Origin of the sequence: Pseudomonas sp. S9, from assembly GCF_000222125.1 — a bacterium.
Taxonomy (GTDB): Bacteria; Pseudomonadota; Gammaproteobacteria; order Pseudomonadales; family Pseudomonadaceae; genus Aquipseudomonas; species Aquipseudomonas segetis.
In genome coordinates this window covers 1-115,343 of record NZ_AFFX01000012.1, presented here as the reverse complement: position 1 = coordinate 115,343, position 115,343 = coordinate 1, and the positions used below count along the sequence as shown (strand labels likewise).

94 protein-coding genes and 2 pseudogenes (1 of these 96 running past the window's edge) are annotated in these 115,343 nt (G+C 57.1%); 64 read left to right on the top strand and 32 right to left on the bottom strand.

Translation table 11 applies throughout. The features are described 5' to 3' along the window. On the bottom strand, window positions 1-836 hold the 5' portion of the coding sequence (gene acnA, locus PSES9_RS0120365; protein WP_010490109.1) for an aconitate hydratase AcnA. It extends 1,909 nt beyond the left edge of the window; the window shows 836 of its 2,745 coding nt (coding positions 1-836); it begins with the start codon at window positions 834-836; the stop codon falls past the left edge of the window. Window positions 837-1,190: 354 nt separating this feature from the next. Here acnA and PSES9_RS25765 point away from each other — a divergent pair, with 354 nt between their 5' ends. The 5 genes and pseudogenes from PSES9_RS25765 to PSES9_RS24380 all read left to right on the top strand — a co-directional run bounded on the left by PSES9_RS25765 (window position 1,191) and on the right by PSES9_RS24380 (window position 3,842). Beyond that, entirely contained in the window at window positions 1,191-1,454 is a 264-nt protein-coding gene (locus tag PSES9_RS25765; protein ID WP_010490108.1) for a hypothetical protein, read from the top strand. Next, a pseudogene (gene rlmM, locus PSES9_RS23985) lies at window positions 1,358-2,344 on the top strand (23S rRNA (cytidine(2498)-2'-O)-methyltransferase RlmM); the annotation flags it as partial. The gene PSES9_RS25765 and the pseudogene rlmM, both read left to right, overlap by 97 nt. A 64-nt stretch (window positions 2,345-2,408) precedes the next feature. Next, on the top strand, window positions 2,409-2,660 hold the full coding sequence (tusA, locus tag PSES9_RS0120355; protein WP_010490104.1) for a sulfurtransferase TusA: 252 nt from the start codon (window positions 2,409-2,411) through the stop codon (window positions 2,658-2,660). Window positions 2,661-3,006: 346 nt separating this feature from the next. Next, window positions 3,007-3,354 carry a RidA family protein gene (locus PSES9_RS0120350; RefSeq protein ID WP_029529683.1) on the top strand — a complete coding sequence of 116 codons (348 nt, stop codon included), beginning with the start codon at window positions 3,007-3,009 and terminating at the stop codon, window positions 3,352-3,354. A gap of 62 nt (window positions 3,355-3,416) precedes the next feature. Continuing rightward, complete coding sequence (locus PSES9_RS24380) at window positions 3,417-3,842, top strand: cupin domain-containing protein (protein ID WP_010490100.1); 426 nt, start codon at window positions 3,417-3,419, stop codon at window positions 3,840-3,842. Window positions 3,843-4,017: 175 nt separating this feature from the next. Here PSES9_RS24380 and PSES9_RS0120340 read toward each other — a convergent pair whose 3' ends face one another. Next, window positions 4,018-5,412 (bottom strand): MATE family efflux transporter, encoded by a 1,395-nt coding sequence (locus PSES9_RS0120340; protein WP_010490099.1) that lies wholly within the window; start codon window positions 5,410-5,412, stop codon window positions 4,018-4,020. Window positions 5,413-5,603: 191 nt separating this feature from the next. On the opposite strand from PSES9_RS0120340, the gene pdxB reads away from it, so the two are divergent. Further along, window positions 5,604-6,758 (top strand): 4-phosphoerythronate dehydrogenase PdxB, encoded by a 1,155-nt coding sequence (pdxB, locus tag PSES9_RS0120335; RefSeq protein ID WP_010490097.1) that lies wholly within the window; start codon window positions 5,604-5,606, stop codon window positions 6,756-6,758. 19 nt (window positions 6,759-6,777) lie between these two features. On the opposite strand, the gene PSES9_RS25120 is transcribed toward pdxB, so the two are convergent. Then, a complete protein-coding gene (locus tag PSES9_RS25120; protein ID WP_010490095.1) occupies window positions 6,778-6,954 on the bottom strand; it encodes a PA1571 family protein in 177 nt (58 codons plus the stop codon). Between the two features lie 176 nt (window positions 6,955-7,130). Here PSES9_RS25120 and PSES9_RS0120325 point away from each other — a divergent pair, with 176 nt between their 5' ends. From PSES9_RS0120325 to PSES9_RS0120305, 5 genes are read left to right on the top strand one after another with little or no spacing between them, the layout of a single operon-like run. Continuing rightward, window positions 7,131-8,243 (top strand): ATP-NAD kinase family protein, encoded by a 1,113-nt coding sequence (locus PSES9_RS0120325; protein ID WP_010490093.1) that lies wholly within the window; start codon window positions 7,131-7,133, stop codon window positions 8,241-8,243. A gap of 9 nt (window positions 8,244-8,252) precedes the next feature. Further along, complete coding sequence (locus PSES9_RS0120320) at window positions 8,253-8,825, top strand: DUF1287 domain-containing protein (protein WP_010490092.1); 573 nt, start codon at window positions 8,253-8,255, stop codon at window positions 8,823-8,825. Window positions 8,826-8,847: 22 nt separating this feature from the next. Next, window positions 8,848-9,270, top strand: coding sequence for a thiol-disulfide oxidoreductase DCC family protein (locus PSES9_RS0120315; RefSeq protein WP_010490090.1), 423 nt, complete (start codon window positions 8,848-8,850; stop codon window positions 9,268-9,270). Further along, window positions 9,263-9,637 carry a DoxX-like family protein gene (locus PSES9_RS0120310; protein WP_010490088.1) on the top strand — a complete coding sequence of 125 codons (375 nt, stop codon included), beginning with the start codon at window positions 9,263-9,265 and terminating at the stop codon, window positions 9,635-9,637. Before PSES9_RS0120315 ends, PSES9_RS0120310 begins: the two co-directional genes overlap by 8 nt. Window positions 9,638-9,679: 42 nt before the next feature. Continuing rightward, the gene (locus tag PSES9_RS0120305; protein WP_029529681.1) at window positions 9,680-11,464 is read left to right on the top strand and encodes an ABC transporter transmembrane domain-containing protein; all 1,785 of its coding nucleotides are present in this window, start codon (window positions 9,680-9,682) and stop codon (window positions 11,462-11,464) included. Here the strand turns inward: PSES9_RS0120305 and rhtA are convergent. From rhtA to PSES9_RS0120290, 3 genes are all read right to left on the bottom strand, one after another. Further along, complete coding sequence (gene rhtA / locus PSES9_RS0120300) at window positions 11,461-12,345, bottom strand: threonine/homoserine exporter RhtA (RefSeq protein ID WP_010490084.1); 885 nt, start codon at window positions 12,343-12,345, stop codon at window positions 11,461-11,463. The two genes, PSES9_RS0120305 and rhtA, sit on opposite strands and share 4 nt — an antisense overlap. A gap of 72 nt (window positions 12,346-12,417) precedes the next feature. Further along, window positions 12,418-12,699, bottom strand: a complete 282-nt coding sequence (gene ppnP / locus PSES9_RS0120295; RefSeq protein ID WP_010490082.1) for a pyrimidine/purine nucleoside phosphorylase — start codon at window positions 12,697-12,699, stop codon at window positions 12,418-12,420. 63 nt (window positions 12,700-12,762) lie between these two features. After that, window positions 12,763-13,311, bottom strand: a complete 549-nt coding sequence (locus PSES9_RS0120290; RefSeq protein ID WP_010490079.1) for an exonuclease domain-containing protein — start codon at window positions 13,309-13,311, stop codon at window positions 12,763-12,765. Between the two features lie 137 nt (window positions 13,312-13,448). Between PSES9_RS0120290 and PSES9_RS0120285 the strand changes: the two are divergent. The 3 genes and pseudogenes from PSES9_RS0120285 to PSES9_RS0120280 form a co-directional block, all read left to right on the top strand. Continuing rightward, window positions 13,449-14,336 (top strand): annotated as a pseudogene (locus PSES9_RS0120285) (NAD(P)-dependent oxidoreductase); the annotation flags it as partial. Window positions 14,337-14,536: 200 nt separating this feature from the next. Next, window positions 14,537-14,797 (top strand): YkgJ family cysteine cluster protein, encoded by a 261-nt coding sequence (locus tag PSES9_RS24735; protein ID WP_010490076.1) that lies wholly within the window; start codon window positions 14,537-14,539, stop codon window positions 14,795-14,797. A gap of 34 nt (window positions 14,798-14,831) precedes the next feature. Then, window positions 14,832-15,437, top strand: a complete 606-nt coding sequence (locus PSES9_RS0120280; protein WP_010490074.1) for an START domain-containing protein — start codon at window positions 14,832-14,834, stop codon at window positions 15,435-15,437. A gap of 81 nt (window positions 15,438-15,518) precedes the next feature. Here PSES9_RS0120280 and gltA read toward each other — a convergent pair whose 3' ends face one another. Continuing rightward, entirely contained in the window at window positions 15,519-16,793 is a 1,275-nt protein-coding gene (gene gltA, locus PSES9_RS0120275; protein WP_010490072.1) for a citrate synthase, read from the bottom strand. Window positions 16,794-17,144: 351 nt separating this feature from the next. Between gltA and sdhC the strand changes: the two genes are divergently transcribed. The 9 genes from sdhC (at window position 17,145) to sucD (ending at window position 28,514) form a co-directional block, all read left to right on the top strand. After that, window positions 17,145-17,531: a succinate dehydrogenase, cytochrome b556 subunit gene (gene sdhC, locus PSES9_RS0120270; protein ID WP_176443230.1), complete on the top strand. Its 387-nt coding sequence runs from the start codon at window positions 17,145-17,147 to the stop codon at window positions 17,529-17,531. Beyond that, window positions 17,525-17,893 carry a succinate dehydrogenase, hydrophobic membrane anchor protein gene (gene sdhD, locus PSES9_RS0120265; protein ID WP_010490068.1) on the top strand — a complete coding sequence of 123 codons (369 nt, stop codon included), beginning with the start codon at window positions 17,525-17,527 and terminating at the stop codon, window positions 17,891-17,893. Before sdhC ends, sdhD begins: the two co-directional genes overlap by 7 nt. Window positions 17,894-17,896: 3 nt before the next feature. Continuing rightward, window positions 17,897-19,669: a succinate dehydrogenase flavoprotein subunit gene (gene sdhA, locus PSES9_RS0120260; RefSeq protein ID WP_010490065.1), complete on the top strand. Its 1,773-nt coding sequence runs from the start codon at window positions 17,897-17,899 to the stop codon at window positions 19,667-19,669. 11 nt (window positions 19,670-19,680) lie between these two features. Beyond that, complete coding sequence (locus tag PSES9_RS0120255) at window positions 19,681-20,385, top strand: succinate dehydrogenase iron-sulfur subunit (protein WP_010490063.1); 705 nt, start codon at window positions 19,681-19,683, stop codon at window positions 20,383-20,385. Between the two features lie 253 nt (window positions 20,386-20,638). Further along, window positions 20,639-23,470 (top strand): 2-oxoglutarate dehydrogenase E1 component, encoded by a 2,832-nt coding sequence (locus PSES9_RS0120250; RefSeq protein WP_010490061.1) that lies wholly within the window; start codon window positions 20,639-20,641, stop codon window positions 23,468-23,470. Window positions 23,471-23,536: 66 nt separating this feature from the next. Next, window positions 23,537-24,757: a 2-oxoglutarate dehydrogenase complex dihydrolipoyllysine-residue succinyltransferase gene (gene odhB / locus PSES9_RS0120245; protein WP_010490059.1), complete on the top strand. Its 1,221-nt coding sequence runs from the start codon at window positions 23,537-23,539 to the stop codon at window positions 24,755-24,757. Between the two features lie 64 nt (window positions 24,758-24,821). Beyond that, window positions 24,822-26,258, top strand: a complete 1,437-nt coding sequence (gene lpdA / locus PSES9_RS0120240) for a dihydrolipoyl dehydrogenase (protein WP_010490056.1) — start codon at window positions 24,822-24,824, stop codon at window positions 26,256-26,258. 202 nt (window positions 26,259-26,460) lie between these two features. Further along, window positions 26,461-27,627, top strand: coding sequence for an ADP-forming succinate--CoA ligase subunit beta (gene sucC, locus PSES9_RS0120235; RefSeq protein WP_010490054.1), 1,167 nt, complete (start codon window positions 26,461-26,463; stop codon window positions 27,625-27,627). Next, window positions 27,627-28,514, top strand: coding sequence for a succinate--CoA ligase subunit alpha (gene sucD / locus PSES9_RS0120230; RefSeq protein ID WP_010490052.1), 888 nt, complete (start codon window positions 27,627-27,629; stop codon window positions 28,512-28,514). Before sucC ends, sucD begins: the two co-directional genes overlap by 1 nt. Window positions 28,515-28,740: 226 nt before the next feature. On the opposite strand, the gene PSES9_RS0120225 is transcribed toward sucD, so the two are convergent. Next, window positions 28,741-30,330: an ABC-F family ATPase gene (locus tag PSES9_RS0120225; protein WP_010490050.1), complete on the bottom strand. Its 1,590-nt coding sequence runs from the start codon at window positions 30,328-30,330 to the stop codon at window positions 28,741-28,743. Window positions 30,331-30,772: 442 nt separating this feature from the next. On the opposite strand from PSES9_RS0120225, the gene PSES9_RS0120220 reads away from it, so the two are divergent. Continuing rightward, window positions 30,773-31,171 carry a DUF1090 domain-containing protein gene (locus PSES9_RS0120220; RefSeq protein ID WP_010490048.1) on the top strand — a complete coding sequence of 133 codons (399 nt, stop codon included), beginning with the start codon at window positions 30,773-30,775 and terminating at the stop codon, window positions 31,169-31,171. Window positions 31,172-31,239: 68 nt separating this feature from the next. On the opposite strand, the gene PSES9_RS0120215 is transcribed toward PSES9_RS0120220, so the two are convergent. Further along, window positions 31,240-31,518, bottom strand: coding sequence for a peptidylprolyl isomerase (locus tag PSES9_RS0120215; RefSeq protein ID WP_010490046.1), 279 nt, complete (start codon window positions 31,516-31,518; stop codon window positions 31,240-31,242). 166 nt (window positions 31,519-31,684) lie between these two features. On the opposite strand from PSES9_RS0120215, the gene PSES9_RS0120210 reads away from it, so the two are divergent. Further along, window positions 31,685-32,908 carry a PilT/PilU family type 4a pilus ATPase gene (locus tag PSES9_RS0120210; protein ID WP_010490044.1) on the top strand — a complete coding sequence of 408 codons (1,224 nt, stop codon included), beginning with the start codon at window positions 31,685-31,687 and terminating at the stop codon, window positions 32,906-32,908. Window positions 32,909-32,974: 66 nt separating this feature from the next. Here the strand turns inward: PSES9_RS0120210 and PSES9_RS0120205 are convergent, their stop codons facing one another. From PSES9_RS0120205 to PSES9_RS0120195, 3 genes are all read right to left on the bottom strand, one after another. Then, window positions 32,975-33,607 (bottom strand): CoA transferase subunit B, encoded by a 633-nt coding sequence (locus tag PSES9_RS0120205; protein WP_010490041.1) that lies wholly within the window; start codon window positions 33,605-33,607, stop codon window positions 32,975-32,977. A gap of 2 nt (window positions 33,608-33,609) precedes the next feature. Beyond that, on the bottom strand, window positions 33,610-34,308 hold the full coding sequence (locus tag PSES9_RS0120200; protein ID WP_010490039.1) for a CoA transferase subunit A: 699 nt from the start codon (window positions 34,306-34,308) through the stop codon (window positions 33,610-33,612). Between the two features lie 130 nt (window positions 34,309-34,438). Continuing rightward, window positions 34,439-35,779 (bottom strand): short-chain fatty acid transporter, encoded by a 1,341-nt coding sequence (locus tag PSES9_RS0120195; RefSeq protein ID WP_010490038.1) that lies wholly within the window; start codon window positions 35,777-35,779, stop codon window positions 34,439-34,441. Window positions 35,780-36,046: 267 nt separating this feature from the next. On the opposite strand from PSES9_RS0120195, the gene PSES9_RS0120190 reads away from it, so the two are divergent. Further along, window positions 36,047-36,838 carry an IclR family transcriptional regulator gene (locus PSES9_RS0120190; protein ID WP_010490036.1) on the top strand — a complete coding sequence of 264 codons (792 nt, stop codon included), beginning with the start codon at window positions 36,047-36,049 and terminating at the stop codon, window positions 36,836-36,838. A gap of 9 nt (window positions 36,839-36,847) precedes the next feature. Here the strand turns inward: PSES9_RS0120190 and PSES9_RS0120185 are convergent, their stop codons facing one another. The 6 genes from PSES9_RS0120185 to PSES9_RS0120160 form a co-directional block, all read right to left on the bottom strand. Then, window positions 36,848-37,753: a hydroxymethylglutaryl-CoA lyase gene (locus tag PSES9_RS0120185; RefSeq protein WP_010490033.1), complete on the bottom strand. Its 906-nt coding sequence runs from the start codon at window positions 37,751-37,753 to the stop codon at window positions 36,848-36,850. Window positions 37,754-37,828: 75 nt separating this feature from the next. Further along, window positions 37,829-39,811, bottom strand: coding sequence for an acetyl/propionyl/methylcrotonyl-CoA carboxylase subunit alpha (locus PSES9_RS0120180; protein WP_010490032.1), 1,983 nt, complete (start codon window positions 39,809-39,811; stop codon window positions 37,829-37,831). Beyond that, window positions 39,808-40,608: a gamma-carboxygeranoyl-CoA hydratase gene (locus PSES9_RS0120175; protein ID WP_010490030.1), complete on the bottom strand. Its 801-nt coding sequence runs from the start codon at window positions 40,606-40,608 to the stop codon at window positions 39,808-39,810. The genes PSES9_RS0120180 and PSES9_RS0120175 overlap by 4 nt, the downstream gene beginning before the upstream one ends. Window positions 40,609-40,661: 53 nt before the next feature. Continuing rightward, window positions 40,662-42,269, bottom strand: a complete 1,608-nt coding sequence (locus PSES9_RS0120170; protein ID WP_010490027.1) for a carboxyl transferase domain-containing protein — start codon at window positions 42,267-42,269, stop codon at window positions 40,662-40,664. Between the two features lie 57 nt (window positions 42,270-42,326). Beyond that, on the bottom strand, window positions 42,327-43,490 hold the full coding sequence (locus PSES9_RS0120165) for an isovaleryl-CoA dehydrogenase (RefSeq protein ID WP_010490026.1): 1,164 nt from the start codon (window positions 43,488-43,490) through the stop codon (window positions 42,327-42,329). 50 nt (window positions 43,491-43,540) lie between these two features. Further along, a complete protein-coding gene (locus PSES9_RS0120160; protein WP_010490023.1) occupies window positions 43,541-43,915 on the bottom strand; it encodes a MerR family transcriptional regulator in 375 nt (124 codons plus the stop codon). A gap of 182 nt (window positions 43,916-44,097) precedes the next feature. Between PSES9_RS0120160 and PSES9_RS0120155 the strand changes: the two genes are divergently transcribed. The 10 genes from PSES9_RS0120155 to PSES9_RS0120110 all read left to right on the top strand — a co-directional run bounded on the left by PSES9_RS0120155 (window position 44,098) and on the right by PSES9_RS0120110 (window position 56,841). After that, on the top strand, window positions 44,098-45,153 hold the full coding sequence (locus tag PSES9_RS0120155) for an AraC family transcriptional regulator (RefSeq protein WP_010490021.1): 1,056 nt from the start codon (window positions 44,098-44,100) through the stop codon (window positions 45,151-45,153). 82 nt (window positions 45,154-45,235) lie between these two features. After that, a complete protein-coding gene (locus PSES9_RS0120150) occupies window positions 45,236-46,891 on the top strand; it encodes an acyl-CoA synthetase (RefSeq protein ID WP_010490020.1) in 1,656 nt (551 codons plus the stop codon). Between the two features lie 30 nt (window positions 46,892-46,921). Beyond that, window positions 46,922-47,689, top strand: a complete 768-nt coding sequence (locus PSES9_RS0120145; protein WP_010490018.1) for a 3-hydroxyacyl-CoA dehydrogenase — start codon at window positions 46,922-46,924, stop codon at window positions 47,687-47,689. 25 nt (window positions 47,690-47,714) lie between these two features. Then, window positions 47,715-48,920 carry an acetyl-CoA C-acyltransferase gene (locus tag PSES9_RS0120140; RefSeq protein ID WP_010490016.1) on the top strand — a complete coding sequence of 402 codons (1,206 nt, stop codon included), beginning with the start codon at window positions 47,715-47,717 and terminating at the stop codon, window positions 48,918-48,920. Further along, the gene (locus tag PSES9_RS0120135; RefSeq protein ID WP_010490014.1) at window positions 48,920-50,047 is read left to right on the top strand and encodes an acyl-CoA dehydrogenase family protein; all 1,128 of its coding nucleotides are present in this window, start codon (window positions 48,920-48,922) and stop codon (window positions 50,045-50,047) included. Before PSES9_RS0120140 ends, PSES9_RS0120135 begins: the two co-directional genes overlap by 1 nt. 57 nt (window positions 50,048-50,104) lie before the next feature. After that, window positions 50,105-51,775 carry an AMP-binding protein gene (locus PSES9_RS0120130; protein ID WP_010490011.1) on the top strand — a complete coding sequence of 557 codons (1,671 nt, stop codon included), beginning with the start codon at window positions 50,105-50,107 and terminating at the stop codon, window positions 51,773-51,775. Window positions 51,776-52,097: 322 nt separating this feature from the next. Further along, window positions 52,098-53,264 carry a gluconokinase, GntK/IdnK-type gene (locus tag PSES9_RS0120125; protein WP_010490010.1) on the top strand — a complete coding sequence of 389 codons (1,167 nt, stop codon included), beginning with the start codon at window positions 52,098-52,100 and terminating at the stop codon, window positions 53,262-53,264. Between the two features lie 52 nt (window positions 53,265-53,316). Next, complete coding sequence (locus PSES9_RS0120120; protein WP_010490008.1) at window positions 53,317-54,594, top strand: TRAP transporter large permease; 1,278 nt, start codon at window positions 53,317-53,319, stop codon at window positions 54,592-54,594. 101 nt (window positions 54,595-54,695) lie between these two features. Beyond that, window positions 54,696-55,709: a TRAP transporter substrate-binding protein gene (locus PSES9_RS0120115; RefSeq protein ID WP_010490006.1), complete on the top strand. Its 1,014-nt coding sequence runs from the start codon at window positions 54,696-54,698 to the stop codon at window positions 55,707-55,709. 112 nt (window positions 55,710-55,821) lie between these two features. Further along, window positions 55,822-56,841, top strand: coding sequence for a LacI family DNA-binding transcriptional regulator (locus PSES9_RS0120110; protein ID WP_010490004.1), 1,020 nt, complete (start codon window positions 55,822-55,824; stop codon window positions 56,839-56,841). An 80-nt stretch (window positions 56,842-56,921) separates the two neighbouring features. Here PSES9_RS0120110 and PSES9_RS0120105 read toward each other — a convergent pair whose 3' ends face one another. Beyond that, entirely contained in the window at window positions 56,922-57,851 is a 930-nt protein-coding gene (locus PSES9_RS0120105) for a LysR family transcriptional regulator (RefSeq protein ID WP_010490002.1), read from the bottom strand. A 143-nt stretch (window positions 57,852-57,994) separates the two neighbouring features. Between PSES9_RS0120105 and PSES9_RS0120100 the strand changes: the two genes are divergently transcribed. Further along, on the top strand, window positions 57,995-59,224 hold the full coding sequence (locus tag PSES9_RS0120100; RefSeq protein ID WP_010490000.1) for an acyl-CoA dehydrogenase: 1,230 nt from the start codon (window positions 57,995-57,997) through the stop codon (window positions 59,222-59,224). 42 nt (window positions 59,225-59,266) lie between these two features. Here the strand turns inward: PSES9_RS0120100 and PSES9_RS0120095 are convergent, their stop codons facing one another. The 3 genes from PSES9_RS0120095 to xthA all read right to left on the bottom strand — a co-directional run bounded on the left by PSES9_RS0120095 (window position 59,267) and on the right by xthA (window position 63,552). Then, window positions 59,267-61,039, bottom strand: coding sequence for a S8/S53 family peptidase (locus PSES9_RS0120095; RefSeq protein WP_010489997.1), 1,773 nt, complete (start codon window positions 61,037-61,039; stop codon window positions 59,267-59,269). A 168-nt stretch (window positions 61,040-61,207) separates the two neighbouring features. Beyond that, window positions 61,208-62,578: a substrate-binding domain-containing protein gene (locus tag PSES9_RS0120090; protein WP_010489995.1), complete on the bottom strand. Its 1,371-nt coding sequence runs from the start codon at window positions 62,576-62,578 to the stop codon at window positions 61,208-61,210. 161 nt (window positions 62,579-62,739) lie between these two features. Beyond that, window positions 62,740-63,552, bottom strand: coding sequence for an exodeoxyribonuclease III (gene xthA / locus PSES9_RS0120085; protein WP_010489993.1), 813 nt, complete (start codon window positions 63,550-63,552; stop codon window positions 62,740-62,742). Between the two features lie 254 nt (window positions 63,553-63,806). On the opposite strand from xthA, the gene PSES9_RS0120080 reads away from it, so the two are divergent. From PSES9_RS0120080 to tpx, 5 genes are all read left to right on the top strand, one after another. Next, window positions 63,807-64,448, top strand: coding sequence for a GNAT family N-acetyltransferase (locus PSES9_RS0120080; RefSeq protein WP_010489991.1), 642 nt, complete (start codon window positions 63,807-63,809; stop codon window positions 64,446-64,448). A 203-nt stretch (window positions 64,449-64,651) separates the two neighbouring features. Next, window positions 64,652-66,391 carry an autotransporter assembly complex protein TamA gene (locus PSES9_RS0120075; RefSeq protein ID WP_010489989.1) on the top strand — a complete coding sequence of 580 codons (1,740 nt, stop codon included), beginning with the start codon at window positions 64,652-64,654 and terminating at the stop codon, window positions 66,389-66,391. Further along, window positions 66,388-70,083 carry a translocation/assembly module TamB domain-containing protein gene (locus PSES9_RS0120070; protein WP_010489987.1) on the top strand — a complete coding sequence of 1,232 codons (3,696 nt, stop codon included), beginning with the start codon at window positions 66,388-66,390 and terminating at the stop codon, window positions 70,081-70,083. The genes PSES9_RS0120075 and PSES9_RS0120070 overlap by 4 nt, the downstream gene beginning before the upstream one ends. A gap of 244 nt (window positions 70,084-70,327) precedes the next feature. Further along, a complete protein-coding gene (locus tag PSES9_RS0120065; protein WP_010489985.1) occupies window positions 70,328-71,668 on the top strand; it encodes an alanine/glycine:cation symporter family protein in 1,341 nt (446 codons plus the stop codon). Between the two features lie 122 nt (window positions 71,669-71,790). Next, window positions 71,791-72,291, top strand: coding sequence for a thiol peroxidase (gene tpx, locus PSES9_RS0120060; protein WP_010489983.1), 501 nt, complete (start codon window positions 71,791-71,793; stop codon window positions 72,289-72,291). 98 nt (window positions 72,292-72,389) lie between these two features. Here the strand turns inward: tpx and PSES9_RS0120055 are convergent, their stop codons facing one another. Further along, window positions 72,390-73,385 carry an aldo/keto reductase gene (locus PSES9_RS0120055; RefSeq protein ID WP_010489982.1) on the bottom strand — a complete coding sequence of 332 codons (996 nt, stop codon included), beginning with the start codon at window positions 73,383-73,385 and terminating at the stop codon, window positions 72,390-72,392. 121 nt (window positions 73,386-73,506) lie between these two features. On the opposite strand from PSES9_RS0120055, the gene PSES9_RS0120050 reads away from it, so the two are divergent. From PSES9_RS0120050 to PSES9_RS0119995, 12 genes are all read left to right on the top strand, one after another. Next, window positions 73,507-74,424, top strand: a complete 918-nt coding sequence (locus tag PSES9_RS0120050) for a LysR family transcriptional regulator (RefSeq protein WP_010489980.1) — start codon at window positions 73,507-73,509, stop codon at window positions 74,422-74,424. 101 nt (window positions 74,425-74,525) lie between these two features. Beyond that, a complete protein-coding gene (locus PSES9_RS0120045) occupies window positions 74,526-75,218 on the top strand; it encodes a response regulator transcription factor (protein ID WP_029529677.1) in 693 nt (230 codons plus the stop codon). A gap of 2 nt (window positions 75,219-75,220) precedes the next feature. Continuing rightward, complete coding sequence (locus PSES9_RS0120040) at window positions 75,221-76,573, top strand: HAMP domain-containing sensor histidine kinase (RefSeq protein ID WP_010489976.1); 1,353 nt, start codon at window positions 75,221-75,223, stop codon at window positions 76,571-76,573. Between the two features lie 128 nt (window positions 76,574-76,701). Then, on the top strand, window positions 76,702-78,930 hold the full coding sequence (locus tag PSES9_RS0120035; protein ID WP_010489974.1) for a TonB-dependent siderophore receptor: 2,229 nt from the start codon (window positions 76,702-76,704) through the stop codon (window positions 78,928-78,930). 92 nt (window positions 78,931-79,022) lie between these two features. After that, window positions 79,023-79,919, top strand: coding sequence for an alpha/beta hydrolase (locus PSES9_RS0120030; RefSeq protein ID WP_010489972.1), 897 nt, complete (start codon window positions 79,023-79,025; stop codon window positions 79,917-79,919). Then, window positions 79,916-80,203 (top strand): hypothetical protein, encoded by a 288-nt coding sequence (locus PSES9_RS0120025; RefSeq protein ID WP_010489970.1) that lies wholly within the window; start codon window positions 79,916-79,918, stop codon window positions 80,201-80,203. Before PSES9_RS0120030 ends, PSES9_RS0120025 begins: the two co-directional genes overlap by 4 nt. Then, on the top strand, window positions 80,203-81,741 hold the full coding sequence (locus tag PSES9_RS0120020) for a PepSY-associated TM helix domain-containing protein (RefSeq protein ID WP_010489968.1): 1,539 nt from the start codon (window positions 80,203-80,205) through the stop codon (window positions 81,739-81,741). The genes PSES9_RS0120025 and PSES9_RS0120020 overlap by 1 nt, the downstream gene beginning before the upstream one ends. 1 nt (window position 81,742) lies before the next feature. Beyond that, the gene (locus PSES9_RS0120015; protein ID WP_010489967.1) at window positions 81,743-82,081 is read left to right on the top strand and encodes a DUF3325 domain-containing protein; all 339 of its coding nucleotides are present in this window, start codon (window positions 81,743-81,745) and stop codon (window positions 82,079-82,081) included. 188 nt (window positions 82,082-82,269) lie between these two features. After that, complete coding sequence (locus PSES9_RS0120010; RefSeq protein ID WP_010489965.1) at window positions 82,270-83,505, top strand: MdtA/MuxA family multidrug efflux RND transporter periplasmic adaptor subunit; 1,236 nt, start codon at window positions 82,270-82,272, stop codon at window positions 83,503-83,505. Then, a complete protein-coding gene (locus tag PSES9_RS0120005) occupies window positions 83,502-86,603 on the top strand; it encodes an MdtB/MuxB family multidrug efflux RND transporter permease subunit (RefSeq protein WP_010489963.1) in 3,102 nt (1,033 codons plus the stop codon). The genes PSES9_RS0120010 and PSES9_RS0120005 overlap by 4 nt, the downstream gene beginning before the upstream one ends. Further along, window positions 86,600-89,707 carry an efflux RND transporter permease subunit gene (locus PSES9_RS0120000; RefSeq protein ID WP_010489962.1) on the top strand — a complete coding sequence of 1,036 codons (3,108 nt, stop codon included), beginning with the start codon at window positions 86,600-86,602 and terminating at the stop codon, window positions 89,705-89,707. The genes PSES9_RS0120005 and PSES9_RS0120000 overlap by 4 nt, the downstream gene beginning before the upstream one ends. Further along, on the top strand, window positions 89,704-91,200 hold the full coding sequence (locus PSES9_RS0119995; RefSeq protein WP_010489961.1) for an efflux transporter outer membrane subunit: 1,497 nt from the start codon (window positions 89,704-89,706) through the stop codon (window positions 91,198-91,200). Before PSES9_RS0120000 ends, PSES9_RS0119995 begins: the two co-directional genes overlap by 4 nt. Before the next feature lie 55 nt (window positions 91,201-91,255). Here the strand turns inward: PSES9_RS0119995 and PSES9_RS0119990 are convergent, their stop codons facing one another. Continuing rightward, entirely contained in the window at window positions 91,256-92,263 is a 1,008-nt protein-coding gene (locus PSES9_RS0119990) for a TRAP transporter substrate-binding protein (protein ID WP_010489960.1), read from the bottom strand. A gap of 353 nt (window positions 92,264-92,616) precedes the next feature. Between PSES9_RS0119990 and PSES9_RS0119985 the strand changes: the two genes are divergently transcribed. Then, complete coding sequence (locus PSES9_RS0119985; protein ID WP_010489959.1) at window positions 92,617-93,351, top strand: SDR family oxidoreductase; 735 nt, start codon at window positions 92,617-92,619, stop codon at window positions 93,349-93,351. 17 nt (window positions 93,352-93,368) lie between these two features. On the opposite strand, the gene PSES9_RS0119980 is transcribed toward PSES9_RS0119985, so the two are convergent. From PSES9_RS0119980 to PSES9_RS0119955, 5 genes are all read right to left on the bottom strand, one after another. After that, entirely contained in the window at window positions 93,369-94,283 is a 915-nt protein-coding gene (locus PSES9_RS0119980; protein ID WP_238530410.1) for a YeeE/YedE thiosulfate transporter family protein, read from the bottom strand. A gap of 198 nt (window positions 94,284-94,481) precedes the next feature. Continuing rightward, on the bottom strand, window positions 94,482-95,876 hold the full coding sequence (locus PSES9_RS0119970; protein ID WP_010489957.1) for an efflux transporter outer membrane subunit: 1,395 nt from the start codon (window positions 95,874-95,876) through the stop codon (window positions 94,482-94,484). Then, window positions 95,873-99,046 (bottom strand): efflux RND transporter permease subunit, encoded by a 3,174-nt coding sequence (locus tag PSES9_RS0119965; RefSeq protein ID WP_010489956.1) that lies wholly within the window; start codon window positions 99,044-99,046, stop codon window positions 95,873-95,875. Before PSES9_RS0119965 ends, PSES9_RS0119970 begins: the two co-directional genes overlap by 4 nt. 12 nt (window positions 99,047-99,058) lie before the next feature. Further along, window positions 99,059-100,306, bottom strand: a complete 1,248-nt coding sequence (gene mexE, locus PSES9_RS0119960; RefSeq protein WP_010489955.1) for a multidrug efflux RND transporter periplasmic adaptor subunit MexE — start codon at window positions 100,304-100,306, stop codon at window positions 99,059-99,061. A gap of 198 nt (window positions 100,307-100,504) precedes the next feature. After that, complete coding sequence (locus tag PSES9_RS0119955) at window positions 100,505-101,419, bottom strand: LysR family transcriptional regulator (RefSeq protein ID WP_010489954.1); 915 nt, start codon at window positions 101,417-101,419, stop codon at window positions 100,505-100,507. 235 nt (window positions 101,420-101,654) lie between these two features. On the opposite strand from PSES9_RS0119955, the gene PSES9_RS0119950 reads away from it, so the two are divergent. Next, window positions 101,655-102,674 carry a zinc-dependent alcohol dehydrogenase family protein gene (locus PSES9_RS0119950; RefSeq protein WP_010489953.1) on the top strand — a complete coding sequence of 340 codons (1,020 nt, stop codon included), beginning with the start codon at window positions 101,655-101,657 and terminating at the stop codon, window positions 102,672-102,674. A 35-nt stretch (window positions 102,675-102,709) separates the two neighbouring features. Here PSES9_RS0119950 and PSES9_RS0119945 read toward each other — a convergent pair whose 3' ends face one another. Next, window positions 102,710-103,612, bottom strand: a complete 903-nt coding sequence (locus PSES9_RS0119945) for a LysR family transcriptional regulator (RefSeq protein ID WP_010489952.1) — start codon at window positions 103,610-103,612, stop codon at window positions 102,710-102,712. A 140-nt stretch (window positions 103,613-103,752) separates the two neighbouring features. On the opposite strand from PSES9_RS0119945, the gene PSES9_RS0119940 reads away from it, so the two are divergent. The 6 genes from PSES9_RS0119940 to PSES9_RS0119915 all read left to right on the top strand — a co-directional run bounded on the left by PSES9_RS0119940 (window position 103,753) and on the right by PSES9_RS0119915 (window position 110,365). Beyond that, window positions 103,753-104,580 carry an FAS1-like dehydratase domain-containing protein gene (locus tag PSES9_RS0119940; RefSeq protein WP_010489950.1) on the top strand — a complete coding sequence of 276 codons (828 nt, stop codon included), beginning with the start codon at window positions 103,753-103,755 and terminating at the stop codon, window positions 104,578-104,580. Window positions 104,581-104,616: 36 nt separating this feature from the next. Next, window positions 104,617-105,780, top strand: a complete 1,164-nt coding sequence (locus tag PSES9_RS0119935) for an acyl-CoA dehydrogenase family protein (RefSeq protein WP_010489948.1) — start codon at window positions 104,617-104,619, stop codon at window positions 105,778-105,780. A gap of 12 nt (window positions 105,781-105,792) precedes the next feature. Beyond that, a complete protein-coding gene (locus PSES9_RS0119930) occupies window positions 105,793-107,142 on the top strand; it encodes an MmgE/PrpD family protein (RefSeq protein WP_010489946.1) in 1,350 nt (449 codons plus the stop codon). An 83-nt stretch (window positions 107,143-107,225) separates the two neighbouring features. Further along, window positions 107,226-108,431: a CaiB/BaiF CoA transferase family protein gene (locus tag PSES9_RS0119925; protein WP_010489944.1), complete on the top strand. Its 1,206-nt coding sequence runs from the start codon at window positions 107,226-107,228 to the stop codon at window positions 108,429-108,431. A 36-nt stretch (window positions 108,432-108,467) separates the two neighbouring features. Continuing rightward, the gene (locus PSES9_RS0119920; RefSeq protein WP_010489942.1) at window positions 108,468-109,286 is read left to right on the top strand and encodes an HpcH/HpaI aldolase/citrate lyase family protein; all 819 of its coding nucleotides are present in this window, start codon (window positions 108,468-108,470) and stop codon (window positions 109,284-109,286) included. 74 nt (window positions 109,287-109,360) lie between these two features. Beyond that, complete coding sequence (locus PSES9_RS0119915; RefSeq protein ID WP_010489940.1) at window positions 109,361-110,365, top strand: TRAP transporter substrate-binding protein; 1,005 nt, start codon at window positions 109,361-109,363, stop codon at window positions 110,363-110,365. Between the two features lie 70 nt (window positions 110,366-110,435). Here PSES9_RS0119915 and PSES9_RS0119910 read toward each other — a convergent pair whose 3' ends face one another. Both PSES9_RS0119910 and PSES9_RS0119905 read right to left on the bottom strand, forming a co-directional pair. Continuing rightward, complete coding sequence (locus PSES9_RS0119910; protein WP_010489939.1) at window positions 110,436-111,368, bottom strand: hydroxymethylglutaryl-CoA lyase; 933 nt, start codon at window positions 111,366-111,368, stop codon at window positions 110,436-110,438. Between the two features lie 10 nt (window positions 111,369-111,378). Continuing rightward, the gene (locus PSES9_RS0119905) at window positions 111,379-112,581 is read right to left on the bottom strand and encodes a CaiB/BaiF CoA transferase family protein (protein ID WP_010489937.1); all 1,203 of its coding nucleotides are present in this window, start codon (window positions 112,579-112,581) and stop codon (window positions 111,379-111,381) included. A 208-nt stretch (window positions 112,582-112,789) separates the two neighbouring features. On the opposite strand from PSES9_RS0119905, the gene PSES9_RS0119900 reads away from it, so the two are divergent. Together PSES9_RS0119900 and PSES9_RS0119895 are read left to right on the top strand one after the other, a co-directional pair. Then, window positions 112,790-113,686 carry a LysR substrate-binding domain-containing protein gene (locus PSES9_RS0119900; RefSeq protein WP_010489934.1) on the top strand — a complete coding sequence of 299 codons (897 nt, stop codon included), beginning with the start codon at window positions 112,790-112,792 and terminating at the stop codon, window positions 113,684-113,686. A gap of 177 nt (window positions 113,687-113,863) precedes the next feature. Beyond that, window positions 113,864-114,871 carry a DctP family TRAP transporter solute-binding subunit gene (locus tag PSES9_RS0119895; RefSeq protein ID WP_010489932.1) on the top strand — a complete coding sequence of 336 codons (1,008 nt, stop codon included), beginning with the start codon at window positions 113,864-113,866 and terminating at the stop codon, window positions 114,869-114,871. Window positions 114,872-115,343 lie beyond the last annotated feature (472 nt).

Below are 115,343 nucleotides of genomic sequence, written 5' to 3'. Positions count from 1 at the left end.
CCCTTGCTGCGCAACATTTGCGTGACGGTGAGAACCAGGTCGGTCGCGGTGATGCCTTCTTTGAGTTTGCCAGTGAGCTTGAAGCCGATGACCTCGGGTATCAGCATGGATACCGGTTGGCCAAGCATGGCCGCTTCTGCTTCGATGCCGCCGACGCCCCAGCCCAATACGCCAAGGCCGTTGATCATGGTGGTGTGCGAGTCGGTGCCCACCAGCGTGTCGGGAAAAGCAAAGGTGTGGCCATCTTCTTCCCTGGTCCAAACCGTGCGGCCCAGATACTCGAGGTTTACCTGGTGACAGATGCCAGTGCCTGGCGGTACGACGCTGAAGTTGTCGAACGCATGCTGGCCCCAGCGCAGGAACTCATAGCGCTCGCCATTGCGCTGCATTTCAATGTCCACATTCTGGGTGAATGCGCTGTCTGTGCCGAACTTGTCGACCATCACCGAGTGGTCGATAACCAGATCGACAGGCGAGAGTGGGTTGATTTTTTGCGGGTCGCCGCCAGCCTTGCTCATTGCGTCACGCATGGCCGCAAGGTCGACAACCGCGGGAACGCCGGTGAAATCCTGCATCAGCACACGGGCGGGGCGGTACTGGATTTCTCGGTCGGAGCTGCGCTTTTCCAGCCAGGCGGCAATCGCCTTGAGATCGTCGCCGGTGACGGTTTTATCGTCTTCCCAACGTAGAAGGTTCTCCAGCAGTACTTTCAGGGACATGGGGAGCTTGTCGATGTTGCCCAGCGACTTCGCCGCTTCGGGCAAGCTGAAGTATTGGTAGGTCTTGTCGCCAACTTTGAGGCTTTGGCGGCTGTTCAGGCTATTTAGGGATGGCATTTAAAGCTCCTTCTATGGCCACACGGCTGGCCGGGCTGAACGTGGTGATTTTTTCGAGGCAGGCTTAAAAGCTAGCTGCAGCTGGTCTGTCCTGCCATTTGTAGAGTCGTATTTTTACCCTGCCACTGGTGGTCGATAACATCAAGTTGCTATCGGGCGATAATTTGAAGATGCAGCGTCCCGGGATATCAGGTTGTCTGGTCGCGTGGTTTATGAGCCCTAGTAGCTGCATCTTGACCAGCTCGAAGCTGTCGCGACCTCAGCTCTGTAATCCGCGCAGGACATTAAGCTGGACATGATTTACAGCCCTGGGTTCCCAAGTTCGCTATCATGCGCGCCTTGAGGAGAGCCCCGATGAATACTTTGTTACTGCATTGCCGCCCCGGATTTGAAAACGAAGTCTGTTCTGAAATCAGCGAACATGCTGCCAATCTGCAAGTGGCCGGCTATGCCAAGGCCAAAGCCAGCAGCGCCTGTGCGGAATTTGTCTGCACGGAAGAGGGTGGCGCAGAGCGGTTGATGCAGGCTGGCTGCAAGTGGCCGGCTATGCCAAGGCAAAAGCCAGCAGCGCCTGTGCGGAATTTGTCTGCACGGAAGAGGGTGGCGCAGAGCGGTTGATGCAGGCTGTGCGCTTCAAGAGCCTTATATTTCCCCGGCAATGGGCGCGCGGGGTCTTTATCGAGCTGCCTGAAACGGATCGGATCAGTGTGCTGCTTGAGCATCTGCAGGATTTTCCGGTCTGTGGCAGTGTCTGGCTCGAAGTCCTCGACACCAATGAGGGCAAGGAGCTGTCGAATTTCTGTAAGAAATTTGAAGTGCCGCTGCGCAAAGCCTTGGGCAAGGCGGGCAAGTTGGTCGAGCAATCGGGCAAGCCACGTTTGCTGCTGACGTTCAAGAGCGGTCGCGAGGTATTTGTGGGCTTGGCCGAGGCGAACAACAGTGCTATCTGGCCGATGGGCATTCCTCGACTGAAATTCCCGCGTGAGGCGCCAAGTCGCTCGACCTTGAAACTTGAAGAAGCCTGGCACACCTTTATTCCACGGGAAGAGTGGGACGAACGGCTCAATGGCGACATGACCGGCGTTGATCTTGGCGCCGCGCCGGGTGGCTGGACCTATCAATTGGTCAAGCTAGGTATGTTGGTGACCGCCATTGACAACGGGCCCATGGCGCAAAGCTTGATGGATACCGGCCTGGTTCAGCATTTGATGGCTGATGGCTTTACCTACAGGCCACGTCAGCCGGTGGACTGGATGGTCTGCGATATTGTTGAAAAGCCCGCACGTAACGCAGCCTTGCTGGAAACCTGGATCGGAGAAGGTCTGTGCCGCGAGGCGGTGGTCAATCTCAAACTGCCCATGAAGCAGCGTTATGCCGAAGTGCGCAAGCTGCTAGACAGAATGGAAGCCGGTTTTGCCGAACGGCGCATAAAGGTGTCGATTGCCTGCAAGCAGCTCTATCACGACCGTGAAGAGGTAACCTGCCACCTGCGCCGACTGGGTAAATAGTCCGTAGAAGGTGACCTTTGGGTCAGCTTTGCGCGACAATAGCGCCATTAATTGGAGTGTTTAGATGTCCGACCCTAAAACCCTCACGCCTGACGCGGTGCTTGATGCCAGCGGATTGAATTGCCCTGAACCAGTGATGATGCTGCACAACAAGGTGCGCGACTTACAGGCGGGTAGCTTGCTCAAAGTGATAGCGACGGACCCCTCAACCCGTCGCGATGTGCCCAAGTTCTGTGTATTCCTGGGGCATGATTTGCTCGATCAAGCCGAAGAGGCGGGCGCTTATCTGTACTGGATACGCACCAAGCTCGATTGATACCCCAGCGCAATGGGTGCCAGGTCAAAATGATTGCGCAGGCCCAGCAGGTTGAAGTCCAGCCTGGGCCTTGCTTTATGCTGCCAACCCAATCCAATTGCGATCACTAACCAGATTTGAATTTGCAATACCCTCATACCCGAGGGGGTACTGGTGTGGGCGGGTGAAAATTCCTACATATCTTTCGGATGGTTGCTGGCGATTATTATACGGTGGTGATGGGTCTGAGCATCGCGCTGTGTTTTATTGAGCGCCGCAGGCAGGGCGTCTGTGCGCACGTTGAGCCTGCTCCAGTTTAATAATCTGCACTTTTTGCGGGTAAGCGCTGACAGGGAGTAACAGAGTCGTGATTAAAAGGATTGATCAAAACAACCGAATGAGCCAGGCCTCGCAGAACGGGAATCTTATTGTTTTGTCCGGGCAGGTCAGTTCAGGGAAAAATATTACCGAGCAAGCGCAAGGCGTGTTCGAGACCATCGATCTGCTGTTACACAAGGCTGGTGCAGATAAGTCGAATATCCTCTATGCCAATATTTTCCTAACGGATATGGGCGACTATGAGGCGTTCAATCAGGTTTGGGATAACTGGGTTGCCAGCGACAAAGGGCAGGCGCCGTCGCGTGCTGCCATTCAAGTGGTGCGCCTTGCCAACCCTGATTGGGTGGTTGAAGTGCAGGTGTTTGCCAGCATTTGATCCAACGGCTTTCCATATTGGGGAAAGCGCACATTATCAATCTGTATTGGAGATATTTAGTTATGGACGACAACACGTTTCCGAAGCCTACCGTCAAACTCAATGACGATGAAATATCAACAGAGCTTGCATCCATCAACATGCAGGATATTGTCGTTCCCGGCTATGGCGCACCGCTTCTGGAACGCCGCATGCGCTGCCGGCTACTCGAGTGCCACCCGGGCGGTACCATCGTTCTTCACTCCCATGAAAACCGCCCAGCGCTTCTTTATGTGCTTGAAGGTTCAGGCGAAGAGCATTCCAACAAGTCCAAGGATACGGTCATCTGGAAGGCGGGTGATTGTTTCGCGGAATATAATGATACCGAGCATTGGATCAAGAATCTTTCAGTCAATGCGCCGCTCAAGGTGCTGACCTTTGATCTTTATGATGACGGTGCTCATGGTGCCAGCCACCCTGATTACAAACCTTGCAAGAACGGTTGCTGATCGGAGCAGTCTGGTTGCTGTTGTCAGCTTAGGACTGAGGCCGGCAACCGCAATAGGCACCGACCTTGGGCGTCTCGCCATATTGACGAGGCGCCCTGTCAAACCTGCAATGCCCATGCAGGACTTCATGGCTTTATCAATACCTACTGGTGATCTGGCTCAGGTTGGGCGGCAGTTATGCAGCCTGTTTTGATAAACGAATATGCTTGCGTGCACTGCGGCTCAGGCGTATGGCCAGCATCACGGCCGCGCAGGTTAAACCCACCACCAGACCTTGCCATAGGCCTTCAGGCCCGGAAGGTTCACCCAGCCAGTTGGACAAGCCCAATGCGTAACCAACCGGCAGGCCTATGCCCCAATAGGCAAACAGCGTCAGCAGCATGGTCACGCGGGTATCCTGATAACCTCGAAGAGCGCCGGCGGCGGTCACCTGAATGGCATCCGATAGTTGGAACAGCGCGGCGTAGATAATCAGCATGGATGCCAGGGCAATCACTGTCGGGTCCGGGGTGTAGATACTGACGATCTGTTCGCGCAGCAACAGGATCAAGGTGGCCGAACAGCAGGCATAGGCCAGTGCTGTGGCCATGCTGACACCGGCTGCGAAGCGCGCGCCACGTGGGTCATGGCGCCCCAATGCCTGGCCGACGCGAACGGTAGCGGCCATGCCAAGCGAATAAGGAATCATAAATACCAGCGAGCTGAAGTTCAGGGCAATCTGGTGACCTGCGACGACCGTGGCACCAAGCCCGCCGATCAACAGGGCAATCACTGCAAAAATACTCGATTCGGCGAAGACGGCGATGCCTATTGGCAGGCCGATGGACAGCAGGCGCTTGATGACCGACCACTGCGGCCAGTCAAAACGTGCGAATAACTTGCTGGCTTTGTAGGCAGGGGCCCACTTTACCCATACCAGCATGCACGCAAACATGAAGGTCATGACTAAACCGGTCGCCCAGCCACAACCAACGCCCCCCATGGCCGGCAACCCAAGCTTGCCGTAGATGAAAATATAATTGAGCGGGATATTGAGCATCAGCCCGAAGATGCCAATCACCATGCTTGGTCGGGTATGCCCCAGGCCATCACTGAAACAGCGCAGTACATGGTAGAGCGCAACAGCGGGGAAACCACAGGCCACAGCGCGCAAGTACCCCATTGATGGCTCGATCAGGTCGGGCTCAACATTCATGCTGTGCAGCACGACTTCGGCATTCCAGAGCAAGGCCGCGGCGCCACCGCCGACCACGATCGCCAGCCACAGAGCCTGGCGTACCAGTGGGCCAATGCTGGATTCATCAGCAGCACCATAACGCTGGGCGACTTTGGGGGTGGTCGCAAGCAAAATACCTGTCATCAGCAGGAAAACCGGTACCCAGATCGAGTTGCCCAATGCCACGGCAGCAAGGTCATGGGGGCCTACGCGTCCGGCCATCAGGGTATCGACGAAGCCCATGGCGGTGTGGGCCAACTGGGCGATGATGATAGGTGTGGCGAGCACCAGCAGGCTGCGAAGTTCACGGCTTACGCGTTGTGACCTTGTTTCAGCAGCTGAGGTGGCGGTCATGGTTGATGCTCTCGTAAAACCGCGCAGTATACGCCTTGACCATTTAGTCAGGAAAGGCTGTAGCCACCTGTTTTTCAGGCATTGGCCGGGTTAATGGTGCAGGGCGTTGTAACAAATGATTTGCCAGACCTTGGCGGATGAATATCGACCCCTTGCTGTTAGAATGCAGGCTTGTCCCGTGGAGCCACGCCATGCGAATTGTTGCAGATGAAAATATCCCGCTGCTTGATGAGTTTTTTGCCGGTTTTGGGCCTATAACGCGCCTGCCAGGCCGTTCGATCGACGCCGCTGCGGTGGCCAATGCCGATGTACTGCTGGTGCGCTCGGTTACCAAGGTTGATCAGCAATTGTTGCAAGGCAGTCCGGTATCCTTCGTTGGTACCTGCACCATTGGCACCGACCATCTCGATCTCGAGTATTTCCAGCAAGCCAATATTGCCTGGTCCAGCGCCCCGGGTTGCAACGCTCGGGGTGTTGTCGACTACGTACTTTCGAGCTTGCTGGTGCTTGCCGAAGACCAGGGGGTTGACCTGTCAAGGCGCACCTACGGCATCGTCGGTGCGGGGCAGGTTGGCGGTCGCCTGCAAGCGGTGCTGCAAGGGCTGGGCTGGACGGTTCTGGTCTGTGATCCACCGCGACAGTCCATCGAAGGCGGAGATTTTGTCAGCCTGCAGCAAATCATCAGTGACTGTGACGTGATCAGCTTGCATACGCCACTGGATAAAGCTGGCGAGCATCCGACCCATCATTTGTTCGATGCCGAGAATCTCGGTCGGTTAAGGCCCGGTACCTGGCTTATCAATGCCAGTCGCGGCCCGGTGATCGATAATGCAGCGTTGCGAGAACTGCTGGCGCAACGTGATGACCTGCGCGCGGTGCTGGATGTCTGGGAGGCGGAGCCAAGTGTCGAGGTCGAACTGGCAGCATTGTGCCGGATTGCGACGCCGCATATTGCAGGCTATAGCCTCGACGGCAAGTTACGTGGTACTGCGCAGATCTACAGTGCATTGTGCTCGTTTCTGGGACAGCCCGAGCAACACCGACTTGAAGATCTGACGCCGCCGGCGTGGTTGGCGCAGATGCATTTCGATGCCTCGGTGGAGCGCGACTGGTTGATTGGCAGTCTTTGCCGTGCGGTTTACGACCCACGCCGTGATGATGCGGATTTTCGCAGGAGCTTGTTCGCCGATAGCGCACAACAGCGCGCGGCATTCGATGCGCTGCGCAAGCACTACCCGATGCGCCGCGAAATTACCGGGCTCGAGGTCAGTTTTGCAGGCCCGCCTTCGGCAGAGCTTGTGCAGGCGCTAAAGGCGCTGGGTGTGGTAACGCGCCAGGCGGGCTAGCGCGTTTGCTGTGCGGAGCTCAGTCTTTGCTTTGGTTGGCTGCGCGGCTTTTTTCGAGCTCTTCGCAGGCATCCTGAATCATGTGCTCGGTTATCTCGACTTCACGCCCTTGCTCGTCGATGATCGCCCCGCCAACGGGTTTGTCAGGGTTAACCGAGCTGTTGCTGCTTTGCTTGGGCGGATTTGAGTTGCTCATGGTCGGTCTCCTCAGCGCAACGTCTGGTTGAAACTGCAACTCCTGCATGGCCATTTTGACGGCACTGCATGCAGTCAGGCTTTCACGTAGGATTACTCTGCCAAAAAAGCCCGGTACTTGGAAAGCCGGGAAGCAACAATATTGGCTAAATTGTCGGATTATTTTGGAGTTCTTGTATGTCGCGCTTTCACATCGGGTTAATCATCAACCCGCTCGCCGGACTTGGCGGCCCAGCAGGTCTCAAAGGCAGTGATGGCGTTGCAGAGCAGGCATTGGCGCTGGGCAGCGAGCCAAAGGCTGCATTGCGTACACGTACCGCTCTGGATTGTTTGGCCGAGCTTAAGGACCGGGTTGAATTTGTTACCTTTCCGGGCAGCATGGGCGCCGATTTGCTGGGTGACATGGGCTTCGCTCATCGTGTGATCGGCGCTATAGCGCAGCAGACGACGGCCGCTGATACACGCAATGCCGTGGAACTGTTGCAGGACGCTGGCGTGGCCTTGATCTTGTTTGCTGGCGGTGACGGAACTGCGCGTGATATCTGCGCTGCCGTGCGCGAAGGCCAGCCAGTGCTGGGGATCCCGGCCGGAGTGAAGATCCAGTCCGGGGTCTATGCCATCAGTCCCCGTGCGGCGGGTGAGTTAACCGCTCGATTGATAACCGGGGGGCTGGTGCGCCTGGCCAGTGGCGAGGTGCGTGACATTGATGAGTCCGCATTGCGCGAAGGACGTGTCACTGCGCGCTGGTACGGCGAGTTGAGCGTTCCGGAAGAGGGCGGTTATGTGCAGCAAGTCAAGCAGGGTGGTGTTGAGTCTGAAGAGCTGGTGCTTGGCGATCTGGCAGATTGGCTGCAGGACAGTTGGGAAGACGATGTGCGTTATGTATTTGGGCCTGGCTCGACCCTGCATGGACTGGCGCGAAACCTGGGTTTGGAAACCACGCTGCTGGGCGTGGACGTGATCGAAAATGGCCAGTTGCTGGCCAGCGATGTCACCGAGGCGCAGTTGTACGCGCTGGTGGCTGATCATCCGGCGCGCCTATTGGTGACTGCTATTGGCGGCCAGGGCCATATTATTGGCCGTGGCAACCAGCAGATCAGTCCAAGGGTGCTTCGTGCCATCGGCCTTGAGCACCTGCGAGTGGTCGCAACCAAACGCAAGCTCGGCACACTGCAAGGTCGTCCGTTGCTGGTGGACAGCGGCGACATCGCGCTGGATGATGCCTTTCCCGATGCCGTGCGGGTGTGGGCCGGTTACAAGGAAGAGTTGCTTTATCCCCTGAGTCGATAGGAGGTCGTGATGCGGGTTGTGAGTCTGTTGCTGATCTGGCTGCTCGCCTTTGCTGCCCAGGCCGTCGAGGCGGACAAACTGGTGCTGGCCGCACGTCAGCAGGTGGGTGTGACCCTTGGCTATGACCCGGCCTACCGGCGCCTGGCCTATCCTAATGGTGATGTGCCTATCAGTACCGGCGTATGTACCGATGTGCTGATTCGTGCGCTGCGCCAGCAAGGGCTGGATCTGCAGCAGGCAGTGCATCAGGACATGCGCGCCCACTTTGGCCAGTACCCGAAGAGCTGGGGGCTGACTCGCCCCGACAGTAATATCGACCACCGTCGTGTACCCAACCTGATGACCTGGTTCAAGCGCCAGGGTTGGGCGCTGGCGCTTGATCAAGATGCCGAGCACTATAGTCCCGGCGATATCGTCACCTGGGACCTGGGTGGCGGCCTGACCCATATCGGTATTATCAGCGACCGCAAGGCGAGCAGTGGTGTGCCCCTGGTGCTGCATAACATTGGTCGCGGTACCCAGGAAGAAGACATCCTGTTCAACTTCAGAATTACTGGCCATTACCGCATCCCCGAGGCCTGAGGGCTGCGCAGAGGAGATGTATATGCAGCCCCCTTTCATCCAGGCTGACGAGCGCGTGGTGCTGTTTGATGGTGTGTGCAAGCTGTGTAACGGCTGGGCGAAATTCTTGATTCGCCACGATATTGAGCAACGCTTTCGCCTGGCTTCGGTTCAGTCGAAGGAAGGCCAGGCATTGTTGGGGTGGGGCGGTTTGCCCCTTGATCATTTCGACAGCATGGCATTGATCGAGAATGGCCAGATGCTGCTGCGTTCGGATGCAGTGCTGCGCATTTTCGCCCAATTGCCCGGTCCCTGGCGGTATTTAAAGTGGTTGCGGCTGATTCCGCGGCCTGTGCGTGACTGGTGCTACAACCGTATTGCCCTGAACCGCTATCGGCTCTTTGGCCGTTATGATCAGTGTCTGCTGCCAAGCGCCGACCACGCCCGGCGTTTCTTGCATGGGTGATCCTCGTTTACTGCAGATCGCCTGGCTAGCGCGTATTGCCCTGGCGCTGTTGTTTATCTGGCACGGCTTGGTGCCGAAGATCCTCTGGCTAAGCCCGGATGAACTGGCGATGATCCAGGCCCATGGCTTGCCAGCCCCCGAATGGATAGCCCGTATCGCCGGCTTGGCAGAAATCACCCTGGGTCTGTTGTTGCTGTGGCGGCGCCAACGCTGGCCATTGCTGCTGGCGGGGGCGCTGCTGATTGGTTTGCTGCTTGATGTGGCACTGTTTAGCCCCCATCTACTGATACAGGCGTTTAATCCAGTGTCGACCAATCTCGCTGCCTTGGCCTTGTGCTGGGTGGCCTGGCGGGCGCAGACGCCGTAATCGCTTTCCCCTTAACCGGCGTCATCGCGCCAGCGAGCCTTCATGTTTTCGATCCTGTCGTTACATCAGAGAAATGCACTGCGCATGGCCTGGCGCTTTATCTCGCCTTATCGTGCTCGTGTATTCGGCGCCTTACTGGCGTTGATCTTTACCGCGGCAATCACACTTTCCATGGGGCAGGGCATCAAGCTGCTGGTCGATCAGGGATTGGCCACCCAATCACGCGAAGCATTGGAGCATTCGATTGGCTTGTTCTTCGTCTTGGTGCTGGCGCTGGCTTTGGGAACCTACACGCGTTTCTACCTGGTTTCCTGGCTGGGTGAGCGGGTGGTTGCCGATATTCGCAAGCGCGTGTTCGATCACCTGATTACCTTGCATCCCGGGTTCTATGAAAGTAACCGCAGCTCAGAGATTCAATCGCGCCTGACCGCCGACACGACCTTGCTGCAATCGGTTATTGGCTCGTCCCTGTCCATGGCGCTGCGTAACCTGATCATCATGATCGGCGGCGTGGTTTTGCTGATTATCACGAATCCAAAGCTCAGCGGTATCGTCCTGGTTGCGTTGCCGCTGGTTGTTGCGCCCATTCTTGTCTTTGGTCGTCGCGTGCGCGCACTGTCGCGCCAGAGCCAGGACCGGGTGGCCGATGTCGGCAGCTACGTGGCCGAGGTGCTCGGCCAGATCAAAACAGTTCAGGCCTATAACCACCAGCACGAAGATATCCGCCGTTTTGCGCTTTCCGCCGAGGCTGCATTCGACACGGCGCGCGAGCGAATTGCCCAGCGTGCATGGTTGATTACGGTGGTGATCGTCCTGGTGCTGGGCGCTGTCGGAGTGATGCTCTGGGTTGGCGGCATGGATGTGATTGCTGGGCGTATAAGCGGCGGTGAGCTGGCCGCCTTTGTGTTTTACAGCCTGATCGTCGGCTCGTCGTTTGGCACGCTCAGCGAGGTGATCGGAGAGCTGCAACGGGCGGCAGGCGCAGCCGAACGGATTGCCGAACTGCTGCAGGCGCGCAATGAAATCCTGGCTCCGACGGTAAATAAGCTGAGCCTGGCGCAGCCGGTTCAAGGGCGCATAGAGTTGCAGAAGTTAAGTTTTGCCTATCCGTCGCGGCTCGACACTTTTGCCATCGACAGCATGGATTTGCTGGTCGAGCCGGGGCAAACCGTCGCCTTGGTCGGGCCTTCAGGTGCGGGCAAGTCAACGATTTTTGATTTGCTGCTGCGCTTTTTCGATCCGCAACATGGGCGCATCCTGATTGATGGCCAGCCGATTGATCAGCTCGATCCGAGTGAGTTGAGGCAGAGCTTTGCGCTGGTTTCGCAAAATCCTGCACTGTTCTTTGGCACTGTCGAAGACAATATTCGCTACGGCAAGACGGCTGCAAGCCACGCCGAGGTCGAGGCTGCTGCACGCGCAGCGCACGCTCATGAGTTCATCATGAAGCTGCCGGACGGCTATCAAACTCATCTTGGGGATGGAGGCTTGGGCTTGTCCGGTGGTCAGCGCCAACGCTTGGCGATTGCCCGGGCCCTGTTGCTTGATGCGCCGATATTGCTGCTGGACGAAGCCACCAGCGCGCTGGATGCTGAAAGTGAGCATCTGATCCAGCAAGCCTTGCCGCGATTGATGCAGGGGCGTACCACGCTGGTGATTGCGCATCGCCTGGCAACTGTTAAAAGTGCTGAGCGAATCGCGGTGATCGAGTCGGGCAGGCTGGTGGCTATCGGCACGCACCAGCAGTTGATCAACAGCAGCCCGCTGTATGCGCGTCTGGCCGAGCTGCAGTTTTCAGATCCGCAGTCAGACCTGAGCGAGGCTTAGCCTTGCAGATCAACAGGCTTTACCTGGGGCCTGATGGTGGCCGCCGCGCCTGCGGACGCAAGGATGATAAAGCTGATGGCCAGCCATTGGTTGAAGTGCAGTTGCTCGCTGAGAAACAGCAGGCCAGTGAGGGCTGCTACCGCGGGTTCAAGGCTCATCAGGATACTGAAGGTGCGTGAAGGCAGGCGTGTCAGGGCAATCATTTCGAGGCTGTAGGGCAGTGCTGATGAAAGTACCGCTACCGCCAACGCAATAGGTAGCAGGTCGAGGTTGTAAAGGGCGGAACCGGCCTGCCACATGCCAATGGGGATGACCAATGCGGCGGCGACCAGTGTGCCCAGGCAGGCGGTATGCTTGCCATGCTGGGCACCGGCTTTCTGGCCGAAAATGATGTACATCGCCCAGCACAGCCCGGCGCCGAGCGCATACGCCATGCCCAGGGGATCAAGCGCTTGCTCGGAATGGTTGCTCGGTAGCAGTAGCCACAAGCCGGTGACTGCCATCGCCACCCAGACAAAGTCTAGCAATCTCCGAGATGACAGCAGGGCGAGGGCCAGGGGGCCAGTGAATTCGAGGGAAACGGCAATCCCAAGCGGGATGGTCTTAAGCGACATATAGAACAACAGGTTCATGCCGCCCAACGCCAGCCCATACGCCAGCAGCGCCTTGCAGGAAGCCAGGCTCAAGCGTGCCTGCCAGGGGCGCATGATGATTGCCAGAATGATTGCGCCAAAGCCCAGGCGCAAAGCGGTTGTGCCTTCGGCGCCAATCAGCGGGAAGAGGCTTTTTGCAAGCGATGCTCCGCTCTGGATAGACACCATGGCCACCAGGAGCAGGGCGATTGGCAGCACGATGGCGGTAGCGGGAATGGCGCGGGGCATTGTCGATTCCAGATCAGATACAGGAGCAATAAAAAAACCGGCCCGCAGGCCGGTTATTCAGCCATCAAGCAATTAGCGGTATTCGCAGAGATAAGCCGTATCAACCGCGACCTTGAGCTTGAATTTGCTATTGGCCGGCACTGTGAAGGTGCTGCCCGACTCGAATGTTTCCCAGCTCTCCGAACCGGGTAATTGAACAGTCAGTGCGCCTGCTACAACATGCATGACTTCGAGCTGGCTAGTGCCAAATTCGTAGTCGCCAGCAGCCATTACGCCGATAGTGGCAGGGGCTGCAGCCATATCGAAAGCAATAGATTTGACGGTGCCGTCGAAGTACTCATTCACTTTGAACATATGCACATCCTCGCAAGGGCTGAAAAAGGGTCGCCAGTATGCCGAAGCCTGATCGGGTCGTCATCAGCTTTGAATAGGTAAAACCATTGGCAGTAATCGAGCGGTGTTGCGCGCGTCGCTAAGCGCGCGGTGCTGTTGCCCGCTGAAATTGATTCCAGAGAGTTGCAGTGCGGTGTGCAGGCCCACCGGTTGCTGTAGTTTGCGCGCCTGGGCGAAGGATTTTTTTAGATTCAGGTGGCTGAGCGTGCTCAGGTGACTGCTGAGCTGTTGCAGGCGCCAGTCTTGCTCAAGCTGGCGGCGGTCATATTCGCCCCAGCTTGCCCAGCCGATCAGGCGCGGGTGGTGCTGGCTGAGCCAGCGCTCAAAGTGAGGCCAGATTTCAGACAATGGCCCTGCGCTGTCGACATCGGTTTGGCTGATATGGGTCAGGTCGCGGCAAAACCTGGTCAGGTGAGGGCGCCTGAGAGGCCTGACAAAACGCTGGAAATGGTCGATCTCATGGCCTTGGGCATTCACCATGCTGGCGCCGATTTCGATGATCTCCATCTCTTCGATCGGCCAGCCGCCTTCCTCGGTCGTAGCTTCCAGGTCAATCACTAACCAATGTCCCATAGGCTCTCCATGAGCATGCGAGCCTGTACTCGCGCTGTCGGCAAACTTACTATTAGGTTTTAGGACAATGGCGGCAGTATGCAAGTGCCCGACAAGTGCGGCAAAAGCCATGTTAGGCTGCTGATAAATCAACCTGGAGGTTTCAAATGGCCAACGTAGCCTTTATTGGATTAGGTGTAATGGGGTATCCCATGGCGGGGCATTTGGCGCGCGATGGCCATCAAGTCTGCGTCTACAATCGCTCCGCGGCCAAGGCCGAGCAGTGGGTCGAAGAGTATGCAGGCGAGTGCGCTGCGACACCCCGTGAAGCTGCACAAGGCGCGGACCTGGTAATGGTTTGCGTGGGTAACGACGATGATTTGCGCAGTGTCGTGCTCGGTGAAGACGGTGCGTTGGCGGGCATGCAGTCCGGAAGCGTATTGGTTGACCACACAACAGCCTCTGCGACTGTCGCCCGTGAGCTGGCAGAAATCGCCAGGGGGCGCTCCATAGGCTTTCTTGATGCCCCGGTTTCAGGTGGTCAGGCAGGTGCGCAAAATGGCGTGCTGACGGTCATGGTCGGTGGCGAGCAGGCCGATTTCGATAGAGCGCAGCCTGTTATCGATGCCTACGCCAAGATGGTTCGGCTCATGGGGCCGGCTGGTAGCGGCCAACTGACCAAGATGGTCAACCAGATCTGTATCGCCGGTGTTGTTCAGGGCTTGTCCGAGGCTCTGCATTTTGCGCAGTGCGCCGGGCTCGATGGTATTGGCGCCATGGAGGTGATCAGCAAGGGCGCAGCGCAATCCTGGCAGCTTGAGAATCGCCATAAAGCCATGCTCGATGGTGAGTTCGAATTCGGCTTCGCCGTCGACTGGATGCGCAAGGACTTGTCCATCCTGCTGGCCGAGGCTCGCAGCAATGGCGCGCAATTGCCTGTCACTGCGCTGGTTGATCAGTTCTATGCCGATGTCCAGGCGGCCGGTGGAGGGCGCTGGGATACATCGAGCCTGATTTCACGACTTAAGCCGGCAAAGAACTCCTGAGTCTGTTTGCTGCCTAAGGCATTGGGCGTTGCGGTCGGACGCCCGATTTTGGAATCTCTTTACAGCTACTGCGTTCGACTTTCGGGCCAGTCGACGGCCTTTGAGTGGGACCTTAACTCGCAATGCTGCTAATTTCGCCTGCGGCCAGGTAAAATCGGCGACCTGTCGTGATTATGCTTTTAATAGAGGGTTTTCGGGTCATGAAATGCCGTGCTGGCTGTGGCGCTTGCTGCATCTCTCCTTCGATCAGCTCACCCATTCCGGGAATGCCCAACGGCAAACCTGCAGGTGTGCGTTGCGTTCAGTTGGATGAGGCCAATTTCTGCATGATCTTCGGTCAGCCCGAGCGTCCCGCAGTCTGTTCTGCATTCAATGCGGATATAGAGGTATGTGGCGACACTCGGGAAGACGCAATACGTTTGCTCGCCTGGCTTGAAGGCTCTACCGCTGTGGCGTGTTAATCAATTACCAGCAGGCAAACGCCTGGGAGAAATAATGGCTCTGTTTACACGGTTGTTAGTGGCTGGCGTTACAGTCCTGGCTGTAAGTACCGCCCATGGGCAGGACTGGAACCTGGTGAAGGATGAAGCCGGGATCAAGGTTTATCTGAGTGATGTGAAGGGCTCGGAATACAAGGCCTATCGCGGTGTGACGACAGTCAAGGCCGATTTACCGACACTACTCAAGCTGCAAAATGATGTAGCCGGTTCCTGTGCATGGATTCATGAGTGCAAGATGCAAAAAATGCTCAAGCACGAAGGTGATAAAACCTGGATCTATGCTCAATTCAACACACCATGGCCGGTAACTCCGCGTGACTCGGTCATGGAAGTCACCACCAGGCAGGATGCCAATGGCGGCGCGACCCGGGTGATGCACGGGGTGCCTGATTACCTGCCGTCAGAAAAAGGCTTTGTCAGGGTCAGCGAGCTGGAAGGTCGCTGGGTCTTTACGCCGAAAAAGGCTGGCGAAGTCGAAGTGGTGTATGAGGTGCATACCGAGCCAGGCGGTAGCGTGCCATCGTGGCTGGCCAACAAGTTCGTGGTCGATGCGCCGTTCAATACCCTGAAAAACTACCGCGAACTGGCCGAGAAGAAATAACCCGGCGGTGTTCTCCCGTTGCCCACAAAAAAGGCTGCCAGTTGGCAGCCTTTTTTACGCGATTAAACAGGCCTGGTTGGCTTATCTATTGATATCGCGCTGCTCCTTACCGGTGTACAGCTGGCGTGGACGGCCAATCTTGTACGGGCTTTCGAGCATTTCTTTCCAGTGCGAGATCCAGCCAACAGTGCGTGCCAGTGCGAAAATCACTGTAAACATGCTGGTTGGGATACCGATTGCCTTGAGGATGATGCCCGAGTAGAAGTCTACGTTCGGGTAGAGCGAGCGCTCGATAAAGTATGGATCGGTCAGTGCAATCTCTTCGAGACGCATTGCCAGTTCCAGTTGTGGGTCATTGGTAATGCCCAGCTCCTTTAGAACTTCATCGCAGGTCTGCTTCATCACGGTGGCGCGCGGGTCGCGGTTCTTGTAGACGCGGTGCCCGAAGCCCATGAGCTTGAACGGATCGTTCTTGTCCTTGGCCTTGGCGATGAAGGCGTCGATGTTCGAAACATCACCGATCTCATCAAGCATGCTCAGTACGGCTTCGTTGGCGCCGCCGTGAGCAGGCCCCCAAAGTGCAGCGATACCGGCCGCGATACAGGCAAAGGGGTTGGCGCCGGAGGAGCCAGCCAGGCGAACGGTTGAAGTCGATGCGTTCTGTTCGTGGTCGGCGTGGAGGATAAAGATCTTATCCATGGCCTTGGCCAGAACCGGGCTGATCGGCTTAATTTCGCACGGGGTGTTGAACATCATGTGCAGGAAGTTTTCAGCGTAATTGAGGTCATTACGCGGGTACATCATGGGTTGGCCCATGGAGTACTTGTAGGTCATCGCTGCAAGGGTCGGCATCTTGGAAATCAGGCGCATGGCCGAGACTTCGCGGTGATGCGGGTTCTTGATGTCCAGGGAGTCGTGATAGAAGGCGGAGAGGGCGCCAACCACGCCACACATAATGGCCATCGGGTGTGCATCGCGACGGAAGCCGTTGAAGAAGGTCTTCAACTGCTCGTGAACCATGGTGTGGTTCTTGATGGTGGTTACAAATTGAGCTTTTTGCGCTTCGTCAGGCAGTTCGCCATTGAGCAGCAGGTAGCAGGTTTCCAGGTAGTCAGCTTTCTCGGCGAGCTGTTCGATCGGATAACCGCGGTGAAGCAGAATGCCTTGTTCACCATCGATGTAGGTGATTTGCGACTCGCAAGACGCGGTGGACATAAAGCCCGGATCAAAAGTGAAGCGGCCCGTGGCTGTTAAGCCTCTTACATCTATTACATCGGGACCAACGGTGCCGGTTAAAATAGGCAGCTCGACGGGGGCAGCGCCCTCGATGACCAACTGCGCTTTTTTGTCAGCCATGTGTGGCCTCCTAGTTATGCTTGATATCATCAGACAGCCCCCCACGCAGGGCCCGCACCACTATAGTGGGATAAATTCTAAAGTCAATTTGCTAAAACACTATGGGGTAGAGCCTGTTGGCTGCTGATTATTAAGGATAAGTTGCGCTTTTACGTGATTTAAATAATCCGCGCAATCTGCACGAAGGATAGGCTGGTGCGTTGTCATTAGTAACCTAACTGTCTATACTCTGCGGCCAACCACTAAGGGCTTTTAACCCTGTATCTGGTGGTTTTCACTCCTTGGGTGATGGGTACCTGACCAGTGCACCTCCCGACAACTTTGCCCTGCAACTTCGGGGCTCTCAGTGTGATAAAAAAAGCCGTGAATAGCCAACGACCTGTAAACCTAGACCTTAGGACTATCAAGCTCCCAATCACCGCTTACACGTCCATTCTTCACCGTATCTCCGGTGTCATCCTCTTTGTCGGCATTGCCGTGTTGCTCTATGCGCTCGACAAGTCGCTTGCCTCAGAGGAAGGCTTTGCCGAGGTGAAAGAATGCCTGACTAGCCCTTTGGCTAAGTTCGTGATTTGGGCATTGTTGTCCGCCTTGCTGTACCACCTGGTGGCTGGCGTACGCCACATCATCATGGACATGGGCATCGGTGAATCGCTCGAGGGCGGTGCATTGGGCTCGAAAATCGTACTCGCTGTCGCAGCGGTCATGATTCTGCTGCTGGGGGTATGGATATGGTAACTAATGTCACTAACTTGTCGCGTTCGGGTCTGTATGACTGGATGGCACAACGCGTTTCAGCAGTCGTGCTCGCGGCTTATGTACTGTTTTTGCTGGGTTATGTGATCGCCCATCCTGGCATGGGTTATGCCGACTGGCATGGTCTGTTCTCCAATCAAGCAATGCGCATCTTCAGCTTGCTGACTTTAGTTTCGCTTAGCGTTCATGCCTGGGTTGGTATGTGGACAATCTCCACTGACTACCTGACCAGCATGGCTGTCGGTAAGTGGGCTACGGCCGTGCGTTTTCTGTTCCAGGCTGCGTGTGGCATTGCCATGTTCGCGTTTTTCGTCTGGGGCGTGCAGATTCTTTGGGGTATCTGATCCATGACTAGCATTCGTACACTTTCCTATGACGCCATCATCATTGGTGGCGGCGGTGCAGGCATGCGTGCCGCACTGCAACTGGCTCAAGGCGGTCACAAAACCGCAGTAGTCACCAAGGTTTTCCCAACCCGTTCGCACACTGTATCGGCCCAGGGCGGTATTACCTGTGCGATCGCCTCGGCTGACCCGAACGATGATTGGCGCTGGCACATGTACGATACCGTCAAGGGTTCCGACTATATCGGTGACCAGGACGCTATCGAATACATGTGTTCTGTAGGTCCGGAAGCTGTGTTCGAGCTCGAGCACATGGGGCTGCCATTCTCCCGTACTGAAACCGGCCGCATCTATCAGCGTCCATTCGGTGGTCAGTCGAAAGATTTCGGTAAGGGCGGCCAGGCTGCTCGTACTTGCGCAGCTGCCGACCGTACAGGCCACGCGCTGTTGCACACCCTTTATCAGGGTAACCTCAAGGCTGGTACCTCGTTCCTCAACGAGTGGTACGCGGTAGACCTGGTCAAGAACCAGGACGGCGTCATTGTCGGTGTAATCGCAATCTGCCTTGAAAACGGCGAAACCGTTTATATCCGTGCCAAGGCCGTGGTTCTGGCTACTGGTGGCGCTGGTCGTATCTATTCGTCCACCACCAACGCCCTGATCAACACCGGCGACGGCATTGGCATGGCGCTGCGTGCGGGTGTTCCGGTTCAGGACATCGAAATGTGGCAGTTCCACCCGACCGGTATTGCCGGCGCTGGTGTACTGGTAACCGAAGGTTGCCGGGGTGAGGGTGGTTACCTGATCAACAAGCACGGCGAGCGTTTCATGGAGCGTTATGCGCCAAACGCCAAAGACCTTGCTGGTCGCGACGTTGTTGCACGTTCGATGGTTAAAGAGATCATTGCCGGTAACGGTTGTGGTCCTGATGGCGACCACGTAATGCTGAAGATGGATCACCTGGGCGAAGAAGTCCTGCTGAGCCGTCTGCCAGGCATCGTTGAGCTGTCCAAGACCTTCGCTCACGTTGACCCTGCTGTAACCCCGATCCCGGTTGTTCCTACCTGCCACTATATGATGGGCGGCGTTGCCACCAACATTCATGGCCAGGCGATCACTCAGGATGCCAACGGCAACGACAAGATCATCGAAGGTCTGTTTGCCGTGGGCGAAGTGGCGTGTGTATCGGTGCACGGCGCTAACCGCCTGGGCGGCAACTCGCTGCTCGACCTGGTGGTATTCGGCCGTGCTGCTGGCCTGCACCTCGAAAAATCGCTCAAAGAAGGTGTTGAGCATCGCAATGCCAGCGCAACTGACATTGAACAGTCGCTGGGTCGCTTGGCGGGCGTTAACGAACGTACCACTGGCGAAGATGTAGCCCCGCTGCGTAAAGAGCTGCAAAGCTGCATGCAGAACTACTTCGGTGTATTCCGTACTGGCGAATACATGCAGAAGGGCATTACCCAATTGGCCGACCTGCGTGAGCGGATCGCGAACGTCAAGATCGCGGACAAGAGTCAGGCTTTCAATACTGCCCGTATCGAAGCCCTGGAACTGCAAAACCTTCTTGAAGTTGCTGAAGCGACCGCTGTTGCTGCCGAGACACGTAAAGAGTCTCGCGGTGCCCATGCTCGTGAAGACTTCGAAGATCGTGATGACGAAAACTGGCTGTGCCATTCCCTGTACTTCCCAGGTGAAAAGCGCGTAGCCAAGCGTGCCGTCAACTTCTCGCCGAAGACAGTTCCGACCTTTGAACCTAAGATCCGGACTTACTAAGGGTGGCTGATATGTTGCAAGTAAGTGTTTATCGCTATAACCCTGAGAGCGACTCCGCGCCGTTCATGCAGGACTTCCAGATCGATACAGGCGGCAAGGACATCATGGTTCTTGACGTTCTGGCGCTGGTGAAAGAACAGGACGAAGGCTTCTCCTATCGTCGTTCTTGCCGTGAGGGCGTGTGTGGCTCCGATGGCATGAACATCAATGGCAAGAATGGCCTGGCTTGCATCACGCCGCTGTCGGCTGTGGTGAAAAACAACAAGCTGGTGATTCGTCCTCTGCCAGGTTTGCCAGTCATTCGTGACCTGGTTGTCGATATGAGCATCTTCTATAAGCAGTACGAGAAGGTTCAGCCGTTTTTGCAGAACGATACGCCAACGCCGGCTATCGAGCGCCTGCAGAGCCCTGAAGAACGCGAGAAGCTGGACGGTCTGTACGAGTGCATCCTGTGCGCTTGCTGCTCAACCAGCTGCCCGTCGTTCTGGTGGAACCCTGATAAGTTCCTCGGTCCTGCTGCACTGCTGCAAGCCTATCGTTTCCTGGCTGACAGCCGTGATACAAAAACAGTTGAACGTTTGTCGGCATTGGATGATCCATTCAGTGTGTTCCGCTGCCGCAGCATCATGAACTGCGTGAGCGTTTGCCCCAAGGGTCTGAACCCGACCAAGGCAATCGGCCACATTCGCGGTATGTTGTTGCAAAGCGGTACTTGATTCATCGTTTTCTGCTAGACCTGTAACGCCTGCGGTATCGTGCTTCATGCGATGCCGCAGTTATAGCCAGAATCGCAGCTCAAAAAGCCGCGGTTCTTATTTGAAATATTATGACGACCAGCAGGGGCATCTGGGCCGGAGCCCGGACTATCTGCGGGATCCGTGGTGGCTTTACCGAGGTCGCTGCATCAGGACTTCGAAAGCCCACGCGGTTTCTACGCCGGTGGTGTCCCCTAACCGAGGGTGACCAAGCATGCAAGAAAGCGTGATGCAGCGCATGTGGGACAGTGCCCACCTATCCGGTGGAAACGCTGCCTATGTGGAAGAGCTCTATGAGCTTTACCTGCACGATCCCAACGCTGTGCCAGAAGAGTGGCGCACTTACTTTCAGAAGTTACCGGCCGATGGTGGCGCCACAACAGACGTATCGCACTCCACGATTCGCGACCATTTCGTCCTGCTCGCTAAAAACAAAGCCCGTGCGCAACCGGTTTCTGCCGCTAGCGTCAGCAGCGAGCACGAGAAAAAGCAAGTCGAGGTTCTGCGTCTGATTCAGGCCTACCGCATGCGTGGTCATCAGGCTGCGCAGCTTGATCCGCTGGGTCTTTGGCAGCGCCCGCTGCCGGCTGACCTGTCGATCAATCACTACAGCCTGACCGACGCTGACATGGACACCACGTTCCGCACGGGTGGCCTTGTTATCGGCAAGGAAGAGGCAAGTTTGCGGGAAATTCTCGAAGCGTTGCAGCAGACATATTGCCGCACCATTGGCGCAGAATTTACCCACATCGTCGATTCCGAGCAGCGCAGCTGGTTCCAGCAGCGCCTGGAAAGCGTTCGTGGTCGTCCCCAATATTCCGCGGAAGTGCAAGGCCACGTGCTTGAGCGCCTGACTGCGGCTGAAGGTTTGGAGAAGTACCTGGGTACCAAATACCCGGGCACCAAGCGCTTTGGTCTCGAAGGTGGCGAGAGCCTGATCCCGTTGCTTGATGAAATCATCCAGCGCAGTGGCTCCTATGGCACCAAGGAAATTGTCATCGGCATGGCCCACCGTGGTCGCCTCAACGTATTGGTCAACACCTTCGGCAAGAATCCGCGCGACCTGTTCGACGAATTCGAAGGCAAGAAGACCGAAGGCCTGAGCTCGGGTGACGTCAAGTATCACCAGGGTTTCTCCTCGAACGTGATGACAGCGGGTGGCGAAGTCCACCTGGCGCTTGCATTCAACCCGTCTCACCTTGAAATCGTCTCGCCGGTTGTCGAGGGCTCTGTACGTGCCCGCCAAGACCGCCGCAGCGATGATGTGGGTGACAAGGTTCTACCAATTTCCATCCACGGTGACGCTGCCTTTGCAGGTCAGGGCGTGGTCATGGAAACCTTCCAGATGTCGCAGACTCGCGGCTTCAAGACTGGCGGCACCATCCATATCGTCATCAATAACCAGGTTGGCTTCACCATCAGCCGTGTAGACGATGCTCGTTCCACCGAGTACTGCACTGATGTGGCGAAAATGATCCAGGCACCGATCTTCCATGTAAATGGCGATGATCCGGAAGCCGTGTTGTTTGTCACGCAGATGGCTGTCGACTACCGCATGCAGTACAAGCGCGACGTGGTTATTGACCTCGTCTGCTACCGTCGTCGCGGTCACAACGAAGCCGATGAGCCGAACGGCACCCAGCCGCTGATGTACCAGCAAATCGCCAAGCAGCGCACCACCCGTGAGCTGTATGCCGAGATGTTGATCAACGCATCGCGCCAGACCGCCGAGGAAGTTCAGGCCAAGAGCGATGAATATCGCGCGGCACTGGATAACGGCCAGCATGTTGTGAAGAGCTTGGTCAAAGAGCCTAACAAAGAGCTGTTCGTTGATTGGCGTCCGTATCTGGGCCACGCCTGGACTGCGCGTCACGACACCCGTTTTGATCTGAAGACCCTGCAAGAGTTGTCGGCCAAGCTGCTGGAAACCCCAGACGGCTTCGTGGTTCAGCGCCAGGTTTCGAAGATCTACGAAGATCGCCAGAAGATGACCGCCGGTGCTTTGCCGATCAACTGGGGTTACGCCGAAACCATGGCGTACGCCACCCTGTTGTTCGAAGGCCATCCGATCCGTATTACCGGTCAGGACGTGGGTCGCGGTACCTTCTCGCACCGTCATGCTGTGCTGCACAACCAAAAGGATGGCAGCACCTACGTGCCACTTCAGAAACTGTATAACGAGCAACCGGATTTCGATCTGTACGACTCGTTCCTGTCTGAAGAAGCAGTGCTGGCGTTCGAATACGGTTATTCCACAACCACGCCAAATGGCCTGGTTATCTGGGAAGCGCAATTCGGTGACTTCGCCAACGGTGCCCAGGTTGTATTCGACCAGTTCATCTCCAGCGGTGAAACCAAGTGGGGTCGTCTCTGTGGTCTGACCATACTCTTGCCCCATGGTTATGAAGGGCAGGGGCCAGAGCACTCCTCGGCGCGCTTGGAGCGTTATCTGCAACTTTGTGCCGAGCACAATATGCAGGTTTGCGTACCGACCACCCCGGCCCAGATCTACCACTTGCTGCGTCGCCAGGTGATTCGCCCGCTGCGCAAGCCATTGGTCGTATTGACGCCTAAGTCGCTGTTGCGCCACAAATTGGCAATCTCGACGCTGGAAGATCTGGCCGAAGGTTCGTTCCAGACGGTGATTCCAGAGGTCGATGCACTCGATCCGAAGAAGGTTGACCGTGTCGTGATGTGTAGCGGCAAGGTCTATTACGACTTGCTCGAAAAGCGTCGCGCTGAAGGTTTGAACAACATTGCAATCGTACGCCTCGAACAGCTCTATCCGTTCCCTGAAGAAGATCTGACTGAGGCGCTTGCTGCGTACAAGAACCTCAAGCACATCGTCTGGTGTCAGGAAGAGCCGATGAACCAAGGTGCCTGGTATTGCAGCCAGCATCACATGCGCCGTGTGGTTGCTGCGCATAAGAAAACCCTGGTTCTTGAGTATGCCGGCCGTGAAGGTTCTGCATCTCCAGCATGCGGTTATGCATCGTTGCACGCCGAGCAGCAGGAAAAACTGCTGCAAGACGCTTTTACTGTTTAACGCCCGAGCGCAAGAGGCGGCCTGAGTAGGCCGCCTCGTTGAAAACCGAATTTAAGGACACACACAATGGCTATCGATATTAATGCCCCAACTTTCCCGGAATCGGTTGCTGACGGTACCGTTGCCACCTGGCACAAAAAGCCGGGCGACGCAGTCAAGCGCGATGAGCTGATTGTTGACATCGAAACGGACAAAGTTGTTATCGAAGTATTGGCTGAAGCCGACGGCGTTATCGCTGAAGTGGTCAAGAACGAAGGCGACACCGTACTGAGCAACGAACTGCTGGGCCGCCTGAACGAAGGCGCTGCCGCAGCTGCTCCGGCTGCCGCTGCCTCGGCTCCTGCTGCCAAGGCTGAGGCACCTGCTGCCGTGCCGGCTGCTGGTGACGACGACCAAATCCTTTCGCCTGCTGCCCGCAAGCTGGCTGAAGAAAACGGCATCAACCCAAGCAGCATCACAGGTACCGGCAAAGGCGGTCGCGTCACTAAAGAAGACGTTGTCGCAGCTGTTGAAGCCAAGAAAAACGCGCCAGTCGCCAAGCCGGCTGCTACACCTGCCAGCGCCCCGGCGATGGCTGTTGGTGATCGCGTTGAAAAGCGCGTACCAATGACCCGTCTGCGCGCCAAGGTTGCCGAGCGTCTGGTTGAAGCTCAATCGAACATGGCGATGTTGACCACTTTCAACGAAGTCGACATGACTGAAGTCATGGCACTGCGTTCGAAGTACAAGGACCTGTTCGAGAAGTCGCACAATGGCGTACGCTTGGGCTTCATGTCGTTCTTCGTCAAGGCAGCCACCGAAGCACTCAAGCGCTTCCCGGCTGTAAACGCTTCGATCGACGGTTCCGACATCGTTTACCACGGCTACGCCGACGTTGGCGTTGCTGTTTCGAGCGACCGTGGCCTGGTTGTACCTGTGCTGCGTAACGCCGAGTCGATGAGCCTGGCTGAAATCGAAAATGGCATCGCCACTTTCGGCAAGAAAGCCCGCGACGGCAAACTGTCGATTGACGAGATGACTGGCGGTACCTTCACCATCACCAACGGTGGTACTTTTGGTTCGATGATGTCGACACCGATCGTTAACCCGCCGCAAGCTGCTATCTTGGGTATGCACAATATCCTGCAGCGCCCGATGGCGATCAATGGTCAGGTTGTTATTCGTCCTATGATGTACCTGGCGCTGTCTTACGATCACCGCCTGATCGATGGTAAGGAAGCCGTGACCTTCCTGGTGACCATCAAGAACCTGCTGGAAGATCCTGCACGCCTGCTGCTGGATATCTAAACCCAGTTTCTCCCTTGGCGGCTCCCACAAGGAGCCGCCCCGTTTATTTTAGAAGGAATCAGTAATGTCTCAGAAATTCGACGTGGTAGTCATCGGTGCCGGCCCTGGCGGTTATGTAGCTGCTATCAAGGCGGCGCAACTGGGCTTGAAGACTGCCTGTATCGAGAAGTATCAGGATAAAGCTGGCAAGATCGCCCTGGGCGGTACCTGCCTGAACGTAGGTTGCATTCCTTCCAAGGCCCTGCTCGACAGCTCGTGGAAGTACCACGAAGCCCAGGAAGGCTTTGCCGTCCACGGTATCACTGCCAAAGGCGTGAGCATGGACGTGCCTGCAATGGTTGGTCGCAAGGACACCATCGTCAAGAACCTGACTGGCGGCGTTGCTACCCTGTTCAAGGCCAACGGCGTTACCCTGCTTGAAGGCCACGGCAAGCTGTTGTCTGGCAAGCAAGTTGAAGTCACTGCCCAAGACGGCACTACTCAGATTGTTGAAGCCGGTAATGTGATCATCGCTTCAGGCTCCAAGCCGATCGATATCCCACCAGCACCTGTTGACCAGGACGTTATCGTTGACTCGACCGGCGCCCTGGACTTCCAGGCTGTACCTAAGACCCTGGGCGTTATCGGCGCTGGCGTTATTGGCCTGGAGTTGGGTTCGGTTTGGTCTCGCCTGGGTTCGCAGGTGACTGTAATCGAAGCTCAGGACAAGTTCCTGCCAGCAGCTGATGACCAGATCTCCAAGGAAGCGATGAAAACCCTGACCAAGCAGGGTCTGAAAATTCTGCTGGGCGCACGCCTGACTGCTTCTGAAGTGAAGAAGAAGCAAGTGACCGTGAGCTTCACCGACGCCGATGGCGAGCAGAAAATGACTTTCGACAAGCTGATCGTCGCGGTTGGCCGTCGTCCTGTGACCACTGATCTGCTGGCAGCTGACAGCGGGGTTGACATGGATGAGCGTGGTTTCATCTTCGTCAACGACCAGTGCGAAACCAGCGTTCCAGGCGTATATGCCATTGGTGACGTGGTTCGTGGTGCAATGCTCGCGCACAAAGCCTCGGAAGAGGGCGTGATGGTTGCCGAGCGTATCGCCGGTCACAAAGCTCAAATGAACTATGACTTGATCCCATCGGTTATCTACACTCACCCGGAAATCGCGTGGGTTGGTAAAACCGAACAACAGCTCAAGGCTGACGGGATTGCTGTAAATGTCGGTACTTTCCCATTCGCGGCCAGTGGTCGTGCAATGGCTGCAAATGACACCGGCGGCATGGTCAAGGTTATTGCCGATGCCAAGACTGATCGCGTGTTGGGCGTTCACGTCATTGGCCCAAGCGCTGCTGAGTTGGTTCAGCAGGGTGCAATCGGCATGGAATTCGGCACCAGTGCCGAAGATTTAGGGATGATGGTGTTCTCGCACCCAACCCTTTCCGAAGCGTTGCACGAAGCAGCATTGGCAGTAAATGGCGGCGCCATTCACATTGCCAATCGCAAAAAACGCTAAGTGAACTGACTATTAACCCCTGGGTCTGCCTACACGGCAGGCCCATCGGTTACTGGACAAAAAGAACCACGACTACTGCCCGTGTTTGACTCCGGTCAAGCGCGGAATGTACGTCGGACTGCTCAAGATGGCGGTCACAGGTGGTGCGGCATTAAATTGCAGCACCGAATGCGCAATACCTAAACGAAGACGGTAGACAAGCATGAATCTCCACGAGTATCAGGGTAAGCAGCTATTCGCTGAATACGGCCTGCCCGTATCCCAAGGCTTCGCAGTAGACACCCCAGAAGAAGCCGCAGAAGCTTGCGACAAAATTGGTGGCAATGAGTGGGTTGTTAAAGCCCAGGTCCACGCTGGTGGCCGCGGTAAAGCGGGCGGCGTGAAGCTGGTCAAGAGCAAAGAAGATGCCAAGGCATTCGCAGCCAACTGGCTGGGCAAGCGTCTGGTGACTTACCAGACTGACGCCAGCGGCCAGCCTGTCAGCAAGATCCTGGTTGAATCCTGCACTGACATCGCCAAGGAACTGTACCTGGGCGCTGTAGTCGATCGTTCCAGCCGTCGTATCGTGTTCATGGCGTCCACTGAAGGTGGCGTAGACATCGAGAAAGTGGCACACGACACCCCTGAGAAAATCCTCAAGGCAACTATCGATCCACTGGTTGGCGCTCAGCCATTCCAGGGTCGCGAGTTGGCTTTCCAGCTGGGCCTGGAAGGTAACCAGATCAAGCAATTTACCCAGATCTTCGTTGGCCTGGCCAAGCTGTTCCAGGACTACGACCTGGCGCTGCTGGAAGTGAACCCGCTGGTAATCAAGGCTGACGGCAACCTGCACTGCCTGGACGCCAAGATCAACATCGACAGCAACGCCATGTACCGCCAGCCTAAGCTGCGCGCCATGCATGACCCGTCGCAGGACGATCCACGCGAAGCCCACGCTGCCAAGTTCGAACTGAACTATGTTGCCCTTGAAGGTAACATCGGCTGCATGGTCAACGGCGCTGGCCTGGCCATGGGTACCATGGACATCGTCAACCTGCACGGCGGTCAGCCAGCCAACTTCCTGGACGTTGGTGGCGGCGCGACCAAAGAGCGCGTTACCGAAGCGTTCAAGATCATCCTCTCGGATGACAATGTTAAAGCCGTTCTGGTTAACATCTTCGGCGGTATCGTTCGTTGCGACATGATTGCCGAAGGCATCATCGGCGCTGTGAAAGAAGTCGGCGTTAAGATTCCGGTTGTTGTTCGCCTTGAAGGTAACAACGCTGAGCTGGGCGCTAAAGTCCTGGCTGAAAGTGGCCTGAACATCATCGCGGCAACCAGCTTGACCGACGCTGCTGAGCAAGTCGTCAAAGCTGCGGAGGGCAAGTAATGAGCGTCCTGATCAATAAAGATACCAAAGTAATCTGCCAGGGCTTCACCGGCTCGCAGGGTACCTTCCACTCCGAACAAGCCATTGCCTACGGCACCCAAATGGTTGGCGGCGTGACTCCAGGCAAGGGTGGTTCAACTCACCTGGGCCTGCCAGTGTTCAACACTGTTAAAGAAGCTGTAGAAACCACTGGCGCTACTGCCAGCGTTATCTACGTACCGGCTCCATTCTGCAAGGACTCGATCCTGGAAGCAGCAATGGGCGGTATCAAGCTGATCGTTTGCATTACCGAAGGTATTGCTACTATCGACATGCTTGAAGCCAAGGTTAAGTGTGACGAGCTGGGCGTTGTCCTGATCGGCCCTAACTGCCCAGGTGTTATCACTCCGGGCGAGTGCAAGATCGGCATCATGCCAGGCCACATCCACTTGCCAGGCAAAGTAGGTATCGTGTCGCGCTCCGGCACCCTGACTTACGAAGCTGTCAAGCAGACTACTGACGCCGGTTTCGGTCAGTCGACTTGCGTTGGTATCGGTGGTGACCCGATCCCAGGCTCCAACTTCATCGACATCCTGAAGCTGTTCCAGGAAGATCCAAAGACCGAAGCGATCGTTATGATCGGTGAGATCGGCGGTTCGGCTGAAGAAGAAGCTGCTGCCTACATCAAGGCCAATGTGACCAAGCCTGTCGTTTCCTACATCGCTGGTGTTACCGCTCCTGCGGGCAAGCGTATGGGTCACGCTGGTGCAATCATCTCTGGCGGCAAGGGCACTGCAGACGAGAAGTTTGCTGCCCTGCAAGACGCTGGCGTTAAAACCGTGCGTTCCCTGGCTGACATCGGCAAAGCCCTGGCTGAGCTGACTGGTTGGGAAGTCAAAAAAGCCTAATCGCTTTTTTGTCTGGAAAGAGGCCACCTTCGGGTGGCCTTTTTTATTGGGAAAGAGTTACCTTGATCATCGCCTGCCCACGGTGGACAAGCTTCGCGTTGTCACGCCCTACGGGTGTCGTAGGACGGACAGCGCTTTTCTGTCCGCCAATAGCCTAGCTGCCCAAGTCATACACGCAGCAAAAAGCCCGCTACAAGAGCGGGCTTTTTGCTGTGGAGCAGGGCGCTTAGACGATAACGCCCTGGCTACGCAGGTAATCATCGTAGGTGCCGCTAAAGTCGGTCACGCCGCTGTCGCTCAGCTCGATGATACGGGTGGCCAGCGAGCCTACGAACTCACGGTCGTGGCTGACGAAAATCAGCGTACCCGGGTAGTTTTCCAGCGCCAGGTTGAGGGCTTCGATGGATTCCATGTCCAAGTGGTTGGTCGGTTCATCCATGATCAGCACGTTAGGCTTGTTGAGGATCAGCTTGCCGAACAGCATGCGGCCTTGCTCTCCACCGGAGATCACCTTGACTGACTTGAGGATGTCATCGTTGGAGAACAGCATGCGACCCAAGGTGCCGCGTACCAGTTGCTCACCGCCTTGAGTCCATTGACCCATCCACTCAAACAGCGTGAGGTCATCTTCAAAGTCATGGGCATGGTCCTGGGCGTAGTAACCCAGCTCAGCGCTTTCCGTCCACTTCACCGAGCCTGCGTCCGGCGTCAGTTCACCCATCAGGGTGCGCAGCAGGGTGGTCTTGCCGATACCGTTAGGGCCGATGATCGCCACGCGCTCACCCGCTTCAACGGTAAAACTGAAGTTCTTGAACAAGGTCTTGCCATCAAACCCCTTGGCCATGTGCTCGACAGTCACTGCCTGGCGATGCAGTTTTTTAGTCTGTTCAAAGCGGATAAACGGGCTGATACGGCTCGACGGCTTGACTTCAGCCAGTTGGATCTTGTCGATTTGCTTGGCGCGTGAAGTGGCTTGCTTGGCTTTCGAGGCGTTGGCCGAGAAGCGGCTAACGAAACTTTGCAGTTCGCTGATCTGTGCCTTCTTCTTGGCGTTGTCGGCGAGCAATTGTTCGCGCGATTGGGTCGCCGCTGTCATGTACTCATCGTAGTTACCCGGGAACAGGCGTAGTTCGCCGTAATCCAGGTCCGCCATGTGGGTGCAGACGCTGTTGAGGAAGTGACGGTCGTGAGAAATGATGATCATGGTGCTGTTACGCGCCGTGAGAATGTTCTCCAGCCAGCGGATGGTGTTGATATCCAGGTGGTTGGTCGGTTCGTCGAGCAGCAACACATCCGGGTCGGAGAACAACGCCTGGGCCAGCAATACCCGCAGCTTCCAGCCTGGTGCTACTTCGCTCATCGGGCCAAAGTGCTGGGCCAGCGGAATGCCCAGGCCAAGCAACAACTCGCCAGCGCGGGATTCGGCGGTGTAGCCGTCCATTTCCGCGAACTCGGTTTCCAACTCGGCGACAGCCATGCCGTCTTCTTCGGTCATTTCAGCCAGCGAGTAGATTCGGTCACGCTCAGCCTTGACCCGCCACAACTCGGCGTGGCCCATGATCACGGTATCGATCACGTTGAATTCTTCGTAGGCGAATTGGTCCTGGCGAAGCTTACCCAGGCGTACGTTTGGCTCAAGCATCACCTGGCCGCTCGACGGTTCAAGATCATCACCGAGGATCTTCATGAAGGTCGACTTGCCACAGCCATTGGCACCGATCAGGCCATAGCGGTTGCCGTTGCCAAATTTGACGGAAACGTTCTCGAACAGTGGCTTGGCGCCGAACTGCATGGTGATGTTAGCGGTGGAGATCAAAGGGCTTACCTATCAATAACTTAGATGTGTCTGGATTGGCCTGATACCCATTTGATACCAAAACCTGGCTTTTCCAGTCAGCTCCGGCCGGAGCTTGAGTCGATCCAGCGTGCATACTAAAAGAGCAGCGTCGGCACAGGTTGGCTGAGCTGCTGGGAAATGAATGCGGGGGTGATGCCAGACATTACGCCTATTGTCGCATAGGTGAGACTACAGTTGCACGGTGGCCGACAACGGGATTGTTGGTGCTATCAAATCGCTCGCCTCAATGGCGGGCTGTTTGTTTATGGGCTGACTTGGGTCAACATCCGGAAATATAAACAAATTCCTGCTACGCAAGCGTGCGAGATGATGTCCCTTTGGGGGCTGGGGCCTGCTAGCATGACACTTGTTGAGCATGCGTTAGCGCATCGCACCTATTGTTATTCTAGATGGATCTTTTATGAAAATTTTTACCCCCTTGTCGATCTTGACCCTGTGCAGCCTATTGGCTGTGCCGGTGATTGCTGCCGAGCAGGCGCCTGAAACCCTCAAGGGTTGTGCCGCCAAGAAGCAGGACATCATCGAGAAACTGGAGTTTGCAAAATCCCACGGCAATACCAACCAGCAGGCTGGTTTGGAAAAAGCGCTCAGTGAAATCAATGAAAACTGTACCGATGAATCGCTTAGGAAAGACCGTGAAAAGGCCGTTCTTGACGCCAAGCACGAAGTCAGCGAACGCAAGTCCGATCTTGATGAAGCCATGAAGAAAGGCGATCTTGAAAAGATCAACAAACGTAAGGAAAAACTCGCCGAGGCCCGTGAGGAACTGGATGAGGCGTTGCAAGAGTTGGAGAAATAATCCAGTCGCATCCTGATTCTGACTTGGCTTACGACCCAAACGCCCGCATTTGTGGGCGTTGAGGGGGATCAGTCGCGGAAAAACACCTGGACCAGGTGGTAACCAAACTGGCTTTTGATCGGGCCATGGACTTCGCGTAGCGGCTTCTTGAAGATCACCTGATCGATCGCACGGACCATTTGCCCCGGGCGAACCTCGCCCAGATCACCACCACGCTTGCCCGAAGGGCAAGTCGAGTACTTGCGCGCCAGTACGTCGAACGCTTCGCCCGCAGCCAGGCGTTTCTTCAGTTGAGCCGCTTCGGCTTCAGTTTTCACCAAAATATGTTTAGCCATTGCTTTGGCCATGGGCGGTTCCTCACAGGTTCATGCGCCGTATTGTGCCAGTATTTAGCAAATCGCTGAAATTATCCCGGCGAACATCTAGATGGCAGTGAATCTGGGGGCTGCACACTGGAGTTATCGACCCTCAGAACTCGCCTACTGTTATAGAACCTGTCTTGCGGACGCACACATGGACATTCAATCGTTACTCAAAATTCTGGCCAGCCAAGACGGCTCTGATTTGTACCTGTCGACAGGGGCTCCGCCTTGCGCCAAGTTCAACGGCATGCTCAAGGCCTTGAGCGCAGAGCCGTTAAAGCCTGGCGATATTGCTGCGGTGGCGGATGCCATCATGGACGTTGCCCAGCGTGAAGAGTTCGAGCGTGAGCTGGAAATGAACCTGGCGATGTCTGTGCCGGGAGTGGGGCGCTTTCGGATCAATATCTTCAAGCAGCGCAATGAAGTCTCGATCGTGGCGCGGAACATCAAGCTCGATATTCCCAAGTTTGAAGACCTGAAACTGCCAGAAGTGCTGCTCAGTACCGTGATGGAAAAACGTGGCCTGGTTTTGTTTGTCGGCGGCACCGGTTCAGGCAAGTCGACCTCGCTGGCGGCCTTGATTGATTACCGCAATCGCAACAGTGGCGGGCATATCATCACCATTGAAGACCCGGTTGAATACGTGCACCGGCACAAGAAGTCGATCATCAACCAGCGTGAGGTCGGCGTTGATACGCGCAGCTTCCATGCGGCGCTGAAAAACACCCTGCGCCAGGCACCGGATGTGATCCTTATCGGCGAGATTCGTGACCGCGAAACCATGGAGCACGCGCTGGCATTTGCCGATACCGGTCATTTGGCTATTTCCACCTTGCACGCCAACAACGCCAATCAGGCGCTCGACCGGATTATCAACTTCTTCCCCGAAGACCGCCGGCCGCAACTGCTGAATGATCTGGGTAACAACCTCAAGGCGTTCGTGTCCCAGCGGCTGGTCAAGACCACGGATGGCAAGCGGCGCGCAGCGGTCGAGGTGCTATTGGGCACGCCGACGGTGCGCGATCTGATCAAGCGCAACGAGTTCTCCGAGATCAAGGAAATCATGGAGAAATCGAAAAACCTGGGCATGCAGACCTTCGATCAGGCCTTGATCGACTTGGTTAATCAAGGTGCGATTGATGAGGAAGAAGCAGTTAAAAACGCCGATTCAGCAAACAACGTTCGGCTTAAGTTGAAGCTCTATCGCGAAACACCCGCTGCACCCGCTGCGCCTGCAGCAACCCCGGCAGCGGCGCCAGTTGCGCAGGCGAAACCTGCACCGACTGCTGATGCAGCCGACTGGGGACTTGAGTTGAAGCTTGAAGACATTGAAGTGGATACCCCGCCGGAGGACCCTGGCAGACAAGGTATCTAGTGCCACCTTAGCCCTGACAGCAAAAAGCCCGGCATGCCGGGCTTTTTGCTGTCAGGGCGAGGCTGTTCAGTCTCGCAACAAGGTGCAGCCGGTCGCAGCCTGGAGCTCTTCAAAGCTGACACCATCGGCCAGCTCAACGACGCGCATGCCTTGTTCGGTCACATCAAGCACCGCAAGGTCGGTGATGATGCGGTCGACAACGCCGACGCCTGTCAGCGGCAGGTCGCAGCTGGGCAGAATCTTGTGGGCGCCGCCTTTGGCGGTGTGCTCCATCAGCACCACCACACGCTTGACCCCGGCGACCAGATCCATGGCGCCGCCCATGCCCTTGACCATCTTGCCGGGAATCATCCAGTTGGCCAGATCACCTTTTTCAGAAACCTGCATCGCGCCCAGGATCGACAGGTTGATGTGGCCGCCGCGGATCATCGCAAAGCTTGCGGCGCTATCAAAAAAAGCGCTGCCGGGCAGGGTGGTAATGGTTTGTTTGCCTGCGTTGATCAGGTCGGGATCGACTTCGGCTTCGGTAGGGAAAGGGCCGATGCCCATCAGGCCGTTTTCGCTTTGCAGCCACACGTCCATGCCTTGCGGGATGTAGTTGGCAACCAGGGTTGGCAGGCCTATGCCAAGGTTTACGTAGAAGCCGTCGTTGAGCTCCTGTGCGGCGCGTTGCGCCATTTGTTCACGTGTCCAGGCCATGATTAAGCGCTCCGCAGTGTGCGTTGTTCGATGCGTTTCTCTGGAGATTTATTCAGCACCAGACGTTGCACGTAGATACCCGGCAGATGGATATGGTCTGCCTCAAGCTCGCCGGTTTCGACGATTTCCTCTACCTCGACAATGCAAACCTTGCCTGCGGCTGCGGCCAGTGGGTTGAAGTTACGCGCCGTCTTGCTGAACACCAAGTTTCCTGACTTGTCGGCTTTCCAGGCCTTGACCAGGGCGATATCAGCGGTCAGTGACCGCTCCATCACATACCATTCGCCATCAAACTCGCGGGTTTCCTTGCCTTCGGCAACCAACGTGCCGTAGCCCGTCTTGGTGTAGAACGCAGGGATGCCAGCGCCGCCTGCCCGCAGCTTTTCAGCCAGGGTGCCTTGCGGGGTGAATTCGAGCTCAAGCTCGCCGGCAAGGTACTGACGCTCGAACTCCTTGTTCTCGCCGACATAGGAAGAAATCATCTTGCTGATTTGCCGGCTTTCAAGCAGAAGCCCCAGGCCAAAGCCGTCGACCCCGGCGTTGTTGCTGATCACTGTCAGTTTGCGCTTGCCGGTCTCGCGCAGTGCTGCAATCAGCGCCTCGGGAATCCCGCACAAGCCAAAACCACCGACCGCCAGGGTCATGCCGTCTTCAACCAATCCGGCGAGAGCCTCTTGGGCGCTGGGGTAGATTTTATTCATTTGATTAACTCCTCGATGAGTGCCCGGCCAGGTCCATAAGTAGAGGTTAACCGGGCTGCGGCGGCTTGACCTGCAGCGACATTTACTAGCAATCCGCCGACTTTTGTTGCTGTTCTCTAGAAGGGCTTTATCAGCCGAAAAAATACAAGCAACCTGAGATGACAATGCCCGAGTAGACCAGCATCAGCAGGCAATAGCCCATGATGTCGCGAGCACCCAGCCCGGCGATGCCAAGCAACGGCAAGGCCCAGAAGGGTTGGATCATATTGGTCCAGGCGTCGCCCCAGGCAATGGCCATTGCGGTTACCGCCGGTGCAACCCCAAGTGCCTGGCCTGCAGGCAACATGATTGGGCCTTGGACCGCCCACTGGCCACCACCGGATGGTACGAAGACGTTGACCAAGCCAGCGCTGAGGAAGGCCAGCACCGGGAAGGTGTCAGCGTTCGACCAGGTGACAAATGCATCGGTGACCTGCTTGCCTAGTGAGATGCCATCGGCATTTGCACCAACCATCATGCCCATGATCCCGGCATAGAACGGAAACTGGATGACAATGCCACTGATGCCGCCAATGCCATCTTGTACCGCCCGCATATAGCGCTCAGGCGAGCCATGCAGGAACAGGCCAACAAAGAGGAACAGGCCGATAACGATATTGAGGCTGAGGGCAAGGCCGTTATTGATGAAGTAATAGGTGAAATAGATTACCGCGACCGCAACGATGATCAGGTTGAGGATACGGCTGTCATCCAGGCGCTGTGCTGGCGTTTCGCGTGGCAGTGCCGAGTCTTCGGCATCCACCAACAGGCTTGGGTCTGCAACCTTCGGCAGGGCGGGATGCATCGCTCGGTTGAGTAAAGGCAGGCCGATAACCAGCAGGGCAATAATGGTCAGGTTCATCGGCGTGAACAGGGTTTCGCCCACGCCAATGGCTGAGGTCACAACGCCGCCGGTCATCCGCGACAGATCGGCACCGCCGGTGGCCAGCGACAGCGGGATCGAGCCGGACAGGCCGCCGTGCCAGATCAGGAAGCCAGAATATGCGGAAGCCACCAGCAGTGGATAATCAACGCCCTTGACCTCACGCGCCAGTGCGCGGGCGAAAACCGCACCAATGACCAAGCCAAAACCCCAGTTGATCCAGGCGCCAGCCAAGGCCACCAAGGTCACCAGAACAATGGCTTGGCCAGGCGACTTCGCGACGCGAGCCAGGGCGCCAAGCAAACGGTGGATCAGGGGCGCGCTGGCCAGGGCATGGCCTGTGACCAGGATGAGGGCCATCTGCATGGCAAAGGTCAACAGGTTCCAGAAACCGCCGCCCCAGTGTTGGGCCATCTGTGGCAGGCTCTGGCCGGTGCTGAGCATACTGGCGACCAGCACGATCAGGCTCAGCAGAATGGCGAAGACAAAAGGTGAGGGCAGGTAGCGCTGGACAAGCTTTACGCTCAAGGCGGTAATTGATGAAAGCATGGTCGATCCTATGTTGTTGTTATGCCTGCAACCAAGATAGCGTTCTTTGTTGCAGCGGGTTTGACAGCGAGTGCTCAGTGTTACTGAATCAAACTGTTCAGGATATACGCAGAAGGTCTAAATCGGGCGTCCTGGCTTGGTTTGGTTAAATATTGCGAGGCGCTGGATTGGCTTGTACGGCTCTAGTCGTAATCAGATTTTGATTAACGTAATTTGTGTATAATTTTGCGTCAAGCCATAAAGCCATCATCATCTACCGAGCATTGAATGGAAAAGCCCCTGAGTCGTGAAGTCTCGAACAAGCAGAAGGTTCGTTCGGCCGAGGTTGGCACCGATATCCTCAAGGCTCTGGCAGAGCTGAGCCCATCGACCTCCCTGTCGAATCTGGCTGAGCATGTGCAGATGCCCGCAAGCAAGGTTCACCGCTACCTCCAGGCACTGATTGCCAGCGGTTTTGCCCAGCAGGATCAAGTGACCAATCATTACGCCCTTGGTCGTGAAGCGCTGATGGTGGGTTTGGCGGCGTTGGCCAGCATGGATGTACTCAAGGTTGCTGCAGTGCCCTTGGCCGAGTTGCGTGATGCACTCAATGAAAGCTGCTTTTTGGCTGTCTGGGCCAACAAAGGCGCAACCGTTGTCCAGTTGCAGCAGGCGAGCCGGGCTGTGACCCTGGTGACCAAGGTCGGCTCGGTCCTGCCGTTGTTGAGCTCGGCGACCGGCCTGACCTTTGCCGCCTACTTGCCGGAGGCCGAGACGAGGCAGCTGCGTGAACACGAGTTGCAGGCTGACTGCAATCATTCGCTGGCGGATAGCACTCGGTATCAGCAACATCTACAGCAAGTTCGTGAGCAGGGGCTGCATGCGGTGCATGGAATGCTGATGCCGGGCGTTGATGCGGTGTCGGCGCCGGTGTTCGATGCCTATGGACGCGTCGCTGCGGTACTGACCGTTGTCGGCTCGGCCAGGGTGTTTGATGCCGACGAGGCGGGCATGGCGGCTGAGCGTGTCAGGCAAACCGCAGAAGCCATCAGTTGGCGGATGGGTTACGTCAAACCTTAACCGCGTCATTTAGTCTGCGGCTGCCAGCAAGGCACTGGCCGCCCGGGAGCCATTGGTCTTGCCGAGCAGGTTGCAGATTCGCTGGCCTGCTGCCGCGAGCTTGTGCAGGTCGATCCCGGTCTCGATCCCCAACCCGTTGAGCAGATAGACCACGTCTTCCGTGGCAATATTGCCGGTGGCGCCCTTGGCATAGGGGCAGCCGCCCAGGCCTGCAACCGAGCTGTCAAACACGCTGATGCCCTCGAGCAGGCTTGCATAGATGTTGCTCAAGCCCTGGCCGTAGGTATCGTGGAAGTGTCCGGCTAACTTGTGTCGTGGAACTTGCCGAGCAACGGTGTCGAGCAAGTGGCGGGTTGCGCCAGCGGTGCCCTTGCCGATGGTGTCGCCAAGGGATATTTCATAGCAGCCCATATCAAGCAATGCCTTGCTGACCCAGGCGACCTGCTCGGGGGCGATTTCGCCTTCATAGGGGCAGCCGAGCACGCAGGATACATAGCCGCGCACACGAATGCCCTGTTGCTCGGCGGCCTGCATCACAGGTTCAAAGCGCTCCAGGCTGTCCTTGATTGAGCAATTGATATTCTTCCGTGAGAACGACTCGGATGCCGCAGCAAATACGGCGACTTCCTTAACCCCAGCCGCAAGCGCGCTCTCGAAGCCACGCAGGTTCGGTGTCAGGGCCGCATAGGTTACGCCTGCGCGCTGCTGGATTTGGGCGAACACCTCTTCACTGCCAGCCATTTGCGGCACCCATTTGGCCGAGACAAAACTCCCGACTTCAATGTAGCCAAGGCCCGCATCGGTCAGGTCATCGACCAGCCGGACTTTGTCGCCAACGCTGATGGGTTGCTTCTCATTCTGCAAGCCATCGCGCGGGCCAACTTCAACCAGTCGAACATAGTGCGGCAGGGTCATGCTCTAGCTCCAATGCGATTAAACTATTATGAAAAATCAAAAGGTTATGATCATAAGTTAACCTTAAATATAAGATTAGGCGCCCGCACTTTCCCCTGCATCCAAAGCAATTTCTACCAACACAGTGCCTTCGCTGACCATTTCACCTTCGGTGCAAAACAAGGCATTGACTGTGCCTGCATGGGGCGCGCGAATGCTGTGCTCCATCTTCATCGCTTCGAGCACCACCAGCGCGGCACCGGCTTCAACCCGAGCACCCGGTTCGGCCAGTATGCGCACAATGCTGCCGTTCATTGGCGCGGCCAGGCCGCCTTGGTGGTCGTGGCTATGTTGCGCAACTGCGATGGGGTCCAACTTGTCCACCTTGTGCAGTTCGCCTTCCCATTCGATGAACAGGCTGTCACCACGGCGGACAAGCAGGTGCGCGGTGCGTACCCCGTTACGTTCAACGCGCAGCTGATCGCCGCACAACCTCAGCTGCGAAGGCGCGCTATTGCGCAGTTGTACCTGCTGTTGTTGATCGCCAGAGACAAGGTGCAGATCCACCTCGCCGGGCAACCCTGCGCGCCAACCCCTGAGCTGGGCCCAGGGTGAGTGCGGATCTTCTGCGGCCAGGCGTGGTGTTTGGCTTTGCACAAAGCCTTCGGCAGCAACTTGCCAGAACTCATCGGGCAGGGTGCCTGGTTCTGGCAGGAGCACATCCTGGTAGCGCGGAATAAACCCGGTATCCAGTTCGGCGGCGGCGAATGCCGGATGACCGAGTACGCGCTTCAAGAAGGCCAGGTTGGTGCGAACGCCGGCAACATGGGTGTCATTGAGCATGGCCAGCATACGCAGGCGGGCTTCTTCGCGGTTAGCGCCCCAGGCAATCAGCTTGCCGAGCATGGGGTCGTAAAACGGCGAGACTTCATCACCCTCTGCAACACCCGAATCAATGCGCCGACCCTCGCCAGCGCTGGCTTCACGGTAGATGTGGAGCTTGCCGGTAGAAGGTAGAAAGTCATTTGCAGGGTCTTCGGCATAAAGACGCACTTCAATCGCATGGCCATTAAGCGGGACTTGGTCCTGCGACATTGGCAAGGGCTCGCCACGGGCTGTACGGATCTGCCAGGCCACCAGGTCAAGCCCGGTGATTGCTTCAGTGACAGGGTGTTCGACCTGTAGCCGGGTATTCATCTCCATAAAGAAGAATTCACCGCGGGCATCGAGCAGGAACTCAACGGTGCCTGCACCTACATAGCCAATAGCTTGCGCGGCTTTGACTGCAGCTTCGCCCATGGCCTGGCGTAGCGCGGGCGACAGGCCTGGGGCGGGCGCCTCTTCGACGACTTTTTGGTGGCGGCGTTGTATCGAGCAGTCGCGCTCATTGAGATACAGGCAATTGCCATGTTGGTCGGCGAATACCTGTATTTCGACATGACGCGGCTTGAGCACATATTTCTCGATCAGCATGCGCGAGTCGCCAAAGGATGATTGCGCCTCACGTTGCGCCGATGCCAGCGCATCAGCCATTTCCGAGGCGTGCTCAACCACCTTCATGCCTTTACCGCCGCCGCCAGCCGTGGCCTTGAGCAGCACCGGGTAGCCGATGACTTCGGCGGTATTGAGGAAGGTTTCGACATCCTGTGCGGCGCCGTGATAGCCAGGCACCAAGGGCACTCCAGCCTGTTCCATCAACGCTTTGGCAGCAGATTTACTGCCCATTGCATCAATTGCCGAGGCGGGCGGGCCGAGGAATATCAACCCGGCCTTGTCGATAGCGCGAGCAAAGTCGGCGTTTTCCGAAAGAAAACCATAACCCGGATGGATGGCTTGGGCACCGCTGGCCTTGGCCGCCTCGATGATCGCGTCTATACACAAATAGCTGTCGCCAGGTTTGGCGCCACCCAAGTCCACCGCCACATCGGCTTCGCGTACGTGGCGCGCATCGCGGTCAATGGAGCTGTGTACCGCTACCGTTCGCAAACCCAGTTGCCGGGCGGTTTGCATCACCCGGCAGGCAATTTCGCCACGGTTGGCGACCAGAATGGTGTCGATGGTATTTAGCTTCTGGCTCATGCTTGAGGCTCCTGCCAGGCGGGTGTGCGTTTTTCGAGAAAGGCATTGAGGCCTTCTTGACCCTCGGCGCTGACGCGAATCCGCGCAATGGCGTTCTCGGTGTAGCGGCGCAGGGCTGGGGTTAATACACCGCTGCCGACTTCTTTAAGCAAATCCTTGGTGGCGCGCATGGCTTGCGGGCTGTTGAGCAGCAAATTGGCGCTCCAGGCATCGACTTGTGCCTCCAGCTCGCTGGCGGGGTAGCATTCGGCGAACAGGCCCAGTTGCTGCGCCTGTTTACCGCTGAAGCGTTCCCCCGTCAGGGCAAAGCGGCGTGCCGCGCGTTCGCCTATGGCTTGCACCACAAAGGGACTGATCACCGCTGGTGCAAGACCAATGCGTACTTCGCTGAGGCTGAGCAAGGCATCCTCGGCACCGATAGCCATGTCGCAGCAACTGATCAGGCCCAGGGGGCCGCCAAATGCCGCACCTTGGACCACTGCCAGCGTCGGGATTTTCAACTGATAGAGATTGTGCATCAGCTCTGCCAGCTCGCGGGCGTCGCTCAGGTTGGCGTTGTAGTCGAGTTGGGCGCTGGCCTGCATCCAGGCCAGGTCGGCGCCTGCGCTGAAATGCTTGCCACGGCCACGAACGATCAGGAAACGCAGGGATTTATCGGCTTGGATATCATCCAGTGCCAGAATCAGCTCGCGGATCATTTGCGCGTTGAAGGCATTGTTCTTGTCCGGCCGATCCAGCCAAAGCGTAGCAGCGCCATTGGCGGCTTTTGTCAGTTCGAGTGTGGTGAAGTCAGTCATGCCATTAACTCTTTTGATATTCGGGGCAGGGCGTTTGCGCGAGTGGGGCGCTGTTACATGCGAAATACGCCAAACGTGCTTGGCTCAATGGCGGCGTTGAGGCTGGCTGAAAGCGCCAGGCTGAGTACTTCACGGGTTTGCGCCGGGTCGATAACGCCGTCGTCCCATAGCCGCGCGCTAGAGTAGTACGGGTGCCCCTGGGCTTCGTATTGGTCAAGAATCGGTTGTTTGAGCTGTTGTTCCTGCTCGGCGCTGAATGCCTCGCCTGCGCGCTGGGCTTGCTCGCGCTTGACCTGCACCAATACGCCAGCGGCCTGTTCGGCGCCCATCACGCCGATGCGGGCATTGGGCCACATCCAGAGAAAGCGCGGATCATAGGCCCGGCCACACATGCCATAGTCCCCCCCACCGAAGCTGCCACCGATAATGACCGTGAACTTGGGTACCTTGGCGCAGGCCACCGCATTGACCAGCTTGGCGCCATGCTTGGCTATGCCGCCGGCTTCGTATTTCTGCCCGACCATGAAGCCGGTGATGTTCTGCAGGAATACCAAGGGGATTTTGCGCTGGCAGGCCAGTTCGATAAAATTGGCGCCTTTTTGGGCCGATTCGGCAAACAAGATCCCGTTATTGGCGAGGATCGCCACCGGATAGCCATTGATATGCGCAAAACCGCAGACCAGCGTGCTGCCAAACAGAGCCTTGTATTCATCGAATACCGAGCCATCGACCAGCCGTGAGATCACTTCACGGACATCGAAAGGCTGTTTGGCATCAACCGGAATCACGCCATACAGCTCCTGGCTGTCGTACAGCGGCTGAATGGGTTCGCGGGTATTGATCTGCCCGAGCTTGCGCCAGTTTAGGTTGGCGATGCTGCGCCGACACAAGGCGAGGGCGTGGGCATCGTCTTCGGCATAGTGATCAGCAACGCCGGATGTTTTGCAGTGTACATCAGCGCCGCCTAGGTCTTCGGCGCTGACGACTTCACCCGTTGCCGCTTTGACCAGTGGCGGACCGGCGAGGAAGATCGTGGCCTGGTTGCGTACCATGATCGCTTCGTCGGCCATGGCTGGCACATAGGCGCCCCCGGCGGTGCACGAGCCCATCACCACGGCGACCTGGGGAATGCCCATGGCGCTCATGTTGGCCTGATTGAAGAAGATCCGGCCGAAGTGTTCGCGGTCTGGGAATACTTCATCCTGGCGAGGCAGGTTGGCACCCCCCGAATCAACCAGATAGATGCACGGCAAGCGGTTCTGTTGGGCGATGGTTTGCGCCCGCAGATGCTTTTTCACGGTCAGTGGATAATAGCTGCCGCCTTTTACCGTGGCGTCGTTGGCAACAATCATGCACTCGACGCCCTCGACCCGACCTATGCCCGCCACTATGCCGGCGGCAGGCACGCTTTCGCCATAGACTTCATGGGCGGCCAACTGGCTGAGCTCAAGGAAGGGCGAGCCAAGGTCGAGCAATTGATTGATCCGTTCGCGAGGCAGCAGCTTGCCACGGGAGCTGTGGCGCTCCTGGGCCTTGGCTCCACCGCCCTGGTGAATCTGTGCGAGCAGCGTATGCAGGGCGTCGACTTGTGCAGCCATAGCCTTGCTATTGGCGGCAAAATCCGCTGAACGGGTGTTGATCTGGGTGTGTAGTACAGCCATCAGGCGAACTCCATGAAAAGGGGCGGCGAGACACCGGCGCCCAGCCAAGGCAAAGGCTTACTTGGTCTCGTTGAACAGTTCGCGGCCAATGAGCATGCGCCGGATTTCACTGGTGCCGGCACCAATTTCATATAGCTTGGCATCGCGCAGCAGGCGCCCGGTCGGAAACTCGTTGATGTAGCCGTTACCACCGAGAATCTGAATGGCATCCAGGGCCATTTGCGTTGCGCGCTCGGCGCTGTAGAGGATCACCCCGGCAGCGTCCTTGCGTGTGGTTTCGCCGCGATCGCAAGCCTGGGCAACCGCATACAGATAGGCGCGGCTGGCATTGAGCTGGGTGTACATGTCTGCCACCTTGCCCTGAATCAGCTGGAATTCACCGATGCTCTGGCCGAATTGCTTGCGGTCATGAATGTAGGGCACCACCACATCCATGCAGGCCTGCATGATGCCAATCGGGCCGCCTGCAAGCACCACGCGCTCGTAGTCGAGGCCGCTCATCAGCACCTTGACCCCACCGTTTTCTACACCCAGGATGTTTTCGATAGGCACTTCGACATCATCAAAGAACAGCTCGCAGGTGTTGGAGCCGCGCATGCCGAGCTTGTCGAACTTGCTGCCACGGCTGAAGCCTTTCCAGTCGCGCTCGACGATAAAGGCGGTGATGCCGTGCGGGCCTTTTTCCAGGTCGGTCTTGGCGTAGATCACATAGGTGTTGGCATCTGGGCCATTGGTGATCCAGGTCTTGCTGCCGTTGAGCAGGTAATGATCGCCACGCTTGTCGGCGCGAAGCTTCATCGACACCACGTCCGAGCCCGCATTGGGTTCACTCATGGCCAGTGCGCCGACGTGCTCACCAGAGATCAGCTTGGGCAGATACTTGGCTTTTTGTTCGGCTGTGCCATTGCGGTTGATCTGGTTGACACAGAGGTTGGAGTGGGCGCCATAGGACAGGCCAACCGAAGCGGAACCACGGCTGATCTCTTCAATCGCGATGACATGTGCCAAGTAGCCAAGGCCCGCGCCACCGTATTCTTCGCTGACGGTTACACCGAGCAAACCCATGTCGCCGAACTTTTTCCACATATCGGCAGGGAACAGGTTTTCGCTGTCGATAGTCGCCGCGCGTGGTGCCAATTCAGCCGCAACAAAGGCTCGGGTTTGGTCGCGCAGCATATCGATGGTTTCGCCAAACGCGAAGTTCAGTGATGGGTAGCTCATGGTTTCACCTGTAATTATTTTCTTTAGATTTAAATGCTAAAAAATTGTTTTTATTCGATTTCAGCTAGTGCATTCAGGCAGCGTTCTTCTGCTGTATCGAGTTCGAGCTGCATCTGTTGAATGTCCAATAGCTGCTGTTGAAGCTGAATGCGTCGTTCCGAAATCTTCTGCATAAAGCTCTCAAGCTGTTTGCGATTGCCTTGGACGGGATCGTAAAGCTCGATCAGTTCTTTGCACTCAGCCAGCGAAAAGCCGATGCGCTTGCCGCGCAGGATCAGCTTGAGGGTGACTTTGTCTTTAGCGCTGTAGATGCGTTCCTGGCCACGGCGTTCGGGGCTGAGCATTGACTGCTCTTCATAGAAGCGAATGGCGCGTGTGGTGATATCCAACTCGCGGGCCAGTTCGGAAATGGAATAGGTAGGCATTGCCGGTTGCTCGTATTAACCTTTACGTAAACGTAAAGCTGCCTTGCAGGGCTGTCAAGCTGTTGCGCTACAAATAACCGGTCTACATTCTGTCGTAATCTGGTGTACGACTTTCGCCGCAAGGTGCGAAATACTAAGTTCGCTGAGAATGTGCGCGACCAATACGATCTAACAAGGGATCCATGCAGTCAGACAAGGGCACCATTTCCATAAGGCTGGTAACCGAGGCGGTTCTGGAGTTGCAGGGCAGAGGCCAGGACTCCGGCCCCTTGCTCACAAGAGCGGGTATTGCTCCGGCATTATTGGCAAAACCCTATGCCCGGGTTACCTGCGAGCAATATGCGCGGCTGTGGCTAGACCTGGCGCGGCAAATGGATGACGAGTTCTTTGGCCTCAATGCCCGGCGCATGAAGGTCGGCAGCTTTGCATTTATGGCGCGTACCGCAAGCAAGGAAACCAGCCTGGAGCCCGCTCTGCACGGTGCCTTGCGCTTTTTAGGGCTCATATTTGAAGACTTTTCCCCGCGCTTGCTGCGCGCCGGCGGCATGGCGGAGATTGCGATTGATCAGTCGCCCAATTCCCAGGCCACGCGGCCTCGGGCATTCGCGGACTTCACCCTGTGGATGATGGTCCATGGCCTGGCGTGTTGGCTGGTTGGGCGACGTATCCCAATCATTGCCATCGATGTGCAGCGCCCTCAGCCTGACTACCTGGAAGACTATCGGGTGATGTTCAGTGACAACCTGCGGTTCGGTCGTCCGTACTCAAGGCTGCTGTTCAATGCGCAATGGCTTGATCTGCCGATCAGGCGCAGTGCCGATGAGCTCAAGCAGTTTCTGCAAGCCGCGCCGCAAGGCATTCTGGTCAGGTACCGCGACCCGCAAAGCCATGCGGCCCGCATCAAGGCTTACCTGCGCGGCATAAAGCCCGAGCGCTGGCCGGACATCGAAGCCATCTCCGCGCATTTTTTCATGGCGCCCTCGACATTGCGGCGCAAGCTGTCGCAGGAGGGGCAGTTCTACCAAAGTTTCAAGGATCATGTGCGTCGCGACCTGGCGCTTAACCGCCTGAACCAGGGTGAAGTCAACTTCAATGAGTTGGCGTTCGAGTTGGGCTTCGCTGATGCCAGTGCGTTCTACAAGGCGTTCAAGAAATGGACAGGTTCAACCCCGGGCCAGTACCAGGCCATGATGCAGCCGCAAGGCGGTGTCACTGTCAAAACTGCTCAGACAGGTTGACCCCTTAAGACATTGCCCGGACCGCGTCCGGGCGCGACTATCGGTTACCACTCCTCAAAAAAAAATAGCTCGGAGTTGACTGATGCGTGACTACTTTGCTGCTGCCCGTGAGTTCGATTTTGCCCACGCCATGAGCGCCACCCTGGCGGGGTCGCTGGATGGGATCAACGCCTGCATCGAGTGTTGCGACCGACATGCGCTGCCTGGGCGGGTGGCCTTGTTTTACGAAGGTGCCGACGGCTCCAGCGCCACATATACGTTCGCCGAACTCAAGCAACAGTCTGCACGCTTTGCCAATTTCCTGCGCAGCCAGGGCGTGATGCCGGGTGATTGTGTATCCGGCATGCTCGGGCGCAAGGTTGAGCTGCTTATCACCATCCTGGGGACTTGGCGTGCGGGCGCGGTTTACCAGCCGCTGTTCACGGCCTTTGGTCCCAAGGCGATTGAGCATCGGGTCAATACCGCAGGCTCAAAAGTCATAGTCACGGACGCCAGCAATCGAGCAAAGCTTGATGATGTCGCCAATGATGCGCTGCGCGTTACGGTATCCGGTCCCAAGGGGCAGGGTATCGAGCGGGGTGACTTTAGCTTCTGGGCTGAGCTTGAGCGCCATGACGATCAGTTCACCCCAGTGATGCGCAGCGCCGAAGACCCCTTTCTGATGATGTTCACCTCGGGCACCACTGGCGCTGCCAAGCCGGTTCCTGTGCCGTTGAAGGCGATTCTGGCGTTTGTCAGCTATATGCGCGATGCGGTGGATTTGCGCCCCGAAGATGCGTTCTGGAATGTCGCGGACCCCGGTTGGGCCTATGGCTTGTACTACGCCGTGACCGGGCCATTGGCCCTGGGTCATCCCACGACCTTTTACGAAGGTGCGTTCAGCGTCGAAAGCACCTGCAGGGTTATCCGCAAGTACGGCATCACCAATCTGGCGGGTTCGCCAACGGCTTATCGATTACTGCTGGCTGCCAAAAAGCAGGTCGAGCCCTTGCTGAAAGGCCGCTTGCGGGCCGTGAGCAGCGCCGGGGAACCGCTCACGCCAGAGGTTATCCGCTGGTTTGCTGATGGGCTGGATACCACCATTCATGACCATTACGGCCAGACCGAGCTGGGCATGGTCTTGTGCAACCATCATGCCTATGTGCATCCGGTACGCATTGGTGCGGCTGGCTATGCGGTGCCGGGGCATCGTGTAGTGGTGGTTGATGGCGCCTGTAATGAGCTTGGTGTCGGCCAGCCCGGCAACCTGGCGCTGGATATGAGTCAGTCGCCGCTGTTCTGGTTTCCCGGGTATCAAGGCATGCCCACCAACTCCTTCAGCGGTCGCTATTACCTGAGCGGCGACACGGTTGAGCTTAACGATGACGGCAGCATCAGCTTTGTCGGTCGCGCCGATGATGTGATCACGACTTCGGGCTATCGCATCGGGCCGTTTGACGTTGAAAGTGCCTTGATCGAGCACGAGGCTGTTATTGAGGCCGCCGTAATTGGCAAGCCTGACCCCGAGCGCACCGAGCTGGTAAAGGCCTTTGTCGTATTGCAGCCACAGTTTGCGGCCTCTGAAGCCCTTGCCGAAGCGTTGCAGCAGCATGTGCGCAAGCGGCTTTCGGCACATGCTTATCCGCGGGAAATCGAGTTTGTCGATGAGTTGCCAAAGACCCCAAGCGGCAAGATCCAGCGCTTTTTACTACGCAACCAGGAAGTCGCCAAGCAGAGCCAGCTTGGTGCGACGGCCTGAACGTGCAGCGACTAAACAGGATTAATCAATATGCAGGTTGAACAACGTGTCTTTTTAATCACCGGCGGCAGTTCCGGGCTGGGCCTGGCGACAGCGCGCAAACTGGTCGATGCGGGCGCCAAGGTGGTGCTGGCAGATATCAATGCCGAAGCAGGCCAGCAACGTTCGACCGAACTGGGCGATAACGCCTTGTTCGTTGCGGTCGATATTACCCAGGAAGATGCCGCTCGAATGGCTATTGACCGGGCTGTTGAGCACTTCGGCGGCCTGCACGGCCTGGTCAACTGTGCAGGTATTGCACCTGCGGAAAAGTTGCTGGGCCGCAATGGCGTGCATGGGCTGGAGAGTTTTCGCAAGGTGATTGATATCAACCTGATCGGCTCCTTCAACATGTTGCGCCTGGCGGCCGAGGCGATTGCACGCAATGAACCACAGGTCGATGGCGAGCGCGGGGTGATGATCAACACGGCCTCGGTTGCTGCATTTGACGGGCAAATAGGTCAGGCCGCCTATGCGGCCTCCAAGAGCGCAGTGGTTGGCTTGACCCTGCCATTGGCCCGTGAGCTGGCGCGCTCAGGCATACGGGTCATGTGCATTGCGCCGGGCATCTTTGAAACACCGATGATGGCTGGCATGCCCCAGGAGGTGCGTGAGAGCCTGGCGGCCAATGTGCCGTTTCCGCCGCGCCTGGGTAAACCCGAAGAGTACGCCTCATTGGTATTGCACATCGTCCAGAACAGCATGCTTAACGGTGAGACCATCCGCTTGGATGGCGCCTTGCGCATGTCTGCCAAATAGTCCCCCGAACAACAGGAGTCCGCAGATGAACACCAATAGCGATCCAGTCGTCATTGTCAGTGCCGCACGCACGCCAATGGGCGGTTTTATGGGGGATTTGGGCAGCATCAGTTGCGCAGAGCTTGGCGCCACCGCCATTCGCGCGGCGGTAAAGCGCGCAGGCTTAGCCAATGATGGCGTTGATGAAGTGATCATGGGCTGCGTACTCCAGGCGGGCCAGGGCCAGGCCCCGGCGCGGCAGGCAGCATTGGGTGCCGGGCTTGATGAGGGTACCGTCTGTTCGACATTGAACAAGATGTGTGGCTCAGGCATGAAGTCGGTGATGCTTGCCCATGATTCACTGTTGGCTGGCAGCGCCGAGGTGCTGGTAGCTGGCGGCATGGAAAGCATGTCCAGCGCACCGTATTTACTGGACAAGGCCCGGGCCGGCTACCGCATGGGCCACGGCCGTGTGCTTGATCATATGTTCCTTGACGGCCTGGAAGATGCCTATGAAAAAGGCCGTCTAATGGGCACGTTCGCCGAAGATTGTGCACAAAGCTATGGTTTTAGCCGTGAGCAGCAAGATGAGTATGCAATCAGTTCCCTAAAGCGTGCGCAAGCTGCGATGGAGCAGGGGCATTTCGAGGCGGAGATTGCGGCGGTTGAAGTCAAAACCAAACGCGAAACGCTTAGCGTGACCTGCGATGAACAGCCGCCAAAGGCCAGGTTGGAAAAAATCCCGAGCTTGAAACCTGCCTTTCGTGACGGCGGCACGGTAACGGCGGCTAACGCCAGTTCCATTTCGGATGGCGCGGCAGCCTTGGTGCTGATGCGCCGTTCACAGGCTGAAAAGCGCGGGCTGAAACCGCTGGCAATCGTTGTCGGGCATAGCTCCCATGCCCAGGCTCCGGGGTTATTTGCCACGGCACCGGTTGGGGCCATCAGGGCCTTGATGAAGCGCACGGGCTGGACCCTGGATCAGGTTGACCTGTTCGAGATCAATGAAGCCTTCGCCGTAGTGCCAATGGCGGCCATGCGTGACCTGGCAATTTCCCATGACAAGGTCAATGTGCATGGCGGCGCTTGCGCCCTGGGCCACCCGATTGGTGCATCCGGTGCGCGGGTCATCGTGACCTTGCTCCATGCCCTGCAACAACGCGGGCTGACGCGCGGAGTGGCTTCGGTGTGCATCGGTGGTGGCGAGGCCACTGCCGTCGCTGTCGAGTTGGTGAGCAAGGGAGCCAATTGATGATTCCATCAGACGAAGAGTTGCAGATCCGCGACGTTGCCCGCCAGTTTGCCCAGGAGCGTCTTAAGCCCTTTGCGGCACAATGGGATCGCGAGCATCGTTTTCCGGCAGAAGCATTGCGTGAGATGGCCGAACTGGGGTTTCTCGGCATGTTGGTGCCGGAGCAATGGGGTGGCGCCGATACCGGCCAGGTTGCCTATGCCATGGCGCTGGAGGAAATCGCCGCTGGTGATGGCGCCTGCTCAACCATCATGAGCGTGCACAACTCCGTGGGATGCATGCCGATCCTGAAATACGGCAGCGAGCAGCAAAAGCGCGATTACCTGCTGCCCTTGGCGCAAGGCACGATGATTGGTGCATTTGCCCTGACTGAACCGCAAGCAGGCTCCGACGCAAGCTTTTTGCGCACCAGGGCGCAACGTGATGGCGACCATTACCTGCTCAATGGCAGCAAGCAATTCATCACCTCTGGCAGCCATGCCGGTGTGGTGATCGTCTTTGCCGTGACCGATGCAAGCCTCGGCAAGCGTGGTATTTCTGCGTTTATCGTGCCGACCGACACGCCTGGGTTTAGCGTCAGCCGGGTTGAAGAAAAGCTTGGCCAGCACGCTTCGGACACCTGCCAGCTGCAATTCGACGACATGCGCATCCCGGCCAGCCTGCGCCTTGGCGAGGAGGGCGAGGGCTACAAGATCGCCCTGAGCAACCTGGAGGGCGGGCGCATTGGTATCGCCTCCCAGGCAGTCGGCATGGCCCGCGCCGCATTTGAGGCCGCGCGGGAATATGCCCATGAGCGCGAGACCTTCGGCAAGCCAATTATCGAGCATCAGGCCGTGGCTTTCCGCTTGGCGGACATGGCCACAGAGATCGCAGTCGCCCGGCAGATGGTCTTGCATGCAGCCACCTTGCGCCAGGCAGGCCTGCCTTGCCTGACGGAAGCCTCTATGGCCAAGCTGTTTGCCTCGGAAATGGCCGAGCGTGTCTGCTCGGCGGCGATTCAGACCCTTGGTGGCTACGGCTACCTGAAAGACTTTCCGGTGGAGCGGATCTACCGCGATGTGCGGGTGTGTCAGATATACGAAGGCACCAGCGATATTCAGCGCATGGTCATTGCTCGCGGTTTTTGACTGGCTGCAGGCAGAGGTCTGAAAGCTCTATACAACTCCTAATAAGAAAGGTATCCAATGACAGCCCCGAGTTATACCCAGGGACCCCGTGAAAAAGCATTGTTGGCCATGACCATTGGCGAGGCATTCGATAGCAGCGCGACTCGCTTTGCCGAGCGCGATGCCTTGATCGTGGTGCATCAGCAACTGCGTTACAGTTGGAGGCAGTTGGCGGCGGAGGTCAACCGGGCGGCGCGGGCCTTTATGGCGTTGGGTATCGAGGCCGGCGACAGGCTGGGCATCTGGGCACCCAATTGCGCGCAGTGGTGCATCAGCCAATTTGCCAGCGCCAAGGTCGGTGCGGTGCTGGTCAATATCAATCCGGCTTATCGCTGCTCCGAGTTGGAATACGCGCTCAAGCAATCGGGTTGCAAGTGGCTGGTCTGTGCCGATGCGTTCAAGACATCCGATTACCACGCCATGCTGGCCGAGCTGCTGCCGGAGTTGGCGAGCAGCAGCCCGGGCCAGTTGGCAAGCAGTCGTTTGCCGGAATTGCGCGGTGTGATCAGCCTGGCGGATCAGGCACCAGCCGGCTTTCTGCACTGGCGTGAACTGGCCGAGCTTGCCGAAACTGTGAACGCTGAGCAGTTGGCTGCACGCCAAGCCACGCTGCACTGCGAGCAGGCCATTAACATCCAGTACACCTCGGGCACCACAGGCGCACCCAAAGGTGCGACCTTGAGCCATTTCAATATCCTCAATAATGGTTATATGGTCGGTGAAAGCCTGGGCTTGAGCGAGCATGACCGAATGGTGATACCGGTGCCGCTGTATCACTGTTTTGGCATGGTCATGGGCAATCTCGGCTGTGTGACGCACGGCTCGACCATGATTTATCCCTGTGCCGGCTTCGAGCCTGAGGCAAGCCTGCAAGCGGTGGCCCAAGAGCGCGCCACGGTGTTGTACGGCGTGCCAACCATGTTTATCGCCGAACTGGATCATCCACGTCTCAAGGCATTTGACCTAAGCTCGCTGCGCACTGGAATCATGGCCGGGGCAACCTGTCCGATCGAGGTAATGCGCCGGGTAATCAAGGAATTGCACATGAGTGAGGTGCAGATTGCCTATGGCATGACCGAAACCAGCCCGGTGTCGCTGCAAACCGCTGCGGATGATGCGCTTGAGGTTCGGGTTACCAGCGTGGGGCGCACGCAGCCACAGCTCGAAAGTAAAATCATCGACGAGCAGGGCGCTATTGTTTCGCGTGGGCAGACTGGCGAGCTCTGTACCCGGGGCTACAGCGTGATGCTTGGCTACTGGAACAACCCGCAGGCCAGTGCCGAGGCGATCGACACCGAAGGCTGGATGCACACCGGCGACCTGGCGGTGATGGACGAGCAGGGCTATGTACGCATCGTCGGGCGCAGCAAGGACATGATCATTCGCGGAGGCGAGAATATCTATCCGCGGGAGATCGAGGAGTTTCTGTTCACCCATGCTGCCATTGCCGATGTGCAGGTGATAGGTGTGCCCGATAGCAAATACGGTGAAGAGATCGCGGTCTGGATCAAGCTGCATCCAGGCAGTGGTTGTGATGAAAACCAGTTGCGCGAGTACTGCAAAGCCAATATTGCCTATTTCAAGGTGCCACGTTACTACCGCTTCGTGGATGAGTTTCCGATGACGGTAACCGGCAAGATTCAGAAGTTCCGGATGCGCGAGCAGACCATTGCCGAGCTGGGTTTGTAGACTAAAGGCGTAGGACAGGATCAGCGGCGCTTGGGTATGCAGGCAAGCGCCGTGTTGACAGCTTGAGTCTATTCTAGAATTCACATTAACTTTTTTATATTCATTAAAAACAATTAGTTAAGCTATATATCTAATCCTATTTAATAAGTTGATGCTGGTGGCTTTCAGGCGGCTGACGCGCCTTTATCAGCCATGTTCCGTTGATTATTCTCCATAAGCCCATCTGCCCCGGATTAATATTTTTACTTGCCTGATAAATTTGGTAGCGCTAACATCTGCGCAAACAAAATAGCGCTGCAGCGACAGCGTGCCGGAGACATGAATGAAAACCAGCCTTCCTGCCCAGGGCGCTGAGCCAGCTATGCAAGCACTCGTGGTCATGGGTGTCAGCGGTTCAGGTAAAAGTGATATCAGCCGTGCAGTCGCCAGTGCACTCGGTTTGCAACATATCGAAGCCGACCTGTTCCACCCCGATGAAAATGTTCAGCGCATGAGTGCTGGTATTGCGCTGAGTGATGAAAATCGCAAAGTGTGGCTCGATGCCCTGATTGCCGAAATGCAGGCTGTTCAAGCCTCAGGCAACGGCTTTGTCCTGGCCTGCTCGGCACTGAAAAACAGCTACCGTGAGCAGTTGCGCGCGGCGATCGACGACCTGCACTTTGCTCACCTGGAGATCGACCACGCCACTGCGTTGGAGCGCGTGGGGGCTCGTCCGGGGCACTTCATGCCGACCTCGCTGGTCGACAGCCAGTTTGCCACCCTTGAATCCCCGGCAAACGAAAGCGGGGTATTGACGGTCGATGCCAGTCAAAGCCGTGAAGCCGTGGTGGCAGCCATCGTCAGTTGGGCCCAACACAATGAGCAGCGCTTGCTGGCTGAATCGGTTGATCATAGCGCTGAATTTGATAGCGCTAACAATGCCGAGTCCGCACAAAGCGTAAACGAACAGCACGAGGGGGCTCGCTTGACCGGTGAGCCTATCTATACCGGCGGTGTTGCGCTGATGTTCGACAAAATAACCGACATGATGATGGCGGCGCTCATGGCGTTCATGGTCATAGTGGTATTCAGCAACGTGGTGCTGCGCTATGCATTTGGCACCGGCTGGGCCGGCGCCGAAGAGTTGTCACGGTTGGCCTTTGTCTGGCTGGTGTTCGTCGGCGTGGCATCAAGCATGCGTCGTGGCGAACTGATGAGTTTTACCCTGATTCGTGATCGCTTCCCGCACCTGATGCGCCAACTCATAGATTCACTGAGTTGGCTGCTGGTTGCGGCGGCCAGGGCGGTTTCAGTCAAGGGCGCTTGGGGACAGATGCAATACGGCTGGAGCAATACCAGCCCGGTGGTGGGTTATCCGCTGGCGATCGCCATGCTGCCGGTGCTGGCAAGCATGGCTGTGCTGGTGCTGCTGGCGATGGTGCAACTGGTCAATGTCTGGCGTAGAGACCAGTCGCTGGCCAATGCAACAGCCAATGTCACCATTGATTAACCGCCATATCCACCCATAAGAACAACGGGCAACGCCCACCGAGGACACGCACATGACGGTTGCCGTTTTCCTTTCTTCACTGCTTGGTTTCATGGCATTTGGCATGCCGATCGCATTTGCCCTGATGCTCACCGGCGCAGTGCTGATGTGGTACCTGGACTTCTGGGACGTACAATTACTTGCACAAAACCTGTTGGCGGGCGCTGATAGTTTTCCGCTGCTGGCCGTTCCGTTCTTCATACTCGCGGGCGAGTTGATGAATGCCGGCGGCATTTCGCGGCGGATTATCACCATGGCCCAAGCTTTTGTCGGCCATAAGCGCGGCGGCCTGGGTTTTGTGGCCATTGCTGCAGCCGTGTTGCTGGCCAGCATGTCCGGTTCAGCCCTGGCCGATACCGCCGCACTGGCCACCTTGCTACTGCCGATGATGCGCCAACGTGGCTACCCGCTGCATTCCTCGGCAGGCTTGGTGGCTGCCGGCGGGATCATCGCGCCTATCATCCCGCCTTCAATGCCATTCGTGATCTACGGCGTGGTGACCAACACCTCGATCAGCCAACTGTTTATGGCGGGCCTGGTGCCTGGCTTGATCATGGGCGCCGGTTTGATTTTCGCCTGGACGTTGATTGCCCGTGGTTTCACTGAGCCATCGCCACCTAAAGCCAGTAAGGCGGTGCGCCGTGCAGCATTGATCGACGGTGCCTCGGCCCTGATGTTGCCGGTGATTATTGTTGGCGGCCTGCGTTTCGGCATCTTTACTCCAACCGAAGCGGCCGTTGTCGCTGCGACCTATGCCTTGGCGGTCTCGACCCTGCTTTATCGCGAACTCGATTGGAAAACACTGATCGAGGCCATGACCCGTGCCAGCCGCACAACGGCCTCGGTTATGTTCCTATGCGCCGCTGCAACTGTGTCTGCCTACATGGTGACGCTGGCTCAGCTACCGGACGAGATTGCCTCGATGCTTGGCCCGCTGGCCGACCATCCGCGCCTGCTGGTGGCTGCGATCATGCTGTTGATGATCGCCATCGGCATGGTGCTTGACCTGACGCCGACCATCTTGATCCTGGCACCGGTGCTGGCGCCAATTGCCGCCAAGGCCGGGGTCAACCCTGTGTATTTCGGGGTGATGTTCGTGTTGATCGGTTCAATTGGCCTGATTACGCCACCAGTTGGCACTGTACTCAACGTGGTGGGTGGTATCGGCAAGTTGCGCATGGAAATACTGGTGCGTGGTGTCATGCCGTTTTTCCTGATTTACCTGGCAATAGTGCTGCTGCTGATCGCGTTCCCGGCGATTGTCACGGTACCCCTGGCCTGGCTGCGCTGACCTTGGCAGCTTTGCCCATCGTGCGCCTGGCAACGGGCGCATAAAACACTGGCTTCAATGCTGTTGGCCCGACTCATTCAACAACAAAAAAGGTGCAAACCATGAGACGTACACTGATCGCCGGCTTGACTGCCGCAGTTCTGCTTAGCCCACTGGCAACCTTTGCCGCCCACGCTGACGACATCCGTCCGCGCATGATCCGTTTTGGCTACGGCCTCAACGAAGACAGCAACCAGGGGCGTGCAGCCAAGCTGCTTGCCGAAGAGGTGGCCAAGGCTTCTGGCGGCAAGCTGAAAGTACGTACCTTTGGCGCCGCCAGCCTCGGCCCGGATAACCAGATGCAAAATGCGCTGATCGGTGGCGCCCAGGAAATGATGGTTGGCTCGACTGCCACCTTGGTCGGCATCAGCAAGGAAATGGCCGTTTGGGATACGCCGTTCCTGTTCAGCAGCGCCGAGCAGGCTGACAAGGTGCTTGATGGTCCGGTTGGCCGCGAAATCATGGACAAGCTCGAAGACAAAGGCCTGGTAGGCCTGGTCTATTGGGAAAACGGCTTCCGCAACATGACCAACAACGTGCGTCCAATCAATAAAATGGAAGATTTCGACGGTATCAAGCTGCGTGTGATGCCAAACCCGGTGTTCCTCGAAACCTTCAAGTTGATGGGCGCAAACGCCGTGCCGCTGCCGTTCTCGGAGCTGTTTACCGCGCTGGAGACCAAGGCCGTGGACGGTCAGGAAAACCCGTTCAACACTATCCTGTCTTCGAAGTTCTTTGAGGTGCAGAAGTACCTGACCATCACCAATCACGTGTACAGCCCATGGATTGTCACCGCATCCAAGCGCTGGTGGGATGGGCTGTCCAAGACCGAGCAAGACATCATCATGCAGGCCGCTGTCAAAGCCCGTGACTTTGAGCGCAAGGACACACGTGAGGAAGCAGCCAAGGCCTTGGCCCAGTTGAAAGAGAACGGCATGCAAATCAATGAAATCAGCCCTGCAGAGATCGAGCGCATGCGTGAAAAGGCGCAGCCGGCAATCCAGCAAGTGACCGATACCGTTGGCCAGCAACTGTTCGACCAGGTTCAGGCCGAGGTCAAGAAAGCAGCCCAGTAAACATTCGATGCCACCGTTGCATGCTGAATTATCAACCATGCAGCGGTGGGGGTTGATGTCTTGCTAATATTGCTGGCCGTTTGAACTGCTTCCCCGAATAAGAGCCAAGTTTATGAGTCAGCGTCGTCGCCGCACAGCGGAGCGCGTCACTTTAAATGATGTAGCCAAGGCTGCAGGTTGTTCATTGATGTCTGCATCTCGGGCCCTGTCGCAGCCTGAGCGGGTTTCCGATGCCTTGCGTGAACAGGTTATGCAAGCCGTGAAAACACTTGGCTATGTGCCGCATTCAGCGGCGCGGGCGCTGGCCAGTTCACGCTCGAACCTGGTCGCGGCAATTCTTCCGTCATTGTCCAACTCGGTATTTGTCGATACCGCCGAAGCCATTCAGCGGGTCCTGATGCCCGCAGGTTTCGAGATGATGATTGGGGTCAGCCACTACAGCGAAGCTGAAGACGAACGGCTGTTACGTTCGTTTCTGGCACATCAGCCCGCCGGACTGCTCTTGACCGGCTTTGAGCGCAGTGGCATTGCCCGTGAAGTGCTTGCCAACTACCACGGCCCCATAGTGACAATGATGGAGCTGAGCCAGTCGGCGGATGATTACTGTGTTGGTTTCTCGCAGTTTGAAGCCGGTGCGGCCATGACCCGGGCATTGATTGAACGCGGTTACAAGCATATCGCCTTTGCCGCCGCGCAACTCGACCCACGGACCTTGCAGCGTGCCGAAGGTTATCGCCAGGCCATGCGCGAGGCGGGGCGCTACAACCCGGCGCTGGAAATGCTGACACCTGCCGCCTCGTCGATTGGGCTGGGTGCAGAGTTGCTCGACCGCTTGCTTGAGCAGCATCCGCAAACCGATGCCGTGTTCTTCAACAATGACGACTTGGCATTTGGCGCCTTGTTCCGAGCGCGGCAGTTGGAACTTGCCGTGCCGCAACGCCTGGCCATTGCCGGGTTCAATGACCTGCCTGCCGCCGCCTGGGTACATCCTGCGTTGACAACCGTACGCACGACCCGCGGCAAGGTTGGCGAATTGGCTGCCGACATGCTCCTGAGCCTGATGCGCGGCGAGAAACCCAAGGAGCCACGGGTGGATGTGGGGTTTGAAATCGTGATGCGCGACAGCGCCTGAAACGCCAGGTTGCCGCCACGCCAAGCAATGGATTGTCCCCTGAGGGGCAATACTGGTTTCAGTTAAAGCTGCACGCCTGATTACTCGGCTTTTTCGGCCTGTTTTTCGCGCAAGGTCACTTGCTGGCAAATCTCGATGATCTGCTCACGCATCCAGCGGTTGGCCGGGTCCTGGTCCGTGCTTTCGTGCCAGTACAGATGGGTTTCCAGGGTTGGCATTTCCTTCACCGGTAGCTGGATATAGTGCAGTTCGTTGCTACGAGCGAAGCGCTCCGGCACTGTCATCGCCATATCGGTGTTTTGTAGAACCGTATTGGCCATCAGGTAATGCTGGGAGCGCAGGGCAATCTTGCGCTGAATTCCCATTTTACCCAGGGCCAGGTCGATATAGCCCAAGCCACTGCGCCGACTGGAAATGTGGATGTGGCTTAGCGACAGGTATTCCTCAAGGCTGATCTTGTCCTTGGCCAGCGGATGGTTTTTACGCAGTGCGCAGACGTAGCGGTCTTCCAGTAGCTTGACGTGACGCACCTGCGGGTCGGTATTGAGCGGGGCGTCAATGGCGAAGTCCAGGCGGCCAGCCGCCAGCTCCTTGGTCGTTTCACGACGGCGTGCCAGCATGCTTTCGATGCAGACCTTGGGCGCGAGGCGACGCAGGCGCTGGAAAAGCACAGGGAAAACCATTGCCTCGCTGAGGTCCGTCATGCTGATGCGGTAGGTCTTGTTGGCTTGGGCGGGGTTGAAGGTACGGCTTTCCTGCACCGATATGCGCAGTTGCTGGAGGGCATTGCGTACCGGCCCGATGATGTTTTGCGACATCGGCGTCGGCACCATGCCTTGGGCAGTACGCACGAACAAGGGATCGTTGAAGGTCTCGCGCAAGCGTGCCAAGGCGTTGGAAACCGCAGGCTGGGTGATACCGACAATCTGACCGGCGCGAGTCAGGTTAGCCTCGGTATAGATTGCATCGAAGACGACAAAGAGGTTCAGGTCGACCTTGTTGAGATTCATTCCGTGGTAACTCCGAGGCAGTGAATCATATATCGGTGATGAATGTTTATACACAGTGAAAATAGCTTAGGTAAATTTTCATCTGTGATCTAGCATAATTTTCAGTCAATTTATTTAAAGCCAAACGTCAAAAGGTAGCGCCCATGGATTTCGCCTATTCGCCCAAAGTTCAGGAACTGCGTGAGCGCGTCACAGCGTTCATGGAGGCTCATGTCTATCCTGCCGAAGCTGTGTTTGAACAGCAGGTCGGTGAGGGAGACCGCTGGCAGCCGACCGCAATCATGGAAGAGCTCAAGGCCAAGGCCAAGGCCGAAGGCTTGTGGAACCTCTTTCTGCCGGACTCTGAACTTGGGGCAGGGCTGACCAATACCGAATACGCGCCACTGGCTGAAATCATGGGCAGTTCGCTGATCGGTCCCGAGCCTTTCAACTGCGCCGCACCGGATACCGGCAATATGGAAGTCCTGGTGCGTTACGCCAACGAGGCGCAAAAACAACAATGGCTGGCACCCTTGCTCAGCGGCGAGATTCGCTCGGCCTTTGCCATGACCGAGCCGCAGGTGGCTTCGTCCGATGCCACCAACATGCAGGCATCGGCTGTGCGTGACGGTGACGAGTGGGTCATCAATGGCCGTAAATGGTGGAAATCCGGCGCTTGCGATCCACGCTGCAAGATCCTGATATTCATGGGCTTGACCAATCCCGATGGCCCGCGTCATCAACAGCACTCGATGATTCTGGTGCCGATGGACACCCCAGGCGTGAAAGTCATCCGTCCTTTGCCGGTTTTTGGTTATGACGACGCGCCGCACGGTCACGCCGAGATGGTGTTCGAGAATGTCCGGGTGCCCTACGAGAATGTCCTGTTGGGTGAGGGGCGTGGCTTCGAGATCGCTCAAGGTCGTCTTGGCCCGGGGCGCATTCACCACTGCATGCGCTCGATCGGCATGGCTGAGCGTGCGCTGAAGTTGATGTGCGAGCGCTCGATTGAACGCAGTGCCTTTGGTAAACCCCTGGCCCGTCTGGGCGGCAATATTGATCACATCGCCAATTCGCGTATGGAGATCAACATGGCACGCCTGTTGACCCTCAACGCGGCCTATATGATGGACACCGTCGGCAACAAGGTCGCGGCCAGCGAAATTGCCCAGATCAAGGTGGTTGCCCCGAATGTTGCCTTGAAAGTCATCGACCGCGCGATCCAGATGCACGGTGGAGCAGGAGTCAGCAATGATTTTCCACTGGCTTACTGGTACGCCATGCAACGCACCTTGCGTCTGGCCGACGGCCCGGACGAGGTTCATCGCGCCGCCATCGGCAAGTTCGAGATTGGCAAGTACATCTCTCGCGAAGCGATGAATGCCACGCGCTAGGCCTCGGTAACAGCCAGGCGCCCGGCGCCTGGCTTGGAGCAATCAACGAACGCGATCCAGGCTCTGCACGGTCAGGTCCAGCGCCTTGTACATGTCCAGCCTGGCTGAGTGACCCACGTCGGGGTTGTTAAGCTCGTTGGCGCGCTCGGATGGCAATATGGGCGCGGTGAGGTCGTCACCTTCGGTGGGTTCGAAGTCGTATTCCTCGCCTATGGTCATGGCGCTGCGGCGCAGCAACATACGCAGTTGGTCGGGTTCCAGTTCCGGGTTGATCGACAGCATGGCGGCCAGCAAACCAGCGACCAGCGGAGTGGCGTATGAGGTACCGCAATGCACATCGCCTTCCTCGTCAGCCTTTGCGGTTGAGGCGTGTACGCAGGCGGCAGCGGTGATGTCCACGCGCATGTCGATATTGGAAGCCTTGCGCTTTGTGGCATAGGCCGGATCCTTGACCGGTACGTCTTTATTACTGCGTTGATGGCCGCCGACCACAAAGAGCTGGTCGGTAACAAAGGACGAAGGCAGTCGATACTCATCGCGACCAGAGAACGACGAGCCATTACCCGCCGAGTTGACCACCACTACATCGGGATGTTCTTCACGCAGCCAGAGGAAAAACTCCTCGAGCAGCTCTTCATAACCACTCATGGCAATACCGGAACGTACCAGCGAGTCGATGGGGTCACCGTTGACATCAATGGCGCCCACGCGATGAATCCCCCAGCTCCAGTTGAGCACCTGTACACCGTCTTCGACCAGATTGACCGAGGCAGCTATGTTGGCGGTGATGCCGGCATCGGAGTCGCGCGCGACTATGACATCGAAACCTGGGCCGACATCATCCAGGCCGCGCAAGAAGCCGCTGTTGCCGCCTTTATCCCAGGCCGCAGCGAGAATGCCGCTAACCGTGGTGCCATGGCCGCTTGGCTTGTCTGCATCGCGTGCATACAGGCACAGCCGCTTGCTGTCGGAGCGGCAATTGTCGCCGATATAGTCGCTGAAGTCCGGCGAATCAAAATCAACGTCGCGCTCGATCACGCCTATGCGCACGGGGTGGGTCTTGAGTCCGCCGGTTTCGCGTTGCAAGCGCCGCTGATAAAAATTCACCGCATCAAGGAAACGGTTGGACGCCCATTCCTGATTGTCTTTTGCAGGCGCCTTGTCAGCATCTGTCTCGATGCTTTTTTCTGCGCCAGACTCTTCTATGACAACCGCATCGACACTGACTTCACCGCCAAGACGCAATACCGTGGCATCGCGCTCATCAAGATTCTTGGCCTTGAGGCGCAGTTGATAGGTGTTCAGCGGAGGAATCATGCCGACCACTTTGGCACCGTACTTTTCTGCCAGGCGCTGCGCTTGTTTGGCGCCATCGTAATCTTCTTCGATCACCAGGCTGATCAGGTCGACATAGGAAGTCAGGCCATCCATGTTCTTCGCCACTTCATCGGCAGTGGCCGCCACCACGTGGCTGCTGGCCAAAGACAACCAGACCGGATTGCTCTGTCGGCCCTGTTGCTCCAGCACCAAGGGCCCGCTTTTCTTGCCGTCGGTTTCTAATTGCAGCCGCAGGTCTTCGCCTTCACCGCTTAACTGTTTATCGGCAAGCGCCACGCCATTGAGGCGCACCTTCCTGGCGCCAGGCTGCAGGCCCTTGACGCGCAGGCAGAATGACTGCTTTTTGGTTTCCAGCAGGTCACCGCAGCGCTGCAGTTGCTGGATACGGATTGGGTCGGCCGCTGAGGCATCAAGTGCAAGCATTGCAATCAACAGGGCAGGCAGGGATTTGCAAAGGGTTGGAACAACATGACTCATTGACGACTCCGGCTTGAGCGTTGAGCTTGCGCAACCATGGCTCCGCTGCGCTTGATGTTATTCCGACCGTCAGAACAATGAATGTTTCAATAATCTCCTTTGCCAAAGCCCAGGTCCCGCACAAAGGCCCGTGGACAACAGGCCTCAGGCATAGGGGCTTGTGTGATTTCAGTAAACCCAGACTTCAACCCGACGGTTTTTGATCCGGCCTTCGGAGTCATTGGCGGCGACGGGCAGCACATCACCGAGGCCGATGATGTCTTTGAAGATGACGCCTTGCCTGGCCAGTTCGCGGCGAACAGCCATGGCGCGCAACTTGGACAGCAACTCGGCACGGGCCGGGTCGGACTTTGGGTCGCCAAAGCCGGCCAGCACCACCTTCTGGTGCAGCTTGTCGTGGACAGTCAGGTAGTCCATGACACGATTGAGGTCACGCAAGGCCTTGTTATCCAGGTCGGCGCTACCTTCGGCAAAGCGAAAGTTGACGGACAGCCGCTGGGCATCAGTGCTCAGTTGCTGATAAGCATCGGGCATATCATTCGTGGGGCTTACCTTGACCGCGCTGACTGTCTGCGAAATAAAGCCATTTTGCGCAACTATGGCTTGGCCGCGTGGGCTGTGCGCAAAGTTGACCAGTGCATTGACCCAGGGCTTGCTTTGATTTGGCGGGTTGTAGAGGTACAGGCGTCGCGATAATGGATAGTCCTCGGTGGCAATCGCCGTGCGTGTCGGCAGCATGGGTTGTGATTCGCCGCTGGCGATGGCCAGGGCCTTGGCCTGACGAATAGAGGGCAGGCCGGTGAAACCTATGCCTTGCGGATCGCTGCTGACAGTGTCGGAAAGCTTGTCGTTTGACTCAAATCGTCTGGCGGACGCCGCCAACGACTTGCCGTTGGCGCTGAGCACCAATTCCTTGAAGGTGTCATAGGTGCCGGAGTTGTCATCACGCGCATACAAGTGGATTTCACCAGGCGGGCCGCCCAATTGCTCCCAGTTGCTGATTTCCCCGGAAAACACCTGCGCCAATTGATCGGTGCGCAATGAGCTTATTGGGTTGCTCGGGTGCAGGATGATGGCCAGTCCATCAATGGCGATTACCTGCTCGGCATCGCGGCTTTTCATGTCGCCCAGGTTGGCGAGGCTGGCGACTTCAGCATCCTTGATCGGCCGTGAAGCCGCCGCAATGTCGGCGCTGCCATCGCGCAGGCCGACAAAACCGGTGCTTGAACCGTGGGCGGCAAGATCGACAGTAACCGCTTGGCCCTTGTCCGAGGTCGCCACTATCTTCTGTTCGTTTTCGACGCTGCCGGGCTGCAGGCTGATAGCACTGTAGCCCTGCGCCTCAAGCATGCCCTTGACCAGCGCAGGCCCCAGCTTGGCGCCAATGGTATTGGAACCCTGGATGCGCAGCAGCGAAGCCTCGGTTTGCTGGGCGGCGAATACCGACCAGGGCAGGGCGTAGCAGATAAAACCGAGCAGAATAAGGGAGCAGGCACGGCTCCATGTATCAGATTCATTATCGAGCAGGACGCGCGACATGCGGCAAACACCTTGTATGGGTGGGAAGTGCCGCGAAGATAAGACAATATTATTGCGAAGATATGACGCTGCGGTTTTGCATACGTGTGTTTTACATACCCGCTCGCTTAAAGATCGGTGCGCGACAGCTTGGTTTTGTGCTTGCCGCGCAACCCGGGCTGTTATTCGAGCTCAAGCCAGATAGGTGCGTGATCCGAGGGTTTCTCCATGCCACGCAGCGCATAATCGATGCCTGTTGCCTTGATCCTGTCTTGCAGGGGCGCGCTGGCCAGGATTACATCAATGCGCAGGCCACGCTTGGGTTCATCCTCAAAGCCGCGACTGCGGTAGTCGAACCAACTGAACTGGTCATCAACCTCCGGGTTTTGCCAGCGGAAGCTGTCGACCAGCCCCCAGCCCTTGAGAGTGGCGAGCCATTCGCGTTCTTCGGGAAGAAAGCTGCATTTGCCGGTTTTCAGCCAGCGCTTGCGGTTCACTTCGCCAATGCCGATGTCACAGTCTTCGGGCGAGATATTGATGTCGCCCATTACCACCAGTGACTGCTCTGGCGTGAACTGGCTGACCAGCAATTGCTGCAGGTCAGCGTAGAAACGCTGCTTGGCTGGAAACTTGGTTGGGTGGTCGCGGCTTTCGCCTTGGGGGAAGTAGCCGTTCATCACGGTTACAGGGTTGCCGTTTTTATCGGCAAAGGTGCCGTAGATAAAACGCCGCTGGGCATCTTCCTCATCGCCGGGAAACCCCTTGTGTATCTCCAGTGGTGCCTGGCGGGAAAGCAGGGCGACACCGTAGTGGCCTTTTTGCCCGTGATAATGAACCTGGTAGCCGAGCGCATGAATATCGGCTTCAGGAAATTGCTCGTCGGATACCTTGGTCTCTTGCAGGCCAATGACGTCCGGCTGATGCTTTTCAATCAGGGCCGCCAGTTGATGCGGGCGGGCGCGCAGGCCGTTGATGTTGAAGGAAACAATCTTCATGGCGGCAGCTCCAATGCGTTGTAGATTAGACCGCTGATGCTAGCCGATTGGAGGGGCTGGCTGCCAGCCATCGTGGAACCCTCTGCAAAGGCTAGCGCGCGACGAGGGTAAAGGAACAACCTGACTCTAGGTATGTCGCGCAGCTTTTAACGCCGGAGCGCGGTGGTTTTTCAGCGGTTTCCTAGCAGGCTTGGTTGTGCGGTGCTAGGGTGGAAACTTAGGCCCATTATTCAAAAGACAAGAGGTCGTGACTGATGCCAAATAGCCCTGCTGAAGTTCGCATGCTCGACTCTGGTTATGCTCAAGAAGCGCGCTCATTGCTCTATCACGCATACCGGCTTGAACCAACCTTTGCCTATTTGTTCGAGGCTGAGCGCCCGGGCTTCGACCAGCGAGTTCGTGCAACCATCCGCGAGTTTGTGCAGAAACATTTCAGTGAGGACCTGCCGGCAGTGGGTCTATTGATTGAGGACCGCTTGATCGGTATAGCCTTGATTGCTCCACCACAGCGTCGGCTCGACATAACCGAAAGTTGGACATGGCGCATGCGCATGCTGCTAACCACCGGTTTTCGCTGCACCAAGCGTTACCTCGAGTACCATGCGGCCTTGATGTCTATCCTGCCGATCGGCACTTACCACGTACTGCCTCTGCTGGGTATTCATCCCGAATACCAGGGCAAGCACCGTGGCGAGCAATTGCTCGAAGCCTTGCACAACTGGTGTGCTGACGACCCCAACTCGGGCGGCATCGTGGTCGATACTGGCAATCCACACTACCTCAACTTCTATCAGCGCCAGGGCTACGAGGAAATAGGTCAGGTTGCCATTGGCCCAGTCATAGAGCACGTGTTCCTGCATCCCAACCCGCAACAGGTGACTAAAGCCAGCGCTTGAGACAGACCCAACCACTGGACGCACTGATAGTCGTCCGGGGGTGGGTTGTGACGCCTGAGTTTTCCACAGTGACAATTCTGAATAAAAGTGGCTCACCCCGGTTGATCCCTTCTATCAGGTGGTACGTTTGTGCCTGAGTTAGTCGTGGTTAAGTGTATTTAAGTGCTCTAGGTGAAGGTTCGCGTCGTGCTAGCATCGCATTCATGACAGTGGTGAAAAAGCTTTGCGCCGGAGTGGCGCTCATAATGTTCTGCGCCAGTTCCCAGGCTGAGTCGCGTTTAACTGTTTCCATCAAACCGGCAAATAAAGAACTAAAGGCCAACGTGGAAGGCTATATCGGATCGCTCGGCGAGCGCGATGCCGATGCCTTGCAACGTTTCAGCCTGGTCGCCAAGCAACAAGCGGTAAAAGCCGCGCAGGCGCTCGGCTATTATCAAGCGCAGATCAGTGTCGAGGTGAACAAGGAAACCCCGCCGCAGCTAAAAATCAAGATCAACCCCGGCGAGCCCGTGCATCTGCGTAACGTGGTGGTGCAGGTTGATGGACCCGCTGGAGAGCTCAGCCAATTCAAATTGCCAAAGGATGCGCACCTCAAGTCGGGCGACGTACTCAACCATGGCGCCTACGAGGCAGTTAAACGCTACATCCTGACTCAAGCCTCGCGCTATGGTTTCTTTGCCGGCAAGTTCACCAGCCAGCAGCTTGATATTGATCCGCAGGCTGGGATTGCCGATGTCGCCTTGATCTATGAAAGTGGCCCGCGCTATGCGTTCGGTGATGTCACCTTCTCGGGCGACTACGAGCTCGACAATGAGTTGCTGCATCGCATGGTGCCGTTCGCGCCGAACACACCCTATAACTCCGACAAAATTGCCGAGCTTTACCAGGCGCTGCGCTCAAGCGATTATTTCGACAATGTGCAGGTCGACGCCAACCCAGCCCAGGCCAGTGGTGACATTATTCCCGTGGATGTTCAGCTCACCGCGCGCAAACCACGCAGCATGGGGCTTGGACTTGGTTTCTCGACGGACGTTGGCCCCCGTGGACGGGCTAACTGGACCCGCCACTATGCCAACCCGCAAGGCCACAGCTATGGCGCTGAAATGGAGCTTTCAGCGCCCCGGCAAAATGTCAGCCTGTTCTATGACGTGCCGCTTGATCCACCATTGACCGATAAATTCAGGTTTGCAGGCGGTTATCAGTATGAAGATCTGCCAGATACCGACACCTTGAGCAAGCTGATCACTGTCGGGCCCGAATGGCACAGCCAGCTCGAAAGCGGCTGGCAACGGGTAATCTCGCTGAAATGGCAGCATGAAGAATACAAGCTGGGTGACGACTCTGGCTTGAGTACCTTGCTATTGCCGGGTATCAGCTACGCCTACTTGCACAGCGACAGCCAGATCGACCCGAGCCAGGGCTACCGTTTGCAGTTCGATCTTTCTGCGGGTAAAGAGGGCTTGGGCTCTGACTCGGACGTGGTGCATTCCAATGCAATGGCCAAGGGCCTTTATACCATCGCCAAAAAGCATCGCTTCCTGGGGCGCGCACAGGTGGGCGGTACAGAATCCAATGGCTTCGGCAATGTGCCGCCCTCGCTGCGCTTTTTCGCCGGGGGCGACCAAAGTGTGCGTGGCTACGACTATGACAGCCTGTCGCCTGAGAACTCCGATGGCGACAAGATTGGTGGCCGTTATCTGGTAGCCGGTTCGGTCGAGTATCAATACAGCGTCGCCGAAAAATGGAGGGTCGCGACCTTCTTTGACCAGGGCAATTCGTTTAATGACCTGGAGTTGCCGTCGCTGAAAAAATCCTTTGGGTTTGGCATTCGCTGGATTTCGCCCCTGGGGCCACTGCGTCTGGACTTGGCCAAGCCGATCAATCCGGGTGACGACGATGACGACGGCATTCATATCCACTTCTCAATGGGGCCAGAGCTTTGAATCGTCTGTTGAAGCGCGGCCTCTGGGCTGTACAGGCTTTAGTCCTGATATTGCTGATCGCAATTGCCAGCCTGTTAGGCACGCAAGCGGGCAGTCGTTGGCTCCTGGACCAGGTGCCAGGGCTGCAACTGACAAACTTCAGTGGCCGCTTGGCTGGGTACTGGCAGGCTGATGCACTGAACTGGCAGCAAGACTCCACTGTTGTCGAGGTTGATCACCCGGCATTGGAGTGGTCGCCTGGCTGTCTGCTGCGCATGACTTTGTGCATCGACCAGCTCAAGGCGCAAGCCATTGCCCTGCAATTGCCAGCCAGCAGTGACGAGCCCAGCAGTGGACCGATCACCTTGCCCGAGTTGAATCTGCCGGTTGCCATTGAGCTGGGGGAAATAAAAATCGGCAGCTTGCAACTCAATGGCGTTGAACAGCTGCAAGGCATGGAGATGGCTGCACATTGGACGGCTGACGGACTGAAGATTGATAAGTTTGATCTGCAACGCGAGGATTTAAGCCTTGCCCTGACCGGGCTGCTCAAGCCAGCAGGTGACTGGCCATTAACGCTTGCAGGCGATATTAACCTGCCGTCCCCCGATGGCGGGCCCTGGAAGCTGGTGCTGAACATCAGCGGCGACCTACAGAAATCCCTGGATATCGATGCACAAAGCAGCGGCTATTTATCAGGGCATTTGACCGGCGAGCTGCAAGCCCTGGCTGAAAATCTACCGGCTAAAGTGCAACTCAAGGCCGATGGATTCAAAGGCAGCGCGGAGTTGCCCGATACGCTGCGTTTGAACAGGTTCTTACTGACTGCCGATGGTGACCTTAAGCAAGGTTACACAATCAAAGGGAACGCGCAGTTACCGGGCGATGGCGGTGATGTAGGCCTGTTGCTGCAAGCTTTGGTCACAGGCACTGGTGCTGATATCTCACAGCTGCAACTCAGTGCCGATGAACAACGCAAACTCGACCTGAACGCCAGGATGAGCTGGAGCGATGGCTTTAGTGTCGATGCCAGCTTCGACTGGCGTGATTTTCCCTGGCTGATGCTCTATCCATTGGAAAGCCCGCCACCGGTCACGGTTAAAACACTCACCGGTGATATCAGCTTTGCAGACGGGAACTACCTGGGGAACATTGACGCCAACTTGCTCGGTCCAGCCGGGCCATTCAGCGTAAAAACGCCTGTCAGCGGCAACCTGACCCAAGTGCATCTGCCCGATCTACAGGTCGTGGCCGGGCAGGGCAAGGCGGGCGGGCGAGTCCAGGTTGGCTTTGCCGATGGCATCAGTTGGGATACACAGCTGCAACTCAGCGATATCGACCCAGCGTATTGGGTGGCTGAAATGCCGGGCAAGCTGGCTGGCCCCCTGGAAAGCAAAGGTGAGCTCAAAAATGAAACTCTCAAGCTAAGCGCCGCGCTGGATATCAATGGCAAGCTTCGCGGGCAACCGGCTCAGTTCAAGGTCGATGCGACGGGTGCCGGCCAGTCCTGGACCTTGAGTTCACTGAATATCAAGCTTGGCGAAAACACCATCAGTGGCAATGGTGGCCTGGATCACTCACTTGCCGGAGAACTAAAGCTGAATCTGCCGCGACTTGGCCAGCTCTGGCCGGGGTTGCAGGGGCAGGTTAACGGCAAGGTTGACCTGGCTGGTAGTCTCAAGGCGCCGCAAGCCAAGCTGACACTCAAAGGCCAACAACTTGCCTACACCGATCAACGGATCAACAGCCTAGACCTTGATGCAACATTGAACCGCGCGCAGCAAGCTGAAGTGAAGCTTATCGCCGACGGCATAGCCCTTGGCGAGACCCAGCTGGGGCGTCTCGATGCAAGCGCCCAGGGGAACAAACAACGGCAAGGGCTCAAACTCAATCTCAGCGGGCCGCTGCTTGAGACCTCCACGGCGTTGCACGGCATGCTGAGCGATAAAGGTGATTGGCGCGGTACGCTGGACAGTGGCCAAATCAAAAGTGGTGGCCAGGATTGGCGTTTGCAACAGGCCACGACCCTGGAGCGGCTGGCCAACGGTCAGATCACCCTGGGCAGGCACTGCTGGCGCTCCGGTAGCGCCTCGTTGTGCGGCGAAGACCAGCGCCTGCTGCCGAACCCGCGAATCCGTTACCAGCTCAAGGGCTTTGTTCTGGACAGCCTGGCCCAATGGTTCCCGGACGACTTCGCCTGGAAGGGGCAGCTGGACGCGGCGATCAAGCTGGATATTCCCAGCGCCGGTCCTAGCGGGCAAATTACCCTGGATGCCGAACGCGGTGCCTTGCAAGTCCGCAATGCCGGTCAATGGAACGATTTCAGCTACGACAGGTTGCGCCTGACCAGTGATTTGAAGCCCACGCAGATCATCAGCAGCCTGCAGTTGAGCGGGCCAAAGATTGGCCAGCTCAATGTCCAGGCCAAGCTTGATCCTCGACCCGGCAAACGGCCGATATCAGGCACCTTCGACCTGCAGAACCTAGACCTTTCGGTTGCCAGGCCCTTTGTGCCCATGGTCGATACCTTGAAAGGCCGGTTAGGCGGTAACGGTACATTGTCCGGTACGCTGCTGGCACCGCTGGTCAATGGCCGGGTGCAACTAACTGATGGCGAAGTGTCTGGCGGCCAATTGCCAACCAACTTTGAAGGCTTGCAACTACTGGCCCTGATCAACGGGCAGAGCCTGCAACTGACGGGGGACTGGCGCAGCGGAGAGCAGGGCGCTGGCAAGTTAAAAGGCAATCTGGCGTGGGGCGATAGCCTGGACGGGCAACTGAATATCAGCGCCAAGCGCCTGCCCGTTCATGTTGAGCCCTACGCGGCGCTTGAAGTCGAACCGGATATCACGGTTGTGGTTGCCAAGGAGCAAATGTCGGTACGTGGCAAGGAACTGGTGCCCCGTGGAAAGGTACTGGTGCCCCGTGGAAGTATCGAGGTGCGCGAACTGCCGCCGTCGACTGTGCAAGTGTCGAGCGATGCACGAATCGTTGGCAACCAGGCGGTGGAAGCCAAGCCGGTCGCCATCGTTATGGATGTCGACGTGATCGTCGGTCAGGATCAGCTCAAGTTCAGTGGCTTTGGGCTCAAGGCCGAGATTGCTGGCAATGTACACATTGGCAATGACCTGGATACCCGTGGCGTACTCAATCTCAATAATGGCAAGTTCAGTGCTTATGGCCAGAAGCTGCAAATCCGCCGTGCGCGTCTGCTGTTTGCCGGGCCAATTGATCAGCCCTACCTGGATGTAGAAGCGATTCGCACCGTTGACGATGTGGTTGCTGGCTTGCGTCTAAGTGGTAATGCTGCGCAGCCAAAGAGCGAAGTGTTCTCCGAGCCGGCAATGAGTCAGAACCAGGCATTGAGCTACCTGATACTGGGGCGGCCCATTGGCCAGGACAGCGGTGACAATAATCTGATCGGCCAGGCCGTCGTCGCGTTGGGGCTCAAGGGCTCATCACCCTTTGCCGGTAATCTCGCCCAGACCATGGGCATCAAGGATTTCGAACTCGATAGCGAAGGCAGTGGCGACCGTACCAGTGTGGTTGCCAGTGGCAAGCTTTCCGAACGGCTTAGCCTGCGTTATGGCGTCGGGGTGTTTGAGCCGGTCAATACCGTGGCCCTGCGCTATGAATTGACCAAGCGCCTGTACCTGGAAGCCGCCAGTGGGTTGGCCAGTTCGCTGGATATTTTCTTCAAGCGTGATTTTTGATTGTTCGAAATATGGAAAAACTCTTCAAAATCAACGCTCCATTATTAAAAAAGGCGTGGTAGCATCCTGTCCATCAATGTGCTGTAGCACTTTGACACAACTAGGTTGCTGCAACGCTTGTCGGCATCATGTGACCCGTGACATCGACCTGTTGTCAGCATAGACAGTGGCGCTTATCGGCGGCCTGTCCTGACTATCAGCCCGGTAACAGCTGGCGCTGAACAACAAGAAAAAGGAGCTAGCGATGGAGTTCATCAACAATCTGGTCAACCAGGTTAATGGTCTCGTCTGGGGGCCACCGATGTTGGTGTTGATCCTCGGCACAGGTCTTTTCCTGATGCTGCGTTTGAAGTTTATGCCGCTTACGCACATTGCCACGGGCTTCCGCCTGATGTGGCGCGGCCGCACCAAAGGTGAGGGCGAAGTCGGCGAAATCACCCCGTTCCAGGCCTTAATGACTACCCTGGCGGCGACTGTCGGTACCGGTAACATTGCCGGTGTGGCAACGGCGATCTTCTTGGGTGGCCCGGGTGCTCTGTTCTGGATGTGGTGTACGGCACTGGTTGGCATGGCCACCAAGTACTGCGAAGTGGTACTGGCTGTTCACTACCGTGAAAAAGACTCGCGCGGCGAGTTCGTCGGTGGACCTATGTATGCCATCAAGAACGGCCTGGGCAAGAAGTGGGCCTGGATGGGGGCTGCCTTTGCCATCTTTGGTGGCTTTGCTGGCTTTGGTATCGGCAACATGGTTCAGGTCAACAGTATGGCAAGCGCCATGCAAGAGACCTTCAATGTGCCGCCGCTGGTTACCGGTATTGTCAGCATGGTGCTGGTTGGCCTGGTGATTCTGGGTGGTATCCGCCGTATCGGTAAGGTTGCCGCTTCACTTGTTCCGTTCATGTGCGTGGCCTACATCATCGCGGCAATCGTTGTATTGGTGGTTAACGCCGCGGCAATTCCGGCTGCATTCGACCTGATCATCACCCACGCCTTCACCCCAATCGCTGCAACCGGTGGTTTTGCTGGTGCTGCGGTAATGGCTGCGATCCGCTTCGGTGTGGCGCGCGGTATTTTCTCCAACGAAGCAGGTCTTGGTACTGCTGGTATCGCGCAGGCTGCCGGTACCACTGATAGCCCGATTCGCTCTGGCATGATCGGTATGCTCGGGACTTTTATCGATACCCTGGTTATCTGCACCATGACCGGCCTGGCAATTATCTGCTCGGGCGTTTGGAGCAGCGGCGCCAGTGGTGCGGCACTGTCTGCGGCAGCATTTGACTCGGCCATGCCGGGCATTGGAGGCCCGATTCTGACCATCGCCTTGGTGATCTTCGCGTTCACCACTATCCTGGGTTGGAGCTACTACGGCGAGCGTTGCTGGGAATACCTGATGGGGACCAAGACCATCCTGCCATTCCGTCTGGTCTGGGTAGTGGCTGTGCCTTTCGGTGCTATTGCCCAACTGGATTTCGCATGGCTGGTGGCAGACACCCTCAACGGCTTGATGGCGCTGCCTAACTTGCTGGCGCTGTTGTTGCTGAGCCCTGTGGTGGTTAAGCTGACCAAAGAGCATTTCAGTAAGTAGACAGGGGTTGAACCTCGCTGATCAGGCGGGGTTCAAGCCTGATAAAAAAGCCTCGCAATCGCGAGGCTTTTTTATGTGCGGCATGTTTTACTGATGTTTTAACAACCAAGAGGATCATTGTAATGACTCAAGTAACCTTGCGTGGCAACCCTGTAGATGTAGCAGGCAACTTGCCTGAGGTTGGCCAACAGGCTCCGGCCTTTACTTTGGTAGGTGCAGGCCTGGCTGACGTAAGCCTGAGCAGCTTGGCCGGCAAGCGTAAAGTGCTGAATATCTTCCCAAGCGTCGACACCCCGACCTGCGCCATGAGTGTGCGCAAATTCAATACTGAAGCTAGCGCATTAGACAATACCGTGGTTGCCTGCATTTCCGCTGACTTGCCCTTTGCCCAGGCTCGTTTCTGTGGCGCGGAAGGCCTGGAAAATGTAGTGAACCTGTCGACAATGCGTGGTGCCGAGTTCCTCAAGGATTATGGCGTGGCATTGACTTCTGGCCCATTGGCCGGTGTTGCGGCTCGTGCCGTCGTAGTTCTCGATGAAAACGACAAGGTGCTGCACAGCGAGTTGGTGGCCGAGATTGGCACTGAACCCAATTACGAAGCTGCAATCGCCGTACTCAAGTAATACACCAGACCCAGCCCTTGGCGGGTTGCCAGCGCTGTAACAAAAAGACCGCAATCAATCCGATTGCGGTCTTTTTTTACCTGGCCTGATTGACCTGGTCACAGGGTCAGCATGGCCATGGATTCGGCGCCATAACGATCACCGGCAGCAGCCTGGGCAGGAAAGATCGCATCCAGGGTTGAAAGCTCCTTGTCGCTCAGGCTGATTTGTACTGCCGCGATGTTTTCTTCCAGGTAGCGTCGGCGCTTGGTGCCGGGAATCGGCACAATGTCATTGCCCTGGGCCAGTACCCAAGCCAGCGCCAGTTGCGAAGCCTTGACCCCTTTGTCATTTGCCAACTGCTCGACCTGGGCAACCAATTGCAGGTTCTTGGCAAAGTTCTCGCCCTGAAAACGCGGGCTGAAACGACGGTAATCATCCTCGGCAAAATCTTCAGGGCTTTTCAAGGCTCCGGTCAGAAAGCCTCGGCCCAATGGGCTGTAGGGGACAAAGGCAATGCCCAGTTGGCGACAGGTCGCCAGTACCTGGTTTTCTTCGGGATCACGGGTCCACAATGAATACTCGCTTTGTACGGCACTTATCGGGTGGACCTGGTTGGCGCGTTGCAGGGTGGCTGCCGAAACCTCACTGAGCCCGAGGTAGCGAACCTTGCCTTGTTGGACCAGGTCCGCCATGGCTCCGACGGTATCCTCAATTGGCACTTTGGGGTCGATACGGTGCTGGTAATAGAGGTCGATATGGTCGGTCTGCAAGCGCTTGAGGCTGCCCTCGACTGATGCCCGCACATAGTCAGGATGGCCGCTGACACCGCGTACATGCGGGTCGCTTGGGTCGCGCAGCAAGCCGAACTTGGTGGCGATAAAGGCTTGGTGGCGTTTGCCTGCCAGGGCTTGTCCGAGCAAGATTTCATTGGTGTGCGGGCCGTACGCATCTGCCGTATCGAAAAAGTTCAGGCCGAGCTCAAGGGCGCGGTGCAGGGTGGCGATAGATTCAGTCTCATCCTGGTTGGTCACATAGAAATCGCTCATGCCCATGCAACCCAAGCCAATTGCAGATACCTGCGGCCCGCTGTGGCCGAGTTGACGCATTTTCATCGGTTGAACCTCTTGTCAATGAATGTGCGGTCAGTTTGGCTGTTATCAATTGCCAGATAAACTGGCTAAACTTGGATTAACTATTTATAGAATCCAAATAATAAAGGTGTATCAGATCGCCATGGATCGCATTTTGGCAATGCAGGTTTTCAGCCGGATCGTTGAGTTGGGCGCCTTCGGCAAAGCCGCCGACAGCCTGGGTCTGCCGCGGGCGACTGTCACCCAGATGATCAAGCAACTGGAGAGCCACTTGGGCGTGCAGCTGCTACAACGCACTACACGTCAAGTCCGCGCCACCCTGGACGGGCAGGCCTATTACCAGCGATGCGTGCATCTGTTGGCTGATATCGAAGAGGCAGAGTCGTTTTTCTCGCAAACGCGTAATAATCCGCAAGGCCAACTGCGGATAGACTTGCCAGCGTCGCTGGGGCACCGGGTCATTATTCCGGCAATGACGCAATTCTGCGCCCGTTATCCGAAGATAGAGTTGATTGTCGGCTCGACGGACAGGCCTGTGGATCTGGTGCGCGAAGGCGTGGATTGCGTGGTCAGGGCAGGGCAGATCCATGACCTTGGTCTGGTCGCGAGGCCGCTTGCCCAGCTGCCGCAAATCACCTGTGCCAGCGCTGAATACCTGAGCCGGTTTGGTACGCCGCAGGGCATTGCGGAACTGGTTGGTCATCGCGCGGTTAACTATGCTTCGGCGCTAAATGGCCGGGTATTTCCCTTTGAGTTCCAGGTTGACGGCAAGCTGCTTGAGATCGCCCAGCCCGGCACGGTTACGGTGAACAATGCTGAGGCTTATGTCGCGGCCTGTGAGGCTGGGCTTGGTATTATCCAGGCGCCGTATTATCACCTGCATGATCAACTGGCCAATGGCAGCATGGTCGAGATCCTGAGTCAGCATCGCCCGCCCGCAATGCCACTGACCGCGCTGTATCCGCCACATCGGCAACTGTCCAGGCGGGTCAGGGTATGGGTCGATTGGCTGGTGGAACTTTTTTCTGCAGATCAGTGGACGATGACGCACGAGAACTAGCCGCTTGTTCTGCTCAGCCTTGGTCGATGTTCAAGTCATTGAAAATCTGGCATTATCGCAACTGGTTATTATTTGCGTTTGATTGCTATGGCTGCGACACAATGACTGCTCACATTTTGGCGATTGAAGATGATCCGGTGTTGTCCGTGCACCTGCACGAGCATCTATCCAGTCGCGGTTTTCAGGTGACTTTGCATGGCGATGGCCAGACTGGCCTGGCCCAAGGTCTGGCCGAACCCTTTGACTTGGTCTTGTTGGACATCCTCTTGCCTGGTCTTGACGGCCTTGAGGTCCTGGAACAACTGCGTAACCACAGCAGCGTGCCGGTGATCCTGATGTCGGCCCTTGGTGCCGAACAGGACCGTATTGCAGGCTTTACCCAAGGCGCCGATGACTATTTGCCCAAGCCCTTCACCATGGCTGAATTGGAGGTACGCATCGCCGCAATCATGCGCCGTGTAGCCTATGAACGCGGCTACCGACAAGTGACCAGGATTGTGCCAACCCTTGAGCTTAGCCAACAGCACAATGATGCACGCCATAACGGCAAATGGGCACAATTGACCGCTACCGAGTTTCGTCTGCTTGAGTTGCTGATCGATAATACCGGCGAGGTGCAGAGCAAGGCATTTCTCTATCAACATGTACTTCATCGCGCCTATTCCCAACATGATCGCAGCCTTGATATGCACATCAGTCATGTGCGCCGCAAACTCTCGGCCATCGGCTATTCGAGAGGGAAGCTGCAAACTGCCTGGGGCAAGGGCTATGTATTCGAGCTTGACCAGAACTGATTATGCCGGGCTCATATCCATTGTTCTGGCGTCTTGCCGTACAACTGCTTGGCGTCTGTATTCTCATCGCCTGGGGTGCTTGGTACTGGAGCGGCTTTATCGAGCAGCGCACGGCTTATCTGAGCAGCGCCGCGCAGCAGCAACTCCACACCTATGCCAATGAGGCGCAACAGGCTTGGCTAGATGACGGTGCAAATGGTGTCGAGCGCTGGGTCGAACACATGGCTGCCGTTGAGCCCGGCATTTGGGTGGCGGTGATCGGGCGCAACCTGGAAAGCCTGGGACGAACGCCTTTTACCGCCCAAGAGTTTTCTCACTTGCGCCGCTTGCGCAGTGTCGACGGGCCCATGAGCCATCGGGTCAAGGGCCTTCCCTATATTGGCATTCCCTTCGCGGAGGCTGAGCAACTCGATCAGCAAGGCCAGGTGGTTATCCAGCTACCGCGGCGTTTTGTGCCCGAAGGTTTTACCTGGTCAATGCAGGTTTTGTTGCAGGGCGTGGTGCCTGCGGTATTGGCATTGCTGCTGTGCTTGCTGATTTACCGACAGGTGATCGCCCCATTGGGCTATTTACTCGACCAGGTCAACGCGCTGGGTGACGATAATCTTGCCGCGCGGGTCTCGCCCAGATTAAGCCAGCGCCAGGACGAGCTGGGCAGGTTGGGCCGGGCCTTTGATCGTATGGCTGAGCGCCTCGACAAAACCGTATCGCTGCAACGCCAACTGCTGCGCGATGTCTCCCATGAGCTGCGCACACCCCTTTCGCGCTTGCGTGTTGCAGGGGAGTGCGCAAATGACGTTGTGGAGTTGCGCCAGCGCATGGAGCGAGAAGTGGAGTCAATGCAGGTGTTGGTCGATGACACCCTGGAGTTTGTCTGGCTAGACACCGAACAACCGCGGCTTGAGCATCAGGACATTGATGTGGCAGCGCTGTGGGACCTGCTCTGCGACGATGCCTGCTTCGAAAGCGCCTGGCACCCAAGTCGATTACGCTGTGAATTGCCTGAGAACTTTCGGGTACGCGGGCACCTGAACAGCCTGGCGCAGGCGATGGAGAACATCTTGCGCAATGCCATTCGCCATTCACCGGCGCAGGGCTGCGTCTATTTGCGTGGCCAGCGAGTAGCACAAGGTTGGTTGCTGCATATCGAGGACGAGGGCGGCGGTGTAGCTGACGCCGAACTCGAAACCATCTTCGAACCCTTTACCCGTTTGCAAGCTGCGCGGCCGGGTGGTGAAGGCTTTGGCCTCGGCTTGGCCATAGCCAGAGGCGCGGTGCGTCTACAAGGGGGGGAGCTATGGGCAGACAATGGTGATACAGGGCTTCGGCTTTGGTTGCATTTGAAAAGTGTATAGATTGTAAATGATCTTTATTCTCTAACGAGAATCAATATCATCTCCGCCATCCAGTGCACTGAGCCTTACGGTATTGACTGTTACCAGCTCAGCTAGTCGCACTTATTTGCAGGCAAGGAGAGATGTTGATGCGGTACCCCTCAAGATTGAATCACCTGACATTGGCTTTATTGGCCATCAGTAGTCCGCAGGTTGGATTTGCTGCTGATTCAGAAAGCAATGCAAAGGGCACTGTACAGCTGCAGGATGCTTATGTACTGGGTACTGCCGAAGAGGAGCTGAAACAGGCTCCGGGTGTTTCGATCATCACTGCTGAAGACATCAAGAAGCGCCCGCCGGTCAACGATCTCTCCGATATCATCCGCAAGATGCCAGGGGTCAACCTGACCGGCAATAGCGCGACTGGCCAGTATGGCAATAACCGTCAGATTGACATTCGTGGCATGGGGCCGGAAAACACTCTGATCCTGATTGACGGCAAGCCTGTCAGCTCACGTAACTCGGTGCGCATGGGGCGTAGCGGCGAGCGCAATACCCGTGGCGACAGCAACTGGGTTCCTGCTTCAGCGGTCGAGCGCATCGAGGTGCTGCGCGGGCCGGCAGCGGCGCGTTACGGTTCTGGTGCGGCGGGTGGCGTGGTCAATATCATCACCAAAGCCCCAACGCTGGAGCACAGCGGCCAGGTAACGGCCTACACCAACTTGCCCGAGAACGATGCCGAGGGGATGACCAAACGCATCAACTTCAATATGGCCGGGCCTATAGTCGAAGCCTTGTCATATCGCCTGTATGGCAACTTCAACAAGACAGATGCCGATGATCTGTCGCTCAATGAAGAGTACGCCGCCAGTCCAACCGCAACGCCGCCAGCCGGTCGCGAAGGGGTACGCAATAAAGATGTGAATGGCCTGCTGCGCTGGGATCTGGACCCACAACAAGTGCTCGAATTTGAAGGCGGGTTTAGCCGTCAGGGCAATATCTATGCCGGTGACCGGGCTGTCAGCATCAATGGTACCGAGTTGATCAGCCAGCTTGCCGGTGACGGCAAGGAAACCAACGTCATGTACCGCGAAACCGCATCGGTCACCCACCGAGGCGATTGGGACTTCGGGACATCGCAAGTGGTGGCTTCCTACGAGAACACCCGCAATCGCCGCCTCAATGAAGGCCTGGCCGGTGGTCCAGAAGGCAGTATCTCCTCCTCTGACGACCGCTCGACATCCGAACTTAAAGCCTATCGCCTGGCGGGCGAGGTGAATATGCCGCTGCAAATCGGCCGACCGCAGGTACTGACTCTGGGCACGGAGCTTACCCGCGACGAATTGGATGATCCCTATTCGATGACCCAAAGCACCAGCAGTGGCGGTGCTGTGCCGGGTACCGACACAGGTGTGCGCTCGGGCAAGGCCGATGCCGACAATTATGCAGTGTTTGCCGAAGACAATATCGAGCTGACCGATGCCTGGATTTTGACTCCAGGCCTGCGCTTTGATCATCACAGCCAGTTCGGCGGTAAATGGAGCCCAAGCCTCAACACCACCTACAAAATTACCGATGCCATATCGCTGAAAGGGGGCGTCGCCAAGGCGTTCAAGGCACCCAACCTGTATCAGTCCAACACCAATTACCTCTACTACACCCGTGGCAACGGTTGCCCGGTTGATGCCCCGAGCCTGGGCGCTGGTTGCTATATACAGGGCAACGACGACCTGGATGCCGAAACCAGCATCAATAAGGAAATTGGCATCGTCTATGACAAGGCGGGCTGGAACGCCGGGATTACCTATTTCCACAACGACTACAAAGACAAGATCACCTCAGGTCTTGACCAGGTTGCACAAACCACCAGCAATGGCCGGGTTTTCCAATGGGAAAATGCCCCCAAGGCGGTGGTTGCCGGTTGGGAAGGCAGTTTGAATATCCCGCTGCTGGGTAATGAAGGCGAAATCCTCAGTTGGAACAACAACTTCACCTACATGATTGAAAACACCAATAAATCGACCAACGAACCCTTGTCGATTATTCCCGAATACACCATCAACTCGATGCTCGATTGGGCGGTCACCGACAGCCTGGATCTGTCCTTCAATATGAGTCATTACGGCAAACAGGAGCCGCGCAAACTGACCTCCACAGGTGCGCAAGCCACTGGCGATGAGCTGAGAACCCGTGGCAGCTACAGCGTATTTGGCCTGACCGGCAACTATGAGCTGGACGAAACCTGGAGTTTCTCCACCGGCATAAACAACCTGTTCGACAAAGAGCTCAAGCGCGAGGCCAACTCCGGCGGTGAGGGTGCCAATACCTACAACGAACCGGGCCGTTCTTACTTCGCTTCGGTGACGGCGAACTTCTGATTTCGATACTCCTTTGGCTGTCTTAACAAGCGGCTTTCACTCCGCCAGTGTCCCTGGCGGAGTTCTTTGCTTTGCGCGAGGACCTGGCTGTAATGAAATATCTGTTGCTGTTGTTATCCCTTCTGCCCTGGATGGCGCAGGCCAAACCCGATTTGGCCCGCGTTATGGGCGAGACCCTGATTGAGCGGGGTTCGGATTTTTACACCTTTGAACATTTCGACCTGCCTTCCGCAGATGGCCAGCGCCACTACCGGGTCTATCTGGCAATCCCCAAGCAAGCAGCGCCAACTTCGGGTTACCCGGTGTTGTATATGCTCGACGGCAACGCCGCAATGGCAGCCCTCGAGGATCAGTGGTTTCGCGCTTTGCCTGAGACGCCGTTGTTGGTCATGGTTGGCTATGCCGGCGAGCGGGTGATCAATGCGCCAGCGCGTACGCTCGACTATACCCCCGCGCCACAAGCAGGCCAGCCCCTGTTTTTTCAGGGGCGCATGGCAGGCGGGGCATCTGCATTTCTGCAACTGATCGAAACCCAGATCAAGCCGCATGTAGAGACCAAATATCAACTGGATAACCAGCGGCAAAGTATTTGGGGGCACTCGTTTGGTGGTTTGTTCGTGCTCAACACCCTGTTTACCAAGCCACAGAGTTTTAATCGTTACATCGCCGCCAGTCCGTCGCTGTGGTGGCAGTCGGGCTTGATTATGGAAATTGAAAAACAGCTGCCTGCTGATGTTCAAGCGCAACTGCTGATCCTGCATGGCGAGCTGGAAGGGCAGGCACACAAGGGCCGGGAAGTGCCCAAGGAGCGCGCGGCGGCGATGCGCGCAGTGGGGGCTGATGCAGTGCCCAAAATGCTCAAGCGCTTAGCAGCCTTCCCGGGCTTGCAGCTTGGTTACCAACAACTGCCCGGGCTAGGCCATGGCCCGATGCTGCCCGCGTCGATTCCATGGGCGTTGAAGGTCGCAACGGAGCCCCTTGCACAATGAAAACTCAAGTATTTAGCTGGTCTGTGCTGTCACGGATCATCGCTGCGATATTCGCCGGCTACCTGTTTACCTACGCAGTCACCGCCGCATTGGCGCAGTTGCTACCCGGCGAGCCGCGTGCGGCAATGACAATCGCAACCTGGCCAGCCTTTGTGGTTTACCCATTGGTGATTCTCTGGGCCTTCGCCTGCGCGCGAGTGCGGCTGGTGTGGAGCGGTCTATTAGTGGCCAGCGCTGCACTGCTGATGATTGGGTTCTGGCCGCAACTGATGAGGGCCTGGTGATGAAGACTCAATCGCTCACGCAATCCATGTCGTGGCTGCATACCTGGGTTGGGCTGGTATTTGGCTGGTTGTTGTTCGCTATTTTCCTCACCGGGACCTTGGCTGTATTCGACAAGGAAATCGATGTCTGGATGCGTCCTGAGGCGCCCGCGCATAAAGTCGATCAAACCCAGGCGGCGCAGCGAGCCATGGCCTACCTGCAGGCCAGATATGGAGATGCCTCGGCCTGGAATATCGGCTTGCCTACCGAGCGCTCACCCGACCTTACGATCTCTTCTGGCGAGCAGCGCAGAGGCGGGCCACGGCAATATCTGGATCCGGCAACAGGTGAGCCGGTGGCCGTGCGTGACACGGCCGGTGGCGGACACTTTTTCCGCTTCCACTTCACCCTCAATATGCCACGCAATATTGGGATCTGGCTGGTGGGCTTTGCCGCCATTGGTATTTTGGTTGCGCTGTTTAGTAGCCTGATCATCCATAAAAAGTTCTTCAAAGAATTTTTCACGTTCCGGCCGGGTAAAGGTCAGCGTTCATGGTTGGATGCGCATAACGCCACTGGCGTGCTGGTGTTGCCGTTTCACTTGATGATCACTTACACCGGGCTGGTGATTTTCTCGCTTATTTATATGCCTGCCGCAGTTGATGCCCTGTTCGATGGCGATCGTCAGGCTGCTTTTGGTCGCGGTCAGCATGAGCACAGGGGGGTCGCAGATGTGGCTGCCGTCACGCCTGCCCAGTTGACCGCGATCGGCCCGGTATTGGCCGAGGCAGAGCGGGTGATGGGTGAAATCGGTTCGCTGTCTGTCAGCAACCCTGGGCGTAGCGATGCCAGGATTGAAGCGCGGCCGGTGCTGGGCAATAGAATCGAGCTGACCAAGGGCAAGAGCATGGTCTTCGATGGCGTGAGCGGCGCGGTTATGAGGCAGCCGGAATCTAACAGTGGCGCCATTTTGAGCCAGAGGGTGATCGCTGGTTTGCATTTTGCTCAGTTCGGCGGCTACCCGATGCGCTGGCTGTACTTTCTTTGCAGTTTTGCCAGCTGCGCAATGATTGCCACCGGCCTGGTTTTGTTTACCGTCAAGCGTCGGCGCCGCCATGATGCCGAAGGCCCCATTGCAGCCAGGCTCTATCACGTTGCGGAGCGGCTGAATGTGGCTGTTATCGCGGGCTTGGGTCTTGCCTGTGTGGGCTACCTTTGGGCAAATCGCTTGCTGCCAGTCGAGCTTTCAGGACGTGGCGGTGTGGAGGTGAGGGTGTTCTTTGTCATTTGGCTGTTGAGCCTGGTGCATGCCTGTTGCCGTCCGTATATCCAGGCGTGGCGCGAGCAGTTGGGTCTGGCTGCATTAATGTGCTTGCTCTTGCCGCTGCTCAGCAGCATGACCCTGGAAAACCCCTGGGCAGAATCTATCCGACTTTACGTTGAACTCACGGCCATAGCCTGCGGTGCCTTGTTGGCCTTTTGTGCCTGGCGTACAGGCCAGTCGAAAGCTCGGGTTGCGTCGCGTCGTCAATCCCAAACCGTGGCACAGGTGCAATAAAATGCTGATCAATTTCTTTGCCGGTCTGCTTCTGGTGTATTGCGCCATGTCGGCCCTTTGCATGGGGCTACCAAGGCACTATAAAAATGTCTGGAAGCATGAGCCTCAATCCTATTTCTGTCGGACTTTGCGAGTTGCCGGTTGGCTGCTGCTTGGCGCGGGCTTTATGGCCTGTGTATCAAGCTGGGGCTGGGCAATGGGGCCCATTGGCTGGCTGGGGCAGGTCAGCCTGGCAGGTTTATTGTTGGTGATGAGCCTTCCGTACAGGCCACGACTGGCGCTGCTATTACCAGTGATTGGCGCACCGGTTTGGATGCTTGCCTGGGCCTTGCTGGCTTGAGCCCCTGGCGACAGTCTGCCGGCCAAGTGCCGGCTCATTTGTAGCGCTCTAGAACGGGTCCTGAACTGCAGATTTGGCAGTGCTTGGCACAAACTGCAACAGACCTTGAGTAAATAGCTGGTAAAGAGGCTTTGCTTAGGCCCTAAGAGTGCTTATCGTTCAGCTTCCCCAAGGAAGTGATCTGAGACATGCCTGATTCAAACAACACCCTGACCCCCGCAAAAGCCTCCCGCCAATGGTTGATCGGCCTGGTTCTCTTGGTAGTAATCGCCGCCATGGTCTGGTTTTTCTGGCCAGCGAAACCAGAAAACGTCGGTAACCAGCGCTTTGGTGACATGGGCCCGGTTCCAGTGCGAGTGGCCGAGGTTGAGGCGGCAGATTTTCCCATCGAATTGAAAGCCCTCGGCACGGTGACCGCCTATAACACCGTCAATGTGCGTGGCCGCGTTGATGGTGAGTTGATGAAGCTGATGTTTACCGATGGCCAGCGGGTCAAGGCAGGGGATTTATTGGCCGTGATTGATCCGCGGCCGTATCAGGTTGCCTTGCAACAGGCCCAGGGTGCGTTGTTGGAGAATCAGGCACAGTTGAAAAACGCCGAGATCGACCTGGCGCGCTACAAAGGGCTGTATGCCGAGGATTCGATTGCCAAGCAGACCCTCGACACCCAACTGGCCTTGGTCAATCAGTATCGCGGCACGGTCAAGTCCAATCAGGCCGCCGTTGCTGAAGCCAAGCTCAATCTGGATTTCACTCAGGTGCGTGCGCCCATCAGTGGTCGCCTGGGCCTGCGCCAGGTCGATATCGGTAATCTGGTGAGTTCGGGTGATGAATTGCCGCTGGTGGTGATTACCGAAACCACGCCCATTGCGGTGATGTTCACCTTGCCAGAGGCCGAGCTGCCCGCAGTATTGAAGCACTATCGCGCGGGTGAAACCCTTCAAGTCGAGGCCTGGGATCGCAGTGAGAAGAATCGCTTGGCCGAAGGCCAACTTGAAACCCTGGACAACCTGATCGATACCGCCACCGGCACGGTCAAGCTCAAGGCCCGCTTTGCCAACGCCGACGAAATGCTTTATCCCAATCAGTTCGTCAATGTGCGCCTGCGCGTCGAAACCCGGACAAACGTCGATGTCATTCCAGCTGCGGCGTTGCAGTTCGGTTCCAATGGCCCCTTTGTGTATATCGTCGACAAAGAAGACAAGATCAGCATCCGCCCGGTGGAGGTTGGCCCAAGTAATGGCGAGACGACCCTGATCGAGAAGGGCGTCAGCGTCGGTGAACGCGTGGTGCTTGAAGGCACCGACCGTTTGCGCGACGGCAACAAGGTCGAGGTGCTGGGTACAGGCTTCGCCCCTGAGCCAGAGTCTGCACCGGTGCCGCTAGCCACCGAAACTGATGGTCAGTCGAAGCGCAAAGCATGAATGTTTCTCGCCTGTTCATCCTGCGCCCGGTCGCGACAACGCTGATCATGGTGGCGATTTTCCTGAGTGGGATCATCGCTTATCGTTTGCTGCCGGTCTCCGCCTTGCCCGAGGTGGATTACCCGACTATCAGGGTCATGACTCTTTATCCAGGGGCCAGCCCCGATGTAATGACCAGCGCGGTAACCGCACCTTTGGAGCGTCAGTTCGGGCAGATGGCCGGCCTAAAACAGATGTCGTCGACCAGCTCGGGCGGTGCGTCGGTCATCACCTTGCGCTTTAACCTTGAGATCGAGCTTGATGTTGCCGAGCAGGAAGTCCAGGCGGCGATCAACGGCGCGACCAACCTGCTGCCCAATGATTTGCCCGCACCGCCGGTGTACAGCAAGGTCAATCCGGCCGATACACCGGTGATGACCCTGGCGGTGAGTTCGAAAACCCTGCCGCTTCCTGAAATCAATGACCTGGTAGATACCCGCCTGGCGCAAAAACTGGCGCAAACCAGTGGCGTCGGCCTGGTCTCGTTGGCCGGTGGCCAACGCCCAGCCGTGCGCATCCGGGTCAATCCCGAGGCGCTGGCTGCCTACGGCTTGAACCTGGCGGATATTCGTACGCTGATAACCGCCAGCAACGTCAACCAGCCCAAGGGCAACTTCGATGGCCCGACGCGTGTCTCGCAGCTCGATGCCAACGACCAGTTGGTATCGGTGGACCAATACCGCCAGTTGATTATTAACTACAGCCAAGGTGCAACCTTGCGCCTGAAGGACGTTGCCACCATTGTCGATGGCGCTGAAAACCAGCGACTTGCCGCCTGGGCCAACCTCAATAAAACCATCCTGGTCAACGTTCAACGCCAGCCGGGTGCCAATGTGATCGATGTGGTCGATCGCATCCAGACCCTGCTGCCCAACCTCACTGAAGGCTTGCCTGCCAGCGTTGATGTAAAGGTACTTACCGATCGCACGCAAACCATTCGCGCCGCGGTCAGCGATGTGCAGCACGAAATGATGATGGCAATCGCCCTGGTGGTGTTGGTTACGTTCCTGTTCCTGCGCCGGCTGTCGGCGACCATCATTCCTTCTATCGTGGTGCCGCTGTCGCTGATTGGCAGCTTCGGCATCATGTATCTGGCGGGTTTTACCATCAACAACCTGACATTGATGGCGTTGACCATTGCCACCGGCTTCGTGGTCGATGACGCCATTGTCATGCTGGAGAATATTGCGCGGCACATTGAAGAGGGCGAGACACCCTTCAATGCCGCACTCAAAGGCGCCAAGCAGATTGGTTTTACCCTGGTTTCGCTGACCATTTCGCTGATTGCGGTATTGATCCCGCTGCTATTCATGGCCGATGTGGTGGGGCGCTTGTTCCGTGAGTTTGCCATCACCCTGGCCGTGGCGATTCTGATCTCGCTGGTGATTTCCCTGACCCTCACGCCGATGATGTGTGCGCGCCTGCTCAAGCGTGAGCCAAAACCCGAGGAGCAATCCGGCTTCTACAAGGCCAGCGGCGCCTGGATTGATCGGCTTATCCATCATTACGGGATCTGGTTGCAATGGGTGCTCAAGCGCCAGCCACTGACCTTGTTGGTCGCCATTGGTACATTGGCGCTGACCGTGGTCCTGTACCTGGCTGTGCCCAAGGGCTTCTTCCCGGTGCAGGATACCGGCGTGATCCAGGGCATTTCCGAGGCGCCGCAGTCGATCTCCTTCAGCGCCATGAGCGAACGCCAGCAACGGCTCGCCGAAGTGGTGCTCAAGGACCCTGCAGTGAGTAGCCTGTCGTCCTATATCGGTGTCGATGGCGATAACCCGACGCTCAACAGCGGGCGCATGCTGATCAACCTCAAGCCACACAGCGAGCGGGATGTGACCGCCAGCGAAGTGATTGATCGCTTACGCCCAGAGCTGGCCAAGCTCAGCGGTATCCAGCTGTACTTGCAGCCGGTGCAGGACTTGTCGATCGAAGACCGCGTCAGCCGCACGCAATACCAGTTCAGCATGGAGTCGCCTGACCTCCAACTGCTTGAAGAGTGGGTGCCTAAACTGGTGAGCCGCCTGCAGCAACAGCCCGAGTTGACCGATGTTGCCAGCGATCTGCAAAACCGTGGCTTGCAGGTTTACCTGGACATCGACCGCGATATTGCCGGGCGCCTCGGGGTCAAGGTCGCCGACATTGATGATGCCTTGTACGACGCATTTGGCCAGCGCCAGATTTCGACCATCTATACCCAGGCCAACCAATACCGCGTGGTCCTGGAGAGCCAGAATGCGGGCAGCATTGGCCCGGCAGCGCTGCGCCAGATCCACGTTGCCACCGCTGAAGGCAAACAAGTCCCGCTGTCCGATCTTGCCCATGTGGAGCAGCGTGCTGCGAGTTTGCTGATAAACCATATCGGCCAGTTTCCAGCGGCGACCTTGTCATTCAACCTCGCATCCGGCGTTGCCTTGGGCGATGCGGTGGATGTGATTCAACAAGCGCAACAGGACATCGGCTTGCCTGCCGGTATCCAGACCGAGTTCCAGGGCGCCGCCCAGGCGTTCCGTGCGTCGCTGTCGAGCACCTTGCTGCTGATCCTGGCGGCAGTTGTGACCATGTACATCGTCCTTGGCGTACTGTACGAGAGCTATATTCACCCGATCACCATTCTCTCGACCTTGCCGTCGGCGGGGGTAGGCGCCTTGCTGGCCTTGTTGCTGACCGGCAATGACCTGGGGCTGATTGCAATCATCGGCATCATCCTGTTGATTGGTATCGTCAAGAAAAACGCAATCATGATGATCGACTTTGCCCTCGACGCTGAGCGCAACCAGGGCATGGCGCCAGAGGCGGCCATTTATCAAGCGGCGTTGTTGCGTTTCCGGCCCATCCTGATGACCACGCTGGCTGCGCTCTTTGGCGCTGTGCCACTGATGCTGGCGACAGGTTCCGGCGCAGAGTTGCGCCAGCCGCTGGGCCTGGTCATGGTTGGTGGCCTGTTGGTCAGCCAGTTATTGACCTTGTTTACCACGCCGGTGATCTACCTGTACTTCGACCGCCTGGCCCGTCGTGCAACCGGGCGTAGCGCTGCAGGGATTCTGGTCAAGCCATGAACCTTTCAGCGCCTTTTATCCGTCGTCCGGTGGCAACGCTGCTCCTGAGCCTGGCGGTGATCCTGCTCGGTGCGGTCAGCTATGGATTGCTGGCCGTATCGCCATTGCCGGATATGGATTTCCCGGTAATCACGGTCGACGCCACATTGCCAGGCGCCAGCCCGCAGATCATGGCATCGAGCGTGGCCACGCCACTCGAGCGCTCGCTGGGTACCATCGCCGGCATCAGCCAGATGAACAGCCGCAGCAGCCAGGGCAGCACGCGCATCATGATCGAGTTCGAGCTTGACCGTGATATCAATGCCGCTGCACGTGAAGTCCAGGCCGCGATCAATGCCTCCCGCGACTTGCTGCCCAGTGGCATGCGCAGCATGCCGACCTATCGCAAGATCAACCCCTCGCAAGCGCCGGTCATGGTGCTTGCGCTGTCATCCGATGTGTTGACCAAGGGTGAACTCTACGATGTGGCTTCATCGGTCATTGCGCAAAAACTGTCGCAGGTCACCGGTGTCGGTGAAGTGCAGATTGGCGGCAGCTCACTGCCTGCCGTGCGGGTCTCCTTGCAGCCGCGCATGCTGGATCAATACGGCATCGCCCTGGATGATGTGCGCCAGGCCATCACCAATGCCAACGCCAAACGGCCCAAGGGTGCGGTCGAAGATGCCAGCAATCACTGGCAGATCCAGGCCAGTGATCAATTGGAGAAGGCCGCCGACTACAAACCGATGATCATTCGTTACCAGGATGGTTCAGTGGTGCGCCTGAGTGATATCGCCAAGGTCACCGATGGCGTCGAGGATCGCTACAACAGCGGGTTCTATAACGACCAAAGCGCTGTATTGGTGGTGGTCAACCGCCAGACCGGGGCCAATATCATCGAAACCATTGCCAGTATTCGCGAGCAGTTGCCAGCGCTACGCGCGGTGATTCCGGCAACCGTTGATCTGCAGGTGGCAATGGACCGTTCACCGGTCATTCGCGCCACCTTGCACGAAGCCGAGCGTACCTTGTTGATCGCCGTGGCCTTGGTCATTTTGGTGGTCTATGGCTTTCTGGGTCGCTGGCGTGCCTCGATGATCCCGGCGCTGGCGGTGCCCGTGTCGCTGGTCGGCACATTTGCCGCCATGTACCTGCTCGGGTTCTCCCTGAATAACCTGTCACTGATGGCCTTGATTCTGGCCACGGGCCTGGTGGTCGACGATGCAATCGTGGTGCTGGAGAATATCTCCCGGCATATCGAGGCTGGCGAAACACCCATGGCTGCATCATTCAAGGGGGCCAAGGAAGTTGGCTTCACCTTGCTGGCGATGAACCTGTCGCTGGTGGCGGTATTTGTCTCGATTCTATTCATGGGCGGCCTGGTCGAGAGCCTGTTCCGTGAGTTTTCGATCACCTTGGCGGTGTCGATCATTATCTCCTTGCTGGTGTCCTTGACGCTGACGCCGATGCTTTGCGCACGTTGGCTCAAGGCCGAAGATCAACTGCGCCCCCATGGCCGCTTGCAGCAACAACTGGAACGCTTTGGCGCGATGATTTTGCGCGGCTACAAACGCAGCCTGGACTGGGCTCTGCGTCACTCACTGCTGATGCTGCTGAGTTTGTTCGCCACCATCGCCTTGAATATCGTGCTCTTTATCATAGTGCCCAAGACCTTCTTGCCCCAGCAGGACACTGGCCAGTTGATTGGCTTTGTACGCGGCGACGATGGTTTGTCCTTCCAGGTGATGCAGCCCAAAATGGAAACCTACCGCCGGGCACTGCTCAAGGATCCAGCGGTCGATAGCGTTGCCGGTTTCGTAGGCGGAGCAGGGGGGATCAATAATGCCTTTATCATCGTGCGTCTCAAACCCATAACCGAGCGCAAGATTTCTGCCCAGGATGTGATTAACCGCCTGCGCAAGGAAGTGCCCAAGGTCGCCGGTGGCCGGCTGTTCCTGATGCCGGACCAAGACCTGCAAATCGGTGGCAGGCAAGGGCGCAGCTCGGATAATGAATACATGCTGCTGTCGGGTGACCTGGACCAACTGCGCGAGTGGATGCCCAAGGTGCGCGAGGCGCTGCGTGCTTTGCCCGAGCTGACCGATATCGACGCCAAGGAAAACGAAGGCGCGCAACAGATCAGCCTGCAGGTCGATCGCGACATGGCCAAGCGCTTTGGCGTGGACATGGCAATGGTGACCAGCGTGCTTAACAACGCCTACAGCCAGCGCCAGGTATCGACCATCTACGACACGCTCAACCAATACAGCGTGGTCATGGAGGTCGATAAAAAATACGCCGAGCATCCTGAGTCGCTGGACCAGATCAAGCTGATTACTGCCAATGGTGATCGGGTGCCGCTGTCGACCTTTGCCCATTGGGGACGCAGCCTTGAAGAAGATCGGGTTAACCACCAGGGGCAATTTGCCTCGGAGAATATCGGTTTCTCGTTGGCAGAAGGTGTCAGCCTCGACCAGGCCACCAAGGCGATAGATAACGCGGTGGCCAGACTCAACCTGCCCACTGAAGTGCAGGGCATGATGAGCGGCACAGGCGCCGCCTTCCAGAAAACCCAGGACAATCAACCCCTGATGATCCTGCTGGCCCTGGTGGTGGTGTATATCGTCCTGGGCGTGCTTTACGAAAGTTATGTGCATCCCTTTACCATTCTTTCCACCTTGCCCTCGGCCGGGGTGGGCGCACTGTTGGCACTGGAGTTGCTCAATACCGAGTTCAGCCTGATCTCCTTGCTGGGCTTGTTCCTGCTGATCGGGGTGGTGAAGAAAAACGCGATCCTGATGATCGACCTGGCCTTGCAGCTTGAGCGCCAGCAGAGCATGAGTCCTTTCGAGTCGATCCGCCAAGCCTGCCTGCTGCGTTTCCGGCCGATCATGATGACCACGCTTGCGGCCATCCTTGGCGCACTGCCACTGGTACTGAGCAGCGCCGAAGGCTCGGAAATGCGCAAGCCTTTGGGCATTACCATTGTCGGCGGCTTGATCCTGAGCCAGTTGCTGACCCTCTACACCACACCGGTTATCTACCTTTATTTCGACCGCCTGCGCCACCGGGTAAACCGCTGGCGTGGCGTGCGCACCGATGCAGCCCTGGATACACCATTATGATTACTGCAAACCTTGCAAAAGCCCGTGGTACGCGCCTGCTCAGCCTGCTTGCGCTGAGTATCGCCTTGAGTGCCTGTGCGGTCGGCCCGGACTACAAGCGCCCTGAAATCAACACCCCGGCCCAATTCAAGCAAGTAGCCGGCTGGAAAGCCGCCGTGCCCAGCGATGCCCTGGAACGTGGTGCCTGGTGGGAGCTCTACGGTGATGCCGAGTTGAACGATCTGGTCGGACGCCTCAATGTGTCGAACCAGAACCTCGCCGCCGCCGAGGCGCAATACCGTCAGGCCCGGGCACTGGTCAGGGGCGCGCGCGCAGCGTTTTACCCCTCGCTGTCGACCAATGCCGGTGTCACGCGCTCCGGTCAGGGTGGCGGCCAGAACGTGGTTACCACCTCTGACGTGATCTCCAGCGGCGGATCACGCTCGACCATCACCAAGAACTACGACTTGAGCCTCAATGCGTCCTGGGAGCTGGATATCTGGGGCAAGCTGCGCCGTTCGCTGGAGTCGAGCAAGGCAGGTTTCGAAGCCAGTGCCGGTGATCTGGCGGCTGCCAAGCTGAGCTATCAATCCGAGTTGGCCCAGAGCTACCTGCAATTACGCGTGCTCGATGACCAGCAGCGCTTGCTGGACGCTACCGTGGATGCCTATGCCCGTTCGTTGAAGTTGACAGAAAACCAGTACAGGGCCGGTATAGTGCCGAAGTCCGATGTCAGCCAGGCCCGTACTCAATTGAAAAGCACCGAGGCACAGGCAATTGATCTGAAGTGGCAGCGTGCGCAGCTGGAGCATGCCATTGCGGTGCTGGTCGGGGTTTCGCCTGCCGAGTTGAGCATCGCCCCACGTGAGCAACTGCCTCAGCTCCCGCAAATACCTGTGGCCTTGCCTTCGCAGCTGCTTGAGCGCAGGCCTGATATCGCAGCAGCCGAGCGCCGGGTGATTTCCGCCAATGCCGATATCGGCATAGCCGAAGCCGCCTGGTATCCGGACCTGACCATTTCCGCCAGTGGTGGTTATCGGGGCAGCAGTTTTGCGGATTGGATCGAGTTGCCAAACCGTTTCTGGTCCATAGGTCCTAGCCTGGCCATGACCTTGTTCGATGGGGGCGCGCGCAGTGCCGAGGTGGAACGTACCGAAGCGGTCTATGACCAGACTGTCGCACAGTACCGGCAGTCGGTGCTGGATGGTTTCCGTGAGGTTGAAGACTACCTGGTCCAGCTCAGGGTCATGGAGCAGGAGGCGCAGGTTCAGCAACAAGCGGTCGAGTCGGCCCGTGAGTCACTGCGCCTGATTCAGAACCAGTACAAGGCCGGTACCGTTGACTTCAATAGCGTGGTGACAGTCCAGGCAACGGCCCTGAACAACGAGCGTACCGCGCTAACGCTGCTGGGCAACCGTCTGACGGCCAGTGTGCAGTTGATTGCGGCGCTGGGCGGCGGCTGGACAGTCGATCAATTGGTGCCACCCGCCGATCAGGATGACAAACTGGATTAACCACAGGCCCAAGCCAGCATCTGGACCGATGCTGGCTTGGTTCATTGCCTGAGGCTTAGTTACGCGATTTGCGGTTTACCACCTGCGCGGCCTGCATCACGTCGGCACCAATTTCTTTTTCAAACTGCGCCCATACCGGCTTCATTGCATCACGCCAGGCCTGGCGTTGTTGGTCGTCCAGGGTGATGATCTGGCTGGAGCCCGACGCCAGGATGCGGTTGCGGTCTGCCTGGTTGGCTTCCTCGGCCTGGCGATTCACTGAATAAGTGACCTCATCAATAATGCCTTCAAGCACCACACGCGTGGCGTGTGGGATGCTGTACCAGAAGGTCGGATTGCTCACCAGCATGTAGTCGAGCACCCCGTGGTTGGTTTCGGTGATGTAGGGCTGAACGCTGTTGAGCTTTTTGCTGTAGATATTCGACCAGGGGTTTTCAGCACCTTGTACTTCACCCGTTTGCAATGCCTTGAACACCTCGGCGAAGGGCAGTACTTGCGGTGTGGCAGACAACTGGTTGAACTGCGCGCTCAGCACATCCGATGGCTGGATACGAAACTTCAAGCCGCTGGCATCGGCTGGCATATACAAGGCCTTGTTGGCTGATAGCTGTTTCATGCCGTTGTGCCAATAAGCCAGGCCGGTGATGCCCTTATCTTCCATGCTGCGCAGCAGTTGACGACCTTTTGCACGCTTTTGGAAGCGATTGACTGCATCAAGGTCATCAAACAAGAAGGGCAAGTCATAGACCTGTAGCTGTTTGGTGTAGTTACCGAACTTGGCCAGCGAAGGTGCAAGCATCTGTACCTTGCCGTCTTTCAGCGCCTGCATTTCGTCCGCATCGCCAAAGAGTGTCGAGTTCGGGTACACCTCAACCGAGACTTTGCCCGACAAGCGCTCCTCAACCAGTTTTTTGAACAGCAGTGCCCCTTGCCCCTTGGGCGTGTCATCGGCGACGACATGCGAGAACTTTATGACAATCGGGCCATTCTGCTGGGCGCTAATGGCCGGTGTCGAAGTGATCGCCAAGGCACAGGCAGCCACGGCAAACAGTTGCTTAAACATGTGGGAATCCTATTTTTTTTATCAGTGTTGGCGTTGTTGGCATTGTTCCTATCGCAATGCCTGTGCCAATTTCACCGATCGTACCCAGGGCAATGTTCTCTTAAAAAGCACAGTGAACCAGTTCGCAGCCAGTGGCGATATATCGCCATCTGTGCCTGAAACATCAGCGGATTATTGCCGGTTTTGGGTTGGCAATGGCTTTGTAGCCAATCTTTAGTTAGGTCAAGTCCAGATGATTGGTCAGTCGCGTCCCTGAATTCACGGCTATACAGAAGTAAGTCGTGGATTTTGCATGGTGTGGGTTTCAGACCGGCAGTGGCGCGCTGGCGAACCATTATCTAGAGAGAATAATTATGACAAGAGTTGCGATAGTCACAGGCGCCTCCAGGGGCATTGGCGCTGCCATTGCCAAACGCCTGGCCAAGGACGGTATCAGCGTGGTGGTCAACTACGCCTCTAACCCTGCCGATGCCGAAAACGTGGTCCGCGAGATCATGGCTGCAGGTGGAAAAGCCTACGCGGTGTTGGCCGACATTGCCGACCCGGTAGCGGTCGAAGCCTTATTTGATCAAACCGAGATGGCTTTCGGCGGCATCGATATTCTGGTCAACAACGCCGGAGTCATCCAGCCCGGCATGGTGGCGTTGAAAGACACCGACGATGAGCTGTACCAGCGAATCTTTTCCATCAACACCCAGGGTACGTTCAACACCTTGCGCCTTGCCGCCACGCGCTTGCGTGAGGGTGGCCGCATCGTCAACTTCTCAACCAGCGTGATTGGCATGGCGTTGCCTGGTTACTCGGTGTATGCCGCTTCCAAGGCTGCGGTTGAAGTCTTCACTCAAATATTTTCCCGTGAATTGCGCGGTCGCCGTATCAGTGTCAACGCCATTGCCCCTGGGCCGACCGCAACCAGTTTGTTCTTCAACGGCAAGAGTGATGAGCTGATCGAAAAGCTGACCTTGCAACCACCCTTGGAGCGCCTTGGGACACCGGATGATATTGCCGCAGCAGTGGCGTTTCTGGTCAGCGAGGAGGGGGCCTGGGTCAACGGCCAGACCCTGAGGGTCAACGGCGGTATCGCCTGAGGTTCGTACCTGGTGTTCTAGTGGGCCGGTCGTTGGCGGACGCTGTATTTGCTGAGCAGGAGACTCAGGACAATCCCGCTACAAATAGCCATCAGTGGCAGGGTTGTCGCCAGGTGCAGCGTGGGAAATACCAACAGGATTTGCGAGTCGTTACCGCCCAACATCATGGATGCGCCAACCCCCATCAGGGTTCCGGCACAGAGGTAGCGGCTCGAGTCGAGCAGGTTGACCGGCCGGTAGTCGAAGGTTCTACGGTAAATGGTGAAGCAGTACATGCCCAGCACGAGCATGGCGAAGATACCAAGCCTGGTCGGGTGAATGTGCCATTGCTGTATCCACACCGCCTTGGATAAATCGTAGAACAGCAGGCTCGGCGTCCATTGCGGCTCGAAGGTGTACAAGGCGCTGGTGAGCAAGCCAAGCAAGATGCTCAAGCTGACGTAGTGCTTCTCGCGCTGATAACGCACAAGCACCAGCAGGCTGGCGATCACCAATCCAATGGCCAGCAGGTAGTTGACGCTTGAAGGCGAGGGCGCAAGGGTTTTCTTTTCGGTCATATCCATATTCAGGTGGTGCCAGAGGACTATGCCGACAACCCAGCCGATAATGGTGAATGCCTTGCTCAGGTCGCCCCGCGCCAGTTTGGTCAGGGTGCCTACACTGCAACCGTTATTGAGTACCGAACTGACCCCGAATAAAAAGCCACCCAGGATAATGTGATGATAAGGGGCTATTGGCTGATAGAAGGGTTGTGACACGCCAAGCTGCTGGTAAAGCGGCGTCAATAGAAGGCCGAACAGGCCACAGGAGGCAAGCGCCACGAACAGGGTGGGCCGCTTATTCAGGGCCAGGGTGATGGCAGCCACCAGGCACAAACCCATACGCTGCGAGACCCAGCCGATTAAAAATGCCAGGGTAAGGGGGATTAGCACTGCAACCTCGTTGTCCAATTCGCGCTTGTGATGCCGCCGCGCGGGATTAGCTATAGAGTGTTGCACAAGCCACTTCGTTACGCTTGAGCATGCAAATTAAAATACAGCCAGCCCACGACCTGTCCTGGCCTGCGCATAAACAGGCCAAAAAAAGCCCCGCGACGTTGGTCGTGCGGGGCTTTGACATTGCCTAGCTGCTTAACTGTTCGGCTGCCAGCCACCGCCCAGGGTCTTGTAGATTGCAACTATGCCGCTGTACAACTCGACTTCAGCCAGTGCCTGGCTGTCTTCGGCGGCAAGGCGCTCTCGTTCGGCATCGAGCAACACCAAAAAATCCACAGTGCCTTCGCGGTAACGCACGGCCGCTTGCGCGGCAGCAGCACGACTGGCTTCTGACTGTCGGATCAGTGCCAGCAAGCGCTGTTGGCGCTTGGCATAATCGCTAAAGGCATTCTCGGACTCCTCCAGGGCCAACAAGACCTGCTGCTCGTATTGCGCCAGTGCGCCTTCGGCCTCTGCATCGGCCCCGCGAATCCGTGCCTTGACACTACCAAGATCGAACGCCGCCCAGGTGATGTTTGGCGATACTCCCCAGGCTCGCGCTGCCGAAGAGCCAATCTGCGAACCGCGCCCGGCGGTAAAACCAAGGAAACCACTGAGGCTTACGCGGGGAAACAGGTCTGCGGTGGCCACGCCAATATTCGCGGTAGCCGCAGCCAGGTTTTGCTCAGCAGCACGAATATCCGGGCGTCGACGCAGCAGCTCTGCCGGATCGCCAATGGGGAGCGCCTTGGCGATTGCCGGGATGGGGTGTGGCGAGAGGTCGATGTCGAGTTGATCCGCTCGCTGGCCGAGCAGGGTTGCAATGCGGTTGCGCGCACGTACTTGCTCTGCCTGCAGTCTCGGCACGCTGGCTTCAACTGCGGCAAGACGTGCGTCGGCGCGCAGTACATCCAGTTCGCTACCAACCCCCGCGTCGCGCAAATCCTCGGTTATGCCCCGCGATTCCTCCTGATTGTGCAAGTTTTCCCGGGCAATCTGCTCGCGCAACTGGGCGCCGCGCAAGCTGCCGTAGGCATCAACCAGCTCGGCAATCAAGCTCACCTGCAACTGATAGTAATCGGCTTCGGCGACTTCGATTTGCGCATCACTGGCCTCAAGTTGGCGCTGGATTCGGCCAAACAGATCAAGCTCCCAGACCATGTCCAGGCCCAGGTCATAACGCTCGGTACTGACTCTATCCTCGGTGATATCCGGCTGTTGTGCCTTGCCTATGTCACTGCTGGCACGGCTGGTGATGGTCGGCAGACGGTCATTGGCAACATCGTCACGAATGGCCCGGGCTGCCTTCAGCCGTGAGAAGGCGACACGCAGCTCACGGTTGTCCTGCAGCGACTGGTTAACCAGTTGGTTCAGGGTTGGGTCATCAAACTGCTGCCACCACAAGGCTTCGAAGTGCCCCTGGTCGTACTTGCCGGCACTTAACTGGGACAACTGCGCCGGGGTGTTTTCAGGCTGCTTGAAGTCTGGGCCCACGGCGCAAGCTGAGACGGCCAGGGCAAGCAGGGCAGGTGCAAATAACTTCAACTTCATACCGCTGCCTCCTGCAGGCGCAGTGCGCGTTTTGCCTGGCGTTTTTCAACAAAACTGCGAATCAGAACATAGAACACCGGGGTCAACAGCAGGCCGAAGAAGGTCACGCCGAGCATGCCGCTGAACACCGCCACCCCCATCGCATGACGCATTTCAGCACCCGCACCAGAGCTGAATACCAGCGGAACCACGCCCATGATGAAGGCAAAGCTGGTCATCAGGATCGGCCGTAGACGCAGGCGGCAGGCTTGCAGCACCGCACTTACGCGATCCATGCCGGCTTCCTGCTGTTCCTTGGCAAACTCAACGATCAGGATCGCGTTTTTACAGGCCAGTCCAACCAGTACAATTAGACCGATCTGGGTGAAGATGTTGTTGTCGCCTCCGGTCAGTATCACCCCGGTAATGGCCGACAACAGGGTCATTGGCACGATCAGGATCACCGCCATCGGCAAACTCCAGCTTTCGTACTGGGCAGCCAGTACCAGGAACGCCAGCAGCACGCAGAGCGGGAATACAAACAGCGCGGTATTACCAGCCAGGATTTGTTGGTAGGTCAGCTCGGTCCATTCATAGCTCATGCCGTTTGGCAGTTGCTCTTTGAGCAGGCGCTCCATCGCAGCCTCGGCTTGGCCTGAGCTGTAGCCGGGCGCTGCGCTACCATTGATTTCGGCGGTAATAAAGCCGTTGTAATGCATCACACGATCGGGGCCGGAGCTGTCTTTGACCTTGATAAAAGTCGACAGGGGCACCATTTCACCGCGATTGTTACGCACCTTGAGCTGACCGATCTGATCGGCATCAACCCGGTATTGCTGATCAGCCTGCACGTTGACCTGGTAAGTACGACCAAAGCGGTTGAAATCGTTGGCATACAGCGAACCCAGGTACACCTGCATGGTGTCAAAGATGTCGCTGATGGCGACGCCGTGGATCTTGGCTTTGTCGCGGTCAATGTCGGCATCAACCTGGGGTACGTTTACCTGGTAGCTGGTGAACAAACCGGCTAGCTCGGGTACATCACGGCTCTTGCTGATGACGTTTTGCACTTGCTTATAGAGTTCGTCATAGCCCTGATTACCTTTGTCTTCGATCTGCACACGGAAGCCGCCAATGGTACCCAGGCCCTGGACTGGCGGTGGTGGGAAAATCGCAATATAGGCATCCTGGATATTGGCGAACTTGGCATTTAGCGCAGCCGCGATCGCTCCCGCTGACAGGTTTGGGTCCTTGCGCTGGTCAAACGACTTGAGCGTGGTGAAAACGATGCCACTGTTCGGGCTGTTGGTGAAACCGTTGATCGACAGGCCAGGGAAGGCAACCGTATTGGCAACCCCTGGGTATTCACTGGCAATCTCCGACATCTGCTTGATAACCGCTTCGGTGCGATCAAGGCTTGCCGCATCCGGCAATTGTGCAAAGGCCACCAGATACTGTTTGTCTTGCGGCGGCACGAAACCGGTCGGTGTGCTGGCGAAACCGAAATAGGTCAGTGCCAACAAGCCGCCGTACACCAGCATCGCAATGCTGCTGCCACGCAGGATGCGGGTAACAGCCCCGACATAGCCATTGCTGGCACGGTCGAACAGGCGATTGAATGGCTTGAATAACCAGCCGCCAAGCAGGCGTTCCAGGACCCGGGAGAAACGGTCCTTGGGTGCGTCATGGCTTTTGAGCAGCGCCGCCGCCAGGGCAGGCGACAGGGTCAGCGAGTTAAAGGCGGAGATGACCGTCGAGATTGCAATGGTCAAGGCAAACTGCTGGTAGAACTGGCCCGTCAAGCCGGAGATAAAGGCCGTCGGTACGAACACCGCACAGAGCACCAAGGCTGTCGCAATGATGGGGCCGGTAACCTCTTTCATCGCTTGCTTGGTTGCCTCGACCGGAGTCTTGCCCAGTCCGATATTACGTTCGACGTTTTCCACCACAACGATGGCGTCGTCGACCACAATACCAATTGCCAGCACCAGGCCGAACAGCGACAAGGCATTGAGCGAGAAGCCAAACAGGTGCATCACCGCGAAGGTGCCGATCAAAGAGACAGGCACAGCCGCCAGCGGAATGATCGATGCGCGCCAGGTTTGCAGGAACAGGATCACCACCAGCACCACCAGCACAATGGCTTCGAGCAGGGTGTGTACCACTGCCTCGATAGAACCGCGCACGAAGATGGTTGGGTCGTAGACAATCTCGTAGTCCATGCCTTGCGGGAAGCTTTTCTTCAGCTCAGCCATGCGTGCACGAACCGAGTCCGAGATGTCGATAGCGTTCGATCCAGGGCGTTGGAACACCGGAATGGCAACCGCGGGCTTGTTGTTCAGCAGCGAGCGCAGGGCGTATTTGCTGGAGCCCAGCTCAACCCGGGCGATGTCCCTGAGGCGTGTGATCTCGCCGTTTTCACCGGCGCGAATGATGATGTTCTCGAACTCCTCCTCAGTCACCAGGCGCCCCTGGGTATTGATCGAGAGCTGGAAGCTGTTATCGCCAGCGGTTGGTGGCGCACCCAGTGAGCCGGCAGCGACCTGGCGATTCTGTTCGCGAATGGCGTTGACCACATCGGTAGCGGTCAGATTACGCGAGGCCACTTTATTGTGATCAAGCCATACCCGTAGTGAATAGTTACCCAGGCCGAAGAGTTGTACATCGCCCACGCCGTCGAGACGGGCCAGTTCATCCTTGACGTTGAGTGCCGCGTAGTTCGACAGATAGAGCATGTCGTAGCGGTTATCCGGGGAGGTCAGGTGAACCACCATGGTCAAATCTGGCGAGGCCTTGTCGACCGTCACCCCAAGACGCTGAACTTCAGTCGGCAAGGTTGGCATGGTCCGGGTGACCCGGTTTTGTACCTGAACCTGGGCGTTATCGAGATCGGTGCCCAAGGCAAAGGTGATGGTCAGCGTCAGTGCGCCGTCGGATGTAGCCTGGGAAGACATGTACAGCATGCCTTCGACACCGGTGATGGCTTGTTCCAGTGGCGAGGCAACGGTTTCGCCAATTACCTTGGGGTTGGCGCCGGGAAAGCTGGTACGCACCACGACCGTTGGCGGCACCACTTCGGGGTATTCGCTGATTGGTAATTGGAAGAGCGAGATAGCACCGGCAATCAATATCAGGAGCGACAGAACCGCTGCAAAAATTGGCCGTTTGATAAAGAACTGGGAGAAATTCATAAACCTTTACCCTTAGCCGCGAGGTGACGCGTTCGGCTGAGCAGGGCGCTCAGCAATGTCAACTTCGCTGTCTACTGTTGAGTCAACGGCGCTGCGGATGCGCGCGAGCTTGGCCAGTGTCTGTTCATCGGCCATGGCTACGTTTTGTGGGTCTACGGTCGAACCGGGCATTGCATGTTGCAAACCGTTGACGACAATTTTGTCGCCTTTCTCCAGTCCGCTGCGGACAATGCGCAAGCCTTCGACTTTGGGGCCCAGTTCAATGGCGCGATAACTGACGGTGTTGTCATCGCCGAGCACCAGGACAAACTTCTTGCCCAGGTCGGTGCCGACTGCGGCGTCCTGAATCAGCTTGGCCGAATAGGTACCGCTGCCGACCAGCTTGAGCCGTACATAGAGGCCAGGGGTGTATTCACCGTCGCTGTTGTCAAACACGGCGCGACCACGAATGGTGCCGGTTTGCGGGTTGACCTGGTTATCCAGAAAGTCCAGCTTGCCCAGGTGCGGATTACCGGCTTCGTTGGACAATCCCAGGTACACCGGGCTGGCGTCGCGGGTATTGCCGCCCGATTTCTTTGCCATTTCAACGTACTTCAGAAAGGCTTGCTCGTCGGCATCAAAGTAGGCATAGACCTTGTCGGTTGAAACCACGGAGGTCAGAAGCGACTCGCTGGCATTTACCAGGTTGCCAGCCGTGATTTCTGCGCGGCTGACACGGCCATCAATCGGTGAAGTTACCCGGGTAAAGCTCAGGTTCAGGCGGGCGTTTTCTAGCTCTGCCTCAATTCCCGCAACTGTTGCCTGGGCCTCTTGCGCAGTACTGGTTCGCGCATCGGCAAGCTCAGCCGATATGGCATTGCTTTTACGCAGGCGTTCGCCACGCTGGGCTTCACTGCGCGCACGGGAGTAAGCCGAACGAGCCTGGTTGAGTTGTGCTTCCAGGCGTTTGACTTCTGCATTGAAAGGACGCGGGTCGATCTGGAACAGCAGGTCACCTTTCTTGACCAGGCTGCCTTCGTCGAATGCGACTTTGTCAATAAATCCAGAAACTCGCGGGCGAATTTCAACCGACTCTGGCGCTTCCAGCCGACCGGTAAATTCATCCCATTCGTTGATAGGTTGTTCAATGACTTCAGCGACACTGACCTTGGCTGCATGTTGCTGCTGAGTGGTTTCCTCGGTTTTCCCACATGCACTGAGAATAACTGCCGCAAGTACTGCAAGTGGAAGGTGCCAGATCTTGTTGTTTGGCTGTTCCATGATTTTTCCGCCCGTGGATGTAATATTTGGGCGAAGTGTGAGTCGCAACGAATCAGGGAACGAATCGAACGCTGCGAATTTAAGTATTATTGGAAATGATTATGTGCGACTTACTATTGTAATAGGGCAATAGTAGTGCAAGCACTTGCCGTTTCCAGACGCTGTGCTTGCAGTTGGTGCAATATGCAGGCTGTCCGGTTACAGGCTGTCCGGGTCGCCAATAAACATCTGGATACGCGAGCGCAGCCAGCGCTCGGCCGGATCATTGTCCTGTGCGCCACGCCAAGCCATGTGTAATTCAAAGGTTTGGGTTTCCAGTGGCAAGGGTTCTGTACGCAAGCCTCCGGCAGCTGTCAGGACTGCAGCGGTGTAGTCAGGCACGCTGGCCACGATATCAGTGCCGCTAAGCAATGGTCCGAGTGCATTGAACTGCGGTACCGCCAGCACCACCCGACGCTTGCGGCCGAGTTTTTCCAACTCGCTATCAACAAAGCCGCCAAGATCACCGGCGAAAGACACCAGTGCATGGGGCCTGGCGCAGTAGTCATCAAGTGAAAGGGCGCCGGGAACAGTGTCTGCACGAAGCAGCATGGCTTTACTGCGTCGCACGACTTTGCGCTTGGCGTTGGCCGGCAATTCTTCGGTATAGGCAACGCCGACGGATATCTCGCCGGACGACAACAGCCCTGGCATCAATAAATAGTTGGTCCGGCGGATCACCAGTACCACGCCTGGCGCTTCGGCACGCAAGCGCTTGATCAGTGGCGGCATCAGGCCAAACTCGACGTCATCCGAAAGACCGATACGGAACACGGCATTGCTGGTGGCTGGATTGAAGTCCGCTGCGCGACTGACCGCAGTTGAAATTGAGTCGAGCGCAGGCGACAGCAGGCCAAAGATCTCTTGCGCGCGCGCCGTGGGCTCCATGCTGCGACCTGTGCGCACGAATAACGGATCATCGAACAAGCTGCGCAGGCGGGAGAGGGCAGCGCTGATGGCTGGCTGGCCCAGGAACAGTTTCTCTGCTGCGCGGGTTACGCTGCGTTCGTGCATCAGCGTTTCAAAAACGATCAGAAGATTGAGGTCTACACGGCGAAGATCGTTACGGTTCATCTGTCGTCCATATCAGGTATAAATGCGCAGCTTCGAAACGGTGCGCCAGGGTAATGCGGATCATATTACCTCGGCAATGCGCCAAGGCTTGTTACCAGATCCTAGTGCACGCTGTTAATATTGTAACCGCCAATCATCATCGACAGGCATGGTGAATATTAGTATTGGCATGTGGTATTGCTCACAAAGGCCCGATAAAGTCTAAGTCTAAAGGGGTCAACCGAAGAGGTTTATGATGTCCCGCATTATCCGTTTTCATCAGTTTGGCGAGGCAGATGTCCTCAAAATCGAAGAGCGCTCGCGCCCTGCGCCTGCCGCTGGCGAAGTGTTGATCGGCGTCGAATCTATCGGTGTTAGCTGGCAAGACGTGCTTTGGCGCCAGAATCTTGCGACCACGCACGCGCAGCTTCCGGCTGGACTGGGTTATGAAGTCGCCGGCGTGATTTTAGCTGTGGGTGAAGGCGTTGACGACTTGGCTGTTGGCGATAAAGTTGCCAGTTTCCCGGCTCACAGCCCAAACGACTACCCGGCCTACGCTGAAGAGGTGGTGTTGCCGCGTACCTCAGTGGCGCGCTACGCGGACGTCTTGACGCCTGAACAGGCCTGCGTTCACTTTTTACCTTCCATGGTTGGCTGGTTCGGCATGGTCGAACTGGCCCGTGTGAAAGCCGGCGAAACGGTACTGATTACGGCTGCCAGCCGCTGCTGGGGGCCTTATGTAGTGCAAATGGCAAAAGCGCTGGGCGCCCATGTCATAGCGGCTACTGATACTGACGAGGACACCGATTTCCTGCGTGGACTCGGCGCCGAACATGTGATTTTGACCGAAGAGCAGGATCTGGTCAGCCGGGTTAAAAAGCTGACCAATGATCGCGGCGTGGATATCGTCATGGATACACTGGGCGGCCCACAAATGTGCCTGCTTGGTGATGCACTGGCGCCGCGTGGCCGTCTGGTGCTGTACGGGCTGCAAGGTGGCAACGAGACGCCATTTCCAGCCTGCGCCGCTTTCCAGAAGAACATTCAGTTCTTCGTGCATTGCATCGGTAACTTTACCGGCAAACAGGAATTGGGTATCCCGCAGGATAAAGAAGCGGTTGCCCGAGCGCTGCAAGGCATCAATCAACTCACCGGCGATGGTTTGCTCAAGCCACTGGTTGATAAAGCCTTCAGTTTCGACAAGGTTGGCCAGGCACACGTCTATATGAGCGAATGCCCAAGTCGTGGTCGAGTGGTGCTCAACGTCAAGAGCTAGGCCGACTTAGCCTGTGCCCAAACGCCCTGATTGATTCAGGGCGTTTTGCTGTCTCTCTCTGGCATTAGCGTTGCAATCAGCGCACGCACGCTGCCTGGCAAGGCTTCCAGATCACGTACCAGAATACTGCGTTCACGCACGGCCCAGGGCTCATTCAGTTCGATGGTGGTCAGCTGCATGGTGCGGCTATGACGCTGGGCGGCGGACTCGGGAATGATGCCGATGCCTACGCCTGCCTCGATCATGCGGCAGATGGCTTCAAAGCTGGATACCTGGATCCGTAGCGAAAGCTTGGTGCCGAGTTTTTCTACCTGTTCACGCAAAAAACTCAACAAGGTGCTGCCTTCGTGCAGGCCAATGTGCTGGTACTCAAGGGTGTCGCGCAGTGTCACTTGCTGTCTATCGGCCAACGGGTGATTTTTCGGCACCGCCAGCAATAGGCGGTCGGTACTGAAATGCAGTACTTGCAGGCCGCTGACCTCGACTGGCCCGGCAATTATGCCCAGATCAGTGCTGCCGTCGAGCACGCCACGCACAATGTCACGGCTCAAGCGCTCTTGCAGGTCGATACTGACGCCGGGACGCTCGGCCAGAAACCCGGCAAGCACCTCTGGCAAAAACTCGGTTACCGCCGTGGTATTGGCAAAGATGCGGATATGGCCAGCAGCGTCGGCTCCGTAATCGGTGAATTCACTTTTCAGGTAATCAACCTGGCGCATGATCAGGCGTGCATGGTGCAGCAAGCGCTCACCGGCAGGGGTGAGTTCAACCCCACGACTGTCCCGATAGAGCAGGCGCGAGTCGAGTTGTGCTTCGAGGGCCTTGATCCGCGCGCTGGCTGCCGCCGGCGAAAGAAACGCACGTCGTGCCCCCTGGGTCAGGCTAGGCGATTCGGCAATATGAATAAACAAGCGCAGGTCGGGTAAATCAAAGTGCATAAGGGTCTCTGCGTCATCGAGCGAGGCTAAATCTTGCGTTCAGGTTAACCGAACGCCGAGTTATGTAAATGTAAATTCACAGAACGCTGTGTCAGACGCATCCTAAGTGCAACTAAAAAGAGCACTGTTGGAAGTACCCCATGACTGACGCTGCACTATCTGCCTGGATTGGCCGTTCCGAAGAAGTCCATGACCAACTGAGTCGTAACCTGGTGATGCGCATTGCCGCAACCCTGGGTGAAGAAACCCCGGCCCATGGCGAAGCGTTGCCGCCTCTGTGGCACTGGGCTTTTTTCCAGAACCCCGTAGCCGAAAATGGCCTGGGCGAGGATGGGCATCCGGCCCGTGGCGGTTTCCTGCCACCGGCTGATAACCGTAACCGCATGTGGGCCGGCGGCAAAATCGAGTTTATCCAGAGCTTGCGTGTAGGTGGCGATGCCACACGGGTTTCAACCATCACCCATATCGAAGAGAAGCATGGCAGCACAGGCGCACTGTTGTTCGTCACCGTGCAGCATGAATATTTTCAGGATGGCGAACTGGCCATTCGTGAAGATCAAAACATTGTGTATCGCGAACCAAGCCCACCTAAAAATAGCAGCGGTCAGTCGCTGGTAGAGGGGGATTGGCAGGAGTCGATCACGCCAACGGCAACCCTGTTGTTCCGTTATTCGGCCGTCACCTTCAACGGTCACCGCATTCATTACGACTGGCCGTATGTGACCGATACCGAAGGCTATTCAGGCCTCGTCGTGCACGGCCCGTTGATCGCCACCCTGAGCCTGCGCGCCTTCTGTCGGGCTAACCCGCAAGCGCGTTTGCGCCAGTTTTCCTACCGTGGCTTACGGCCGTTGGTCGCGCCGCACCCCTTCGAGGTCGGCGGCAAGATCGATGCTGCTGGCAGCGCCCAACTATGGGCTGGCAACGAAGGTGGGATGGCCCAGCGCAGTGAAGTGAAATTTGATTGATACAGCCAACTCCTTGGCTCAGATGAGATGGGAATGATGAATCCAAATAATAATCCTGAACTTAATGCCATTCGTGAAGGCGTGCGTGCCCTGTGTGCCGAATTTCCAGCTGAGTACTGGCGCAAAATTGATGAAGAAAAAGGCTTCCCGGAAGCTTTTGTCAAGGCGCTGACCGAGGCTGGCTGGCTCTCGGCAATGATTCCTGAAGAGTACGGCGGCTCCGGCCTGGGCCTTGCCGAAGCCTCGGTCATCCTTGAGGAAGTCAACCGTTGCGGCGGTAACTCCGGCACCGTGCATGGCCAGATGTACAACATGTTCACCTTGTTGCGCCATGGCAGCGAAGCCCAGAAAAGCTATTACCTGCCAAAGCTGGCAAGCGGTGAACTGCGCTTGCAATCGATGGGCGTGACCGAGCCGACGACTGGCACCGACACCACCAAGATCAAAACCACTGCGGTGAAGCAGGGCGACAAATATGTGATCAATGGCCAGAAAGTCTGGATCTCACGCATCCAGCATTCCGACCTGATGATCCTCTTGGCGCGCACTACGCCGCTGGCTGAAGTGAAAAGAAAATCCGAAGGCATGTCGATCTTCCTGGTTGATCTGCGCGAGGCAATTGGCAATGGCATGACAGTCCAGCCCATTGCCAACATGGTCAACCATGAAACCAACGAACTGTTCTTCGATAACCTCGAGTTGCCAGCTGACAGCTTGATTGGCGAGGAAGGCAAGGGCTTTCGCTACATCCTTGACGGTTTGAACGCAGAGCGCACGCTGATTGCCGCCGAGTGCATCGGTGATGGCCGCTGGTTTATCGAGAAGGCAAGTCAATATGCGCGCGACCGCGAAGTCTTTGGCCGTCCGATTGGCCAGAACCAGGGCGTGCAATTCCCGATTGCCGAGGCGCATATCGAAGTCGAGGCCGCTGATCTGATGCGCTGGCGCGCCTGTGATGAATATGACGCCGGTGAGAACGCCGGTGCCAGTGCCAACATGGCCAAGTACCTGGCGGCAAAAGCATCCTGGGAAGCAGCCAATGCCTGTTTGCAGACCTTCGGTGGTTTTGGTTTCGCCTGCGAATACGACATTGAGCGCAAATTCCGCGAGACCCGCTTGTATCAGGTTGCCCCGATCTCGACCAACCTGATCCTGTCCTATGTGGCCGAGCATCTGCTCGACTTGCCTCGCTCATTCTAAGGTCCTCAGCCCATGACTCATACAGAACAGCTTGCCGCGTTTATGGCTGACTTGCGTTATGAGCAACTTCCCCAGGCTGTGCTCGACAGGACCGAGGAGCTTTACCTTGACTGGCTCGGTTCTGCACTGGCCAGCCAGGATCGCCATCCCATCCCACTGTTCGAGCGCTATGCGCAAACCATGGGGCCGGAGACTGGCAAGGCGAAGATTCTGGTGAGCGGCAAATACACCAGCGCCTACTTCGCAGCCTTGGTAAATGGGGCTTCGTCGCATCTGGTTGAGCAGGATGACTTGCACAACAGTTCGGTGCTGCACCCAGCCACTGTTGTGTTCCCGGCGGCACTGGCTGCAGCGCAGGACCTGGGTTGCAGCGGCCAGGAGCTACTGCTGGCCGCTGTCGTGGGTTATGAGGCAGGCATTCGCATCGGCGAGTTCCTCGGGCGTTCGCACTACCGGATCTTCCACACCACCGCGACGGTCGGCACCCTGGCCGCTGCGGTAACCGTCGGCAAGCTGCTGAAGTTTGATCGTGAACAGTTCATCAATCTGCTGGGCACTGCTGGCACCCAGGCGGCAGGTTTGTGGGAGTTCCTGCGTGACGCCGCCGACTCCAAGCAATTGCACACGGCCAAGGCCGCTGCCGATGGAGTGCTTGCGGCGTATCTAACTGCTGAAGGTTTGAGCGGGGCGCGCAACATTCTTGAGGGCGATCAGGGAATGGCGGCAGGCATGTCCAGCGACGCCAATCCTGGCAAGTTGTCCGATCGCCTAGGCAGCCGCTGGGCCTTGTGTGAAACCTCATTCAAGTTCCATGCGTCGTGCCGCCACACGCACCCGGCAGCAGACGCCTTGTTGGCTTTGATGCAGGCACAGGGGCTGGGTCATGAGCAGATCGAGCAGGTCACAACCCGGGTTCATCAAGGCGCAATCGATGTGCTGGGCCGGGTGGATGTTCCCAGCAGCGTTCATCAGGCCAAGTTCTCAATGGGCACTGTGCTTGGCCTGATTGCAGTGCATGGCAAGGCCGGGTTGCCGGAGTTCGAACAGTTTGCATTGCATGACCCGCGTGTCGCCAGCTTTAGGGGCAAGGTGCGTATGCAGCTTGATTCCGAGGTCGATGCGGCTTATCCGCAACGGTGGCTCGGCCGTGTCGAGGTGCTGACCCTTGATGGTCGTCTTGTACAAGGTGCAATAGATGACCCCAAAGGCGACCCAGGCAACACATTGTCGCGGACAGAACTGGAAGACAAGTTCCGCCGTTTACTTGCATTCGCTGGGCACAAGGATTCGGCCAGGACGGATGAGTTGATTAACCAGGCCTGGAATTTGCGCCATTGCGCGTCGGTAAACAGCCTTTGCTAATCATGTCTTAGGGAACCTCTGGAAAAGGTAGCGAGCGCAGTAGTTTTTCAGGGGTTCCCTAGCCGCCAAACAAGAGAATAATCATGAACAGTTCCACTAGTTCGCCACGTCCACTGGACGGCATCACGGTTGTTAGCCTGGAGCATGCCATTGCGGCTCCGTTTTGTACCCGTCAACTGGCTGATCTTGGCGCTCGGGTCATCAAGGTCGAGCGCCCGCTCAGTGGTGACTTCGCCCGTGGCTATGATGAGCGTGTCTCGGGATTGGCCTCGCATTTCGTCTGGACCAATCGTTCCAAGGAAAGCTTGACCCTGGACCTCAAGCAAGAACCAGCCACGGCTGTGCTTGAAGCCTTGCTGGCCAAGGCCGACGTACTGGTGCAAAACCTGGCCCCAGGCGCAGCCGCACGCATGGGCTTGTCTTTCGAGTCCCTGCACGAACGCTTCCCGCAGCTGATTGTCTGCGACATCTCCGGTTATGGCGAAGGCGGCCCTTACGAGCAGAAGAAAGCCTATGACCTGCTGATCCAAAGCGAAGGTGGCTTTTTGTCCGTGACAGGCGGCGAGGGCTATGAGCAGATGGCCAAGGCCGGTTGCTCTATTGCCGATATTGCCGCCGGCATGTACGCCTATACCGGCGTGTTGTCGGCACTGATGTTGCGCGACAAGACGGGTGTTGGCAGCCGGGTCGATGTGTCCATGCTCGAAAGCCTGGTGGAGTGGATGGGCTACCCCATGTACTACGCCTATCAAGGTGCAACGCCACCACCGCGGGCGGGCGCTGCACACTCGACTATCTATCCATACGGCCCGTTCCCGGCGGGCGATGGCGGAACCGTAATGCTTGGCCTGCAGAACGAGCGCGAATGGCGAGCCTTTTGCGACAAGGTGCTGATGCAACCTGAGCTGGCCGATGATCCACGATTTTCAGCCAACTCCAAGCGTTCGGCCAATCGAGCGGAGCTGCGCGCAATCATTCTTGAAAGTTTCGCTGCGCTGAGCGCCGAACAGGTAATCGAGCGGCTAAACGAGGCGCAAATTGCCAATGCCCATGTCAATGACATGGCCGGCGTTTGGCAGCATCCGCAACTCAAGGCCCGCCAGCGCTGGACCGAAGTATCAAGCCCGTCTGGAATGCTTCCGGCGCTCTTGCCCCCAGGCCGTAACAGCGCCTTCAGCCCGCGCATGGATGGCATCCCGGCTCTGGGCGAGCACACCGACGCTCTGCTTGGCGAGCTGGGCTTGAGTGCCAGCGATATCCAGCAACTCCATGAACGCAGTGTCGTTTAAACAGTGCCTGTGCGAGCTATAGAGAGTGAAATGACCATGAATGGATCGATCATTCGCACGGCATTGTTCGTGCCCGCATCACGCCCGGAACGTATCCCAAAGGCGCTCGCCGTTGGCAGTGATGCAGTAATTGTTGATCTTGAAGATGCAGTAGAAGAAACGCTCAAGGAGCAAGCGCGAGCTGATCTTGACGCATTCTTGCAAGCCAATCCCGAGGCTCGCCTGCATGTGCGTATCAACGCGGCCAGTCACAGCGGCCATGACGCGGATATTGCATTGTGCAGCCGCCATCCAGGCGTTGTCGGCGTATTACTGCCCAAGGTAGAAAGCGCTGCCCAGGTTCGCCACCTGGCCACCTGCAAAAAGCCGATCTGGCCAATTGTAGAAAGCGCCAAGGGGTTGCAGGCACTGGTTGAAATTGCCCAGGCCCAAGGTGTCGAGCGGCTGTCGTTTGGCGGCCTGGACCTGGGGCTTGACCTGGGGCTGGCAGCCGCAACGGCGGGTGCTTCACGCATGCTTGACCAGGCTCGCTTCGCCATTGTGTTGCAGTCGCGCCTGGCCGAACTGGCGCCGCCGCTAGACAGCGTATTCCCGGCAATCGACGACCCCGACGGACTGGCGCAATTTGCGCGCGACGCCAATGACATGGGGTTTGGCGGCATGTTGTGTATTCACCCCAAACAGGTTGCCGTGGTGCACCAAAGCCTGATGCCAGCGGCAGACGAACTGGATTGGGCACAACGCGTAATGAATGCGGCAGCGCAGGGCGCTGGTGTGTTTGTAATCGACGGGCAGATGGTTGATGCGCCGGTTCTCGGTCATGCCAAGCGTTTACTCGAACGTGCCGGCATGTGACTAAAAGCTCGCTAAATGGCCTCTGCGCATCCGTGCAGAGGTTGAGGTCTACCAACAATAACAAGAGGTATTCAATGTATAAGCTTCCATTTAAGACACTGCTATGCGCCGCTGCTGTATCGATGTCGGTTGGCTTCGCCAGCCTGGCTCATGCGGCGGACCCGATCATCATCAAGTTTTCCCATGTGGTCGCAGACAACACCCCTAAAGGCAAGGGGGCACTGTTGTTTAAAAAACTGGTGGAAGAACGTCTACCAGGCAAGGTAAAGGTCGAGGTCTACCCGAACTCGTCGCTCTATGGCGACGGCAAGGAAATGGAAGCGTTGTTGCTTGGCGACGTCCAAATGTTGGCGCCGTCACTGGCCAAGTTTGAACAGTATTCCAAGCCGGTCCAGATCTTTGACCTGCCGTTCCTGTTTGACAACCTGGCCGCCGCCGACCGTTTCCAAAGCAGCCCGCAAGGCAAGGCCTTGCTCAAGTCGATGGAAAACAAAAACATCACGGGCCTGGCCTATTGGCACAACGGCACCAAGCAATTGTCCGCAAACAAGCCATTGCGCGTACCGAGCGATGCCCGCGGCTTGAAGTTCCGCGTGCAGGCATCGGCGGTCCTTGAAGAACAGTTCAAGGCAATCAGGGCTAACCCGCGCAAGATGAGTTTCGCCGAGGTTTACCAGGGTTTGCAGACCGGCGTGGTCAACGGAACAGAGAATACCTGGTCGAACTACGCCAGCCAGAAAGTCAATGAAGTGCAAAAGTACATGACTGAGTCGGATCATGGCCTGATCGACTACATGGTGATCACCAACACCAAGTTCTGGAATAGCTTGCCGGATGATATTCGCACCCAGCTTGATGAAATCATGGGCGAGGTGACTGTCGCGGTGAACAAAGAGGCTGCGGACCTGAACGAGAAAGCCAAGCAACAGATTATTGATTCTGGCACCACTGAAATCATCACCCTGACGCCGGAAGAACGTGCAAAGTGGCGTGAAGCGATGAAGCCAGTGTGGAAGAAATTCGAGCCGCAGATTGGTGCTGACCTGATCAAGGCCGCCGAGGCTTCAAATACGCCTTGAGATCCATCCTTGAGTGATACAAAAAAAACGGGCGGCCTGATCAGGTCGCCCGTTTTTTTGTGCTTGTACATCAGCTCGCGGCATCCATCCACTTGGGTTTTGGATAGCGCCGATCAGCTTTGCCGGCTTTGAGGATCGCGCCAGGCACATCATGGCCGAGCAGTTCAGGCAGACTCGCCGCAGCCTGCAGCAGCGCATCCAGGTCTACGCCGGTATCGAACCCCATGCGCTGGAACATATGCACCAGGTCCTCTGTGCAGATATTACCGCTGGCGCCCGGTGCGTATGGACAACCGCCCAGCCCGCCGAGCGATGCATCAAAGCGATCAACGCCAGCATTCAGGGCGGCGATGGCATTGGCCAGGCCCATGCCTCGGGTATTGTGAAAGTGCAGGGTGAACACCGTTTGCGGCCAGCGTTGCAGGGCCTCGCGGCTGATGCGCTCGACTTGCGCCGGGTCCGCCATGCCGGTGGTGTCACAGAGGGTGATGCCTTGCACGCCAATGTCAGTCAAACGCTGGATCAGTTCAAGCACGCGAGTCTCGGCCACGGCACCTTCAAAAGGGCAGCCAAAGGTGGTGGAGAGCGAGGCGTTGATAAATACCTTGCTACCACGCGCAACTTCGATGATCTCCCTGAACTGGGCCAGGGACTGCTCAGGCGTCATGCGCAAGTTAGCCAGGCCATGGGTATCACTGGCAGACATCACCAGGTTTATTTCATCAACCTGACATGACAGTGCGCGCTCGCAGCCTTTGACGTTAGGTACCAGCACCGTGTATTCAACCCCGGCCACACGGTCGATACTGCGCATCACTTCTTCGGCGTCACGCAAGTTTGGAATGGCCTTGGGCGAGGTAAAGGAGGTGACTTCGATCTTGGCCAAGCCAGTGTGTGAGAGACGGTTGACCAGTGCAATCTTGTCTTCGGTGGCTACGAAGTTGGGTTCTATCTGGAAGCCGTCACGCGTAGCGACTTCCTGGATGTACAGACGCTTGCTCATCATAGGTTCCTTATACTATTCCGCGATCGCGCAGGCCTTGACGCTGCTCTTCGGTCAGGCCCAGGCCAGCCAATACATCGTCTGTGTGTTCACCCAGGGCCGGGCCGCCGGTGCCAATGCGTCCCGGGGTTCGGCTCAGCTTGGGCAATACGCCTGGCACTTTCAGTGGCCCGGCTGCGGTCTGCACGGTTTCGATCATCTGCCGCGCCAGGTAATGGGGGTCTTTGACAATATCGGCTGCGGTATAGGGGAAGCCTGCCGGAACCTGTGCTTGATTGAGTGCCGCCAAGACTTCGTCGCGCTCGCGTACACGGGTCCAGTCGGCGATCGCCTGGTCGATCAGCTCGGCGTTCTCACTGCGACCATCGTTATGGGCCAGGCGTGGGTCGTTTGCCAGATCTTCGCGGCCCACCAGTGTCATCAGGCGCTTGTAGATACTGTCGCCATTACCGGCAATCAACACGAAGCTGCCATCGTTGCAGGGGTAGGAGTTGGAGGGCGTAATACCGGGCAGGGCACTGCCGGCAGGTTCACGGATGTAGTTGAAGACATCGTATTCGGGAATCAGGCTTTCCATCATGGCGAAGACCGACTCATACAAGGCCACATCAATGTACTGGCCCAAACCGCTGCGCTGACGTTCTTGCAGTGCCAGCAAGACGCCAATGACGCCATACAGCGAAGACAGTGAGTCGCCAATGCTGATGCCCACCCGCACGGGCGCCTGGCCTGGATAACCAGACAGGTGACGCAGGCCACCCATGGCTTCGCCAATCACGCCAAAGCCGGGCAGGTCGCGGTAAGGGCCTGTCTGACCGTAGCCAGATATGCGTAGCATGATCAGCCGTGGATTGATTTGCGACAATTGCTCCCAGCCAAGTCCCCAGCCTTCAAGGGTTCCAGGACGGAAGTTCTCGATCAGGATATCGGCCTCGGCAATCAGCTTGCGTACGATGTCCTGACCTTCGGCTTCTCTTAGGTTCAAGGTCAGAGACTGCTTGTTGCGTGACTGCACGTGCCACCAAAGCGAGGTGCCATCCTTGATCTTGCGCCATTTGCGCAGTGGGTCACCGACCTTTGGCGGCTCGATCTTGACCACTTGCGCCCCAAACTCGCCGAGTAGCTTGCTGGCAAAGGGGCCAGCGATCAGCTGGCCCATCTCAACCACCTTTAACCCTTGCAGCGCCATATTGGTCACGTTCTGATCTGTCATTGTTGTGCCTCTAGCGGGATACCTTGTTCTTTCATGGCTGCAGAATCACTCAAGCCAGGTTTATGGACAATTGATCAATTATCAAGCCTGACTTCGTATTCTACGAAGTAAATCTATGAGAGCCTTGTCAGCGCTGAATGTATAGCAAGCGACTGCAAACGAGCTGCTGGCACTTTCGCAAGCCCCCAACTGGCAGAGGACAAAGGCCATGCGCCGTATCGACTTCATCACACTCAAGGTGTTTATTGCGATTGCCGATGAGCGCAGCCTGACCAAGGCCGCCGAACGCGAGCATCTGGCCTTGGCTGCGGTGAGTAAGCGGGTGAGCGACCTGGAAAGCCAGTTGGGCATCAACTTGCTATACCGCCAGCCCAAGGGAGTCGAGTTGACACCGGCTGGCCATGCCTTGTTGCACCATGCGCGCACAGTCATGGATAACCTTGAGCAGATGAGTGCCGACCTCAGCGAGTTCAGTGAAGGGGTTAAAGGCCATGTGCGCATTCACGCCAACACCTCCTCAGTCATTGAGTTTCTGCCAGAAGACCTGAGCACCTTCACCCAGCTGCACCCCGAGGTGAAAATTGATCTGGAGGAGCGGGTCAGCAGTGAAACCATACGCGCTGTGCGCGAAGGATTGACCGACATCGGTATCTTTGCCGGGCATGTACCGGCGCAAGACCTGCAGCTGTTTACCTATCGCCATGATCACCTGGTATTGGTCACCCCGCGTGATCATCCCCTGGCGTCTCGCGGCTCGATAGCCTTTCGTGAAACCCTGGGTTACGACTTCATTGGCTTGCAGCAGGATGCATCGCTACACAGCCTGTTGCAGCACAGCGTGCACCATCTCGGCGCTACGTTACGCTTGCGAATCCAGGTGCGCAGTTTCGAAGCGATCTGCCGCATGATCCACACCGGAATGGGCATTGGCGTGCTGCCTGAGATTGCCGTGCGTACCTATTTGCCAGCGCTGAATGTCCAGGTGATCAACCTCACCGATGATTGGGCACGCCGTGAAATAAAGATCGGCGTGCGCAGCCTGGATGCATTGTCCGTTACTGCAAAACAGATGCTCGAACACTTGGTGAGCAGCGAGTCCCGCTGAACCTGCCTTCGTGGATGCCGAAGGGCTCATTACTCAAATGTGAATTTCAGTTGGCAAACCTGCGCGATAGAGTTCGCGGGTCGCCAAGGTGTCGCCGTTTCAAAGCTACGGAGCCTCTGAAAATTAACGAGCGTAGTTTCAGGGGTTTCCCAAGACAAAAATAATAGGAGCTCACTTATGAAGTATCCGTCTGTCCGTCGTCTCCTGCTGGGCATGGTCACTGGTTTTGCGTTGGCTGGGGCCCTGACTGCCCAGGCCGCCGATCCAATCCTGATCAAGTTCTCGCACATTACTGCTGATAACACCCCGAAAGGCAAAGGTGCGCTGCTGTTCAAAAAACTGGTGGATGAGCGTCTTGCGGGCAAAGTTGAAGTACAGGTCTACTCCAATTCGTCGCTGTATGGCGACGGCAAGGAGATGGAAGCCTTGATGCTCAATGAGGTGCAGATGCTTGCTCCTGCGCCCTCGAAACTTGAGCAATACACCAAGCAACTACAGCTGTTCGACATGATGTTCCTGTTCGACAACATGGCGGCTGCCCAGCGCTTCCAGAACTCGGACAAGGGCAAGGCGATGCTCAAGTCGATGGAAGACAAAGGCATCACCGGCCTGGCGTTCTGGCTCAATGGCATGCGTCAGTTGACCGCCAACAAACCACTGGTCAAGCCTTCTGATGCACGCGGCTTGAAGTTCCGTGTGCAACCATCGGACTTGCAGGCTGCACAGTACAGCGCATTGCGCGCAGTCCCGCGCAAGATGTCATTTGCCGAGATTTACCAAGGATTGCAAACCGGGGTGGTCAATGCCCAGGACAATCCATGGTCGAATATCTACAGCCAGAAATTTTACGAAGTGCAGAAGTACATGATCGAGTCGGATAATGCCATCGGCAACTACGTACTGATCACCAACACCAAGTTCTGGAATAGCCTGCCAGCGGATATCCGCAGCCAGCTTGAAGAGATCGTTGCCGAAGTCACCACCGAGGTGAAAAAAAAAGCCGCGGAGCTCAACGAGCAAGCCAAGCAGGCGATTATCGATTCAGGCAAGGTCGAGTTCATTACCCTTACGCCTGAGCAACGCAACGCCTGGCGCGATGCGGTGAGTCCTGCCTGGAAGAAGTTTGAAGCGCAGATCGGCAGCGATGTCATCGAAGCGGCAAAGGCAGCGAATCAAGCCAACTAGTAGCCCTCGCGACCAGGTAACAGCCTGGTCGCGCAGCCCGTTTCAGGCTTTTGGCCAACCCCGAAAATTCGACTGATCTCAGTGCCCCCCACTTGGGCTTGCTATGAGAAGCTGGCAGCTTATTTTTCAGCGCAGGCCCAAGCACCAGGGTTGGTTGAGTACAGCGCCAAAAGCCTGCTTTATTCCCACGCATAGCTGGGCAAGCCCGTGCTGCGTTCGCTCTTCGGATCAGCCTCTGGCTGTCACCTACGTTGGCCCTTGAGTCTCGTCCTATTTTCGCGGTTCCAAGTGCAACAGCAGCTTTGTACCAGCCTTCGGCTGTAGCGAAACCGGCATGCACCAATAGTGAATGTCGGGAGGCGGACGACTAGGTTAGAGTCCCGCATCCTTATGGATCAAACCAATAAAAATCGTTCAGGAGATTTCTGATGGGTGCCTTAAGGCGCGTTTGGGACCACTTCGAAGAAGGCTT

What these genes read in the sequence shown, in the direction of transcription:
- PSES9_RS0119930 (WP_010489946.1), top strand. Translation starts at nt 105,793, where the DNA reads ATGACTCATACAGAACAGCTTGCCGCGTTTATGGCTGACTTGCGTTAT.
- PSES9_RS0119920 (WP_010489942.1), top strand. Translation starts at nt 108,468, where the DNA reads ATGAATGGATCGATCATTCGCACGGCATTGTTCGTGCCCGCATCACGC.
- pdxB (WP_010490097.1), top strand. Translation starts at nt 5,604, where the DNA reads ATGCGAATTGTTGCAGATGAAAATATCCCGCTGCTTGATGAGTTTTTT.
- PSES9_RS0120020 (WP_010489968.1), top strand. Translation starts at nt 80,203, where the DNA reads ATGAAGACTCAATCGCTCACGCAATCCATGTCGTGGCTGCATACCTGG.
- PSES9_RS0119990 (WP_010489960.1), bottom strand. Translation starts at nt 92,263, where the DNA reads ATGTTTAAGCAACTGTTTGCCGTGGCTGCCTGTGCCTTGGCGATCACT.
- tpx (WP_010489983.1), top strand. Translation starts at nt 71,791, where the DNA reads ATGACTCAAGTAACCTTGCGTGGCAACCCTGTAGATGTAGCAGGCAAC.
- PSES9_RS0120305 (WP_029529681.1), top strand. Translation starts at nt 9,680, where the DNA reads ATGTTTTCGATCCTGTCGTTACATCAGAGAAATGCACTGCGCATGGCC.
- PSES9_RS0119965 (WP_010489956.1), bottom strand. Translation starts at nt 99,046, where the DNA reads ATGAATTTCTCCCAGTTCTTTATCAAACGGCCAATTTTTGCAGCGGTT.
- PSES9_RS0119935 (WP_010489948.1), top strand. Translation starts at nt 104,617, where the DNA reads ATGAATCCAAATAATAATCCTGAACTTAATGCCATTCGTGAAGGCGTG.
- PSES9_RS0120130 (WP_010490011.1), top strand. Translation starts at nt 50,105, where the DNA reads ATGACAGCCCCGAGTTATACCCAGGGACCCCGTGAAAAAGCATTGTTG.
- PSES9_RS0120115 (WP_010490006.1), top strand. Translation starts at nt 54,696, where the DNA reads ATGAGACGTACACTGATCGCCGGCTTGACTGCCGCAGTTCTGCTTAGC.
- ppnP (WP_010490082.1), bottom strand. Translation starts at nt 12,699, where the DNA reads ATGTTCAAAGTGAATGAGTACTTCGACGGCACCGTCAAATCTATTGCT.
- PSES9_RS0120250 (WP_010490061.1), top strand. Translation starts at nt 20,639, where the DNA reads ATGCAAGAAAGCGTGATGCAGCGCATGTGGGACAGTGCCCACCTATCC.
- PSES9_RS0120255 (WP_010490063.1), top strand. Translation starts at nt 19,681, where the DNA reads ATGTTGCAAGTAAGTGTTTATCGCTATAACCCTGAGAGCGACTCCGCG.
- odhB (WP_010490059.1), top strand. Translation starts at nt 23,537, where the DNA reads ATGGCTATCGATATTAATGCCCCAACTTTCCCGGAATCGGTTGCTGAC.
- PSES9_RS0120145 (WP_010490018.1), top strand. Translation starts at nt 46,922, where the DNA reads ATGCAGGTTGAACAACGTGTCTTTTTAATCACCGGCGGCAGTTCCGGG.
- PSES9_RS24380 (WP_010490100.1), top strand. Translation starts at nt 3,417, where the DNA reads ATGGACGACAACACGTTTCCGAAGCCTACCGTCAAACTCAATGACGAT.
- PSES9_RS0120140 (WP_010490016.1), top strand. Translation starts at nt 47,715, where the DNA reads ATGAACACCAATAGCGATCCAGTCGTCATTGTCAGTGCCGCACGCACG.
- PSES9_RS0120315 (WP_010490090.1), top strand. Translation starts at nt 8,848, where the DNA reads ATGCAGCCCCCTTTCATCCAGGCTGACGAGCGCGTGGTGCTGTTTGAT.
- PSES9_RS0119910 (WP_010489939.1), bottom strand. Translation starts at nt 111,368, where the DNA reads ATGAGCAAGCGTCTGTACATCCAGGAAGTCGCTACGCGTGACGGCTTC.
- PSES9_RS0120210 (WP_010490044.1), top strand. Translation starts at nt 31,685, where the DNA reads ATGGACATTCAATCGTTACTCAAAATTCTGGCCAGCCAAGACGGCTCT.
- PSES9_RS0120220 (WP_010490048.1), top strand. Translation starts at nt 30,773, where the DNA reads ATGAAAATTTTTACCCCCTTGTCGATCTTGACCCTGTGCAGCCTATTG.
- PSES9_RS0120290 (WP_010490079.1), bottom strand. Translation starts at nt 13,311, where the DNA reads ATGGGACATTGGTTAGTGATTGACCTGGAAGCTACGACCGAGGAAGGC.
- PSES9_RS0119950 (WP_010489953.1), top strand. Translation starts at nt 101,655, where the DNA reads ATGTCCCGCATTATCCGTTTTCATCAGTTTGGCGAGGCAGATGTCCTC.
- PSES9_RS0120075 (WP_010489989.1), top strand. Translation starts at nt 64,652, where the DNA reads ATGACAGTGGTGAAAAAGCTTTGCGCCGGAGTGGCGCTCATAATGTTC.
- PSES9_RS0120190 (WP_010490036.1), top strand. Translation starts at nt 36,047, where the DNA reads ATGGAAAAGCCCCTGAGTCGTGAAGTCTCGAACAAGCAGAAGGTTCGT.
- sdhA (WP_010490065.1), top strand. Translation starts at nt 17,897, where the DNA reads ATGACTAGCATTCGTACACTTTCCTATGACGCCATCATCATTGGTGGC.
- PSES9_RS0120105 (WP_010490002.1), bottom strand. Translation starts at nt 57,851, where the DNA reads ATGAATCTCAACAAGGTCGACCTGAACCTCTTTGTCGTCTTCGATGCA.
- PSES9_RS0120005 (WP_010489963.1), top strand. Translation starts at nt 83,502, where the DNA reads ATGAATGTTTCTCGCCTGTTCATCCTGCGCCCGGTCGCGACAACGCTG.
- PSES9_RS0120010 (WP_010489965.1), top strand. Translation starts at nt 82,270, where the DNA reads ATGCCTGATTCAAACAACACCCTGACCCCCGCAAAAGCCTCCCGCCAA.
- PSES9_RS0120120 (WP_010490008.1), top strand. Translation starts at nt 53,317, where the DNA reads ATGACGGTTGCCGTTTTCCTTTCTTCACTGCTTGGTTTCATGGCATTT.
- lpdA (WP_010490056.1), top strand. Translation starts at nt 24,822, where the DNA reads ATGTCTCAGAAATTCGACGTGGTAGTCATCGGTGCCGGCCCTGGCGGT.
- PSES9_RS0120050 (WP_010489980.1), top strand. Translation starts at nt 73,507, where the DNA reads ATGGATCGCATTTTGGCAATGCAGGTTTTCAGCCGGATCGTTGAGTTG.
- PSES9_RS0120045 (WP_029529677.1), top strand. Translation starts at nt 74,526, where the DNA reads ATGACTGCTCACATTTTGGCGATTGAAGATGATCCGGTGTTGTCCGTG.
- PSES9_RS0120340 (WP_010490099.1), bottom strand. Translation starts at nt 5,412, where the DNA reads ATGACCGCCACCTCAGCTGCTGAAACAAGGTCACAACGCGTAAGCCGT.
- xthA (WP_010489993.1), bottom strand. Translation starts at nt 63,552, where the DNA reads ATGAAGATTGTTTCCTTCAACATCAACGGCCTGCGCGCCCGCCCGCAT.
- PSES9_RS0120195 (WP_010490038.1), bottom strand. Translation starts at nt 35,779, where the DNA reads ATGCTTTCATCAATTACCGCCTTGAGCGTAAAGCTTGTCCAGCGCTAC.
- PSES9_RS0120035 (WP_010489974.1), top strand. Translation starts at nt 76,702, where the DNA reads ATGCGGTACCCCTCAAGATTGAATCACCTGACATTGGCTTTATTGGCC.
- PSES9_RS0120015 (WP_010489967.1), top strand. Translation starts at nt 81,743, where the DNA reads ATGCTGATCAATTTCTTTGCCGGTCTGCTTCTGGTGTATTGCGCCATG.
- PSES9_RS0120125 (WP_010490010.1), top strand. Translation starts at nt 52,098, where the DNA reads ATGAAAACCAGCCTTCCTGCCCAGGGCGCTGAGCCAGCTATGCAAGCA.
- tusA (WP_010490104.1), top strand. Translation starts at nt 2,409, where the DNA reads ATGTCCGACCCTAAAACCCTCACGCCTGACGCGGTGCTTGATGCCAGC.
- PSES9_RS0120205 (WP_010490041.1), bottom strand. Translation starts at nt 33,607, where the DNA reads ATGGCCTGGACACGTGAACAAATGGCGCAACGCGCCGCACAGGAGCTC.
- PSES9_RS0120055 (WP_010489982.1), bottom strand. Translation starts at nt 73,385, where the DNA reads ATGAAAATGCGTCAACTCGGCCACAGCGGGCCGCAGGTATCTGCAATT.
- gltA (WP_010490072.1), bottom strand. Translation starts at nt 16,793, where the DNA reads ATGGCTGACAAAAAAGCGCAGTTGGTCATCGAGGGCGCTGCCCCCGTC.
- PSES9_RS0120150 (WP_010490020.1), top strand. Translation starts at nt 45,236, where the DNA reads ATGCGTGACTACTTTGCTGCTGCCCGTGAGTTCGATTTTGCCCACGCC.
- PSES9_RS0120155 (WP_010490021.1), top strand. Translation starts at nt 44,098, where the DNA reads ATGCAGTCAGACAAGGGCACCATTTCCATAAGGCTGGTAACCGAGGCG.
- PSES9_RS0119905 (WP_010489937.1), bottom strand. Translation starts at nt 112,581, where the DNA reads ATGACAGATCAGAACGTGACCAATATGGCGCTGCAAGGGTTAAAGGTG.
- PSES9_RS0120215 (WP_010490046.1), bottom strand. Translation starts at nt 31,518, where the DNA reads ATGGCCAAAGCAATGGCTAAACATATTTTGGTGAAAACTGAAGCCGAA.
- mexE (WP_010489955.1), bottom strand. Translation starts at nt 100,306, where the DNA reads ATGGAACAGCCAAACAACAAGATCTGGCACCTTCCACTTGCAGTACTT.
- PSES9_RS0120325 (WP_010490093.1), top strand. Translation starts at nt 7,131, where the DNA reads ATGTCGCGCTTTCACATCGGGTTAATCATCAACCCGCTCGCCGGACTT.
- PSES9_RS0120160 (WP_010490023.1), bottom strand. Translation starts at nt 43,915, where the DNA reads ATGCCTACCTATTCCATTTCCGAACTGGCCCGCGAGTTGGATATCACC.
- PSES9_RS0119915 (WP_010489940.1), top strand. Translation starts at nt 109,361, where the DNA reads ATGTATAAGCTTCCATTTAAGACACTGCTATGCGCCGCTGCTGTATCG.
- PSES9_RS0120180 (WP_010490032.1), bottom strand. Translation starts at nt 39,811, where the DNA reads ATGAGCCAGAAGCTAAATACCATCGACACCATTCTGGTCGCCAACCGT.
- PSES9_RS0120135 (WP_010490014.1), top strand. Translation starts at nt 48,920, where the DNA reads ATGATTCCATCAGACGAAGAGTTGCAGATCCGCGACGTTGCCCGCCAG.
- PSES9_RS25765 (WP_010490108.1), top strand. Translation starts at nt 1,191, where the DNA reads ATGAATACTTTGTTACTGCATTGCCGCCCCGGATTTGAAAACGAAGTC.
- PSES9_RS0120030 (WP_010489972.1), top strand. Translation starts at nt 79,023, where the DNA reads ATGAAATATCTGTTGCTGTTGTTATCCCTTCTGCCCTGGATGGCGCAG.
- PSES9_RS0119895 (WP_010489932.1), top strand. Translation starts at nt 113,864, where the DNA reads ATGAAGTATCCGTCTGTCCGTCGTCTCCTGCTGGGCATGGTCACTGGT.
- PSES9_RS0120175 (WP_010490030.1), bottom strand. Translation starts at nt 40,608, where the DNA reads ATGACTGACTTCACCACACTCGAACTGACAAAAGCCGCCAATGGCGCT.
- PSES9_RS0119970 (WP_010489957.1), bottom strand. Translation starts at nt 95,876, where the DNA reads ATGAAGTTGAAGTTATTTGCACCTGCCCTGCTTGCCCTGGCCGTCTCA.
- PSES9_RS0120320 (WP_010490092.1), top strand. Translation starts at nt 8,253, where the DNA reads ATGCGGGTTGTGAGTCTGTTGCTGATCTGGCTGCTCGCCTTTGCTGCC.
- PSES9_RS0120065 (WP_010489985.1), top strand. Translation starts at nt 70,328, where the DNA reads ATGGAGTTCATCAACAATCTGGTCAACCAGGTTAATGGTCTCGTCTGG.
- PSES9_RS0120090 (WP_010489995.1), bottom strand. Translation starts at nt 62,578, where the DNA reads ATGTCGCGCGTCCTGCTCGATAATGAATCTGATACATGGAGCCGTGCC.
- PSES9_RS0120280 (WP_010490074.1), top strand. Translation starts at nt 14,832, where the DNA reads ATGGCTCTGTTTACACGGTTGTTAGTGGCTGGCGTTACAGTCCTGGCT.
- rhtA (WP_010490084.1), bottom strand. Translation starts at nt 12,345, where the DNA reads ATGCCCCGCGCCATTCCCGCTACCGCCATCGTGCTGCCAATCGCCCTG.
- PSES9_RS0120110 (WP_010490004.1), top strand. Translation starts at nt 55,822, where the DNA reads ATGAGTCAGCGTCGTCGCCGCACAGCGGAGCGCGTCACTTTAAATGAT.
- PSES9_RS0120200 (WP_010490039.1), bottom strand. Translation starts at nt 34,308, where the DNA reads ATGAATAAAATCTACCCCAGCGCCCAAGAGGCTCTCGCCGGATTGGTT.
- PSES9_RS0119900 (WP_010489934.1), top strand. Translation starts at nt 112,790, where the DNA reads ATGCGCCGTATCGACTTCATCACACTCAAGGTGTTTATTGCGATTGCC.
- PSES9_RS0120170 (WP_010490027.1), bottom strand. Translation starts at nt 42,269, where the DNA reads ATGGCTGTACTACACACCCAGATCAACACCCGTTCAGCGGATTTTGCC.
- sdhD (WP_010490068.1), top strand. Translation starts at nt 17,525, where the DNA reads ATGGTAACTAATGTCACTAACTTGTCGCGTTCGGGTCTGTATGACTGG.
- PSES9_RS0119955 (WP_010489954.1), bottom strand. Translation starts at nt 101,419, where the DNA reads ATGAACCGTAACGATCTTCGCCGTGTAGACCTCAATCTTCTGATCGTT.
- PSES9_RS0120165 (WP_010490026.1), bottom strand. Translation starts at nt 43,490, where the DNA reads ATGAGCTACCCATCACTGAACTTCGCGTTTGGCGAAACCATCGATATG.
- PSES9_RS0120310 (WP_010490088.1), top strand. Translation starts at nt 9,263, where the DNA reads ATGGGTGATCCTCGTTTACTGCAGATCGCCTGGCTAGCGCGTATTGCC.
- PSES9_RS24735 (WP_010490076.1), top strand. Translation starts at nt 14,537, where the DNA reads ATGAAATGCCGTGCTGGCTGTGGCGCTTGCTGCATCTCTCCTTCGATC.
- PSES9_RS0119925 (WP_010489944.1), top strand. Translation starts at nt 107,226, where the DNA reads ATGAACAGTTCCACTAGTTCGCCACGTCCACTGGACGGCATCACGGTT.
- PSES9_RS0120185 (WP_010490033.1), bottom strand. Translation starts at nt 37,753, where the DNA reads ATGACCCTGCCGCACTATGTTCGACTGGTTGAAGTTGGCCCGCGCGAT.
- PSES9_RS25120 (WP_010490095.1), bottom strand. Translation starts at nt 6,954, where the DNA reads ATGAGCAACTCAAATCCGCCCAAGCAAAGCAGCAACAGCTCGGTTAAC.
- PSES9_RS0120025 (WP_010489970.1), top strand. Translation starts at nt 79,916, where the DNA reads ATGAAAACTCAAGTATTTAGCTGGTCTGTGCTGTCACGGATCATCGCT.
- PSES9_RS0119945 (WP_010489952.1), bottom strand. Translation starts at nt 103,612, where the DNA reads ATGCACTTTGATTTACCCGACCTGCGCTTGTTTATTCATATTGCCGAA.
- PSES9_RS0120080 (WP_010489991.1), top strand. Translation starts at nt 63,807, where the DNA reads ATGCCAAATAGCCCTGCTGAAGTTCGCATGCTCGACTCTGGTTATGCT.
- sucC (WP_010490054.1), top strand. Translation starts at nt 26,461, where the DNA reads ATGAATCTCCACGAGTATCAGGGTAAGCAGCTATTCGCTGAATACGGC.
- PSES9_RS0120000 (WP_010489962.1), top strand. Translation starts at nt 86,600, where the DNA reads ATGAACCTTTCAGCGCCTTTTATCCGTCGTCCGGTGGCAACGCTGCTC.
- PSES9_RS0119985 (WP_010489959.1), top strand. Translation starts at nt 92,617, where the DNA reads ATGACAAGAGTTGCGATAGTCACAGGCGCCTCCAGGGGCATTGGCGCT.
- sucD (WP_010490052.1), top strand. Translation starts at nt 27,627, where the DNA reads ATGAGCGTCCTGATCAATAAAGATACCAAAGTAATCTGCCAGGGCTTC.
- PSES9_RS0119940 (WP_010489950.1), top strand. Translation starts at nt 103,753, where the DNA reads ATGACTGACGCTGCACTATCTGCCTGGATTGGCCGTTCCGAAGAAGTC.
- PSES9_RS0119995 (WP_010489961.1), top strand. Translation starts at nt 89,704, where the DNA reads ATGATTACTGCAAACCTTGCAAAAGCCCGTGGTACGCGCCTGCTCAGC.
- PSES9_RS0120040 (WP_010489976.1), top strand. Translation starts at nt 75,221, where the DNA reads ATGCCGGGCTCATATCCATTGTTCTGGCGTCTTGCCGTACAACTGCTT.
- PSES9_RS0120095 (WP_010489997.1), bottom strand. Translation starts at nt 61,039, where the DNA reads ATGAGTCATGTTGTTCCAACCCTTTGCAAATCCCTGCCTGCCCTGTTG.
- PSES9_RS0120100 (WP_010490000.1), top strand. Translation starts at nt 57,995, where the DNA reads ATGGATTTCGCCTATTCGCCCAAAGTTCAGGAACTGCGTGAGCGCGTC.